This is a genomic window from Brevibacterium iodinum ATCC 49514 (assembly GCF_900169265.1).
Lineage (GTDB): Bacteria > Actinomycetota > Actinomycetes > Actinomycetales > Brevibacteriaceae > Brevibacterium > Brevibacterium iodinum.
In genome coordinates, this window is sequence record NZ_FXYX01000005.1 from 1 (window position 1) to 115343 (window position 115343).

A 115343-nucleotide genomic window follows, 5' to 3' on the forward strand; every position below is an offset into this window, starting at 1 on the left:
CCGTCTGGCATCGATCCGGTCGTCCTTGCCCGTGGCGTGCCGGTCGCGAGCATTCATGCTGGCAGCCTCGGCGACCGTATAGCCTGCGTCGGCGACATGGTCGGCCAGGATCGCCCCGTAAGTGCCGATACCCTCGATCACCCACAGGGTGTTCAGGTCCCCGCGAGTACGGCGGCCGACCCACGTCAGGGCTCGTTTGATGCCAGCTTTCGTGGTCGGGAACGTGGCAGTGTCGACGTGCTCACCAGTGTGGGTGAGGACACTGTAGACGTGGTTCTTCGCGTGGGTGTCGACGCCCACGACAAACGCGTATAAATGCGAGATGATAGTCATGACGGTTCGTGATTCTCCTGTGTCAGAGCGGATGAGGTCCGACCGTCGAACGGTCGGCTCCGGTCCGGGAGATAGTCACGTCGAAACACTACTGTGATGAGTCACGTTCGGTCAGGAACGGACAACCTTCTGATCAAGTTATCGATGTGGGCCGAGCCGGTGCCGACCGCCCACCAATCATCAGACAGATCCCGACGAGGACATCGTTCGAGTCAGTAGTTCTGAGGGTCATGATGATCGATGGGACGGTCAGTTCCTACTCTGCCAGCCAGTCCCAGACCAGCCACCATCAATACTCACAGTAGTTCTGGGAGGGATCAGGTGAGGTATTCGCTGCCGGGGCGTCCGCCTCGGCGACGTCCGTGCACCACGACGTACACGCCGATGGCGACCACGACGAGCCCGGCACAGACCAAGAACATTCCGTTTCCGCCTGTGAACGGGTAGAGGACGCCGAGGATCACAGGGCCGATGCCGGAGCCTGCATCGAGGAGGAGGAAGAACGACGCGGTGGCGACCGGGACGCGGTTCATGGGCACGGACTTCACTGTGATCGCCTGCATGCACGGCATCAGCGAACCGAAACCGAGGCCGATGAGCACTCCGGCCAGAACGATCCCCGCCATCGTCGGCCACAGCGCCAGCAGAACGTTGCCGGCTATATCGGCAATGAAGACGGGCAAGATCACCGCATTGTCACCGAGAGTGTCCTGCAGCCGCCCGACGAACAGACGGGCGAACAGGGAGGCCACGGCGAAGGCTACGAAGAACAGGGACGCCGCGGAGGCGACGCCGTGTTCGGCCGCATATCCGGCGAGGAACACCAGCGCTGCCGCATACGCGGTGCCGGCCAGGAGCATGACCGAACCGATCCGCAGTCCGTCCCGGTCGACGAGGGTGCCGAGTTTGAGATGCCATTTCGTGCGCCGCTGATAGTCGCTGATCTCCTGCACGGGCAGCCGGATGAGGCAACAGCAGATGAGGGCGAGGACGGACATGAACGCCGACGCGACGAAGAGCATGGCGAAGTCGAACTCACGGGGCAGGAGGACCCCCAGATACGGTCCGAGCGCCGTCGACAGGGTCGTCGCCGTGCCGAAGTATCCGGTGCCCTCTCCCCTGCGGGAGGCCGGAATGATGCTTTGGATGGCTGTCATGATCGCCGTGTTCCCGGCGCCGAAGGCAATACCGTGGACGATGCGCAGCGCCAGGAGCAGAGTGAGATCACCGGCGAAGATATAGGCCAGGGAGGCGAGCACGGAGACCGCCATGGTGATGATGAGCAGTTTGCGCCGCCCGATGAAGTCGAGATATTTCCCGGTGAGCACGCGAGCGACCACGGCACCGACGACGAACGACGAGGAGGCGAAGCCGGCTGCGGCCTCACCGGCGGAGAACCGTGCTACTGCATACCCTGCCATCGACGTCATGAGCAGATAGAAGACCATCGACATCGTCAGGTTGAGCGCGATTCCGACGATGAAGTCCTTCGTCCACAGCTTCGCTCGTGCCACTGGAGATCGGTCTCACTTTCTGCTGCCTGCGGGGAACAGTGACACATTAGCGGGTTCTCAGCGATTGCGTGGTCCGGTCCACCGCGGTTGTGACTCAGCTCGCGATAGGGTGTCATCATGACTGTGAAGAGAACCCCCTCCGCCGTCGATGCGGTCGCTGAAGACTACGTCGATGACATGCTCGCCCTCTCCCCCTCGCTCGCCCTCTACCTCGGACTCGAAGGTGCACAGGGCTTCGACGACTTCTCACCGGCCGGGCTCTCCGCGGTCAACGATGTCACCGTACGGACCCTGGCCCGCCTCGATGAGGCCGCGGACGGCTCCGACCTCGACGACGTCGACCTCGTGACCATCGATGCGATGCGTGATCGCCTCGGCGTCGACCGCGACTACTTCGCCGCCGGGATCAAGCACGCCAGTCTCAACGTCATCGAATCCCCGTTGCAGCAAGTCCGCGACGCCTTCGACCTCATGCCCACGGAGACCACGGCCGATTGGGAGACGATCTCGACCACCCTGGCTGCCGTGCCCGGCTCGTTGGCCGGCTACCAGGAGTCCCTGACGATGGCGCGCGACAATGGTCGCGTCGCCGCCCGCATCCAGGTCGAGAAGGTCATCGAACAGGCCCGTGCCCTGGCCGAACCTGGCAGCAACTTCGATCGCCTCGTCGCCGGCGCCGATGTTCCCGACGCCCTGCGCTCAGATCTCGACACCCACGCCGAGGCGGCTCGCGAGTCCGCAGCGAAACTGGCCGATTTCCTGGGCGAACAGCTCCTTCCCGCCGCCGGTGACGACGAGGCGTGCGGTCGCGAAGCATACGCACTGTATTCCCGGGACTTCCTCGGCGCCGAGGTCGACCTCGACGAGACCTACGCCTGGGGTCTCGAAGAACTCGAGCGCATCGACGCCGAGCAACGCGAAGTGGCAGAGAAGATCATGCCCGGCGCCGACCTGTTCGAGGTCATGGACGCTCTCAACAACGACCCGCAGCGGACCCTGCACGGCACCGAGGCGCTGCGGGACTGGATGCAGGGTGTGGCCGATGAGGCGATCCGCGAACTCGGCAAGTCCCATTTCGACATTCCCGAACCCGTGCGCACGATCGAATGCATGATCGCGCCTTCGGCCACCGGCGGAATCTACTACACCGGCCCGACCGACGACTTCTCCCGCCCCGGCCGCATGTGGTGGTCGGTGCCCGAAGGCGTCACGGACTTCGCCACCTGGCAGGAGAAGACCACCGTCTACCACGAGGGTGTGCCCGGCCACCATCTCCAAGTCGGTCAGGCCACCTACGTCTCCGACACCCTCAACCGCTGGCGCCGCCTCATGTGCTGGGTATCCGGCCACGGTGAGGGGTGGGCGCTGTACGCGGAGGAGCTCATGGCCGACCTTGGGTTCCTCGACGATCCCGGCGACTACCTCGGCATGCTCGATTCGCAGCGGCTGCGTGCCGCCCGTGTCGTCCTCGACATCGGCTTCCACCTCGGCCTCGAGGCACCTGAGAGCCTCGGCGGCGGGATCTGGAATCGGGTGAAGGCGTGGCAGTTCCTCACCGACAATGTGGCCATGGACCGGTCGTTTCTGGCATTCGAGCTCGACCGCTACCTCGGCTGGCCCGGGCAGGCACCGAGCTACAAGATCGGTCAGCGACTGTGGGAGCAGTACCGTGATGAGGCGAAGGCTGCGGCGGGTGCCGATTTCGATCTCAAGGACTTCCACACCCGAGCGCTGGGTCTCGGCTCGGTCGGGCTCGATACACTGGGCCGCGCCATGAAGCGCTCACAGTGAGATGAAGGATGGGATGAAGTCATCTGAAAGCCCCCAGTCGGAGACCATGCGGGTCACCGAGGCGCTGCGCAATGAGATCATCGAAGGCCACCGTCGACCGGGTTCGCGGCTCGTCGAACGCAACCTCGCCACTGAGCTCGGAGTCTCAAGAGTGCCCATCCGCGAGGCGCTGAAGAAACTCGCCTCGGAAGGGCTGGTGACGAACCGTCCGAACACCTGGTCGACGGTCAGGGAGTTCTCCCCCAGCGACATCGCCGACCTCAACGAGGTGCGCACGGTCTTCGACGTCCTCTCGTTCGAGCTCGCCGCTCAGCGTCATACCCGTGAGGGCCTGGCTCGACTGGAAGCCACGATGCTCAAGGGCCGAGAGCTCGCCGATGCCGGGGACGTCGCCGGTGCCCATCGCTGTGCCGCGGAATTCCATGCCATCGTCACCGAACTCTCGGGCAATGAGCTCCTCGGCGAGATCGGTGCCCTGCTGGATTCACGGATGCGGTGGCAGCTGAGTCAGCATGATGACCTTGCAGTCGTCGCCACCGAGCATGCCGAGCTCTTCGACGCCATCGCCCGCCGGGATCAGACGCTGGCCGGGTCCCTGGCCGGTCGCCATCTGGGAACGAGCCAGGAGCAGCACGACAAGCATTCGAAGCGGTTGGCCAAGACCGTGCCCGAAGAAGGTCAGGGCGACCCTGCCGCCGCCGATCCCGCCGCAGAGGATGCAGAGTCCGTCGTGGTCCCGGCCGCAGAGGATGCAGACCCCATCGCAGCGGATCCGGCCGACGTCGACTGACCGAGCGGCCAGCCGCTGAGCTTCTTCTCACGGGCAGGCGCATAGGTGCGCACCTTCGACGTGCTCAGCCCCAGACCGACGAGAGATTCGGCCAGGCGCACGGCGGCAGCGACCCCGTCGACGACGGGCACGGCGCAGCGCTCAGTGATCGTCGCCCCGAGTTCCGCCATCCCACCGCAGCCGAGCACGATGACCTCGGCACGGTCACGGTCGACCGCCTCGGCGGCCTGATCGGTGATCGCTTCGATCGCAGCCTGCGGATTCTCCTCGAGCTCGAGCACGGCCATTCCCGATGCCCGCACGGACACGCAGTGGGAGTCGAGACCGGCCAGCAGCAGTCTGTCCTCGATGAGCGGGAGGGTCCGGTCGAGCGTGGTGACGACGGAATAGCGGCGGCCGAGGAACATCGCCAGGGCGGCCCCCGCCTCGGTGATGTCGACGACGGGCACGTCCAACAGCTCCTGCAGGCCCTCGCGGCCGTGCTCTCCGTACCCGGCCTGGATCACGGCGTCGAATTCGCCGGGATATTTCAGGACAGCGTCCATGACGCCGAGCGCCGCGAGATGGCTTTCGACGTTGCCTTCGCAGGATTCGGCTCCGAATTCGGGGGTCAGACCGATGATCTCGGTTCCCGCCGAGGCGGCCTGCCGTGCCACGCGGACGATGCCCTCGGTCATGGACTCGGTCGTATTGACGTTGACGACGAGGATTCTCACGATTCGGCTCCGATCAGTGATGGGTCGGGACGGCGATCTCCTCACCGTCGACCTCACGGAAGGTGAAGTCGCGGCGGGCGATGACGAAGTAGATGAGCGCGGCGATCGCAGCCCCGGAGAACCAGGAGAACTCGGAGATGCCGGAGAACGCGGGGACGAGTGCAAAGACCAGTGAGATCGCTGAGGCGGGGATGAAGGCTCCGATAGCTCGCCAGTTGAACCCGCGGTGGTAGAAGTACTCACCGTCGCCGGCTTCGGTGTAGAGCTGGGGCACATTCACCTTCGTTCTGCGCACCACCCAGTAGTCGACCATGACCACGCCGAACAGGGGTGCGAGCAGGGCGCCGAGTCCACCGAGGAAGTAGACGATGACCACCGGTGAGTCATACAGGTTCCAGGGCAGGATGACGAAGCCGATGACGGCGGAGATGATGCCGGCGCTGCGGAAGTTCATGACGACGAGTCCGAAGACGAGCATGTTCACCGGGATGCCCCAGAAGTTGCCGACGACGATCGAGCCGCGCTTCTTCGCGGCCCTCGTGAAGTCGGAGAAGTTGAGCACGAAGGTGCCGTAGATGGACACCCACAACGCGCCTCCGCCGAAGATGTGCGCCCACATCTCCCAGCCGCTGAGCGCGTCGTCGGGCGACCATGCGATGGAGAAGTCGACACGGATGAGCATCCAGACTGCCAGGGCGAGGAAGGTCACGAGGATGATCGGTCCGGCGATGGCTTCGTAGCGGCGGATCATCTCCATACCGTAGCTGACGATGATGACTTGGATGACCCACAGCAGGGTGAAGGGGAACCAGCCGAGCCCGGAGAGTCCGAGGAATTCGGCATCGGCCCATGATTGCAGTCCGGGGAACATCGTCAGCAGCATGACGTTGAGGACGCTCGAGGCCAGGTAGGTCTGGATGCCGAACCAGGCGATGGCGACGATGCCCCGCACCGAGGCGGCCACTGGGCCCCGTGGATGCCGAAGGAGATCCGGCTCATCACCGGATAGGGCACGCCTGTCTTGTAGCCCATGAAACCGGAGAGGGTGATCAGGAAGAACGGCAGGGCCGCACCGACGAGGAGGGCGAGGAGGATCTGCCAGGCGCCGAGGCCGAGTGCGAAGAGTCCGAGAGCGAAGCCGTAGTTGCCCAGAGAGTGCACATCGTTGGCCCACAGGGTGAAGACGCTGTAGGCCGTCCAACTGCGCCCCTCCTTGCGGGACGGGGCGAGATCGGCGTTGTAGAAGCGCGGACTGATGCGATGAGCCGCCAACTGTTCGGGGCTGGGCCCTAGGCGTGTGGGCGCTGGCGCCTCCGCCGATTCGGTCTTCCTCATACAGTCCACTCCTTGGATCCGGTCGACGCCCCAAATGGGATACCAACAAAGTCAACACAGCCCTGCGGCACCGTTCATCTGTTCGATTCAGGGCAACCCGGCTCACACCCCACTGGCAATGAATCGGGCCGGGCGATTTCACTGCACCCTTGCATATGCGGCCGCAACCGCACCCGGCCCGCTCGGGGACGCGACCGGGGAACGGTCGAACGAGCATTACGCTCGATGGCATACCATTCATTCTCACCGTGGGCGTTCCCGCTGGTCATGTCCGCTCCGCCTCGTCATACGCGCAGTGCACTGCTCTGGACGGTCAGCGCTGGTCGCGGGCCTCAGTCTTCGTGCTCGACGTCCTTGGCCGTCGGGTCCCAAGCGACGATGCCGACGGCGATCGTGCCCGCCAGCGGTGCGCAGGCGACGATCCAGAACACTCCTGTGCCCAGCGAGGCTGCAAGGATCGGGAACATGATGAGTGAGACGATCGAGAAGGCACGCAGGACCGATTGGTTGAAGCCGATGCCGATTCCGCGCAGCCGGGTCGGATACGACAGGGTCGCATAGTTCATGAGGTTCGCTCCCGGTCCCCCGGCCTGAGCGAACACGAAGGCCGCGAGCATGGCCACCGCGACGAGGACGAGAGCCCCGTTCGGGATTCCCACGATCGCCAGTGTTCCCAGCGCCAGGGCTTGGATGATGAATCCGACCAAGGTGATCTTGCGCGTGCCGAAGCGGTTGACGATGCTCATTCCGAGCAGTCCGCCGATCGTGCCGAAGCCCAGGTTGATGACCAGCGAGGCGATGATCGTCACCAGCGGGGTCTGGTGGAAGAGCGTTGTGATGATGAGCGGTGTGCCGTACGCGACCGCGTTGTAGCCGAAGGTCGAGAACACGGACACGCAGAGTGCGACGATGGTTCGCACCCGGTAGCGCGGGGAGAAGAGTTCGGCGAAACCGCTCCAGCGACCGCCCTTGACGGGAGTCGCTGCATCGTTTGGAGTCTCCCGGTCGGCGGCAGGAGCAAGTTCGACATTGAGATTGTGGTGGGTGCGCATGACCTCGACGGCGCCCTTCAGGTCGCCCTGGTTGGCCAGCCATTCTGGAGATTCGGCGAGGTAGCGGCGGCGGACGAGGAGCACGATGAGCGCGGGAACGGCGCCGAAGCCGACGACGAGTCGCCACAGGATCGCGTGCTGGTCATAGGGCAGGGTGATGAAGATGATGAGGACGATGACATAGCCCATACCGGTCGCGAAGTACCAGGCCGGTGACCAGGCGTTGACTCGCTGGGACCGGTTGCCCTTGCCCTTGAGCTTCGAGAATTCGGCGAGGAATGCCATAGCCACCGGCAGGTCGAGGCCGACGCCGATGCCCATGACGAAGCGGAAGACGATGAGCACCCATTCGTTCGGTGCCACCGCACAGCCGATGGCGGCGATGACGAAGAAGACCATATCGGCCATGAACAGTTTGTAGCGGCCGAATCGGTCGACGAGGTATCCGCCGAAGAGTGCGCCGATGACGGCTCCGACCATGATCGAGGCGTTGACGAGGCCGGTCATGAAGCCGGAGAGCCCGAACTGCTCCTTGATCGCCGTGATGCCGAAGGCCAGTGAGGAGAAATCGTAGGCATCCATGAAGATTCCGCCGAGGGCGAGGATGATGACGGCTTTCGTCTTGGTGCCCTGCGAACCGAATTCTGCGAGGATCGCGTGGATGTCGGCGGCCGATCTCACGAGGCGCTTCTGCTGCGGCCCCGCCTGCTCGGTTCCGGTGGATGCGGGTGGTGTCTGTGCCGCGTTCGCGGCGGGATCTGTCGAAGTCACAGTCGTCAAGTATGGTGGCGCTGCGGCTGAGAACTGTCACCTGACGTCACAGTTCGTCACGCACAGGATCGCGTCAATCGAGGCTGTGGCCGCGTCTTTCGGGGATGAGGAACATGGCGAGGAACTGGATGACGTAGATCGTCGGCAGCAGAGCCAGCGCGAACCCGAACCCGAGGTGGCCGGCGAGCAGAGCGATGACGACCGGGGCCAGTCCCCCGACGGCGCGGCCGATGTTGAAGATGACGTTCTGAGCCGTTGCTCGGATCGCCGTGGGATAGAGCTCGGCCAGCAGCGCCCCGTGCCCGCCGAGCATGCCGTTGGCGAAGGCGCCCATGAAGAGTCCTCCGGCCAACAGGGCTGTCGGGTCCGTGAACTGACTGTAGGCGAGGATCGAGACGATGGCTCCGGATTGGAAGATCCAGAATGCGGGGCGGCGGCCGAGTCGGTCGGCGACCTGCCCGAAGATGAGGATTCCGGCAAGCATGCCCATGACCGTCACCGCAGTCCACAGCGAGCCCTTGGTGACTCCCAGATCCATCTGCTCGGACAGGTAGTTCGGCAGCCAGGTGATGATCCCGAAGTAGCCGAAGTTCTGCACGCTGGTGAGGATCGTCAGGGCCAGGGTGATCTTCACGGTCTCCCGGTCTTTGACGAGTGCGGCGATCTTCGCACCGAACGACTCCGGCAGTCCGACCTGACCGGATCCGCCACTGATCTGGGCTGCGTCTCGGTCGGCATCCTCGGCGAGCTTCTCCGTGTACTTCTGGGCTTTGACGAACGCTTCGGGTTCGTCGATTCCGCGGCGGATGATCAAGGCGAAGATCGCAGGGAAGAGCCCGATGACGAACAGTGCCCGCCAGCCCCACAGGGCGATGACGGGAGCCGAGACGACGGCTGCGGCGAATACGCCGAGCTGGAAACCCACTCCCACCCATGATGTGGCCCGCGCTCGCTGGTCGGCACGCACCGCCTCGGCGGCTAAGGCCATGCCGATGCCGAACTCACCGCCGATTCCGATCCCGGCGATGAACCGGTAGGCCGCGAGATCCCAATACCCCTGTGCCAGCGCCGACAGTCCGGTGAACACTGCGAAGATGAGGACCGTCCAGGTGAGCACTCGCACCCTGCCGTGCCGGTCGGCGAGCGCCCCGAAGACAATTCCGCCGACCACGGCGCCGAGCAGGGTGATCGTCGACAGGGACCCGGCTTGCACGTCGCTGAGCCCGAAGGAGGTGATGATGCCGGAGAGCGCGAAGGACAAGATGAGGAGGTCGAATCCATCGAGTCCGTAGCCGACGGCTGCGGCGAAGAGCGCTTTGCGCTGGTATCCGCGATCCGCGGACGTGTCTGTGGTGGTCAGCGGTAACGGTGCGCTCATTCGCGGTCTCAGTTCGGTTCACGGTGCGGAAAACGGCCGCAGACCATTATGCCCCACGACCATTTTCGCGTTTATCAGTCTTCGTCTGTTCAGACGCGAGCACCCTCGCCGAGGCGGTACTTGGCACCCGTGTGGTCCTCGGCCAGGCGGGGACCGGCGCCGGTGAGCTGCTCGCGCACCGTGGCACCTGCGGTCGGTTCGGGCAGGAGTCCGCGGCGGCGCAGTTCGGGTGAGACGTACTTCGTGAAGCGTTCGGCATCGGCCGGGCGCACGGCCGCGGCGATGTTGAATCCGTCGATATCGGCTTCGGTCATCCATCGTTCGAACTCGTCGACGATGGTCTCCGGCGATCCGGTGATGACCGGTCCGCGTCCGCCGAGGGCGACGAACTCCGCGAGGTCCCGAATCGTCCAGGGTTTGTCTCCGGCCATGGTGGTGAAGGAGGCGAGCGCGGATTGGTTGGCTTCGGTCGAGACGTATTCGAGGGTGTCTTCGGGGTCGGCTCCTGAGAGGTCGACTCCGGTCCATCCGCCGAACAGGGACAGCGCGGATTCGGTGTCGACGTAGCGGCGATAGTCGGCCAGGCGAGCCTCGGCGGCTTCGTCAGTGTCGTCCACGATGACGGTGGCCAGAGCGAAGATCTTCACCGCGTCACGGGCGCGTCCGCGCTCTTCGAGTCCGTCACGAACCTTGTCGACCCAGCTGCGCAGGATCTCCGGGGTCGGTCCGGAGAAGAAGATCGCCTCGGCGTGGTCGAGCGCGAATTCCTGGCCGCGTTTGGATGCACCGGCCTGGAAGAGCAGCGGGGTGCCCTGCGGTCCGGGGACGGCGAGCGCCTGACCGGGGACGGTGAAGAACTTGCCGTCGTGGCCGATGTCGTGGACCTCGTTCGGGTCGACGAAGACGTTGGCGTCGGCATCGGCTTTGAGTGCGTCCGGAGTGATCGAGCCCTCGAACAGCTTGTACATGACCTCCATGAACTCATCGGCCCGGTCGTAGCGCTCATCGTGCGGGATCTGGCCCTTGAGCCCGAGGTTGCGGGCAGCGGAGTCGACATAGCTGGTGACGATGTTCCAGGCCACACGCCCGTTCGTGAAGTGATCCAGGGTGGTCAGGGTGCGGGCGAGCAGGTAGGGCTTCTCATAGGTCACCGAGGCGGTCACACCGAATCCCAGCGTTGTCGTGGCTGCGGCCATGGCGGGGACGGCGACGAGGGGGTCGAGCAGCGGGAACTGCACTCCCCCACGGTTCGTGACATCGGCATTGCCGCCGTACACGTCATAGACGCCGAGGATGTCGGCGAGGAAGAGAGAGGAGAATCCGCCGTCCTCGAGGGTCTTGGCCAGGTCGGTCCAGAAGGACAGCTGGGTGAACTCGTCGACTCTCGATTCCGGGTGGCGCCACATTCCGGGTGACTGGTGGACCGGGGTCATCATGTCGAAGGCATTGAGCAGGATCGGTTTCGTCATGGGAGTCTCCTAATCATGGTGGTGCGATGGGTGCGGGCCGACGTATCGGCGGGTGAGTTCAGGCCGCGGTGCGGGCGAGCGCTCGGGCAGGATCTTTGGCGCCGATGGCGGCGATGAGCGAGAGGACGCACAGGAGGGTAAGGTAGCCGCAGATGAGCCACGGCGAGTGGCCGCCGGCGACGTAGAGCAGGGCCGCGACCATCGGCATGATTCCGCCGCCGATGACGGTGCCCAGCTGGTAGCCCATGTTCACACCCGAGTAGCGGATCTCGATGGGGAACTGTTCGGCGAACCAGGCCGCCTGGGGACCATAGACGGCATCGTGGGCGAGATTCATGCCGAGGATGACGACCAGGGGCAGCAGTCCCAGTGGGCCTGCGTCGAGGAAGGCGAAGAAGAACCAGCCGAATACTGCGATGCCGATGAGTCCGAAGATCGTCACGGGCTTGCGACCGATCCGGTCCGAGGCCCACCCCCAAGCCGGTCCGGTCACCAGTCCGACCGCCGAGGCGATCATGACGGCTGTGACTCCCGAGGTCGAATCGCCGCGATTCTCCGCCAGGTAGCTGAGCATGTAGACGGTGATGAGGTAGAAGACGCTGTTCTGTGCCAGCCGCAGTCCGATGGTGACGAGCAGGACCCGAGGATGAGCGGTCAGCACCTCCCGCAGCGGTGCTTTGGCGACCTTTCCGGAATCCTTGAGCTCCTGGAACTCAGGTGCATCGGAGACGCCGAGGCGGATCCACAGTCCCAGTGCCACGAGCAGCGCGGAGGCGAGGAAGGGGATGCGCCAGCCGAAGGCCTCGAACGCTTCATCACTCATCAGGTTCTGGACGAGGAAGAAGGCGCTGGTGGCCAGCAGCATTCCCGCCGCCGATCCGATCTGAGTGAAGGATCCGAAGAGACCGCGTTTGCGGGCGGGTGCATGTTCAACGGACAGCAGAGCCGATCCGCCCCACTCGGCCCCTGCCGACAGGCCCTGGACGATACGCAGAACGACGAGGGAGACAGCGGCCCACCAGCCGATGGCGTCGAAGTTCGGGACCAGGCCGATGAGCGACGACGCCGTCCCCATGGACAGAAGGGAGACGACGAGCAGAGCCTTGCGACCGACACGGTCGCCGAGGTGGCCGGCAACGATTCCGCCCAAGGGCCGAGCGAAGAATCCGACGGCGAGAGTAGCGAAGGACGCGAGTCGGCTGCCGAGCTCACTGTCGGAGGGGAAGAACTGGACGTTGAAGATCAGTGCCGCGGCGGTGCCGTAGAGGTAGAAGTCGTACCACTCGATCGTCGTCCCGGCGAAGGCCGAGGCCAGCACCCGCTTCTTTCCGGACAGGAGCCGCTGCGGCGGGTCCTGGGTGCTCGGTGCGGTGACCGGCGTCTGCGTCATAGGGTTCTCCTCTGCGGCGGGGTTCGGGCGGCTCGTTGCCTGACGAGCGCATGATTCGCTGAGCAATCTATGCCCGAACCCCGTCACCGGCCGCACGCTTCCGTCACGCCCCGACTCTCAGCGTCATATGCGGTCATAAGTCGTCTTCATATGACCTCGGCCACGACACCGGCGCTTCCGCTTTGCAATGATCGACCTCAACGACATCGACAGACGAACCCACGCTCTTGGATTGCTCAACGGATCAGCGGGCGTCATCGCATCAGCTGGTATTTGAGACGCCGACGACCATCCGAACACAGAGGTGAAGGAATGACGCTCTTGGCAGACCGCACCGCACAGTCACCGGCCCCGGTGACCCCAGCAACACCCGAGGCTCTCCGCGAGGCCTTCTCCCATTTTCCCCAGGGAGTCGCCTTCATCGGCGCCGAAATCGATGCGGCGCCCCTGGGCCTCGTCGCCTCCACCCTCACCGTCGGCGTCTCCCTCGACCCACCCTTGGTCAGCGTCGCCGTCCAGAACACATCGACCACCTGGCCCGCCCTGCGGCGAGCTCCCGAGCTGGGGATCTCTCTGCTGGGCACCGACCAAGAGCACCTGGCCAGGCAGTTGGCGGCGAAGGATCGCAGTCGACGATTCACCGGCGTCAGCCCTGAGGTCACTGCCGGAGGCGCACTGACGATCCCCGGCAGCTCAGCGTTCCTCTGGACCCGGCTCTACGATGAGGTCGCGGCCGGCGACCACACCGTGGCCCTGCTCGAGATCCTCGGCACTCGCAATGGCGACGGACCCGAGGCCCTGGTCTTCCACCGCAGCGAGTTCAAGGGGCTGCGCGTTTCCTGACCTCGCCTGAGTGTAACGCCCCGCCCTTGACTCACATTCGAACTCGTGTTCGAATGATTTTATGCGGTGGAACGAAGCGAGCGACAGCACCGACCCCAGCACACCTGTCCTCTTCGGGACGAAGGGACTGGTCCGGTCGGTGCAGACGCCGGAATTCTCAGGAATCACCTTCCACGAGGTGCTGGCGAAGTCGGCACTGAACAAGGTTCCCCAGTCCAGCTCGATGCCCTTCTCCTGGACTGTCAACCCCTACCGCGGCTGCTCACACGCCTGCGTGTACTGCTTCGCCAGGAACACTCACCGCTACCTCGATCTTGATTCCGGGACGGACTTCGATCGCCAGGTCGTCGTCAAGATCAATATCGCCGATGTCCTCGCCGCCGAACTGGCACGCCCGAGTTGGGCGCGAGACCATGTCGCGCTCGGCACGAACACCGACCCCTATCAGCGCGCCGAAGGCCGCTACTCCCTCATGCCGGGGATCATCACCGCACTGGCCGAACAGTCGACTCCGATGTCGATTCTGACCAAGGGCACGCTGCTGCGACGGGATCTGCCTCTGCTGGCCCGCGTCGCCGAAGACGCTCCTGTTGAGATCAGCATGTCGATCGCCGTTCACGACGACGCTCTGCAGCAGAGCCTCGAACCCGGCACGCCGACGACGAAGGCCAGGCTGGCCACCGTGCGCGCGGCTGCAGAACTCGGGTTCGATGTCACCGTGTTCATGATGCCGATCATGCCGAAGCTCACCGACTCCCGTGACCACCTCGAATCCGCTCTTCGAGCGATCAAAGGCGCCGGAGCCGCACGAGTCGTCTACGGGGCGCTGCACCTGCGCCCCGGCGCCCGCGAATGGTTCTTCGAATGGCTCGAACGCCACCGCCCCGAGCTGCTCCCCCGATATCGCAGGATGTACGCCGGCTCATCCTACGCCTCGACGGAGTATCGTCGGTGGCTCAGTGAGCGCATCAACCCCCTCATCGACCGCTATGACCTGCGCGGACGCAGCGATGACGACTACCCTGCGACTTCGAGGATGCGCGGCCGCCCGGGCTTGAGCCGAACCCCGCAGAAGGCGGGCGAGCCAGCTCCGACGCAGCAGCTCGCCGCCCCATCGCAGCAGGCTCTGTTCTGAGTCGGACCTGCGGAATAACCATGAGATGGGCACGGTTGGCATTGATATGAAGATCGAGATCTGGTCGGACATCGCCTGCCCCTGGTGCTATATCGGAAAACGTCGGTTCGAGGATGCCCTCGACGGCTTCGCTCACAGGGACGACGTCGACGTACAATGGCGCAGTTTCCAGCTTGATCCGAGCCTGCCCGATCACTTCGACGGCACCGAGACCGAATACCTCAGCCAGATGAAGGGCATGCCCGCCGATCAGGTGCGGCAGATGTTCGACCATGTCACTCAGCAGGCCGCCGGAGTCGGCCTGAACTATGACTTCGACTCGATCGTCGTGGCCAACAGCTTCACCGCCCATCGCTTCCTCCACTTCGCCAAGACCCACGGACTGATCTCCGAGGCCAAGGAGATGCTGCTCTCGGGCCACTTCGAGAAGGGTCGCGACATCGGTGACGTCGACTACCTCGCCGAGGTGGGAAGTGAGATCGGCCTCGATCCCGACGAGGTCCGCCGAATCCTCGCAACCGATGAATTCTCGGATGAGGTACGGGCCGATATCAGTGAGGCCCGTTCGCTCGGCGCCAATGGAGTCCCGTTCTTCGTCATCGACCGCAAGTACGGCATCTCCGGAGCCCAACCGGCGGAGGTCTTCTCTCAGGCACTCGAGACGGCTTGGGACGAAGGACGGAAGCTCACGGTGCTCGCGGACACTCCACAGTCAGCGGATGACTCGACAGAGGATTTCTCCGTCGGCGCCGCCTGCGGCCCCGACGGCTGCAACTGACCAAAACACCCCCTATTGCTACCTGACGGCGGCTCAGCAACCTCGCGCGAGGTTGCTGAGCCGCCGTCAGGTAGCAATAGGGGGTTGTTCGTTGGGGGTGGGGCTATGATGAAGGCACTATGGTCAACTCCGCGTCGGTTGAGAACATCATGAGCAGCACCGGCCTGTTGGAAGCCGGCCTGCTGCTGGCCAGCTTCGTCCTGTGTTCCCTCATCGGCTTCGAGCGGCAGTTCAGACAGAAGGCCGCCGGGTACCGCACCCACGTGCTCGTGGGCATCGGCACCTGCGCTTTCACTCTGATCTCCGCGTATGGATTCGCCGGAGTGCTCGAGAACGACGTCCGCCTCGACCCTTCACGGATCTCCGCGCAGATCGTCTCCGGAATCGGCTTCCTCGGCGCCGGAGTCATCTTCAAAGGACGCAACATGGTCCGCGGACTCACCACCGCCGCAACCATCTGGGTCACCGCGGCCGTCGGAATGGCCTGCGGTGCGGGAATGCTTCCCTTGGCCACGATGCTCACTGCCCTGCACCTGTTCACACTGTTCGTCATCGCGCCTCTCATCCGCAAGATCCCCAACAGCGACCACCGCAAACTCCTGCGCATCACCTACCGCGACGGGGCCGGTGTCCTCCGCGAGATCCTCGCTCTGGCCGGCCGAATGGGTTTTGCGAATACCATCGTCGATTCGCGCCGCTTCGAGTCCCCCGACGAGACGCGGATGGTGCAGGTCGATGTGAGGTTCGACGGAAGCGGTCTCTGCACCTGCTCGTCGCCCCGCTCATGGAACTGAGCGGCGTCGATACGGTGAGCATGCGCGAAGATCGCGTCCACTCGGTCGATGACGACGGCGATTCCGTCTGAGCAGCCGACGAACTCAGAAATCGACGCTGGCGAGCACTGCTTCGATTCCGGCCCGTACCCGCAGCCGAGAGGATTCGCCGAAGACGGTCGCCTGGACGACGGCCCCCTGGATCATGGCCAGCAGCCCCGGCACCATTGCCGAAGCCCGAGCCCGCGCGGCTTCAGCGTCCGCTCCCCGCTGATCCTGCAGATAGGCAGCAAGATAGACGGTGAATTCTTTGATGAGCGACTCGAATACCCCACCGGCGAAACTCGCGAACTCCTTGTCGTAGGAAGACTCTCCCCAGACCTGAACCATGACCGAGGCGAACGGATTGTCGATGAGCAGGGAATCGATGAGCTCGACGAACACCTCGGCAGGAGCTGCCACCTCACTTCCGGACTTGGCCGCCTCGAGCACCGCCATGCGCGGCTCCATCACCCGGCGGGCGACCTCGATCATCAGGTCTGCCTTCGACGCGTAGTAGACGTAGACCGCTCCGGCAGACAGCCCCGCTTCCTTGACGATGTCGGCCATCGACGCACCGGCGAACCCCCTTCGTGCGAAGCAGGCCAGCGCCGCATCCTGAATCCTGGCACGCATCGCACTCTTGTGCTCCTCGGTGACCTTCGGCACATCTCCCCCAGAAAACGAATAACCAGATGCAGAAGGCTCACGAGGCCGCTGCCTCCGGTCAGGACCCGCCGCAGGGCAACCCAGCTGGAGACGACGCCGGTCCGGCCGCCTCGGCGATGGAGGTTCCGCAGGTGAAGATCACCGACGTCGTGCCGCTCTCCGACGACGATCCCTCCGATGCGGGCCTGGCCATCGCGGGTCTGCCGTTGACCCTCGGCGGCATCGTCGGCGGTGTGCTCACCAGCATGGGCATCCGTTCACGGCGGATGCGCCTGGTCGGCACCATCGTCTACTGAGTCGTCGGGGGACTGGGGCGATATCGGTCAGTTCTTCGTCCCCGGAGCGGCCGGCACGCTGCTGCGCGATCTCTCCTACTTCCGAGACGCGCCGTTGGCTCTCCAGTGGTGGGTGCTCAGCGCTTGGCTGGTCGTCGGCATCGCGCTCATCCTCGTCGGCCACGTCATCGCCCACAGGAAGGCGCACACGGCCGCCCACTGACAAGCTGCCGCGTCGTCGGACTCCCATCGACCCTGGTCTTCACTTCATGTGAGGACTAGGCTCGGTGGGAGTCTGTGGTTTCCTTTGTGGAACCGAGAGGATGACATGGTGGCATTTTCCGATGTGACGATCTGCCGCACCTGCGGGGTCGAGACGACGACGCCTCCACCACAGCTGTGTCCGATCTGCGAGGACGATCGGCAATGGGTTCCTGACTCCGGCCAACAGTGGACGACTCGGGCAGACCTCGAATCCGAAGGCCACCGCATCACCACCACGGAGCGGGAACCCGGTCTATTCGCCATCCGCGTCGAACCGAAGCTCGGGATCGGGCAGACCTGCTATCTCGCGTGCACCGAATCCGGCAATGTGCTCTTCGATGTCCCCGCCTATATCGACGCCGAGGCGGTCGCGGCGGTCCGGGACCTCGGCGGAGTTGCGGCGATCGCCGCCAGCCACCCGCACATGTTCGGCACCCAGTTGGAATGGAGTGCCGCATTCGATGGAGCTCCCGTCTTCGTGTGCCGGGCCGACCTCGAATGGGTGCAGCGGACCGGCCGGGCCGTCTGCCCCTATTTCCACGAGGCGGAGCCGGTGCCGGGGGTGAGGCTCCGGAGGACGGGAGGTCATTTCCCCGGCAGTGCGGTGGCAGTCTGGACGGGCGCCGACGGCGCCGGGGTCATGCTCAGCGGCGATTCGATCGGTCCGGTGGCGCGATCGGGGTGGGTGACGTTCATGCGCAGCTTCCCGAACTATCTGCCGTTGTCGGCCGCGGTCGTCAGGCGCATCGCCGCCTCGGTGATCGATCTCGACTTCGACCGCATGTACGGCAACTTCGGTCAGTCGATCGGCACTGATGCGTATTCTGCGGTGCAGACATCGGCGGAACGCTACGCAGAATGGGTCTCCGGCGATCACGATCACCTCACCTGAGTTCTCAGCGGGACCGGAACTGCGCGGTGACGGGGCAGTCGAAGGGGTCTGCTTCGCCGAGGCCCACCCGGTTGAGGTAGGCGATGATGATCTTGTAGGACTCGAGCAGGGTCGTCTCGGTGTAGGTGATGTCCTTCTGGCGGCAGTATTCGCGGACCATCGGCTGCACCCGGTGCAGGTTGACGCTCGGCATGCTGGGGAACAGGTGGTGTTCGATCTGATAGTTCAGACCGCCCATGAGGAATCCCATGAAGCGACCGCCGGAGATATTGCGTGACATCAGCGTCTGACGGCGCAGGAAGTCGATCTTCACATCTTTGGGAACGATCGGCTGGCCCTTGTGGTTGGGGGCGAATGATCCGCCCATATGCACGCCGAAGACGGCGAGCTGGACGAGGAAGAAGACGCTGCCGATGAGGGGACCTGCCGCCCAGATGGCGAGCGCGGGGAGCCCGATGAGGCGGATTCCGATGAGGACGCCTTCGATCCAACGGCGTTTGATCGACGACTGTCCCCGGACGATGGCTTTGACGGACTCGACGTGCAGCTGGAGGCCGGCCAGGGTCAGCAGCGGCAGGAAGAACCAGCCCTGACGTGCGGCGAACCATTTGGCCAGGCCTGTGCGTTCACGTGCATCCTCAGGAGTGAAGACGAGGGCGCCGGGAGCGATGTCTCCGTCGACTCCGGCCTTGTTCGGATTGGCGTGGTGAAGCGCATTGTGCTTCTTCAGCCACCAACCGTAGCTCAGTCCGATGAAGAGGTTGCCGATGATCGTCGACACCCACTCCCCCACTTTTCCGCTGGTGAAGATCTGCCGGTGTGCTGCGTCATGGGCGACATAGGCGGTCTGGGTGAAAAGTGCGCCGAATACGACTGCGGTCGCCATCTGCCACCAGCTCTCACCGATGAGGAAGAGCATGGCGAAGGATGCAACGTAACCGAGTCCGAGGAGGACGAAGCGCAGGGTGTTCCAGCCCGGCCGCCTGGCCAGCAGGCCCGCTTCTTTGACCTGCGCCATCAGCGCGCTGAAGTCGCTTGTGAATTCCTGTTCGGCGGTTCCCCTCTTCGCTCGCCTGCGCTCGAGCACTGCGGCCCGCGTGGCCCGATCCGGTGCCGGAGCCGACAGTTCGGTCGCAGTTGGGGAAGACGGTTCTGAGGTCATGCGGTCAGACGGGTTCATGGTTCCCACCTTATGGATGTCCGCACCGTTTTTCGTCACCCCTGGGAGCCGTTCTTCACCCCCTACTCGGGTAGGGGGGTCCGAGCTGAGGACAGGTGCAGAACTCAGCTGTTGGGGACGATGAGACCTGATTCGTAGGCGGCGATGACTGCTTGGGCGCGATCTCGGGCATCGAGTTTGTACAGGATCCGGGAGACGTGGGTCTTCACGGTCTGCACTGCGATGTCCAGACTCGCCGCAATCTCCGTGTTGGACGCTCCGCGGGCGACTTGGATGAGGATCTCGCGTTCTCGGTCGGTGAGTTCGGGCAGCGCTGTGCGGTTGGGCTTCTGTCCTCCGGTGGCGAAGTGTTCGATGACCCGTTTCGTCACGCTCGGCGCCAGGAGCGCTTCGCCTCCGGCGACGATGCGGACCGCCTCGGCGAGTTCACTGGGCGGGGCATCCTTGAGGAGGAAACCGCTGGCCCCGGCGCGGATGGCATCGAAGACATAGTCGTCGATGTCGAAGGTGGTGAGCATGATGATCCGGGTCTCGGCATTCGCGGCGACGATCGTGCGGGTTGCTTCGATTCCGTCCATCAGCGGCATTCGGACGTCCATGAGGACGATATCGGGGTCAAGGTCGGCGACGAGATCGACGCAGTGTGCACCGTCTTCGGCCTGTCCGATGACCTCGATATCTGCATGAGCGCTCAGCAGCGCGGCGAAGCCGGCGCGGACCATCGCTTGGTCATCGGCGATGACGATCCTGATCATGGGGTCTCCTTGTCCTTAACCGAAGTGTCCGTGACCGGCGTGTCGGCGCTCGGTTCACCGTCGTCGGTCGAGCGTTCGCGGGGCGAAAGCGGCAGCACTGCTTCGACTTCGAAGCCTCCGTCGGCAGTGGCTCCGCTGCGGACCTCCCCACCGACGGAGGCTGCCCGTTCGCGCATGCCGATCAGTCCCTGCCGGCTGTGCTTCTCGTGTTTCGCGGCCTCGCCGGGCCCGTCGCCGTGGTCGTTGGTGACGCTGATCCAGACGGCTGAGCTGCCACCGCGGATGAGGATGGCGATTGCGGAGTTGCGGGCGTGGCGGATCGCGTTGCTCAGGGCTTCTTGGATGATCCGGTATCCGGCTAGTCCGGTGCTGTCGCGCATGAGGTGGTCGATCGGTTCGCCGCTGCGTTCCACGGTGACCTGCACTCCCGCCTGTCGGGCCTTCTCGATGAGCGGATCGATCTCGGAGAACTTCGGCTGCGGCGCCAGTTCGCCTCCGCCTTCATCGTTGCGCAGCACGCTGAGCAGTCCGCGCATCTCGGTCAGGGCGGTGCGCGCCGAAGTGGAGATGTCGTCGAACTCCTTGGCCACCTCGGCGTCGATCCCCTCATGTCGGAAAGGTGCGCTGGAGGCTTGGATGTTGATGATCGACATGCTGTGGGCGACGATGTCGTGGAGTTCGCGGGCAATCCGGGCTCGCTCTTCGATGGTCACACGTTTCGAGTGCTCCTCAGCGGTGTTCTCCTTCTCCTGCACCAGTTGGGAGCGGATGAGCTGCCATTGCTGGATGATCACTGCCGCGAGGTAGACACCGCCGGCGATGCAGGAGTAGATGAGGATGTTGACGATCGCCCCGTCCGATCGGGAGTCGGCGACGAAGAAGTGGATGATCACTGCGGCGAGCGCTGAACCGGCGATGCTGCCGAGCAGGGCACCGAGTGCCACTCCCCAATGGGCACGGAGTCCGATGATGAGGATGATGACGATCTGAGTGATCATCATCGGCACCATCCACGGCCACGGCACACCGGAGACGAGCGGGCCCAGCAGCGGCAGCACCGTGCATGCGGCGATCGACATGATGGTGCCGAAGAGCGGCCGCAGCATCGACAGCGGCATCGACCCGACGTGGATGATCGTGACGACGAAGGCCAGAGCGACCGGAGCCTCATTGACCGAGACGGCGATCGATGATTCCACCGCCAGCATGACGATCGCGAGCACGATCACTGCGATCCAGGCCAGCGCCTCGGGATTGAGTCGACGGTTCGGGGGCATGAACCTGTCGAAGACTCTTGTGAGCATCACAGACACCGGGTTCCCTTCTGTGATTCCGGCCGATCGTTGCGATCATAGCGCGTGATCGGATTCATCACCTGGGAACGGCGGATGATGGTCAGTCGTGCCGTGGTCAGCCCACGCCGGGAACCGGACCCGCACGGTTCAGCTTTCGCGGGCCTCCCCTGCTCCGCGAACCTCTTCGGTTCCGCGCATCCCCTCGGCCAGGTGCGCGTGTTCGGTTCCCGCGAACTTCGCTCGGCTGCACCATGACAGCGCCAGGTAGGCCACAAAGGAGATGGCAAAGGACGGGATCGTCGCTCCGATCGGGCTCGGATAGGCGTAGGTGAGCACATAGGACGCCAACGCCCCGAGGACCCACACTCCGACGGCCACCCAGTTGACTCCGCGGGTGTAGGAGTAGAGGCCGCCGGAGTCCTTGAGGATGTCGGGTGAGTAGGCACCGCGTTTGATCATGTAGTAGTCGACGATGAGGATGGCGAAGACGGGGACGAAGAACGCCCCGATCATCGTGAGGAAGTCGGTGTACTGGTCGAGCAGGGCCAGCCAGGTCGAACCGATGATCGAGATCGCGCCGAGGATGAGGGCCGTCGGCAGGAACTTCAGCTTCGTCCTGCTCTGTGCGCCGACGACGGAGTTGACCATTCCGTAGACGACCATCGTGTTCGTGGCCATGACCGAGAGGAAGATGACGATGGCCAGCGCCCACCCGAATTCCGCGGCCAAGGCCGTCGGATCGAATTCGGCCGGGTCTCCCCCGTCGAGCAGGATGAAGCTGAACGCGGTGAGACCCAGCAGCATCGCCAGCACGGTCGAGGTCAGGTAGCCCAGACCCGATCCGACGATTCCGGCCTTCTGAGTCACGGCCAAACGGTTGAGGTCGCCGGATAGCACGGTCCAGGAGATGGCTGTGGAGATGACGATATCGAGTGCGAGGACCGGAGTGAACTCGAGCTCCGGCAGGCTCTCGATTCCTGCGTATTCGCCGGGTGAGTGTCCCGTGAACGCGATGACGAAGACATAGGCCATGACCAGCAGGATGAGAAGAGCGAACCAGGGTTCGGCCTTCTCGATCCCTTCGTGGCCGAGGATCGCCAGTCCGACGACGAGCGCCTGGCAGAGCACGGAGAAGAGGATCGGGTTGGAGAATCCCGTCGTCTGGGCGACGACGTAGTTGACGCTGATTCCCGCCAACATGGCCTGCACCCAGCTCCATCCCATGAGGATGATGACGTTGGCGGCGACCGGCAGGAAGCTGCCCTTGGCGCCGAAGGCACCGCGGGTGATGGCCATGGTCGCCAGGCCCGTGCGGGTGCCGATGTTGCCGATGAGCGTGAGCACGATGGTGCCGATGAGCGTGCCGACGATGATGACGATGACCGCTGTGGCGAAGTCAACGCCGGGGACGAACAGGGTTCCGGTCAACAGGGTCGTGACGACGAGGTTCGCGGCCAGCCAGATCATGAACATCCGTCCCCCGCTCAGGGTTCCGCGGATGACTCCGGAATCGTGGCCGGATTCCAATCGCTGTTCCAAACGGCGGTACCAGTTCACTGCGCGACCTCCTCGGCGCCGGGCTTGCTTTCGGCGGCACTGGGACCAGCCGCCGACGAACTGTCGGCAGAATCCGGGACCGTGGAGAGGTGTTCGTGGATGGCGATGAGTTCACCGTCACCGAGGCGGCTGAAGACGATCGATTCGCGTTCCCGGTACGATTCCCGCCCGTCTGCGGTGTTCACGGCCGTATCGACGGTGTGGGAGAAGACGGCTCCGCCGGGGAAGGTCTGCACGAGCTGGTCCGATGAGGCGCAGGCGGCCACTGACCAACCGTCGGCCAACCACGAAGCCCACTCCCTTTCATATTCCGCACGAGTGTTCAGGCGTCGCGTTTCGGGGTGGAAGACGAAGGAGGCGTCCTCGGCGAATCGGGAGAAATACGACTGAGTGTCCGTGGCGGCGAAGGCATCGACGATCGCCGAGGCGGCCGTGAGCACATCGAATTCGCTGGGCTCCGGTGTGGATTCGTTCATGATCGACGGCGACCTTTCGCAGACTGAGAGTAGGAGGATGCCGCACTGAGTCCAAACGACTCACGTGCGGCCCGATGAAGCTGAATGTCACACTAACGGGTCTGTGATCGTCCGCACTATCCGCGGTGGATGAATTCTGCCCTCAGTTATACGAAGCGGCGAATCGGCGGCTGAGTCCTTCCGCTGAACGTCACTGTGAGTTCATATGCCGAATGGACCTGATCGCACCAGGTGACATGCATTAATTTGAGCCGCATGCCCATGTGCCGCCGGACATTCCCCGGCTGACGTTCGAAGGAGAAGCTGAACCCATGAGTGCAGAACTGATCTGCGTAATCGTCCTCGGACTGATGTTCGTCATCGGAACCTGGCGGGACATCAATATGGGCCTGCTCGGCTTCATCGCGGCCGCGGGCGTCGGCGGCCTCGTCCTGCACCAGGCGCCCGAAGAGTTTCTCGCAGGATTTCCCGTCGACCTCTTCCTTACGCTCGTCGGCCTGACCTACCTCTTCGGCTTCGCCCAGAACAACGGCGCGATCGAAGTGATCGTCCGCTGGTGCGTGAAGCTCGTCGGCGGGCGCATCGGACTCATGCCCTGGATCTTCTTCGCACTGACAGCTGTCCTCATCTCGCTCGGGGCGCTCTTCGCCGTGGCCATCATCGCACCACTGGCGCTGTCGTTCGCGCGGCGTCATAGGATCAATCAGTTCATGATCGGTCTGCTCGTCGTCCACGGTGCCCTGGCTGGCGCGTTCTCGCCCATCAGCGTCTACGGCATCTTCATCAACGACTATCTGACGAAGAACGGCCTCACCCCTGCGCCGCTGACCTTGTTCCTCGCCCCGTTCATCTTCAATACCGTCTTCGCGGTCGTTGTCTGGTTCGTCCTCCGTCGCCGGCCAGGACTGCGCGCGGAGGCAGATGGGGCTCACCCCCACCCCGAGTCCGAGCCCGACGGCGGAACGACCATCCGTCTCACACGCTCTCAGATCCCGACCCTGATCGGGCTCATCGCCATGGCGCTGTCCGTGATCATCTTCAGCTGGGAGGTGGGCCTGGTGACCATCACGATCTCGGTAGTGCTCGCCGCCATCGACCCTGCCGCCGGCAAGGCGGCGATGTCGAAGGTCTCATGGTCGATCGTCGTCCTCATCTGCGGAGTGCTCACCTACATCGCCGTACTGCAGGAGGCCGGAACCGTCGAATGGGTCTCGGCCGGCATCTCAGCGATCGGTTTACCCCTGCTGGCAGCGCTGCTGCTGTTCTACATGTCCGGCCTGATCTCCGCGCTGGCGTCGTCCTTGGCGATCATCGGTGTCGTCATCGCCCTGGCGGTGCCGTTCCTCGAGTCGGGCGACGTGCATGTCGGAGGGTTCGTCGCGGCGCTGGCGATCGCCGCGACCATCGTCGACATCAGTCCGTTCTCGACCAACGGCGCGATGCTCCTGGCCAATGTCCATCCGAGCATCCGCGACCGCTACTACAGACAGATGATCGGGTACGCCGGCCTCATGTGCCTCATCGGGCCAGGACTCGCCTGGGTGGTCGCCGCGGTGCCGACCGTGATAAGCGGCTGAACAGTCGGGGTCGCGGGAGCCCGCACTATCTCACATATGCCCGGTCGTGAGGAACTTCTCGTGCCAGGACAGAGCCTCGGCGAGGATGTGCGGGGTATGCCGACCGGTTGGGTTCGCCGCGATCGCACGCTCGAGGTAGTCGGTGAGACGGTCCCGGTAGTCCGGGTGGGCGCAGTTGTCGATGATCTTCCGTGCCCTGGCCACCGGCGGCAGTCCGCGCAGATCGGCCAGGCCCCGTTCGGTGACCAAGATCTGAGTGTCGTGTTCGGTGTGGTCGATATGGCTGGCGAACGGCACGATCGCAGAGATCGCTCCCGCTTTGGCCTGCGAGTTCGACACGAAGAAGTTGAGGTAGGCGTTGCGAGCGAAGTCACCGGAACCGCCGATGCCGTTGATGATCGACGAACCGGTCACATGCGTGGAGTTGACGTTGCCGTAGATATCGGCCTCGACCATTCCGTTGATGGCGATGATGCCGAGCCGGCGGATGGCTTCTGGGTGGTTCGACATCTCCTGGGTGCGCAGCAGGATCCTGCCCTTGTACGACTCGATCCGGTCATTGAAGTCCGCTGCCCGTTCTGCCGAGAGTGAGAACGCCGTCGCCGACACCGAAGTGAGCTTTCCGCTGTCGATGAGGTCGAGCATTCCGTCCTGGATGACTTCCGTATAGGCGGTCAGTCCTGCGAACTCGCTGTCGGCTAGATTGCCCATCACCGCATTGGCGACATTGCCGACTCCCGACTGCAGCGGCAGCAGTTCCGGCGGCAGCCGATCTGCGGCGATCTCATGGCGGAGGAAGTCAACGAGGTGGCCGGCAATCTCCTTCGAGTCCTCGTCGGCAGGTTTGAACGGCAGGTTCCGGTCCGGAGCGTTCGTCTCCACCACGGCGACGACCTTCGCCGGGTCGACACGCAGATAGGGGTCACCGATGCGCTGCATCGGCTCAAGCAGTTGGATCGGCAGCCGCTTGGGCGGGCGCCGGGTTCCGTAGTAGACGTCGTGGAAGCCTTCGTACCCGCGCGGATGCCAGTCATTGACCTCGAGAATGACCCTATCGGCCAGGTCGAGCCATGTCTTCGAATTCCCGACGGAGCTGCCGGGAACCAGCAGACCGTTGGGCAGGATCGCCGCTACCTCGACGACGGCGACGTCGAGGTTGCCGTAGAAGCCGAACCACGCCTGCTGAGCCGAATGGCTGAGATGAGTGTCGACATACGCAGTGTCACCCGAGTTGATCGATGCCCGCATCGCCGGATCGGATTGGAACGGCAGACGTTTGCTCACCGCGCCCGCTTCGGCGAGCACTCCGTCGAGTTCCGGTGCGGTCGAGGCTCCCGTCCACAGTTCGACGCGGAAGTCTTCGCCCCGATCGTGTGCCGCCTGAGCACGTGCCGCCACGGCACCCGGCACCGCCTTCGGGTACCCCGAGCCGGTGAATCCGCTCATCGCCACCCGTTGGCCATTGTCGATATGGCGGGCCGCCTCCTCAGCGGTGACGGACTTCTTACTCAGCTCGGGACAGGTGATTCGCGACATGACTCGCAGTCTATCGGGCTGCCGGGTGCCCGGCCGAGGCGGTCCCGCCGTCGTTGCCGCAGCCGCAATGTCCCGCACATTGGGTCTGTGTGGCTTCTCCACTGCCGCCAGCTTCCTCCTGCCGCCGACGATGCGGGTTCTCGATGAGCGGTTCCCGCAATTGCAGACGCAGACGATCGAGGCCGAGCCCGGCAAGTGCTTCGACGACCTGCTCTCCGGAGATGCGGATGTCGGCATCGCCGACACGCGGTCGCAGGAGCTCCACCCGGTGCGCGGAATCCCGATCAGCGGTGACAATTCCCCATCACGACACATCACGGCAGTCACTCGGACCGGAGCGGACGCCCGAGAGACAGTAGCGTTCGCTCTCGAGACGCTCTCAATCGAGACGAAGCACCTGATGAGCCGCCTCAGGGCCGATCTCAGGGACTGAACCCAGAGTTCAGAGAGCTTATCGGACGACTCGGAAGCCGATGTTCGAAGCCGAGGAATCCGGTGTGTTCGAGGAGCGGGCGGCCACCCGATAGCGGTTGCAGTAGGAGTCGTGGCACAGGAACGACCCACCGCGCATGACCCGCTTGTCTCCGGTCTCGGGGCCGCGCGGATCGGACTGCGGGGAATGCTGGTAGTAGTCGCGGGCGAACCAGTCGGCGCACCATTCCCATACATTGCCGACCGTGTTGAACAGACCCAGACCGTTGGGGGCGAAATGCCGGGCCGGCGCGGTGCCGACAAAACCGTCGTCGGGGGTGTTCGACCGCGGGAATTCGCCCTGCCAGATATTGCAGTTCCATTCCCCGTCGATGAGCAGCCGGTTGCCCCATGGATAGCGACGGCCCTTGAGCCCCCCACGGGAAGCGAGCTCCCATTCGGCTTCGCTGGGCAGCCGAGTGCCGGACCACGCGCAATAGGCACAGGCATCGTCCCAGCTGATGTGGACGACGGGATGGTCTCTCCGCTCGTCGATGGTGGATCCGGGCCCTTCGGGCGCTGCCCAGTTCGCTCCGGAGACCTCGACCCACCAGGGCACGCCCGGGGCATGGCCGAGAACGTGCCCCGCTGCTCCCGGATTGGCTTCCAAGAGCATGCCGAACACCGCCGAGGTACCCAGACGTTCTGCCGTCGTGATGAATCCGGTGTCAGCGACGAACCGGGCGAAATCGTCGTTCGTCACACTTGTCGTTGCGATCTCGAATTCGGTGAGGTCGACCCGGTGACGCGGCCCCTCGCCATCGGCAGGATGCCCGTCACCGAAGGGATCGCCCATGTCGAAGGTGCCGCCGATGGTGACGAAGTCGAAGCCGAACTCGGGCTTCGACTCTGAGTTCACAGCGGTATCAGAACCAGAGTGCAAAACATGACTGCCCACCGCCTCGGCGCGGCTGGTCGCCGGGGTGCAGCACGAATGGCCGTCCTGCGCCCTGACAGTACTCAGGTCTCCGGTCTCCATCACGTGTGGGCGCCCCTTCTCTCCGGGTCCGTCTCGATGCTGGGCGGACTCTGGGATCACCCTATGACCTCAGCCGGGGCTGGGGACAGTCCGGGACCTGCCGGTCAGGTGAAGAGGCTGACTCCGCCCGGCCCCACGAGGCAGCCGACGACTATGAGGACGATTCCCCACAGCAGTTGTTTGCGGAAGATCGCAAAGATGCCGGAGATGACGAGGATTGCTGCGATGATCCAGAGGACGAAAGCCATTTGAACTCCTATTTCCATGTGAGACACCTCGGCCGAGGATGGTTCATCCTGCACGACATCTGCCGTCATTCGGGATCATTCCGAACAACACGCCGCGCCGAACCCGATCATGATCGGGGCGTGCCCGCGCGGTGTCTCCGCGGTGATTCGACTCTGACTTCTCACGGTCTTGCCGAAGGGACCTGCGCTCGCCGTCACGATTGCGAGACAGTGGACAGATGAACAGATCAGCTTCGCACGAACCGCTGTTGCATGCTGCCCTCAACGGTGATCGCGACCACCCGGCGACTCCGCGGACACCGCAGTCCATCGCCGCCGAGGCGGCCGCCGCCGTGGCAGCAGGTGCTCAGGTCGTCCACCTCCACGCCTTCGATGCGACCGGCCGGCAGACCTTTCAGGCTGAACCGGTCTCGGCCACCATTCGTGAGGTGCGTGCCGCGTGCCCGGGTACTCCGATCTCTTTGAGCACCGCAGCCGAGATCGAACCCGATCCGCAGGTCCGTCTCACGCTCATCTCCGAATGGACCGAGCTGCCTGACTTCGTCAGTGCCAATCAAGGTGAGTCGGGAATTCGCGAAGTGTGCGAACTGCTCATCGAGCGCCGTGTTCGAGTCGAGGCAGGTCTGCTCAGCCTCGACGATGCAGCGGCATTCGTCGATTCCGGGTTGGCCGACCGATGCGCACGTGTGCTCGTCGAACCCACTGTGACCGGTCCGGATCATGCCTTGGCTGGGGCCGCCGCGATCGAACGGGCCCTTGCCGATGCGGGCATCGATCTGCCGCAGGTCCACCATGGGGAGGGCATCGCCTCCTGGGTCGTCAATGCCCGAGCCATCAGGCGCGGCCACGGCATCCGCACCGGCTTGGAGGACACTCCGGTCCTCATCGACGGCACTCGGGCAACCGGCAACGGAGAGCTCGCTTCGGTTGCCGCCGGTCTCCTCACCGAGCTCGGGAACTGACCCGAGGTCGCACGGACAACGGCTCCCCCGACTAACCTATGGCCATGACTGATTTCCTCAAACTGCGGAAGTCCGCCCCGGACGGCTTCTTCGCTGCCGAGGCCGCCGGGCTGAGGTGGCTGGCCGAACCAGATGTGGTCCCGGTCGTCGAAGTGCTCGAACACGGGCCGGATTTTCTGCGGCTGCGCCGTCTCCGGGAAACCGGTCCCCACGCCGAGGCGGCCGCTGCCTTCGGTCGTGCCCTCGCCCGGCTCCACGATGCGGGTGCTCCCGGTTTCGGTTGGTCACCGGCCCCGCAGTCATTCTTCGGCCCTCTCGACAATCCGTTCGAGATACGTGCCGAGCCCGTCGACTACTTCACCGACTATTGGGTCGGGCAGCGCCTACGACCCCTGACCTCTGCGGTTGCCGGGGATCTCAGAGGTGAGGACCGGGCAACGGTCGCCTCGGCGATCGATGCCATCGCGTCTGGCGCCTTCGCCGGCATCTGCGGTGAGGGTGCGGAGATGCCGGCCCGCGTCCACGGCGATCTGTGGGCGGGGAATCTGATGTGGACACCGACCGGGGTGACGCTCATCGATCCGGCCGCCCACGGCGGTCACCGACTGGAAGACCTCGCGCTGCTCGCCCTTTTCGGAGCCCCGTTTCTCGAGGAGATCTTCTCCGGCTACGAACAGGCCCACCCGATGCCGGACGGTTGGCAGGAAGACCTGCCCGCGCACAGCTTCTTCGCTCTGCTCGCTCATATTCGCCTGTTCGGGCGCGGATTCCTCGGGCAGACGGTCAGCGCCGCCCGGTCGATCATCGCCCGTGCGGAACAGCTGCATCGGTGAGGTCACTTCAAGGAGATCTCCACCGGGTCGGAGAACAGTCCGCCGGCGAAGGTCAGCTTGTTCGGGTCGGCATCTTCGGGCACGTCGAAGACGAGGACACCCTCGGCGGTGTTTCCGGGGTTGATCTCTTCGAGGAAGAGGATGTTGTTCTCGGCCGCATAGATTCCGGCTTCTGAATCCGCAGAGTAGGTGTTGCCGGACTCATCACCGAGTTTGATGTCGTCTTCGAAGAAGAAGTTCGGATCCGATCCGGTGTTCTTCACCGACAGTTCGATCTGGACGAACTGCCCCTGTGCTCGGGCGTTGAGGAATTCGTCGCCGACCTGCGAGACACCATCGTCGACCTTGGCGACTGTGATCTCCCAGTCATCGGCGGCCACCGTGTCTCCGATTCCGTACGAAGCCTCCTCGGCGGGTTTGTCGGCGGCCTCCTCCTTCTTCGTGGACTCCCCCGACTGCTGAGCGTCGGGCGTGCCGCCCTCCGCAGTGCTGGTGTCGTCTCCCCCGCCTCCGATCGCGCTGGCAACGGCGATGATGACGATGATGACGAGCAGCCAGAACCACCAGCGCTTCAGCAGCGGCTTCTTCCGTTTCGCCGGCTTCTGGCCGTAGGGCTGCTGCGGGTAGCGGCCGGCTCCGTAGGCAGGTGCGTTCGGTGCGGGTGCCCACTGCTGGTGGTCGTAGTTCTGAGCTGGCTGCTGATGGTGGGGGCTGTGAGGGGGCTGGTGCTGCGGGGACCATTGGTGCTGAGGCTGTGGTGACTGCGGCTGTTGCGGGGTGTTCTGGGGATTCCGCGAATGGGACATGACGCTCCTTCGAAGCTGGTTCTGGCTGACTGTTCCAGCTTCGTCCCGTCCGCACACCGGCGCGTCCGCAATCGGGCTGGACCGCTCCAGCCGATCGGTTGATCCCGTCCAGCCGAAAGGTGGACTACGTGTGTCAGCCCCCGCGGTTACGATTCTCTTGTGTCAGTACAATCCGTCCCTCGCCGCAGAATCCCGCGCGGCGTGCGCATCGCCGCCAGCATCCTCGTCGGCGTCATTCTCTACCTCTTCGGATTCTTCACCTCGTCGATGGCGGTGACGGCGAACGCCTGGGCCTTCTCCGACGGGGAACTCAACGACACCGGACTCGTCGCCGTCCTGCTGCTGTTCCTCGTGTGGGGGCTCGTCTTCCTCCGTCACCGATGGCCGTGGGTGCCCTTCGTCGCCGGTGGACTGCTCACCGCGGGTTGGGGAGATGCGCTGATGCTGCTCATTGCGATCTTCCACCTCGTCATCCGAGCACCCCGGCGGCAGGCGATAACCGCCTCGGCGGTGGGCACCGGACTGATCGCGTTCTCCACATTGAGGATGTGTCTGGCACCAGCTGAGCACAATCCCTTCGGCATCTTCTTCCTGCCCGATTCGGCTCAGTTCACCGAACTCGAGGCGACCATCCCACCGGAGGATTCGCACCTGGCGATCAGAATCATCACGGTCGCCGCCGGTGTCATCGCACTGTGTACGGCGCTGGGAGTCGGTGCGCTTCTGCGTCGGACTCGGAGGATGAGGGCGGTCGAGTCGATCGCCGAACGCGAAGCTCAGCGCAATGAGTCGCTCACGGCCGAGATCGCGCGGCAGTCGGAACGAGAGCTCTTGGCACGCGAGCTTCACGACACGCTCTCCCACCGACTGTCGGTGATCTCTCTGCATACCGGTGCCCTTGAGGTCGGTGCACGCACCGACCCCGATGTCGCTGCGACGGCGTCTGCTCTGCGGGAGGAGGCCCGTGCCTCCATGGAGGATCTGCGTCATCTGGTGGGTGGTGTGAGGAGCGGAGATCTGACCGATCCGCGGCCGGGCCATGGCACTTCGTCGCCTCCGAGTCGTGCGACGATGTCAGCGATTCCCGAGCTCATCTCCTCTGTGGCCTCCACCGGTACGGTCATCCGCCCGCTCGTCGTCATCCAGGACGTGGACTCATGTCCGCCTGCGCTCGACCGTGCGGCCTATCGCATTGTTCAGGAGGCTCTGACCAACGCGATGAAACATGCACCGAACGTGCCCGTGACGGTGGACGTCGCCGTCTCGGCAGCTCGCGGAATCCAGATCTCGGTGAGCAATCCGCTTCCTCGTGGTTCAGCCCCGGTCGAGGTTCCGCCTCGCCCCCGGTACGCACCGGGGTCCGCGCGAGAACCCGGTGCCGGTGCGCCTGCTCAGAAGTGGGGGCCGCCCGGGACGAATCCTGAGCCGCACGGGGCACACTTGGCGTCGACCGGGTCAGGATCCGGACTCGTCGGCATCCGGGAACGCGCCGAGATGTTCGGCGGCGACGCGTCGATCGGGGTGATCGGCAATGAGTTCCACGTCCAGGTGAGCTTCCGATCTTTCTCTCCTCCGAACTGATCCGCAGCTTGTCCGGGCTGTTTCCGATCTTGTCCGGAATGTTTCGCATTCTGCCGAAACGTCTGCCTGCATCGGACGTAAGAGCTCGGCGGAGAAGCGACTTCAGCGCCTCGACCAGCCGTGGCAGGGGCCTCGGGTATTGTGACGTCTATGAACCAAGCCGCCCCAATCCGAGTCATGGTCGTCGATGACGATCCCATGGTCATCACCGGGATCAGGGGAATCCTCCAAGCGGCCGACGGCGTCGACGTCGTCGCCTCGGCGTTGAGTGGGGAAGAGTCCGTCGAGAAAGCAGGTCTGCATTTCCCTGATGTCGTGCTCATGGATATCCAGATGCCGGGAATCGGCGGGATCGAAGCCACTCAGCGTCTGCTCAACAGTGTACGACCGCCGAAGGTGGTGTCTCTGACGAGCATGAGCAGCGACGATCACCTCTTCAAGGCCCTCGAGGCCGGAGCCGCCGGATACCTGCTCAAGGACATCGGCCCTGTGGAACTCGCCGCCGCGATCCGCAAGGTTCACGCCGGTGAGCCCATTCTCTCCCCGCAGTCGATGCGGCAGGTCATCGCTAAGGTCAGATCGAACTCAGACCATCGACTGCAGAGGGAGGCCGTTGAACTGCTGTCCGGACTCACGGACCGCGAGCGGCAGATCGCCGAACTCGTTGCCGACGGTCTGTCCAATCAGGAGATCGCCGAGGAGACGTTCATGAGTCTGGCTACGGTCAAGACTCACCTCAACCGGATCAACGTCAAACTGGACACGAACAATCGCGTGCGCATCGCTACGATGGTCGTTCGCGCTCGCGGGCACTGATTCCGATAGATCGATCGGCGCGACGTTCAGAGAATCCTCGCAAGAATTCACCATTTCTTTATCCCCCACAGCAGAAGTGATTGTCGACTCCGTCTAAAATCGACTCTGATGGTTGCTGAACCCTATATCGAATCCGAAAAGCTGATCAGCAACCCCTCAGATCGCAGTCAGTGGACAGAACGAGCACAGGGGTTGCTGTCCTGGGCAACCTCAATCTGGGTCTTGGCGATCGCTTGCATCGTCGTCACATTAGCCGCGGCCGGCCCGCCGCGAGTCTGGGACTACAAGCTCAATCGACGGTGGCTCTACCTCTTCGAACCCGATCTCGTCTGGTTCGTTCAGCACATCCTCGACCCCATCGCAGGTCAGGCAGTCTGTCTTCCCGTCTTGGCGATCACCGCGATCGTGCTGGCACGTAAACGTCGGTCCTGGCGACCGATCGTCTTCGCGATCGCCGTCGAAGCGGCCTTCTACCTCGGCATCGGTTCGCTCAAGGTCCTCCTCGCTCGACCGGCGACCACCCTGCACGACCCGCGATTCTTCCAAGGCGGTCTCATCGATATCGGCGGCCGCGGAATCAGCTACCCCTCCGGGCACGCAGCCGAAGCCGTACTCATCTACGGCGCGGTCGCCTACCTCATTGCCAGGTACGGCAAGGTCTCCACCAGAACCGTGCGCCTATTGTGCTGGGGCGTCGCAGCGGTCAGCGTGAACTCCGCGGTCGTGTCCTTCGCCCTCGGCTGGCACTGGGCCACCGACCTCATCGGAGGTCTGCTGATCGGCGGATTCTTCCTGCGACTGCTCATCATCGCCGATCGGCGAATACCTGACCCCAGAACCTGACGGCACTCACAGCCAGGAGTCGTCGAGGTCTGTGAATGTCGTCGCCCCGCTCTCCACGAGATCGAACCATGGTACGGTCTGCGGCAGTTCGTGAGCAAAGAAATACCGCGCCGCGGCGATCTTTCCCCTGAGGAAAGCAGAGTCGCCACGTTCACCGACGGTCGCCTCGGCAGCCATTCCCTGCTGCAGCCACAGCCACGCCACGACCGTGTGTCCCACTGCTTCCAAATAGGTCCACGCATTGTCGAGGGCCGCCGTTGGATCTCCGCTCGCCCACACCGCGGCGGTGACGGATTCGATACGATCGACGGCTGACGTCAGCGCCGCGGTCTCAGCGGACCATTCGGAGCGGTCGGCCGCCTCGGCGAGGGTCTCCCGCATCTGCTCCAGCAGCACCTGCAGACCTGCCCCGGCTTTCATGATGACCTTACGGCCCAGCAGATCCTTGGCCTGGATGCCGTGCGTGCCCTCGTGAATCGGGTTGAGCCGATTGTCGCGGTAGAGCTGTTCGACATCGTGATCGCGAGTGTATCCCGCTCCGCCGAGAACCTGAATGGCGTGGTCGTTGGCTTTCAGGCACCACACGCTCGGCCAGGTCTTGACGATCGGGGTGAGCACATCGAGCAGCAGTGCCGCACGGTCACGCTCGGCCTCGGAATCAGCAGTTTCGGATTCGTCGAGCAGACGCGCGGCATAGAGGATGAGCCCGAGCCCGCCCTCGACGTAGCTCTTCGACGACAGAAGCATGCGCCGGACATCGGCGTGCTCCGCGATCGGGATCGGCTCACCATCGGATCCCTTCGCACCGTCGGGACGACCCTGGCGGCGGTCGCGGGCATATCGGAGGGCATCGAGGTACCCGTGGTAGCCCAGTCCGACCGCGCCTGCTCCGACGCCGATTCGAGCCTCGTTCATCATCTGGAACATACAGGTCAGACCCTTGCCCCGCTCCCCCACGAGGTAGCCTACGGCACCAGGGGAACCGGCCGGAGTGTGCGTGCCCTCACCGAAGTTGAGCAGAGTGTTCGTCGTTCCGCGCCACCCCATCTTGTGATTGAGCCCGGACAGTACGACATCATTGCGTTCACCGAGGCTGCCGTCGTCGTTGACGAGGTACTTCGGAACGAGGAAAAGGCTCAGACCTTTGACACCTGAATGGTCACCCTCGGCACGGGCCAGGACGAGGTGGACGATGTTCTCCGAGAGTTCGTGATCGCCGCCGGATATCCACATCTTCGTGCCGTGGACGCGGAACGCATCGTCGCCGCCTTGGGGATCCGGAACCGCTTTCGTCGTGACATCTCCCAGGGAGGAGCCGACCTCGGGTTCGGACAGGCACATGGTGCCGAAGAACCGGCCGTCGAGCTCGGGCACAACGTACTTCTCGATCTGTTCCTCGGTGCCGTACTCGAGCAGCAGATTGGCGTTGCCCATGGTCAGCATCGGGTAGCTGGCGGTGCCGATATTGGCCGCCTGGAACCAGGCGAAGCAGGCCTTTGCGACCGTCTGCGGCAGCTGAATTCCGCCGACGCTCTCATCCATCGTCGCTGACAGCAGGCCGATGCCGGCGAACTGGTCGAGCGCAGACTTGATCTCAGGAATCAGCGTCACTTCGGTGCCGTCGAACCTCGGTTCATTGAGGTCGGACTTTCGTGCATGGGTCGCGAACCGCTCCTTGGCAAGCTCCTCGCTGGCTTCGAGCACGGAGTCGAAGACCTCACGCGAATGGTCGGAGAAGCGAGGTCGGTCGCAGAGTTCGTCGACCTTGAGCCAGTCGTAGAGTTGGAATTCGATGTCCTTGGCGGAGAGGATGGATTCTGTCGCAGTCGTCAAGACGCCATTGCCTTTGCTCTGTTCAGTCACGAGACCAAACTAGAGCTAAACGTTCGTTAAGTAAAGCGATTCGCCCTCTCACAGTGAAAAGGTTTGGCTATTGATCAGTTGTGAGGTCCGCCAAACGCTCCTCATCTCTGGGTTTCGGCCCCCGCGAGAGCTATAATTCTCTCTAGAATCTGCGTGGGAATGGGGCGAAGGATCATGACCTCAGAAACGCATCGATCATCGAAGTTGGCCGAGACGATCGAAAAGATCTCGAACGCGTTCAAGAGCGCCGACATCGGCCAGGGGCAGAAGGTCGGCTACCGAGAGGACAGCTCCGAAGAACGGCTGCAAGCCACGGCCGAACACGAAGGAGTGAAGCTCTACCGCGATCCCGACGGTTCACATCTCGCTGTCGACGAATCCCACTCGAGTTACGATGACTGATCTCGATCAGCCTGAGAGCTGATTCGTCTGCTCGAGAGAACATCAACAGCCCGGCACACGGCTATCCGCGTGCCGGGTTTCGCTGTGTCCCAGGTAGGATCGCCAGGGCCCTGATGCCACGCCGACAAGTCGGCGGAACAACGATGCTGAAATGAAAGGCAGAGCCTATGCCCTCCCCCGCTGCTTCGCCGGCGCAGACGTCTGATTCGAAGCCGCAGCCATCGGGTTTCCTGCGGATTCTCCGCAATTACCGCTTCCCGCTCTTCATCCTCACAGGGGTGGTCATCGGCGCGATCATCGGCCTCGTCTTCGGGGAACGTGCCACCGTCATCAAACCGTTCGGCACGCTGTTCATCAACATGATGTTCACTCTCGTCGTGCCGCTCGTGTTCTTCTCCATCGCCTCCGCGGTCGCGGGAATGTCCTCGGCCGCGCGACTGGGTAAGATCATGGGCAGCATGCTGGGAGTCTTCGCCGTCACCGGCATCATCGCCTCCATCGTCATGGTCGCCGCGCTGCGCATCTTCAACGCCACCGACGGCGTCCAGGTGGAGATGCATGAGCCGGCAAACGTCGAGGACGTCGGGCCCATCGGCGACCAGCTCGTCCAGACCGTCGTCGTCGACGACTTCTCGAAGATCCTCTCCGCCGAGCACATGCTCGCACTCATCGTCTTCGCCGTCATCGTCGGCTTCGCCACCAGCAGGATCGGCGACGCGGGCAAGCCGTTCGCCCAGTTCCTCAACTCCGGCACCGAGGTGTTCCTCAAGTTCACCTCGATCGTGATGTACTACGCCCCGATCGGCCTCGGTGCCTACTTCGCCGCTCTCATCGGTGACCTCGGCTCCCAGCTCGTCGGGGACTATGTTCGCGCTTTCCTCGTCTACTACCCGGTGGCGATCGCCTACTTCATCCTCGCCTTCACGTTCTACTCCTTCCTCGCCGGTGGCCGCCGAGGGGTCTCTCGGTTCTGGGGCAATATCCTCGAGCCCACGGCGATCTCCTTGGGTACGTCGTCCTCGGTGGCGGCGATCCCGGCGAACCTGCGTGCGGGAGAGAAGATCGGAGTTCCAAGGGACATCAGGGAGACCATCGTGCCGATCGGGGCCACGATCCACATGGAAGGCTCGAGCCTGTCTGCGATCCTTAAGATCGCCTTCCTCTTCGCGGTCTTCCAGCGGGACTTCTTCACCTTCGAGAACATCCTCATCGCCATCGCCGTGGCACTTCTGGCCGGAATGGTCATGGCAGGCATCCCATCCGGCGGCTTCATCGGTGAGCTCATGATCATCACCCTCTACGGCTTCCCTGCGGCAGCACTGCCGATCATCCAGATCATCGGGACTGTCATCGATCCTCCTGCCACCACGGTCAATGCAGTCGGCGATCAGACGAGTTCGATGTTGGTCGCCCGCATCCTCGACGGAAAGGACTGGATGGACAAGGCCGAAGAGGATGATCACGATTCGGTTCCGTAAGCTCAGTGAATCTGTCACACTCCCGAGTTCGCAGATTCAGACGAGGCTCCTTCTGGCCGAATGTCTCGGAGATGTCATAGGAACGCAATAGAACCTCCGTATTTGCGACTCGGCATCTCAGCTTCTGTTCAGATTCGGGCAAAAGGCTCTCACCTGGGCTGACGATACTCGATTCCAGCAATGTTCCCGATCTGGAAGAGGAGAAGTCACCATGCCCGCCTTCATCAGCACTCACGCCGCAAAGTGGGGCGTCGCCGCATTAGCCGGCCTCGCTTCCCTGGGCCTCGCGGTCGGTCCGGCAGCCGCCTCCGCCGATTCCGCGCCCGCATCCAGTGCCGCCCAGGCACCCCAGAGTTCGGGACACCCGAAGGGCGCTGTCAAGTACGCGGACAGACTGATCACTGCCTACGGCATCGGTGATGCCGTGGTCGTGGATCAGCTCGCCACGAAGAACGTCGTCGCTGCCCTCGCCGAGCACAACGACGGGCACGCCAAACGTTGGCATCGCACGTCAGCCGATTCCGGCAAGGGATACACCTGGGTGTCGTACACGAACCTGGACACACATGAGGTCATGAATCTGACAGTGAGAAACGCGATCGCCACGGACAAAGGCCGCGATGCCGTTCGCGAGGTCGAGTTCGTCGGCTGAGGACGACCCGTTGACATCCCGTTGACCAGATTTTGGTCGGCGTCTTGTCATCAGGACTGACCAGCTCGGTAGACTCGGGAACCATGGTCGCCCTGAATGAAGTCCCACGCCGCCGCTACACCGCGGGGCAGACGCCTCTCCAACATCTGCGGCGCCTGTCAGCCGAGCTCGGAGGACCGCAGATCTGGATCAAACGCGATGACCAGCTGGGGCTGACTCAGGGCGGGAATAAGACGCGCAAGCTCGAGTTCCTCATCGCCGACGCCCAGAATCAGGGCGCGGACACGCTCATCACCGTCGGCGGGGTGCAGTCCAACCACTGTCGGCTGACCTTGTCGGCTGCCCGCGCCGAGGGCCTCGACTGTCACCTGATCGTCGAAGAGGATCTCGGGCCCGACGGCACCTCCCTCGGCCCGGCCGGGTCGAACCCGCCGGAGTACACGGGAAACTTCCTGCTCTTCGATCTTCTCGACGCGGATTCGGTCACGGTGCTCGGCCACGGGGCCGACCTCCTCGGCGAGGCTGAGGTTCTGGCTGAGAAGCTGCGCGGCGAGGGCAGGAAGCCTTACGTCATCCCGGTGGGCGGGTCGAATCCGATCGGTGCGCTCGGCTACGTCGACTGTGCCGTTGAGATGCTCGACCAATTCGCCGAGGCGGGGCTGGATTCGCCCACGATCGTCACGCCCAGCGGTTCGGCCGGAATGCAGGCCGGACTCGTCGTCGGCCTCCACAGTGCAGGAAGCGATGTATCGGTCATCGGCATCAACGTCAGCCGGGCACAGGCGGAGCAGGAACCGAAGATCGTCGACCTCGTCGATTCCACGGCGCACTTCCTCGATCTGCCCCCGGTCCCTCGCGCAGCCACAGTGGGACTCGGTGATTATGTCGGGACGGGATACGCTCTGCCGACTCCCGGGATGGTCGAGGCTGTGCGTCTCTTCGCCCGCACCGAGGGCATCGTCCTCGACCCGGTGTATACCGGCAAGACAGCCGCCGGACTCATCGACCTCATCAGATCCGGCCGCTTCTCCTCCGAGGAGGAGGTCATCTTCATCCACTCCGGCGGAGTCCCCGGACTCTACGCCCGCGCCCAGGCGTTTGCCTGAGCACCACTCAGCTCCCACCACCGACGGAAGGCACACAGATGACAGTTTCGACAGCAGACCTGTGGGACGAACGCGGCGACGAGCTCTATTCGATCGCCCTGAACTTCGGCGATTTCGGAGCTAAAACGTCATTCTCCGGACCGGCCCGCACCATTCGCTGCTACCAGGACAACGGACTGGTCAAGCAGACCCTCAACCAGCCGGGCGACGGCGCCGTGCTCGTCATCGACGGTGACGGATCGATCGCCACCGCCCTCATGGGTGACATGATCGCCGAGGCGGGGGTCCGAAACGGCTGGAACGGCGTCGTCATCAACGGTGCAGTCCGCGACCGTGAGGCACTGGCCGAGATGGAGTTCGGGATCAAGGCTCTGGCCAGCAACCCGCGCAAGAGCGCGAAGGACGGTGCCGGTGAGATCGACGTGACCGTGGAGATCGGCGGCGCGACGATCCGCCCGGGAGCGATGGTCTTCGCCGATGCCGACGGCGTCGCCGTCGAGAAGTAGGGCGGCAGAGACTCACCGGTGAATGGTGTCGAAGCTCTGTTCGGCTGAGTCCCAGATGTCGGCAACATCGATCTGGCCATCGGCGGTGAGCTCTTCGACAGTCGACCGGTCGTAGAGGTACGCCCACTCCCCTGCCGACACGACTCCGGTGACCACGAGGATGTCATAGTCGAAACCCGCCCGTGACGTCGCCTGGACGATGTACGCCGTGGCTTCCAAGTCTTTGACTCTGTCCTCGGTCGAGTCGAAGTGGACATGAAGGCGTTCGGGTTCGGTCTCCTGGTTGAAGTCGGGGTTCGTCTCGGATTCGAGACTCACCTCGACGCTGTCCAAGGACTGCGCTACATAGTCCGAGAACTCGGCGGGGGAATCGAAGCCCTGCTCCACGACTTCCAGAGTCGCCGTCGGCGTCGTTTCGGGTTCCGACGACGAGCCGGAATCGGAGCCGCAGCCGCTGAGGGCGATGAGTGCGGCGGACAGGAGCCCGGCGAGAGCAGGGGCGGACTTCGATTCGAACCTCATGGCATCAGCCTATCGGCGGTCGCGTGCTGGTACCGCATCGCCTCGATTGCATAGAGCGTGGTGCTCCGGTCGGTTTCGGATCACCTTGGCGCGGAGCGGAAATAGATCCATCACCTATCTAATTGAACTTTAAACTAGATTGATCTACACTGATACCAACAGCCGATCCGTTCAGGAGAACAGCATGACCACCACCCCCAACCAGGCACCGACCTCCACCGACCGGCAGACTCCCGCCGTCGATGAGAAGCGACTCAGTGCCGCCACCGGAATGGACGCCGTGACTCTGCGCGTCGGCGATCTCGAGAAGATGTCGAACTACTACTCGAACGCCCTCGCAATGGGGCCCCTCGAGGAGACCTCCCGCGACGGCGAGGTCCACCGCGTGCTCGGTCGCGGTACCACCCCCCTGGTCAAACTCGTGGCTACCCCCGGCCTGCCCGGCGTCGACCCCAAGCAGGCCGGGCTCTTCCATACCGCGTTCCTGTTCGACACCAAGGAAGCCCTGGCAGCCACGGTCGCCCACGCCGCGCAGAACACCAACAGCACCTTCGTCGGCTCCAGCGATCACCTGGTCAGCCAGGCCTTCTACTTCACCGACCCCGAAGGCAACGGCATCGAGCTCTACATCGACCGAGCCCGCTCGGAATGGACTCACTCACTTGACGGTGAGGTCCAGATGGATACGCTCTACCTCGATCCGAACCGCTTCCTCGAGCGCCACCTCAACCAGGACGTCCTCGCGAACACTGCCGCCGAGCCCGGCATCGTCGGCCACGTCCACCTGCAGGTCGGCAACATCCCGCGGGCTCGCGAGTTCTACGTCGACGCCCTCGGCTTCGAACCGTCACTGTCGTCGATGCCCGGAGTCCTCTTCGCTGCGGCCGGCGGATACCACCACCACGTGGCCATGAACACCTGGAACAGCCGCGGTGCCGGCCCCCGGGCGGCCAGCCTCGGTCTCGGGGATGTGGCGATCACCGTTCCCGGCCGCGAGGATCTCGATGCACTGGTCGCGCGTCTGCGTGCGCACAGCCTCGATTTCGCTGATGACGGACGTTCGGTGCGAGTCGTCGACCCGTGGGGCACGCAGGTCACTCTGGCCACCGGAACCAGCTCCATCGACGAGACGCTGGCGCGCTGACACTCCGCCGGTGCGAATAGCTCCACCGGTCAGAACACGCTGAGGCGGGTGGTGCTCAACGGCATCACCCGCCTCAGTCGTCTCCGCCGAGATCAGCTCTTGGAATGCACTCGCTCGACAGCCGCCTGCGGATGAAGGTCGAGTCGGCGCAGCAGCTGAGCGTTGAGGGCGACGACGATCGTCGAGATCGACATCAGGATCGCGCCCACGCTCATCGGCAGAACGAACCCGATGGGAGCGAGGATTCCTGCCGCCAACGGCACCGACAGCAGGTTGTATCCGGCCGCCCACCACAGGTTCTGCTTCATCTTCCGGTAAGTAGCGCGAGAGAGCTCGACGATCGAGAGCACTGAACGCGGATCGTCGGAGGCGAGGATGACTCCGGCAGAGGCGATGGCCACGTCGGTTCCCGCGCCGATGGCGATGCCGACATCGGCCTGCGCCAGAGCGGGCGCATCGTTGACCCCGTCACCGACCATCGCCACGCGACTCCCCTCCCCCTGCAGTTCGGAGACCTTCGTCGCCTTGTCAGCGGGATGGACTCCGGCAAAGACACGGTCGATGCCGAGCTCGGACGCAACGGACTGCGCGACCGCCTCGGCGTCTCCGGTGATCATCACGACCTGAGCACCGATAGCATGGAGCGCGTCGACGGCTTCGCGCGATTCCGGCCGGATCTCATCGGCCAGCCGCAGGGCACCGACAACGGCTCCGTCGACGAGCACATGGAGAATGATGGCACCTTCAGCGCGCCAAGCCTCCGCAGCCTTCACCTCTGAGGCATCGTGCGCCTCGAGGAGCCTGGGTCCACCGACCTCGACCGTCTCGCCCGCGATGACGGCTCTGACGCCGACCGCAGGAGACGAGGAGAAGTCGGATGCACTCGGCACGTCGATCCCCCGCTCAGCGGCTGCCTTGACGATGGCGGTGGCCAACGGGTGTTCACTGTCGGCTTCGACTGCGGCGGCCAGACCGAGCAACTCATCCTCGGTCCGCGCGGTCCCGTCGGTCGGTACGGCCTCGATGCCGGTGACCGTCGGCTCACCTTTCGTCAGGGTGCCGGTCTTGTCGAAGAGCACGGAATCGACCGTGCGCATCGTCTCGAGTGCGAGCCGGTCCTTGACGAGGACACCGGCACGGGCCGCGCGCTCGGTGGCGATGGACACGACCAGAGGAATGGCCAGGCCCAGGGCGTGAGGACAGGCGATGACGAGCACGGTGATCGTGCGCACGACCGCCGAGTCCGGCATACCGATGAGCGACCAGACGACTGCGGTGATCACGGCAGCGCCGAGAGCGAACCAGAACAGCCACGCCGATGCCTTGTCGGCGATGCGCTGCGCACGCGACGAAGAGTTCTGAGCATCGGAGACCAGCTTCTGGATTCCCGCCAATGTTGTGTCATCACCGATCGCGGTGATCTCGACCCGGAGTCCGGAATCCGTAGCGACGGTGCCAGCCACAACGGCATCGCCTTCGCCCCGTCGGACCGTGGCGGACTCTCCGGTGACCATGGATTCGTCCATATGGGCCGAACCGTCGATGATCCGACCGTCCGCGGGAACCGAGGAACCGGGACGGACGAGGACGATGTCACCGACGACAAGCTCGCCCGGAGCGACGCTCACCGTCTCCCCATCGACGATCTTCTCCGCCTCATCGGGCAACAGTGCGGCGAGGCTGTCCAGCGCCGAGGTGGTCTGCGCCAGAGAGCGCATCTCCATCCAGTGACCGGCAAGCATGATCACGACCAAAAGGGCCAGCTCCCACCAGAAGTCGAGCTGCGGGTCGAGCAGACCCAACGACGAGCCCCAGGAGGAGATGAAGGCGACCGTGATCGCCAGTGCGATGAGCAGCATCATGCCGGGGCTGCGCCCCTTGATCTCGTCGAGGCCGCCGGTCAGGAAGGGTTTGCCGCCCCAGACATACATGACGGTGCCGAGGATCGGCGCGAGCCATCGGAGTGCACCGAGGATGCCGGTTTCGGGAACCTCGTATCCGACGAGGTGGCCGAACATCGGACTGAATGCGACGACGGGCACGGAGATGACGAGCATGATCCAGAACAGCCTCCGGAACTGCGCGACGTGATCGCCATGGCCGGCATGACTCGCGTGGCCCGAATGGCCGGAGTGGCTCTCGTGATCGGAGTGGGCCATGGTCTCAGTGTGTGCGGAATGGCCTGTCTCAGCAGACTGCATTCCGTAATGAAGATGATTCTGCGGCTTGTCCATACCCATAGTCTATACCCCTCGGGGGTATAAATCAATGGTGATGCCCCTCACATGCAATCGCCTGCAACCCTGGCTCTCACGTCGCAAACGCTCTAGCGTCGAAGAACACCGAATGGCACGGATACGCCCCACGAAAGGACTCATCATGAGGGCAGCACGATTCCACGCTCGCAAAGACATCCGAATCGAAGACATCCCAGAACCCGAACTGCGGCCAGGCACAGTCGCCATCGACGTCGCCTGGTGCGGGATCTGCGGAACCGATCTCCACGAATATCTGGAGGGGGCCGATCTTCGTCCCACCGGCGGGCCACCCGCATCCGATCTCCGGCGAATCAGCCCCAGTGACCATGGGGCACGAGTTCTCCGGCACGATCACCCACCTCGGCGAAGGCGTCACCGACCTGAACGTCGGCCAGAACGTCGTCGTCGAGCCCAACATCATTGCCGAAGACGTCGACACCGGCCCCGGCCAGAGCTATCAGCTGTCGAAGGACATGAACTTCATCGGCCTCGGCGGCCATGGCGGCGGACTGTCGGAGAAGATCGTCGTGCAGCGTCGCTGGGTGCACCCGATCGGCGATATTCCGCTCGATCAGGCTGCGTTGATCGAACCATTGTCAGTCGCCCACCATGCAGTCGTTCGCTCGGACGCCACATCCGGCCAGACCGCCATCGTCGGCGGCGCAGGACCCATCGGCCTCCTCACTGCCGCCGTCCTCAAAGCCAAAGGACTGACCGTCTACATCTCCGAGCTCTCCGAGGCGCGCAAGCAGATGGCACTCTCAACAGGCGTCGCCGACGAGGTCTTCGACCCGCGTGAGTCCGACGTCGCCGAAACCGTCCGCGAGTGCACGGGCGGACGTGGAGCCGACGTGGGATTCGAATGCTCGTCCGTCCCCGCGGTTCTGGACATGCTCCTCGACGCCGTCCGTCCCGGCGGAGTCATCGTCAACGTGTCCATCTGGGGGCACAAGCCCGAGGTCGATATGCCGAAGCTGGTCCCCAAGGAGATCGACCTGCGTGGAACCATCGGCTACTCCGGCGACCACCCGGAGACGATCAGACTGGCCGCCGGCGGCACCATCCATCTCTCAGCTTTCATCACCGCACGCATCGGCCGGGACGAGCTCATCACGGGCGGCTTCGACGAACTCATCAGCAACAACGAGCACCACGTGAAGATCATCGTCGACCCACACGCCTGAGCCACCAGGAACCTCCTCGATACCCTCTAAACGAGCACTACGCAGATTCGAGGGAGCAGATTGTAGATTCAGTCCGCTGAAATCAACATTCCGCTCCCTCGAATTTCTGCATTCACGCACGCGCCTCCGCACTCGCACGCTTGACTCCGCATTCACGCACCCTCTCCGCGGGAGGAACGCACCTGCGCTCGACATTGCATCAACGTGCAGTTATGACTCATACTTGCTCATGCTGTTCAACTTCGCTTCTGATCGTCGACTGCCCTCGGGCATCGCAGGTCGTGTCGAAGTCAATGAGAACCACACACCCTGGCTCGCTTGCGAGCCGGCCTCACCGCGGAGGACCCCATGGACCTGCAACTCATACTGGCGTTGGCCGCCGGCATCGCGACGATCGTCGTCATCGTGCTCGCGACCCGACTCGACGCCTTCATCGCCCTGCTTCTGGCGGCCGTCGTCACCGGCATCGTCGCCGGTCAGGATCTGCTCTCGATCATCGACTCGATCACCACCGGCTTCGGCGACACCCTGGCCAGCATCGGCATCGTCATCGGCCTCGGCGTCGGCATCGGCAAGATCCTCGAAGTCTCCGGAGCCGCCGACTCCCTCGCCCGCGCCTTCCTCCGTGCCTTCGGCAAGGGCCGTGAGCCGTGGGCGATGGGAACCGTCGGCTCGCTCGTGTCCATCCCCGTCTTCTGCGACTCCGGCTACGTGATCATGAATCCGCTGGCTCGTTCGATCGCCCGCGTGAAGAAGGGCGGCTACGTCACCCTCGCGCTGGCTCTCGGCTGCGGTATGACCCTGACTCATCACATGGTGCCGCCGACGCCGGGTCCTTTGGCTGCCACCGGCATCCTCGGTGCCGACATCGGATCGGTCATCCTCGCCGGCATCGTCTTCACCGTGGTTCTCCTGCCCGTGGTCGTCGTCTACGCGCGCTGGATCGGGCCGAAGCTCGAACCCATGCTCAACGCCCAGGTCAAGCATGACGTCTACACCGAGGTCTCGGCCGCCTCGGCGGAGGGCACCAAAGAAGGATCATCCAGGGTATCCACCCTCACGGCCGACCATGAGCACTCCGGCGACAGCTCCACCGACTCCGCGACGTCGCAGGACGCGGCCGGCTCCGCCCCGGGCACCGGCAAGAAGCCGGGCGCCTTCCTCGGCTTCCTGCCGCTCATCGTCCCGCTGCTGCTCATCGTGGCCAACACGGTCGGCACCGCAATCGACAAGAGCGCACAGGGAGAACTCGCCGGCGACGCGTACGAACCCTCCGCCTGGGTCGCTCCGCTGGCATTCTTCGGCAACCCGGTCGTCGCCCTGATCATCGGCCTCATCCTCGCCGTCTACACGCTGCTGCCCCGCGTGACCCCACGCAATCAGGTGCAGAGCTGGCTGGCCGACGGTGCCGCCTCGGCCGGTCTCATCCTCCTCATCACCGGCGCCGGTGGCAGCTTCGGACTGGTCCTACGCGAATCGGGTGTCGGTGACGCCCTCGCCGAGGCGATCGCCTCGATCAGCCTGCCCGCGCTTCTCGTCCCGTTCCTCATCGCCTCCTTCGTCCGGCTGGCTCAGGGATCGGGTACGGTCGCGATGATCACCGCCGCCTCGGTGACGGCTCCGCTCATCGCCCCGCTGGGACTCGATCCGCTCGTGGCCGTCATGGCCTGCACCGCCGGTTCGATGGTCTTCTCCTACTTCAACGACTCCTACTTCTGGGTCGTCACCCGGTTCGCCGGCCTCGACGGAATCAATGCCATCAAGGGCTGGTCGGGAATCACCACTGCCGTGTGGATCTGTTCCCTTCCGCTGCTGTTCGTGCTCGACTTGATCGTATGAGCACCTTCCACCTGCCGGATCCCGGCACGACGGCAGCTTCCCCCTCGGCGCAGGCGAAACCGCGCATCCTCATCGTCGCCGACGATCTCACCGGCGGAAATGCGTGCGGAGCCCTGTTCGCCGAGGCGGGCCTGCGGACGATCACCGTCACCGATACCAACCCGGCCGGCGGCGTCGACATCAGCGGGCTGCTCGATGATTTCGACGCGGTCGTCGTCAACACCGACTCCCGGCACCTGCCTGCACCGCAGGCAAGTGAGCTCTACACCGAACTCATCAAAACCGCCGGGGCCGTCGACCTCGTGGCATGCCGCATCGACACCACCCTGCGCGGCAATGTCGGACCCGCCGCGGCCGCCGCCGTCGCGGCCCGCAGACGGTCTCTCGCCGGGACCGATGGTCCGCCGCATCGCGTACTGGGCCTGTGCGTGCCGGCGTTCCCTGCCGCAGGCAGAACCACCGTGCAGGGGCGACAACTGCTGGGCGGCCGACTGCTCGAACACACCGAGCTCGCCCATGACGTCCGCTCCCCCATGCGCACCTCCGTCATCGAGGACGTCCTTGCCGCCGGCACGGATCTCAACAGCCGCCTCGTCGATATCGCCACGGTGCTGGCCGGTCGGGATGCCGTGCGCATCGCCGTACTCGACGCAATCGGAGAAGGGGCCGACGTGCTCATCGCCGATGCCCTGACCACCGAGCATATCGAGCTCGTCGGTTCCGTCATCGCTGAGATCAGCCACGACCTCGCCGAGGCGGCCACCCCAGAGATCCGCAACCGCGCAGGTCTGGCCGACGATGAGCGGTTGGACTGGGTGACCATCGACCCGGGGCCCGGCAGCCTCGCCCTGGCTCAGTCTCGGCTGCCGGCTCGCGCCGACGGCATTCTGCTCGGCATTTCGGGATCGGCCACCGAGGTCACGCGTGCGCAGCTTGCTGCAGTGGCCGAGGACCCCACGATCACTGTCCTGAGCGCACCTTTGGACGATGCGGGCCTGCCCGATGTCGAGGCCGCACTGGGCCTCATCGATCGGACCGCCTCGGCGCGGGCGATCATCGTCGCCACCGTCCTCGAGACCAGCGACCTGCGCGAACTCACCGATGCTGAATCCGAGCAGACGACACTGCGCCTGGCACTGATCGCCTCGGCGGTCATGTCCGCCATCCCAGTCTCCGGCCTCTACACCACCGGCGGGGACGTCACCGCCACAGTGATGCGCGAGCTCGGCGCGATGGGGATGGAGATCGACAAGGAGATCGTGCCTCTGGCCGTGGGCGGCCGCCTCGTCGGCGGAAGCTCTGACGGACTGCCGATCGTCACGAAGGGCGGGCTCATCGGTGACACCGGCACAGCCGTCGAATGCCTCGAATTCCTGTCGACGACTGCTCGCGTCAGGCGAGACTGAATCGTGCACGACGACCCCAGCACCCCACCCACCGACACTCATCCGGACCATCTGAGGAGACAGAAATGACAGCACCAGCACTCGCCGTGACCGTGGGTGACCCGGTCGGAATCGGACCGGAGATCACCACCATGGTGCTTGCGGAGTTCGCCGGCAGAGACGATCAGCATGGAATCGCTGTGGCGGATCTGGCCGTGATGAAACGTGCCGTCGAGGTCCTCGGACTCGACGTCGAACTGCGTTCCATCTCCGACTGGTCGACCCCGTCGGCCGGCGAAGGCGTCATCGACGTCTTCGACATCGGCGTGCTCGACGATGACCTTCCCGAGTGGGGCGTCGTCGACGCGCGCGCGGGCAGGGCTTCGGTGGCCGCGATCGAGATCGCCACCCAGGCGGCCATGGATCAGCAGGTCGCCGGCATCGTCACCGGCCCCATCAACAAGGAAGCCGTGTGGAAGTCCGGATCGCAGCACCTCGGGCACACCGAGATGCTCGGTGAGCTGACCGGAGTGACGAAGCAGGACACGATGTTCGTCGTGGAGAACACGAAGGTCCCCGACCACAAACTCCAGATCTTCTTCGCCACCCGCCACATGTCCCTGCGCAAGGCCATCGACGCCCTCACCGTCGAGACCCAAATCGACTCGATCGAACGCGCCCATCGTGCCCTGCAGCTCTACGGCGTCTCCTCGCCGAGGCTGGCCGTCGCCGCGCTCAACCCGCACGGTGGTGAGAACGGCGCCTTCGGCGACGAGGAGATCGAGATCCTCCGTCCGGCCGTCGAGAAGGTCAATGCCGGTGGCGCCTTCGAAGTCGCCGGACCGATCCCGGCCGATTCCGTCTTCCATCAGGGGCTGACCGGCCGCTTCGACGGCATCCTCTCGCAGTACCACGACCAGGGACACATCGCGTCGAAGACCTTCGACTTCGATGGGACGATCTCGGTCACTGTGGGCCTGCCCATCCTGCGCACCTCCGTCGATCACGGCACTGCCTTCGACATCGCCGGTCAGGGCATCGCCGATGCGGGCACCATGCGCTCGGCCTACCGGGCAGCCATCGGTTATGCGCCGTTCGTCGACGGCATCCGCGCGGAGTACCTGCCGAAGTAGGCTGAGTCATATGACCGACCGCGGCGACTCAGCTGCGGTCGGCTCCGTGACCGAGGAGAGGAAGACAGATGGCGATCCGATCAGGGACCCAGCGGCGCCGCGAAGCCATTCTCGGCCTGCTCAAGACCGGATCGTGGAGCATCCCCCGCCTGGCCGGGGCCCTCGAGACCTCGGAATCGACGATCCGCCGCGACCTGCGCGATATGGCCGCAGACGGTGAGATCATCCGCACCATCGGCGGAGCCGCTGCCGCAGGGTACGTCGAACCGCCGCTGGGCGAGCGCATGGAACAGCAGGCCGAAGCGAAGGACGCCATCGTCGCCCGCGCCCTCGCACACCTCGACGATGCCCGAGTGCGCACCGTCTTCCTCGATGCCGGATCGACGGCTGTGCGTCTGGCCGAGAGGATCAGGGACCGCAGCGAGCTCACCGTGGTCACCCGCGGCCTCGAGATCGCGCTGACCCTTGCCCATCCTGCCGGACCCACTGTCATCATGATCGGCGGTGAGGTCTCGACCCTGTCCCACGGAACGACCGGGGCGCTGTCGGACCATGCGCTGGCCCGCATCCATGTCGACATCGCGTTCCTCGGCGCTGATGCCGTCGACACCGCTCAGGGGCTCGGCGAACCGAGCCTCGACGAGGCCCGGACGAAGGAGCTCATCGCCGAGCGGGCAGGCGCCGTCATCGTCCTCGCCGACAGCTCGAAGGCAGGCCGCGAGGTCGCCGCCTGGGCACCGATGCCGCCCGGTTGGACGTGGATCGACGAACACGGTGAGCACACGCAGGGCTGACGGCCCGCAGCCGCCGATCCGACCGTTCTCACACCTTCTGTTCGCGCGCCATCTGCCGGACGTAGACAGGAGCGGCAACCAGCGCCGGCAGCATCACGAAGCCCACCGGCACAGCGGTGATGACGATCGCCGACTGCAGAGCCTCCACTCCCCCGTCGCCGAGGCTGATGAGCACGGCCGCTGTGATGCCGATGAGCAGAGCCCAGGTGGCGCGCAGCCTCGGAGAGGGTTCCCCGGAGGTCATGCACGACTGGGACATGGCAAACGACATCGAGTCCGTGGTCGTGGCGACAAAGGTCATCGTCAGGACGAGGAAGCCGAAGCTGATGACCAGCGACAGCGGCAGCTGACCGCTGATCGCCATGACCGCCGCGGGCAGTCCGCCCTCCATGAGCGGCTCCGAGATCGCCCCGTCCGACTTCTGCTCAAGGAATATGCCTGTGCCGCCGAGCACTGTGAACCAGAAGGTCGTGGCCACGGGAGGCAGCACCGTCGTGCTGATGAGCAGATCGCGGACCGTACGGCCCTTGGAGATCCGGGCGACGAAGATCGCCATCAGCGGCGCATAGCCGAGGAACCAGCCGAAGAAGAAGACGGTCCACCCGGACAGCCACTCGGTGTCCCCGCGGTAGAGGGTCATGCTGAAGAAGTCGGTGACGTAGAGGGCGAATCCGTCGAAGAAGCTCTTGACGACGAACCACGCCGATCCGAGCACGAGCACCGCGGCCATGAGGCCGAGCGCCAACCACACGTTCGCGGAGCTGAGGAATCGGATGCCGCGGTTGACTCCGGAGAAGACACTGACTCCGGCGACCGCGGTGAGCGTCGCGATGACGAGGAGCTGGACGGGATAGACGTCGGGGATCCCGAACAGCGAATTGAGACCGTAGGAGACCTGAAGGCCGAGGAAGCCGACCGGGCCGATGGTGCCCGCCGCGACTGAGATCACGCACACGACGTCGACGATCGCAGCGATCGGTCCGGTGGCCGCACGCCTGCCCATGATGGGATACAGCAGGCTGCGGGGGCGAAGTGGCATGCCTTTCTCGGCAGCGCGCATCATGACGATGGCACCCAGCGAGCCGAGAATCGCCCAGGCGAGGAAGCCCCAGTCGATGAAGCTTGTGGCCAATGCTGCAGCCACTGCGTCGACTCCGCCGTCGCCATCGGAGAAATACGGTGGTCTCGAGGTGTAGTGGTACATCGGTTCGGCGGCCGCCCAGAACACTCCCCCTGCCGCGAGCAGGGTCATCATGATCATCGCGATCCAGGAGAAGCGGTTGAAGTCCGGTCGCGCCTGGTTGCCCAATCTGGCCTTCGCCCAGGGAGTGAAGACGAGGACGAGCGCGATGAGGAATGTGGCCAGCAGCAGGATCTGCCAGTACATCCCGAATATCTCGGCACAGGCGGCGAACCCGGCCCCCACCCAGCCCGACATCCGATCAGGGACGATGAGAGCGAGGGCGACGAAGCTCGCGAGGATCCCCACGCTCGCCCCGGCCACGGGCCGGTCGAGGCGGCGGGGGCCGATATGGCCGGGGTCGTCTGTCGCAGGAGGCGGCTCAGCCGACTGATCGGCGGAGACCGTGCGGGTGCTGGTCTGGCTCACGGGTGGCGCTGCCTTCCGTGCCCCGCTGACTCTGCCGTCGGCTGCGGGGCTGTTGGGTATCGATGCTCGTTCCGTCTGGAATCGCAGCGGCCCAGTCTAGGGGACGGAGCACCGAAACGGTCCGGCGGCCGAGGGATTTCCGCTCGAATGTGGGACGACTCACCCGCCTCGGTGGTCTGCCCTGGGACATCCGCGCCGTTCCCGGATGAGTGCGGTCGTCGCCGGTCTCACTCCCCCGCGATCTCGAGCAGCACCTTGCCGATCACGGAGCGGGATTCGAGTTCCTTGATCGCTGCTGCCGCCTGCGCCAGCGGATACCTCGCATGGTTGCGCGGATTGAGGCGCCCGGCGGACACATACTCGGCCACGGCCTGCCACTGTTCGTCGATGAGCGACGGATGACCGACAGTCGCCGCGCCCCACGCGACACCATCGACGGAGATGTTCTTCAGCAGCAGTCGGTTGACCTTGATCGAGGGAATCTCGCCGGCAGTGAAGCCGAGGACGAGCAGCCGGCCGAAGGGTGCGAGCACTCGCGTCGAATCGGTGAAGCGGTCGCCGCCGACAGGGTCGAAGACGATATCGACGCCGCCCGGGAAGATCTCCTTCGTCGCGTCTTTGAAACCGTCGGCGAAGACGACATGCCTCGCGCCGATCTCACGAACCGCATCGGCCTTCGCTTCGGTCGAGACGACGGCGACGACGTCGAGGCCCATCGCCGAGCCCAGCTGCACCGCGGCCGAACCGAGGCCACCCGCAGCACCGTGGACGAGGAGGCTCTGGCCCGGCCGGGCATCGGCGCGCACACGCAGCGCGAAGTCCGCAGTGAGCACGTTCATCGGCATACCTGCGGCATCGGCTAAGGAAACCGAATCCGGCACCTTCACGGTGGCCTCGTCGGCGGCCACAAGGTACTCGGCGAAAGTGCCCGAGCCCGTGATCGCCGCGACCCGATCACCGACGGCGAACCGGGAGCCCGGCCCCGCCTCGGCGACAGTTCCGGACGCTTCGGAACCCAGGGTGAATGGCAGGTCATGCTTGACCTGATACATCCCGCGCGTCTGCAGCAGCTCGGGGAAGGTCACTCCGGCGTAGGCGACCTTGATGAGCACCTGGCCCGGCCCCGGCGACGGGCGCTCCACATCGAGATGCTCCACATCATCGGGCCCGGTCAGAGCGGTGACGCGAATGGCTTTCATAGTTTCCTCGCTAACGTTGTGGCCCACGCGGAACGCTCCGGCTCCGGTGGCGGCGGTCTTCTCACGTCTATCACACCGCGCGGCTATGACCGTGATCACTTTCACGGCTTGACTCTCCCGCCCGGGATGAATACTGTGAACTCTACTGAACGATTGTTCACTCGGGAAGGTCAAGGATGACACAATCACCGGCAGGGTTCGATGTGGACAGCATCGGCAGATGGATCGAGCAGAGGTTCGGGGTCAGCGACTTCGAGGTCGAAGTGATGTCGGTCGGTCGCTCGAATCTCACGTTCGCCATCCTCGTCGACAGCAGTCCGCGCTGGGTGCTGCGCCGCCCGCCCCTCGGCCACGAAGGCGGCAGTGCTCACAACGTCGCCCGCGAAGGCCGGATTATGGCCGCTCTCAACGACAGCAGCGTTCCGGTGCCGACCGTCCTCGACATCGTCGATGACCCGGAGGTCCTCGACGTGCCCTTCGTGTTCATGGATCACTGCCCCGGGTTCCCGATCAACACTCCCTCCGAGTGGGAGTCCATCCCTGCTGAGAATCGCCGCGACTGCGCCTTCGGCATGGTCGACGCCCTGGCGGCGATCCATTCCGTCGACGTCGATGCTGTCGGATTGTCCGATCTGCGTCGACCCGGCGGTCTCATCGACCGACAGCTGCGTCGTTGGATCGGGCAGGTCGAGAAGATCGCGATGCGCGAGACTCCGATCATCCATGAGGTCCACGATGTCCTCCGCGAGGCCATGCCCGACCCTGCGGGATCGCCTGTGGGAATCGCGCACGGGGACTTCAAACCGAACAATATGATCTTCACCCCTTCCGGGACGGTCAATGCCGTCGTCGACTGGGAGCTGACAGCCATCGGTGAGGTGCTCACCGACCTCGGCTATTTCGTCGCCATGCTCACGGTGCCCGAACAGTACACCAGCATCTGGGTGCCCCGAGCCGACGACGGTTTCCCCACCACAGACGAACTCATCGACCGCTATGAGGAAGTCAGCGGGCACGAAGTCCACGATGTCAGCTACTACTCGGCGTTCGCGATGTGGAAACTGGCCTGCATCCGTGAAGGCGTCTACACACGACTGGCGACAGGCAAGATGGGCGACCTCGATCTCGACCCGGACGAGGCCGGAGCCGGGGTTGAAGACCTCGCTCGCCAAGCCCTCGACCTGTTGGAGAGATCATGACCTCGCCCCTGGTCGGCATGCGTGCGGTGGTCACCGGGGCCGCCGGTGGAATCGGCGCCGCTTTGGCCGCCGAGCTCATCGAACGCGGTGCGTCAGTCGTTCTCGCGGACCTCTCCCCCACTGTCGTCGACACCGCCGCCGTACTCGGCACCTCGGCATTCGCGTGGACAGGGGACGTGTCATCGGTCGAAGGAATCGGTGCGCTCATCGATTCTGCCGACGACAGCCTCGGCGGGATCGATCTGTACTTCGCCAATGCCGGAATCATCGGTCCATCGATGCTCGGAGAATCCGACGCCGACTGGGACGCGATCATCGACGTCAACATGCGCGCCCATATCCGCGCCGCGCAGGCACTCGTCCCCCGTTGGCAAGAGGCCGGTTCCGGGTATTTCGTCGCCACCGCCTCGGCGGCAGGGCTGCTCACGCAGATCGGCTCGGCCGCATATTCGGTGACCAAGCATGCGTCAGTCGGATTCGCGGAATGGTTGGCCATGACCTACCGCGACGACGGAATCCGCGCCTCGGTGGTCTGCCCGATGGGAGTGAACACGAATCTGCTCGACGACGCCGGACCCGCCGGCGGCGCCGCCCAGAAGGCCGTGACCTCAGCCGGGACCGTCCTGGAACCCGCCGAGGTGGCCGCCATCGTTCTCGACGCCGTTGAGAACGAGCAGTTCCTCATCCTGCCGCACCCCGAAGTGCTCGAGATGTACCGGATGAAAGGCAGCGACTACGACCGCTGGCTGCGCGGAATGTCCCGATACCAAGCCCGACTCAGTGAACAGTGACACCGAGCCCCACCAGCGGGTGAGACTCGCCTGAGACCAGACCTCACAGCAGTGTGAGACCCACCGAGAAGCAAGGAGCCCACGTGTTGGAAATCAGCGAACGCGGACGCGAGTATCAGGAGCGTCTGAACGCCTTCATGGACGAATTCGTCTACCCGGCCGAGCCGGTCTACGCCGAGCAGATGGCCGCGGCGGCCAGTCCCCACACACAGCCGCAGATCCTCGAAGACCTCAAAGCCGAAGCGAAGAAGCAGGGCCTGTGGAACCTCTTCCACCCGCACCCGGAATGGGGACCCGGGCTGACGAACCTCGAATACGCTCCATTGGCCGAGATCACCGGGCGCAGCCTGGAGATCGCCCCGGAAGCGATCAACTGCAATGCGCCGGACACCGGCAATATGGAGGTATTCACGGTCTTCGGCACGGATGAGCACAAGGAGAAGTACCTGGGGCCCCTGCTCGAGGGCGAGATTGCTTCGGCGTTTGCCATGACGGAGCCGGCCGTAGCCAGCTCCGATGCGACGAACGTCGAGATGAGCATGGAGCGCACCGACGACGGATTCGTGCTCAATGGGCGCAAGTGGTTTGCGTCGAACGCGATGCATCCGAACTGCCGGGTGCTCATCGTCATGGGAAAGACCGATCCCACCGCCGAGGTGCACCGTCAGCAGTCGATGCTCGTCGTGCCGATCGATGCCGCCGGAGTCACCGTTGTGCGCAACCTGCCCGTGTACGGCTACGCCGACCGGGAGGGCCATGCCGAGATCATCTTCGAGAACGTGCTCGTGCCGTTCAAGGACATTCTCAAGGGCGAGGGCGAAGGCTTCGCCATCAGTCAGGCGCGCCTGGGTCCGGGCCGGATCCACCACTGCATGCGTGCCATCGGAGCCGCCGAGCGGGCGCTCGAACTCATGGTCAAGCGCGCAGAATCTCGCGTGACTTTCGGTGAGAAGCTGTCGAATCGGGCGAACATCCAAGACTGGATCGCCGAGTCCCGGATCGAGATCGATCAGGCTCGGCTGCTGACCCTGCACGCCGCGTACATGATGGACAAGTACGGCAACAAGGTGGCGAAGAACGAGATCGCTGAGATCAAGGTTGTCGCACCGACGATGGCGCTGAAGGTCATCGATCGGGCGGTTCAGGTCCACGGCGGCGGTGGCGTCACCGAGGACTTCCCACTGGCCCGGATGTGGGCGCATATGCGCACCCTGCGTCTGGCCGATGGACCGGATGAAGTGCACAAGCGCTCCATCGCCCGCAATGAGATCAGGAAATACCGCGGCTGAGGTCGACTCTTCCGCGATACAGTGAGACCCCACCGGGGCCGCAGCAGTGTGCACGGGCCCGGAACAGCCTGCGAAAGGATGTTCAATGACGAACAATTGGTTTGAGGATCGCCCATGGATCACCACTTTGGGCGATCTCGCTCAGGAGCCCTATGTGCTGCCGGATTCCACGCCCTTGGCCGATCTGGCTGACACGGTCGACGCCCGTGGCGACGAGGAGGGCATCAACTACTACGGATTCACCCTGACCTGGGCGGAGTTCGACCGGTGGTCGACAGCTTTCGCTGCCTTCCTCTCGGCCCAGGGGATCAAGCCCGGCGACCGTGTCGGCATCTATGATCAGAACACCCCCGCGTTCGTGATCTCCACCTATGGGATCTGGAAGGCCGGAGGCGCCGTCGTCCCCCTCAACCCCATGTACCGCGGCGAGCTCGAGCACATCTTCGCCGACTCCGAGGTCAAAGGGCTCATCGTCTCTCAGGCTGCCTATCTCGACCGGGTCAAGGACTATACGTCGGACCTGCCGCTGGTTGTGCTCAGTGATGACCGGAGCTTCCAGACGGATGGCCCTGATGCAATCTATGCGATGTTCGACAAGCTGCCGCGCTTCGAGGACCTGCCGCCGGCCGAAGGACGTTTTGCGTTCTCAGAGGCGGTGGAGGACAACCTCGATACCGATTTCACCCCGCACTCCCCTGCTCCGTCGGACCTCGGTCTCATCGCCTACACGTCCGGCACCTCGGGACGGTCGAAGGGAGCGGCGGCGACTCATGCGAATATCTCGAGCAACTCGCGGTACTGCCTGCGCAACCCGATCCTGGGTCCCGGCGACGGCTATGTCTCGCTGGCTCCCCTGTTCCACATCACCGGATTCATCTGCCAGTTCCTTGCGGCCGTGGCCGGTGGTGCCCGGCTCATCCTCAACTATCGTTTCGAACCCGGTTCGCTCATCGCTCTGTGTGATCGGGAGAAGCCTGCGTACATGGCCGGCCCGGCCACGATCTACACGGCGATGATGGCGCATCCCGACTTCAGCGCCGAGAAGTTCGCATCCTTCAAATCTCTCATGTCCGGCGGTGCACCGCTGCCCGAAGGACTGGTCAACAAGTTCGAAGAGCGTGCCGAGATCTATGTCGGTCAGGGCTACGGCCTGTCGGAGACCTGCGCCCAGGTCGCCACCGTGCCGCATGGATTCCAAGCCCCGGTCGACCCGGACAGCGGGAACCTCGCCTGCGGTCTGCCGCAGCCGGATGTGATGATCCGCATCCTCGATGACCACGGTCAGCCCATGGGCCCCGGGGAGGTCGGAGAGGTTGCGATCTCCGGACCGCAGGTGGTCTCCAGTTACCTCAACAACCCGCAGGCCACCGCGGAGCAGATCCCCAACGGCGAGCTGCACACCGGCGATGTCGGGTTCATGAATGAAGACGGGTGGCTGTTCATCGTCGACCGGAAGAAGGACATGATCAATGCCTCCGGCTTCAAGGTCTGGCCGCGGGAAGTCGAGGATGTGCTCTATATGCACCCGGCCATCCAGGAGGCAGCTGTCGTGGGCATCCCCGATGACTACCGCGGCGAGGATGTGTCGGCTTTCGTCACCCTGCAGCCCGGCGCCGAGGCGACCGCTGAGGAGATCATGTCATTCTGCCGGCAGAAGCTCGCTTCCTACAAGGCTCCGCACCAGGTGACGTTCATCGATCAGCTGCCGAAGACGAGTTCGGGCAAGATCCTGCGACGGACCATCCGCGCCGATGCCGTCGAAGCCGCCCAAGCGGCGAAGGCGGCTGCTGAGCCGACGGCCGCTCCCGCAGACTGAAGGCAGCCGCCTCAAGTTCCGGACGTTCCGTGCCGGATTCTGAGCGGCAGAATTCGACACGGATCGGCCGCAACTCGATCATTCGGGTCACGTCAGCGTCCGTCAGGGGACGCGGGATGCCGGATACTTGTCTGCCTCGCTGATGATCTCCGGAGTCTGTTCGTCGTCCTCAACGATGTCTGCCATCTCCCATCGGCCGTGGACCGGGCGATGTTGGAAGCGATACGCACCGAAGCGGATGGATTTGAATGACACCAGCGGAATCCAGCGAGTGCGGTAGTACCCGCCGCCGGAGCAGCGGACGATGACTTCATCGGCATAGGTCTTCTCGCTCATGACCCCCAGGTTAACGCATGCTTCCTTGTCGACGCCGAGACTGGACGCCGAGGTTCAGCCCAGGCTGACGGTTTCGGCGCCGCCGATGGAGGCGAAGCGGTCGGGCTGACAGGTGAGCAGAATGACCTGGGCCGTGCGGCCGACATTGCCGAGGATGACGTTGAGGGCGGCCAGGCGCTGCTCATCGGAGAAGCCGAAGGCATCGTCGAGGATGACCGGGGCTCCGGCATCCGCATCGACGAGGGTGGCGACGGCGAGTCGGCCGATGAGCGCCAGCTGCTCCTTCGTCCCACCCGAGAGCGCGTCGAAGGCCACGGTGCGTCCGTCGAGCGTGCGGGAGACGATTTCGAGATTCTCGGAGATCTCCACCGACAGCCCCTGGCCGAAGATCACCCGACCCAGCTTCTCGATCGCCTCCTTGAACGGGGCGACGTACCTCCGCTGAGCCTCTTCCTTGTGTGCGAGCACGGTGTCGCGCAGCAGTCGGATCGCATTTGCCTGCCGCTGCATGCGAGCCAGCTTTGACCGAATGGACTCCACGTTCTGCTCTGCGGCTTTGAGCTTGTCGTAGATGCCTTCGGCCGCACGATCATCGATGAGAGCCGAGAGCTGATCGACCTCCTGCCGGTCCTTCTCCTGCTGCTTCTGCTTGCTGTCGACGAGCTGGAGAGCGTTCTGCAGTCGCATCTCGAGAGTCTCCGGATCGGCGGCCTCGTAAGCGGAGCGTGCGGCAGCGGCCTGGGCCTCCAACTGTGTCAGTGTCGCCGCAGCGGCAGTCAGGGCTTCGTCGAGGGACTCATCGGAGTTCGCTTCCCTGTCCGCGCTCAGGCGGGTGCTGAGGTTCTGCAGCGTCGTCGCCGCCTGTTCGCGCGTCGACTGTGCGCGCACGGCTGCCACACGTGCCTCATCCCGGTCGGTGCGAATGCGTTCGAGCCCGGTCCTGGCCGTCTCGACCTGTTCGGTCGCATCGTCAACGGCGGCCGACGTCGATTCGACTCGTGCTTCGAGGTCGTCGATCGATGCGGCGGTTCCGCTGGTATCAGCAGGGTCCCCCGCCAGGTGTTCGGCTCGAGTGAGTGCGGCATCGAGTCCGTCACGGTCGTCGTCGCCGATGAGCACCCGCAGAGTCGATGAGGCTTCGGCCAGCACGGCTTCGGCATCGGTGCGCACCTCGCTGCGTTCGCGTGCCTGTTCAAGTGTGGTCACGCCGAGCCGGTCGAGTTCCGCGTCGAGAATGATCTGCGCGGAGTCGAGGGCCCGGTCGAGTTCGGCCGGTGACTGTCCCGGACGCACGGTGATGTCGACGACGGAGTCGACGAGGATCTGCAGCTCCGAGGTTACGGCGAATTCCTCGGCGGATCCCTTCGACACATCGGTTCCGTCGATGCTCACGGCGGTGTCGCCGAGGCGGCGGGCGACGATCTGTGCGGCGGCCGCGGTCTTCGCGTTCTGCGCGATGCGCAGCTCGGTGAACAGTCCTCCGAGTTTCTCAACGTCCTTCGCGGTCACGATGATCGACCCGATCGTCGCTTTCGCTTCGGCGACACGATGTTCCTGCTGACGGATATCGGTCAGTCTCTTCCGCAGAGTGTCGACCTCTCTGCGTGCGCGGACACGAGCGAGTTCGGCAGATGCGCTCTTCGCCTGGTCCTGCGCGCCGACGAGTTCGGCCTGTCTGGCCTCGAGGCTCTTCTGCGCTTCGGCGAGAGTCGAGTCCTCTTCCTGCTGTGCGGCCGTGACCTTCTCGAGTGCGGCGTCGGCAGTCTTCACTGCCTTTTCAGCCGAGGCGACCTCAGTGATGAGTGCCTGGCGACGGTCACGTGCCTCCTCGGCACGCTGTCGTTCTCTCTGCGCGGCGCTTGCGCGTTCGAGCGCACGGTCGAGTTCGGTCTTGAGCCCGGACACAGCCTGCACGGCTGCCTCAGCGTCTTTGCGTTCGGTCACGGCCGACTCCAGTTGGGCACGCACACCCTTCAGCCGCTCAGTTGCTCGAGCATGTCGGTCGACGAGCGCGTCCATGTCGGCGCTGCGAGCCACCAAATCACGATACTGTTCTTCGGCGGCGGGAAGCTGCTCGGTGAGTCTGCGCAGTTCACCGGTCTCTTTGCCTTTGGCCGTGAAGAACCTCAGGTATTCGGATTCGACTCGGTCGAGGAAGGCATCGTGGTCGGCCGGCTCATCCCCGGCCTCGCCCAGAGCGCCGTGCAGTGCCTTGATCTCGGCCAAGGACGCCTGATCGAGGCTGCGTCCCTGAGCGACGTCGAGGGCATCGAGCAGGTCGACGTCGACGGTTTCGTCGAGGATCGCCAAGAATCTTTCGTGTGCCTCGTTGCCGCTGAGCTGTTCAGGCACAGGCTTGAGAATGCTCAGTTCGGTGAAGGGCTGTTTGATCCAGCGTTTGCTGTATCGGAGTTCGTAGTCCCCGGTGCTCAGGTGCAGGTTGACCCGTGGACCAACGTCGGAGCCGACCGGTTGGGTGTCTTTGACGCTGGCCTTGCGGGAGCTGTCCTTGTCCTCACGCAGCTGTGTGATGGCTTGGTGGATCGAGGACTTCCCGACCTCGTTCGGGCCTTCGACGATCGTCACTCCGGAGCTGAAGTCGACGGTGGCGTCGCTGATGGCGCGGTAGTCGATGAGGCGGATGGAATGGAGTCTCATGAGCCGCTCCTGGCGAATCGGAAGAGCAGGCCGAGTGCGTCTTGGGCCGTGGCTGCTGAGTCGTCGTCTGCTGTGGCTCGTGTGGAGAGTTCGTCGAGGGTCTCCTGCAGGTATCCGCTCAGTCCGAGATCGGCGAAGTCGTCGTCGGCGGCGACGACGGCCAGGTCCATGTGCCGTTCCCAGAGTGAGACGAGGGCGAACAGGTCGGAGAAGTGGTCGAGCTGTTCGTCGAGTCGGGCTTTCGCCGCCGTCGGCAGAGTGCCGCGCAGGATCAGCCACACCGCCGTGCGGTCCTTGTCGGGGACGGCGTTCATCCGCTCTTCGAACTCGCTGACATCCTCGGTGGAGTTGAGGTCGGCTTCGATGACGGTGAAGGCCCACGTGCCGACGTGGATCTTGTCGACCTCGGCCCGGTGGGTGTCGGCATCGATGTCGACGACGAGGACGTTGCCCGGATCGGTCTCCCGCCGAGAGGTCACTTCCGGTGCCCCCGGGTACCAGATGCGGTCGGCGACTTCGAAGGTCGCGTGCCGGTCACCGAGCGCGACGAACTGGGCACGGTCGTCGCGCAGCAGTGCCTGCAGATGGTCGGTGTCGATGGTGGCCAGCGATTCCCGATCGGGGTCGAGGACGCTCACGGCTCCGTGGCCGGCGATGATCCGGATATCACCGGCAGCCACCTCGGCGAGGTCTTTCGTCGCTGCGGCGACGAGATCCCCTTGGGGATGTTTGGAGGACCAGGGGGCGCCGATGATCTCGACCCCGGGAACGACGGTGAAGGGGTCGCTGCTGCGCAGGACATGCACATGCGAGGGCACCCGGGAGGAGAAGGCCTGAGAGTCATAGATCGAGGCGGCGTCCAGGGGGTCGTGGTTGCCGGGAAGCAGCACGACCGGGACGGTGAACGCGTTGAGGACTTCGAAGGTGCGGGCGATGATCGCGCGGTCGAGCTGGTTGGTTTCGAATACGTCTCCGCAGACGAGGACGAACTCTGCGTTCTTCTCGGCGGCGAGCGCTCCGATGCGGGCAACGGCATCGAGGCGGGCACGGTGGAACCTGGGCCGTGCCTCTTCGCTGAGGTAGTGCGCGGTCATGCCGAGCTGCCAGTCCCCCGTGGCGATGAATCTCATCTGCTCCTCCTCGATCGGTCCCATCTTACGGTCGCGGGCTCACCATATCGGCCGCCACTGACATAAGTGATGCACAGCACACTTTGCATCGCAGCCAGAGGTCCCACCTGGGCGGATGCCAACGACGCACCGCGCAGACCTCGCTCGACCAACGAGTTCCGTCCCTCAGCTATACCACCACTCGTCGACTTAGGTTAGGCTAATCATTTGTGAACGCGATTGCACTGACTGCCACCGGCCTCAACCTGGGCTACGACCGCACCGAGGTCGTCCATGACGTGAGCCTGACGATCGTCCCCGGACGGGTCACCGCCCTGCTCGGACCCAATGGGTCGGGCAAGTCCACCGTCCTGCGCTCACTGGCCCGGCTGCACCCGATCACCTCGGGCGATGTCGTCATCACCGAGGCTGACGCAGACACTCCATCATGCACTCTGACGGCCAGAGAGTTCGCCCGTTTCGTCACCCTGCTGTCCCAGTCGCGCCCGCACCCGTCGGGTCTCTGCGTCCGTGAGATCGTCACCTTCGGCCGCCACCCGCACCGCAAGCGCTTCGCCGGGCTCACCGACGCCGATCGCGCTGCTGTCGATCGCGCCCTCTCCCTCACCGGCACCATGGCGATGGCCGACCGTCCGGTCGACCAACTCTCCGGCGGCGAACTCCAACGCGTCTGGCTGGCGACCTGTCTGGCCCAGGACACCGGAGTCCTCCTGCTCGACGAACCGACGAACCATCTCGACCTGCGCTACCAGGCGGAGATCCTCGACCTCATGCGCGAACTCGCCGATGACCACTCCATCGCCGTCGGCGTCGTCCTCCATGACCTCGAACATGCCGCCACCGTCGCCGATCACGTGGTCCTGCTCGAACAGGGCCGCATCCGCTCGGACGGCACCTGCGAAGACGTCTTCACCGCCGAGACGCTGAGCGAGGTCTACGGGCTGCCCATCTCGACACGGATCGATGCCGACACCGGCCTGGTCCGGGTCGAAGCCCTCCACCGACGGACTCGTCGCCCGGCCGCAGCCCTCTGAGCGCACCACCGCACCTTCTGACAGTCACACCCAGAAATCGCACCACCTCATCTCCGATCGCCGATCGGTTCACAGAAAGAACACCATGACCAGAACACCTCTGTCGCGCACCTCGTTCGCCGCCTTCGCATCGGCAACGGCGGTCTGCGCACTGGCCCTGACCGGGTGCGGCACCACCGATACCGACGCACCTGCTGATGCGAAGGGGCAGACCTCCGCATCGTGTGCGGACGACTCGAGCACCACCTCGGCGTCTCCGGTCACCGTCACCGACGACACAGGCCACGAGATCGAACTGGACAAGCCGGCGGCGAAGGTCGTCTCCCTCGAATGGCAGTACACCGAGGATCTTCTCTCCCTCTGCGTCGATCCCGCCGCCGTCGCCGATGCGAAGGGCTTCACCACCTGGGACACGGCGGAGAAGCTGCCCGACTCCACCACCGACGTCGGCACTCGCCAGGAACCCAATGTCGAATCGATCCTGTCGGCCGATCCGGATCTCGTCATCATCGAAACGACGAACCGCAAGGACAAGATCGTCGGTCAGCTCGAGAAGCAGGGAATCCCCGTGATGGCCATGGCCGGCGCCGACGGCAAGGATCCCGTCAAGTACATGAAGGACACGTTCACCACCGTCGCCGAGGCGACCGGTCGCACCGAGCGCGCCGAAACCGTGCTCGCCGATTTCGATGCGAAGCTCGAAGAATCGAAGAAGTCCATCGCCGAGGCGGACCCGGAGACCACCGAATTCGTCTACTTCGACGGCTGGGTCAACGGTTCGAATGTGGCGCTGCGCCCCTTCGGCCAGGGTTCGCTCATCGGCGAACTCGGCGAGGAGCTGGGCCTGAAGAACGCATGGACCGGTGAGGTCGACCCCGCGTACGGATTGGGACAGACCGATATCGAAGGCATCTCGAAGGTCGGCGACGCGAACTTCTTCTACACCGGAACCGAGGACCCCGAGTCCGAGGACTATGTCGAGCTGCTGAAGAAGAACGACATCTGGGCGAACATTCCCGCCGTGAAGGACGACCGCACCACGGCCTTCCCCGCAGGGATCTGGACCTTCGGCGGACCCAAGTCCTCCGAGAAAGCCCTCGACGCCTACGTCGACGCTCTGACGAAGTAATCCGTGGCCTCTCCCCTGACCCGCCAGATGACGCCCAGCCCGACGACAGCGACACCGGAACCGACCGTGGTTCCGGTGCGCGGTCGCGGTGTCGTCGGTGCTCTCTCGACCGCCGCCGCCCTGCTCGGGCTCGTCGCCATCCTCGTCATCGCCTCCGCCTGGCACATCACACAGGGGACCTCGGGCATCGGCATCAGAGAGCTGTTCAGTGCCGTGACCGGCACACTCTCCCCCGCCGAGGATGGCCCCAGTGCCCGTGACATCCTGCTGGGGTCCCGGCTGCCGCGCGTGGGGGCAGGGATCCTCGTCGGCATCGCCTTGGGCGTTGCCGGTGCCCTGTTCCAGTCGCTCGCGCGTAACCCCTTGGCGTCGCCGGACACCCTGGCGGTCACCGGTGGGGCATACTTCGCCGTCACCGTGGTCACGGCCTTCGGCATTGCGATTCCGATCTGGGCCTCGGGCGGGGTCGCCTTCCTCGGCGGTCTGCTCGCCGCGGCCCTGGTCCTGGGTCTGGCTGGAGGCGCCGGCGCGTCGACGACTCGGCTCGTACTGGCGGGCACGGCAACGGCGATGGCACTGCAGGCGGGGACCTCGACTCTGCTCATCCTCTTCGCCGAAGAGACGACGAGTCTCTTCTCCTGGGGTTCGGGCACTCTCAATCAGCTCGACGGCACCGCCGCGCTGCGCAGCATTCCGGTCATCGCTGTCATCGCCGCCGGTGCGATCCTGCTGTCGAGGCGTCTGGATCTGCTCGGCCTCGGCGACGATGCCGCCTCCGTGCTCGGCGTCCCGATTCGGTCGACTCGGACTCTCGGCATCCTCCTCGCCGTTATGCTCACCGCCACTGCGGTGACCCTGGCCGGTCCGATCGGCTTCGTCGGTCTCTGCGCTCCGGTCATCGCCAGGCTGCTGGCCCGCATCGTACCGGGCCTCGGGCGTCATGCCGTGCTCTTTCCGTCCGCCGGGCTCATCGGCGCGATCATCGTCATCGTCGCCGACGCGCTGCTGCGCGCCATCGTCGGCGCCACCGAGGCGATCACCCTGCCCTCGGGAGTCACGACGACCGTGCTCGGGGCGATCGTCCTCGTTCTGCTGGCGCGGTCGATGCGCACGGCATCACCGGCGACGACCACCTCGGCGGCGAATTCGACGGTGATCGGTCCCCGCCGGGCCGGTCTCGTCATCGCTGCCGGCGTCCTGGTCCTCATCGCCGTCGCCGTTCTCGGTCTGCTCACCGGGGAGCGGTTCTACCTCCTCGGCGATGCGCTGCTGTGGCTGCAGGACCGGGCGGCGTCCGTCATCGACTTCGCCTTCGATTCGCGTGCGCCCCGAGTCGCCGCGGCTCTGGCAGCCGGTGCAGCGCTCGGACTCTCCGGCACCCTCGTCCAAGCCAGCGCGCGCAACCCTCTGGCCGAGCCTGGACTGCTCGGCATCACCGGCGGGGCCGGTCTTGGTGCCGTCATCGTCGTCACCCTCATTCCCGGCGCCGGGGTCGGCCTCGTCTCTGCGGTCGGGATCGTCGGTGCGCTTCTCGCCTTCGCCATCGTCTACGGACTCTCGTGGCGGGGCGGGATGAACACGGACCGCCTCGTCCTCATCGGCATCGGCCTGTGGTTCGGCTTCACGGCCCTGACCACGCTGTTCCTCGTCCGCGCAAATCCCTGGGACACTCCGGCCCTGTTCACCTGGCTCTCCGGTTCGACGTACGGACGGACCTGGGCCGATATCGCGCCGGTGGCGCTCGCTCTGCTCGTCGCCGTGCCGCTGGCGTTCGTGTGGACGCGCGAACTCGATCTGCTCGCGCTCGACGATGACACCCCGCGGCTGGTCGGGGTTCCGCGGGAACCGGTACGCCTCGCCGTGCTCATCACGGCGGCCATCCTCGCGGCGGTGAGTGTGTCGGCCGTCGGTGTCGTCGGATTCATCGGTCTCGTCGCTCCGCATGCTGCACGGGCCCTGGTCGGCGCCCGTCATGCCCGGGTCGTGCCCACAGCAATGCTTCTCGGGTCCGTCGGCCTCGTCGTCGCCGACGCCCTGGGGCGCACGGTCATCGCGCCGGCGCAGATCCCGGCCGGACTCATCGTCGCCCTCATCGGCGCCCCGTACTTCGTCTACCTGCTGGCGCGGACCCGCGCGTGAGGATCAGTCCTCGTTCGACCAGTTCGCCGCGTTTTCGCGGATGAAGTCGCGCAGATGCTCGACCACACGGCCGGGCCTGCGGACGGCTGAGCACAGGGCGATCTCACGAGCATGAGCGGGACCGTCCAGAGCCACCTCGGTGATTCCCTCGACCGGGCGCACCGCAGGTGGGATCAGTGCCACTCCCATTCCGCGGCCGACGAATTCGCGGATCGTCGAGAATTCGGTGACTTCGATCTTCACCTGCGAGTCGAAGCCGCTGTCCCGGCACCACTGATCCGTCAGCTCCCGGAGGTTGTAGGTCGCAGGAGTGGAGATGAACTCCTCGTCGGCGAGCCGGTCCAGGCTGATGCTGCGTGCTCCCGCCAGCGGGTGCGTATCGGGCAGGGCGGCGATGATCGTCTGCCGCGCGAGCACCTCATGGTTGACCTCGGGTGGAGGCGGAATGATGATCGCCAGATCGAGGGTGCCCGCCTGCAGGTCAGCGACGAGTTCGGCGCCGTGAGCCTGTTTGAGGTCGAGGCGGATGCCCGGATGTTCGCGGTTGAAGACCGCGAGCAGATCGGGCACCTCACCGGCACCCATCGTCAGGGGAAACCCGAACCTGATCCTGCCGTGTTCGGGATCGGCCGCCTCGGCGAGATCGACCAATGCCGCATCGATCTCCCTCAGCGGGGCACGCACCGCGCCCACGAGATCGATGGCCGCCGTCGTCAGACCGATGGCGCGACCGCGCGGGACGGTCAATGCCATGCCGAGGTGGCGCTCGAGTGCGTGGATCCGTCGACTCATCGTGGACTGGGGTATGCCGAGGGCGGCCGCCGCCTCGGTCAGGTGACCGTCCTGATCAGCCAGTTCGACGAGTTCCCGCAGCGCCGTCAGCGGCGCCGTCCGAGCATCGGATGATCGTTCCATATTCGGATCATACATATCCGATCACTCATTGGACGGATGATTCGCGTAGGCGCATGGTGAGAACATGACCGCTAACCCCACGCACACCAATCAGCTTCCGGATGCCGACGTCGTCCTCATCGGCGCAGGCATCATGTCCGCAACGCTGAGCTCGATGCTGACCCTGCTCGATCCCGATCTGCGGATCCTCGTCCTGGAGAAGGCCACGGACTCAGCCGGAGAGAGCAGCGAGGCGTGGAACAATGCTGGCACCGGACATTCGGGGTATTGCGAACTCAACTACATGCCCGATCCCGCGGACGGATCGAAGCCGCGACACATTGCCGAGCAGTTCCACCTCACCCGGCAATGGTGGGCACATCTCGTTCGGCAGGGCGTGCTCGATCCGACGGATTTCATTCACACGACTCCGCATATGAACCTTGTGTTCGGTCGTGACGATGTCGCTTATCTGCGCCGCCGTGTCGACACTCTGCGCGCCGATCCCCTGTTCGCGGAGATGGAGCACACAGAGGATCCGGACACCATTGCCCAGTGGGCGCCGCTGACGATGGAGGGTCGGGTCGACGACGGCGAACCGATCGCCGCTGCCCGACACCTCGGCGGCACCGACGTCGATTTCGGTGCCCTGACTCGAGCTCTGCTCACGGTCGGTTCCACCGAGGTGCTCACCGGTCACGGGGTGACCGGGATCGAGCGGGAGGCAAACGGATGGTCGATCACGGGTTCGTCGTCGATGGGACCGTTTTCCGTTCGAGCAGGCACCGTCTTCGTCGGGGCGGGCGGCTTCGCGCTCAGACTCCTGCAGAAAGCGAAGGTACCCGAAATCCGCGGGTATGCGGTCCTGCCTGTCGGTGCCGCCTTCTATCGGTGTGCGGCTCCCTCGGTCGTCGCCCGGCATGAGGGCAAGGTCTACGGTCAGGCCGACGTGGGCGCTCCGCCGATGTCGGTGCCGCATCTGGACCGGCGCGTCGTCGACGGCGAGGAGCATCTGATGTTCGGTCCGTATGCGACATTCAGCACGAAGCTGCTCAAGCACGGTCGGCTCTCGGATTTCTTCACGACTGTTCGACCCGACAATCTCCATGTCATTGCCGCCACTGGCCTGCAGAACCTCGACCTCGTGTCATTCCTCGTCAGGGAACTCGCGGCCAGCCCGACACGGAAGTTCGCTCAGCTGCAGCGCTTCTTCCCACGGGCCCGACGCAACGAGTGGACGCTGCTGCCCGCCGGGCAGAGAGCGCAGCTGGTCAAACCGGACCCGAACAAGATCGGCGTCCTGCAACAAGGCACCGAGCTCATCGTCTCCGCCGACGGATCGATCGCGGGTCTCATCGGAGCCTCCCCCGGAGCGTCGACAGCGGTGCCGATCATGTTCGATCTGCTCGAGCGGGCCTTCCCCGCCCAGTGGCACGGCGGCTGGAAGTCACAGATCGCCGAGGCGGTCCCCGACCTCGATCGCACCGACTGGACCACCGAGGATGTCGCCCGATCTCATACCGATACAGACGCGGCCCTCGGACTTTCTCCTTTCAGCTCCGAGTAGCCCGCGCGTATCTCCGCTGTGCGGGCTCGGCCGGCGAACGATGGGTCTGACGACTGCCGACAGAAGTCGCAGATCAGAAGTCTCATCTCGCCGGTCGAGACGTTGGCGGAAAGACACAGTGGAAATCCGCGAGCTTTGTGGCAGGTTGAATTGCATGGCAGGCGTTTCGCCCTTAATGTGACTCACAACACTTACTGTTAGGGAGATCACACATGAGGCGCCTGTCCCGCAATCTCGTCGCAATCTGCTCCACCCTCGCACTGACCGCTGGGCTCGCTGCCTGCGGCGGCGGCTCCGACGAAGCCGGCGGTGCCGGCGACACGATCGTGGCCGAGACCGCCTTCAACCTCAAGACGATCGACCCCCATCGACAATTCGAGTTCACCGGGTCGACGATCGACAACGCCATCTATCAGACGGCTCTCGAGTTCGAGGACGGTGACCTCACCAAGCCGACCGACGGACTCTGCTCGTACGAGATGTCCGAGGACGACAAGGAGATGACGCTGACCCTCAAGGACGAGGACGCGAAATTCTCCAACGGCGATCCCGTCACCGCCGACGACATCGTCTTCTCCTTCGAACGTCTTCAGGGCATCAAAGGCAACCCCTCCTTCTTCCTCGACGGAGTCAAGGTGAAGAAGGTCGACGACAAGACGGTCACGCTCACCAGCGCAGAACCCAACCCCGCACTGCCCTACATCCTCCCCAACTCCTCGATCGGCATCGTCAATTCGAAGGTCGTCAAGGAGAACGAGGGAACCACGGACGAGAACGACGGTGCCGAACAGTTCCTCAATGAGAACTCCCAGGGCTCGGGACCGTACAAGGTGGAGAAGTACGACGCCGACAGCCAGGTCGTGCTGACCGCGAACGAGCACTACAACGGTCCCGAACCGAAGTACAAGCGAGTGGTGCTGCGCAATGTCTCCGCCGAGACGCAGCTGACCGATATCCAGTCGGGTCAGGCGCAGGTCGCCTTCGACCTCAACGCCGATCAGGCGAAGCAGATCGATGAGTCGATGGGCAAGATCTCCAGCCTGCCCTCGACTCGCAGCCTCTACATCTTCAACAACACGGATGAGAAGATCGGCGGCCCAGCAGCAGACCCGGACTTCCGCAAGGCCGTCATGGCGGCGATCGACTACGACAAGCTCACCGACCTCGCCGGTAAGGGATCGCAGCGGATGGCCAGCCTCGTACCGAACGAGTTCGTCGGTGCCGTCCCGAAGGACCAAGCACCCGAACGCGACCTCGCAAAGGCGAAGAAGCTGCTGAAGAAGGCCGGCTACGACGGTGAGAAGGTTCCCTTCCACTACTCGAGTGACCAGGCCGTCAACGGAGTCGACCTCGCGCAGCTCGCCGAGACCCTGCAGGCACAGCTGAAGGAGGCCGATATCAACCTCGACCTCAAGCCGGCCCCGAGCTCGACTCAGCTCGACGGCTTCCGCTCGGCCAAACAGCCGATGGGCATCGGAACCTGGGGCGCGGACTTCCCCGATCCGACGAACTACAACGTCTTCATTCCCGGCGGCGACGTCGCCGATCGCGTGAACTGGAAGGACGACCCGAAGCTGAAGAAACTTGCGGACGAAGCGGCCGAGGCGAAGGGCGATGCCCGCGACGCCGCCTACGCGAAGCTGTTTAAGGCGACCACCGACACCGCGGTGTGGATCCCGCTCGTCCAGCCGGTCAGCACCATCGCCGTCGGTTCGGGCATCACGAAATTCGTGTCCAACGCCGACGTCTCGTTCGACTTCGCAAAGGCAGAGTGAGGATGGCGGAAGCCACCACAGCGCCGCACGATGCTCCTGCCGCGTCCGCCTCTGGTGAGACGGACGCGGCGCAGCGGATCAAACCGCCGAAGCTCCACCCGCTCCTCCGATTCATCCTCATCCGGATCGGGATCTCGATCATCCTGATCTGGGGCGTGACCGTGGTGACGTTCCTGCTCACCAACCTCGTGCCCACCGACCCGGTCGCGGCCATCCTCGGCGACCGGGCGGCAGCAGATCCGGAGATCGTCGCGCAGACACGGGAGAAGCTCGGCCTCGACCAGCCGCTCCTCGTCCAGTACTTCACCTACCTGGGCAATCTGCTCCAAGGAGATCTGGGCGTCTCCAACCAGACCCGCACGCCCGTGCTCGCCTCGATCGGTCAGGTCTTCCCCGCATCGATCGAACTCGGCATCGGAGCGATTCTCATCTCCGTCCTCCTCGGACTGCTGCTCGGTCTGCTCAGCGCTCTCAAACAGAACAGCATCGTCGACCACGCGATCCGCACCCTCAGCCTCATCGGCATCTCGGCGCCGACGTTCTGGATCGCCACCGTCGCCTACTTCGTGTTCTTCTTCCAGCTGCGAGTCGTCCCCGGCGCCGGACGACTCGACCCCTGGATCACCCCGCCGCCGAAGGTGACCGGCCTCTACACCGTCGACTCCCTCTTGGCGGGTCAGATGGCGACGTTCGCCAACGCGCTGGGCCACCTCGTCCTGCCCTCGTGCGTTCTCGCGCTCTTCACCATCGGTCTGCTCACCCGGTTCAGCCGCTCCAGCGTTCTCGACATCATCCGGCTCGACTACGTCACTGCGGCCAAGGCGAAGGGCCTGCCGGCACGGACAGTGGTCTTCAAATACATCTTCCGCGGCGCCTTGGTCCCGATCATCACCGTCGTCGGTCTGGCGTTCGGTTCTCTGCTCTCCGGTGCGGTGCTGACCGAAACCGTCTTCGCCTGGAACGGACTCGGCCAATACGCCTACCGCGGAGCGACGACGCTCGACCTGCCTGTCATCATGGGCGTCGGCCTCGTCATCGGCATCGTCTACATCCTCGTGAACTTCATCGTCGACCTGATCTACGGCTTCGTGGATCCGAGAGTGAGGGTGAGATGAGCATCGGCACCCCGAAACAGCCCACCAATGCCCCCATCACCGAGGCGGCCCGCCGCGATCCCGTCGACCCCGGACGGAAGAGGTGGCAGATCCGCTTCCCGAAGGCCCTGCGCACTCCGCTGGGATTCGTGGGAGCCGGGATCCTCGTGATCTGGCTGCTCGTGGCGATCTTCGCACCGCTGCTGGCCCCGTTCGATCCTCTGGCGCAGAACTTCCCGCGGCTGTCGGCTCCCAACGGTGAGAATCTTCTCGGCACCGACACACTGGGTCGGGACGTGCTCTCCCGCATCCTCGTCGCCGCCCGCACCACCCTGCCCGCCGCGGTGTTCGTCGTCATCTGTTCGGCACTGCTGGGCTCGGTGCTCGGCGCCATCGCCGGATACTTCGGTCGAGCTGTCGACGAGATCATCATGCGCATCGCCGATCTCGTGTTCGCCTTCCCCACCATCATCCTCGCCATGGTCATCGCAGCCGCCCTCGGACCGGGGCTGAAGAACGCGATCATCGCGATCCTGCTCGTCTCGTGGCCGTCCTACGCCCGTGTCACCAGATCGCTGGTGATGACGGCGCGCGGCAGCGAGTACGTCATCGCCGGACGCCTGCTCGGATTCAGTGCGGGCCGATCACTGGCCCGCGAAATCGCACCGAACGTCATCTCCCCGGTCGTTGTGCTCGCCACCCTCGATGTCGGTTCGGCGATCCTCACGATGGCCGGTCTGTCGTTCCTGTCTCTCGGCGCCGTTCCGCCGACGCCGGACTGGGGCGCGATGATCAGCGAAGGAGTCTCTCAGTTCGCGGCCTGGTGGATCGCGTTCTTCCCCGGACTCTGCATCCTCACCATCGTCATGGCGTTCAACTTCATCGGCGACAGTCTGCGCGACACTCTCGACCCGCATACCGCCCAGGAAGTCGGTGAGACGACCTCATGAGCATGATCAGCATCAGAGACCTCAATCTGTCGGTCACCTCAGGGAAGAAGACCACTCATATCCTCAAGGACGTCTCCTTCGACCTCGAAGCAGGTCGCATCACAGGCGTCGCAGGAGCCTCAGGTTCCGGTAAGACCCAGACCGGTCTCGCCGTAATGGGACTCTCCCCTGCAGGCGCGGAGCTGAGCGGAAGCATCGACTTCGATGGAGTCGAACTGGTGGGAATGCCCGCCAAACAGCACAACCGCCTGCGCGGAGTGCAGCTGTCGATGGTCTTCCAGGATCCGGCCTCAGCGTTCCATCCCATGCTCACTGTCGGCGACCAGATCACCGACCACCTTCGCCACCACCAGAAGGTGTCGAAGAGAGCCGCCCTGGCCAAGGCCATCGAGATCCTCGGCCGAACCAGGGTTCCGCATCCAGAAGAAGCGGTGAAGAAATACCCACACCAGTTCTCCGGCGGACAGCTGCAGCGAATCGCATTCGCCTCAGCGATCATCTGCGACCCCAAGGTCCTCATCGCCGACGAACCGACCACGGCACTCGATGTCACCGTTCAGGCGGGCATCCTCCGCCTGCTGCGCGAACTCTGCGACGATCTCGACCTCGCGGTGCTGCTGGTCACCCACGACTTCGGAGTGCTCTCCTCGGTCGCGGACACCATCGTCGTCATGAAGAACGGTGTCGTCGTCGAAACCGGTGAACGGGAGGCTGTCATCACCGCTCCTCAACACGAATACACGCGTTCGCTCATCGAATCGCTGCCACAAGCGGAGGTCTCCCCATGACATCGATCGACCAGTCCCCGGCCACCCCCACCGCTCACTCCCCCGAAACAGGTGCTCCGCTCCTGGAACTCGATTCCGTGGCATGCGAATACAAGCTCGACGGCGGAGGTCGCTTCCGGGCGGTCAACGGAGTGTCTCTGCAGCTGGGTCGGTCGGAAGTGCTCGGACTCGTCGGCGAATCCGGCTGCGGCAAATCGACGCTGGCCAAACTCATCTGCGGATTGGAGAAACTCGCGGCCGGCTCCATCACCTTCGATGGCAACCCGGTCAGAGCCCTCGGTCTGAAGAAGAGAGCGAAGGAACTGCTCGGGATTCAGATGGTCTTCCAGAATCCCTACGCGTCTCTCAACCCGCGCCGGCGCATCCGCGACCAGCTCGACGATGCGCTGGCCCTCAATCCTGAGGGCACGTGGACCGTCGAAACGCTGTTGGACGCCGTCGACCTGCCGACCGACTCCGCACAGCGCTATTCGCATTCGTTCTCCGGCGGACAGAGGCAGCGCATCGCCATCGCTCGAGCCCTGGCTGCAGGTCCGAAGGTGCTCGTCGGTGATGAACCCATCGCCTCACTCGATGCGTTCCTCCAGGCACGGATCGCTCGAATGATGCGCGACCTCGCCATCGACTCCGGGGCCTCGATGATCTTTATCAGCCACGATCTCTCGATCGTTCGCGATATCGCGGACAGAGTCGCAGTGATGGAGGCAGGTAGGATCGTCGAGGTCGGTTCGACGGAACAGATCTGGAACGATCCGAACCATCCCTATACACGGAAGCTCCTCACTGCCATCCCGAAGGTCGACGGCAAGGGGTTCATACCTGGTTAGCCACGACAAGGAGAGGACATGACATGGTGACATTGCTGCAAGGGGCCGAAGTCTTCGCCCCGGAACGACTCGGTCAACAGGATATTCTCATCGAGGGGCAGCAGATCACCTACATCGGTGAGATTCCCGTCGAAGCGGTGTCCGACCTTCCAAATGCCTCTGTCATCGATGCCCGCGGTCTGACCGTCGTGCCGGGGTTCATCGACCCGCACGTCCACATCGCCGGTGGCGGCGGTGAAGGCGGATATGCCAACCGCACCCCGGAGATCCTCGTCAGCGACATCGTCAGCGCCGGGGTGACCACGGTCGTCGGCTGCATGGGAACCGACGGTGTGACTCGCAGCCACGCGGATCTCCTCGCCAAGGCCCGCGGGCTCGAGGCCGACGGCATCTCCACATACATCTACACAGGCAGTTACCAGGTCCCAGCACGAACGCTGACAGGCACCGTCGTCGACGATGTCGTCCTCATCGACAAGGTCATAGGCGTCGGCGAGGTTGCGATCTCGGATCGGCGTTCCTTCCAACCGACGGTAGAAGCATTGGCCGAGCTCGTCAGCCACAGTCACGTTGGCGGACTGCTCAGCGGCAAAGCGGGCGTCACCCACTTCCACGTCGGACCGTACTCGTCGCGTCTGGCCCCTCTCCACCGGCTGCTCGACGAGTACCCGATCGCCCCGCAGGCCGTCTATGCCACTCATATCACCAGGAGCACCGAGCTTCTGGCCGATGCGGTGAGCCTCGCGGCCAAGGGCGCCACCGTTGACATGACCGCGGGATCGACGACCGCAGAGTCGGTCAGAGACTACATCGAACTCGGCGGCGACCTCACCCGACTCACTCTGTCGTCGGACGCCAACGGCAGTCTGCCCGAATTCGACGCAGACGGGCGGCTGATCGGCATGGAAGTGGCCAAGCAGACCACCCTCTACGAAAAGGTGTGGGAGTGTGCCGAATTGCCCGGAATGGACCTGGCTCAGGCCCTCGCCCTCGTCACCTCCAACACGGCAGATGCCCTCATGCTCGGGCACAAGGGCCGTATCCGCAGCGGGTGCGATGCAGACATCCTCCTCACCGATGACCAGCACACCATTCAACTCGCCTTTTCCCGCGGACAGGAGATAGTCCGCAACGGCGAACCCCAGATCCGAGGAACTTTCGAATGAGCCACGACTCAGGCACCACAACGGCCCATACTGCCGACGTCGAGGAGAAGCTCCCGCCGCTGGGATGGTCTCTGGTTCCCCTGGGCGCGATGCTCGTGTTGCTGGCTGTGGGCTACGGCGTCCTCGGCCTCGCCCCGGAGCCGCTGTTGATCCTGTCTGCGATCATCGCCGGCTTGGTGGCTCTGCGCATGGGGTTGACCTGGGAGGATATGCTGCTGGGGATCAGAGAGAAGCTCGATACGGCGATGCCGGCTCTGCTTGTGCTCATCTCCATCGGCATCCTCATCGGCACATGGATGATCGCCGGGACCATTCCGATGATGATCTACTACGGTCTCGGCCTCATCAGCGCGAAGTTCATCGTCCTCATCGCCTTCGTCATCTCGGCGATCGTCTCGGTCATCACGGGAACGTCCTGGGGTTCGGCCGGAACAGTGGGCGTGGCCCTCATGGGCATCGCCACGGGCCTCGACGCCCCGCTGGCAGCGACAGCAGGAGCGATTGTCGCGGGCGCGTACTTCGGCGACAAGCTGTCTCCACTGTCGGATACGACGAATCTGGCACCGATAGCTGCGGGCACCACCCTGTGGGAGCACATTCGCCACATGCTCTACACCACGATTCCAGCCACACTCGTGGCGCTGGCGCTCTACCTGTTCGTCGGCATCAATCAGCAATCGGGCAGCACCGATTCGGACCAGATCAGCGCCGTCACAGGTACCTTGGACGGTCTGTTCTCCTTCAACGTCCTCCTGCTTCTGCCGATGGTCATCGTCCTCGCCGGAGCCGTGCTCAAACTGCCGACGCTGCCGACGATCATCGGATCGTCACTGGTAGCGGGGATCCTTGCGGCGATCTTCCAGAAGGTCAGCGTCGAATCGATCTTCGCCTCGACGGTCGACGGATTCACCCCGGACATGCTCGAAGTCGGGCCCTCAACGCTCGAGAGTCTGGACCCCGATGTCGTCGAGTTGGTGTCGCAGGGCGGGATGGCGTCGATGACCGGTGTCATCCTCATCGCGTTCAGTGCCTTCGCGTTCGCCGGAATAATGTCGCGGTCCGGTGCCCTCGAAACCATTATCCGCTCGCTTCTGAGGTTCGTGAAGCGCACGGGTGATCTCATTCTCTCGACGGTGCTGTCATGCATCACGATGGCCGTCGTGACAGGCAACTCCTACCTTTCGATCATCGTTCCGGGCGAACTGTTCAAGAAGGCCTACGCCGACCACGGACTGGATGCCAAGAACCTCTCACGCACCCTCGAGGATTCCGGCACCGTCATCGTCCCACTCATCCCGTGGTCCTCAGCGGGCGTCTACATGGCAGGAGTTCTTGGGATATCCGTCCTCGACTACGCACCGTGGGCGGTGTTCTGCTACGTCGGCTTCGCGTTCGCCATCGTCCTCGGCTACACCGGGTTCGGCATCGCCAAACGTCGCTGAGACGCCTGATCAGATGGTGTTTCCTGGACGACTCCGGGCCACTGTCAGCCTCGCGTGACCCGCGCAGACTTCCGCTGTGCGTACTCGGCCGGACTGAAGCCGGTGACGCGGACGAAGTCCGTGCTGAAATGCGATTGGTCGAACCAGCCGAAGCGTGCCCCGAGGTCGGCCAGTGTTCCCTCCCAGCCGCGGTCGATCGCTGCGACCGCGTCGATGATCCGCGCCCTGGCCAAGACCTTCTTCACTCCGACTCCGCAGAAGCTGCTGAACATCCGCTGCAGCGTACGCTCACCGATATCGGCTCTCTCCGCGAGGATCTTCAGGCTCACGACCTCGGGGTCGTCAAGGATGTCGAGCACCCGTTTCAGCCGTTCGAACGACGGGGTCATCTGCGGCCGCCAGGACAGCAGCCAACTTTCCACCGAAGCGGCCAATTCGCTGAAGTCGGGCGCCCCGGCTCTCTGCGAACGCGCAAACATCTCGGAGAGTCCGAGGTCGGCATCCAACCTCGGAAACCACAGTTCGGCAGGGACGGTCGAATCACGGATGCTCGCCGGCTTCTCCTCGGAGAACGCCAGTGTCGCACCCGGCTGAAAGTTCACGCCGAAGACTCCGCCGCGTCCGAAGATTCCCACATCGAAGCGCCGCTTGGTGACCGGACCGGTCACCCACGCTCCGGGGCCGTCCACGTGCGCCCGTCGGCTGTTGCCGAACTCGAAGGTCAGATGGATGGTCGGTTCGGACAAGGTCGCCGTCTGATAGCTCTCGCCCTCCGGCAGATCCCATTCGACAGCCCAATAGCGTTTGACGAACGGGCGTAGGCGCTCGGCGACGACACGAACGGACGAATAGCGCGCATGCTCGAGCATCTCCCCCGGCTTGAGCACACGTCCGAAGAAGTGCTGCGGCAGTGACGCATTTTTCCTAGTGACGTCGTCGTCCATGGCACAAGAATGTCAGACATGACTGAAACACAGAAGACCGACACCGCCGCGACCACCGCCGACAACTCCACCACAGCACCCGTCGCCACACTGGCGATGGTCACCCTAGACGCCCCGAACGCTGCCGTTCTCGGAGAGTTCTACTCTTCCGTCCTCGGCTGGCCCATCGCCTTTTCGGACGAGAACTATGCCATGCTCACCGGTCCCAGTCATGCTCTGGGCATCGGCACGATCCCGGACTATCAGCGACCAAGCTGGCCCGACGACGGACGCAAACAGTTCCACCTCGACCTCGCCGCCGACGACATCCATGCGGCAGCCGGTCGCTGCGTCGAACTCGGAGCCACCCGGGCCGAACCACAGCCCGGTGAGACCTGGGTGGTGCTTCTCGATCCCGCCGGTCATCCGTTCTGCATCTCGGACGCAAAGAACTGGGGCTGAGCATCTCCGCAGACCTGACAGCCGAGCTCTCAGCTCCGCCCGACCTTGTCCACCCGCACGATGTAATGAGACCCATCGAGGCCATCGACGAGGATCGTTGCCTCATGCCTCGCATTCCCTCCGGAGACGATCCAGTTGGGCTTGAGCACTCCGCGCAGACTGCTGGCAGGAGTGATCTCGATGCCCATTCCGAGCTTCACCGTCTTGACGGCCTTCGCACGTGCCAATGATCGCGCGGTCCGCTCCGCCTCGACCCGAGTCGGCAGCGGTCCCGACCGCCCGCCGATCAGACTCAACCACTCCGATGATCCCGTGGTGGCCCCGCGAGGGGTGAAGTCGGCGATCATACCCCTTCCCGACACTGCGTTGACGAGCACATCCATCCGCTGCCCCGGCCCGGATGCGCTCCGACGGAAGAGTCCGCGGGTGCGCACATCGAGGGCGGCCCACCAGAACGGATGATGCACCATCCTGACCTCGGCGAGCGCGTCAGGGAGTTTGCGCCGGAAGACGGCGAGCGCCTCGGCGGCGGTGACGTGCGGCTCCATCCGCACCGGATCCTCAGCCCGCAGATCCGGGCCGACCCGGCGACCGGTTCCGATCTCGGCGCTCATCTCAGACGTCCTTCGGAACCTGACCGGCCAGGGAATCGTTCTGACCGGTGAGCATGTGTGCTGGGATCGCGCCGATCTTGTCGGTCTCCTTCAGCGCTTCGAGGACGTGGGCCGGCACCGGATGCGAACGCTGGGTGGCCAGGGAGACGAGGATGAGGGCCAACGTCGAGCACACGATGCCTACTCCCATCGGGTCGACTCCGGTGACGTCGACGAGTCCCGTCAGCTGCCACACGACCGACGACACGGTGCCGGCGATCATCGACCAGATGGCTCCGGGGACGTTCGCCTTCTTCCACCAGGCGGCGGCGATGTAGACGGGGACGAACGCGGCACCGAGCACCGTTGTCGAGAAGATGACCACCTCGGCGACGGCCGGCGGATCGTTCACGGCGACGAAGTAGCCGATCATCGCCAACACGAGGACGGTGAACCGGGAGACCCAGACGGACTGCTGGTCGGACATATCCTTCTTGAAGAAGCGTTGGAACAGATCCTGGCTGGCGATCGTGCCCGACTGCAGCAGCAGAGCGTCGGCTGTGGACATGATCGCAGCCATGATTCCGGCCATGACGATGCCCACGGCGAAGTTCGGCAGCACAGTGTCTGCGACTTCGAAGACCGCGAGCTCCGGATTGTCCAGAGTCGGCAGCAGGATGAGCGCCATGATGCCGACGATGTAGGGAGCCGGGATGAACAGCAGGTTGAAGCCGGTGGCGTAGAGGCTGGCGCGCCTGGCCACCGAGGGCCGCTTCATCGCCATATGGCTGACGTTGACATGCGGCCAGCCCATATAGCCGATGGAGAAGACGAGGACGGCGCCGACGATGACGCCCCATTGGACGGATTCGATCCCGTCCGGGCCCCACATAGTCAGCAGGTTCGGGTTGATCTGCCCGACCGCCTCGTTGCCGGCTGTCCACCCGCCCACGGCCTGCAGACATCCGATGAGGATCCACACCATGCCGATGAGCATGATGATCGCCTGCACGAAGTCGGTGTAGGCCACAGCGAGGTAGCCGCCGAGGAAGGTGTAGAAGACGATGACGCCGACGGCGATGAGCAGCGCCCAGGCATACGGGATGCCGGTGACCATCTCGAGTCCGCGCCCGCCGGCGATGAACTGACTCATCACGTAGAAGAAGATGCAGAACAGAGCGACCGGTGCGGCGATCGCGCGGATCCACTTCGACGGATACCGATGTTCGAGGTATTCGATCGAGGTGAGTGACCCGAGGATCTGGGAGAGCTTGCGCATCCGCCGACCCAGGATCGAGAGGTTGAGGACACCGCCGCCGATGTAGCCCATCGCGTACCACAGAGAGAAGTAGCCCTTCGTATACGCCAGCGATCCCGCACCGAGGAACATGTACCCCGACATCGACGACGACTGCAGGCGCAGAGCCGTGACCGCAGCGCCCAGGCTGCGACCGCCGAGCAGGTAGCCCTCACTGCCCTTCGACCCGATCTTCAGCGTCCACACGCCGATTCCGGCCATGGCGATGAAGTAGATGACGAGGAACCACGTTTCGATGTTCATGCCGCTCCCCCGTTTCCATTCGCCGAGGCGGCCCCGCCGTCTCGTCCGTCCGCTCCGTTCGCGGTTCTCGCCAGGGCCTGATCCTCGGCCACGTCCTCGGCCTTCCATCCGCGGGAGAGGAAGACGAAGACGAGGGTGTAGATCACCCAGATCGCAGGGATGCCGACAATGATGACGACCGTCGCCGTCGGGAGACCGAACACGTTGACCACCTCGTTGTGATGCAGGAATGCAGATGATGTGAGTGAGATTACAAGTTATCGCGAGAAGCCTGAGACTGCCGCGGCGAGTTCGCATGGTGGGACGCGGGACACGACTGTATGACCGGGCTGTTGGCCCGAACTGCCTGTCCGTTCCGCAGCGCGGCCTCACTCGACGGTGAACTGGCGCGCGTGGAGTCCCGTCGCGGCACCCGGAATGGCGGGCCGGCGTTTCGAGGCCTGCACGTTTCCGTCCTGATCGAACGCGGGGCGCGCTGACCGTATGCGTGCCCGCGCTCAGCCCCGTGTGCTCGCATCGCCACTGCCGCCACGTATCGGCAGTGAGTTCTTCGCTGAGTTCCGCTTCCGCCCAGTCGCCGTTGCCGATGCGCACCTGCACCTTCTCGACGTGCTGCGCCCACGCCATGTCTGCGGTGACGACCCGGGCGTCGCTCTTGGGCGGGACAGCGGCCCCGGGGCGGGGCACGTCGATGCGCGAGGCCACCAGCACGTCATCGGAGCTAGAGAGCACCATGTTCGCAACCGAGTGCAGTTCGCCCGTGCCAGCAGGTCTCGGATCGACGGCCACATGCGCTGAAGGCTCCCCGCCGTGTCCTCCTCTCCCCCGATGCTCAGGCCAGGTTTCGACGCAAGCGCACGGCCGCCTCGGTGAGGGTGCTGATGCGGTGCTCACGATCGGATTCGGGTAGCGCCCGAGCCGAACGCAGTCCGTGTTCGAGGAGCACGACGACCTGGTCCGCGAGGGTCTGATCTCCGAGTTCGGGGACCGGCCGGTCCTCGGAGCCGATGGCAGAGAACTCGGCCAGGGCCTCACGGATGGCTGCACGTCTGCTCGGTGACGGTGGGGCCGCCTCGTCGAGTTGGGCAGTGGTCAGAGAGATGATACGGACGCGCAGGCGGCGCATCTCGGTCTCGAGTTCCGCCGCTGCCGTGGTCATGGACTCATAATAGTCCTCTTCGATGGGAACAGCGGCGGAACCTCAGACGATGATCAGGTGTCGGCCACCCAGACGGTCACGGTCTCCTGATAGGTGTCCAGGGCTTCCGGGCCGTTGTCGCGGCCCCAGAATCCGGACTGTCGCAGTCCGCCGAATGGGGTGGCTTCGGTGCCTTCGCTGTAGACGTTGACCGCGAGGGTGCCCACGCGGATCCGGCTCGCCCACCACCGCATTTGGGCGATGTCCTCGCACCACACGCTCGAGGCCAGACCATAGGGTTCGCCGTTGATGAGTTCGACAGCGTCGTCGCGGCTGGTGCGTCGCAGCAGCTGGGTGACGGGGCCGAAGATCTCGCCGCGGCCGAGTTCGCTGTCATCGGGCACGCCTTCGATGACGGTCGGCGGGTACCAGGTGCCGGTGTCGGGGGCGTCGGCACGGGTGTTGAGGACCGCCGTTCAAGGCCGCGCGCGAATTTCGCATGGCGCACCTGCCCACATCCGCGCGCCGCCTTGAACGACAGACATCGACCTCGGGAACGGCCGCCTCGGCGAGGGGTCCTGCCCACCTTGGCGAGGTCCTGCCCACCCCGACCCAGCGGGGACGACGAAGGGCGGACTCCCCTACTCGGGGATCCGCCCTTCGTTCAGCGCTCGAGCGCGACCCACTTGCGCGGGCCGGTCTCGTCTCTCAGTCTCTGAAGTAGGAGATGAGGCGCAGAATCTCGATGTAGAGCCACACGAGGGTGACCATGAGCGAGAAGGCGCACATCCAGGAGTACTTCTCCGGGATCTTGTGCTTGACGCCCTCTTCGATCATCTGGAAGTCCATGATCAGGGTCATCGCGGCGAGCACGGTGGCCACGATGCCGATGACGATTCCGAGCGGCATTCCGAAGATCTCGATGCTGCGGGCGCCGCCGGAGCCGGTGAACATGGCGAAGAAGAAATTGATGATCGAGAAGACCGCGTAGCCGCCGACGGCGATCATCATGAACTTCATCATCTTGGAGCCGTAGCGCACACCCTTGAACTTGAACAGGGCGAGCATGACGCCGAAGACACTCAAGGTAGCGAGCACGGCCTGAACGACGATGCCCGGGTACATGGACTCGAAGATCCCGGAGATGCCGCCGAGGAAGACACCCTCGAACGCGGCGTAGCCGATGATGAGAGCCTTGCTCGGTTCCTTCTTGAATGCGTTGACGAGGCCGAGGACGAGCGCGATGAGCGCAGCAGGCAGAGCCAACATCGGCACGAGCCAGCCGACGACGGCACCTGCGAGGAGGATGGCGAAGAGCACACCGGTCTTCATCATCACATCGTCATAGGTCATCGCACGGTCGGCGACCTGGGGGCCTGCGTTGCGGTTCTCCGCTGCAGGCTGGTTGAACAGGTTGTTGAGCTCCTGATCGGACATGACCGGCTGGTTGCGTCCGGCCTGGGCGCCTTGGTTGATCGCCCGGTTCATCATGGGGTTACTCACGGTCGAGATCCTTTCGATCTGAGTAGAATGTGCGCAGCCGGGAGGCTGCGCGAATGATCGTTCACGCTCACAGTCTAACCGGACGGTCTGGACGGGAACTGAGGATCCCGGCCAACAGCGTCCGACGTTGCACGATCGTGATGCTGTGGTGGACAACACCCGATCAAGCGCGAGAATTCCCGGATCGGCCCATCGGGTGACCGGCTCAGCCCATCTGATAGTGAGTGGCCGCACCCGGTCCCCACGGAATTCCGGTGGCCCACCAGATGAAGAACAGCAGTCCCCAGAAGATGAACATGGCGAAGGACAGCGGGATCGTGAACGAGAGCACTGTGCCGATGCCGGCATCCTTCTTGTACCGCTGGATGAAGCCGAGGACGACGACGAAGTACGGGCTCATCGGGGAGATGATGTTCGTCGTCGAGTCACCGATGCGGTAGAGGGCCTGGGTGGTCTCCGGGGAGATCGACAGCAGCATGAACATCGGCACGAGCACCGGCGCCATGAGCGTCCACAGTCCCGAACCCGAGGTGAGGAACAGTGCGCCCAGCGCCACGAGCAGCCATCCGCCGAGGAGGATGACGAACGGTCCGGTGTTGAGCGCCCCGAAGACCTCGGCACCCTTGATCGCCATGATCTCACCGAGGTGGGACATCTTGAACAGCGCGAGGAACTGGCTGGCCGCGAAGAACAGGACGATGACCGGCACGAACGGCAGCAGCCCCTTGCCCATCATCTCCGGGATATCGGCGGTGTGCCTGATCGATCCGGTGGCGTAGCCGTAGACGATGCCGACGATGAAGAAGCCGAATCCGATGATCGCAGCGATTCCGGCCATCAGCCCCGATTCGGGACCGAATCCTCCGGCTTCGTCGCGGAGGAACGATCCGGCAGGCCAGGCGAGGGCGAACAGCACCGCCGCGCAGATGACGATGGTGACGACGGCGATGATGATCCCGCGCTTCTCGTGGGCCTCGAGGGCCATCTTGACGTCGAAGCTGTCCGGATCGTCGTCGGCCTCCTCGTCGAGTTCGATCTGGTCGGCGCGCTTGGACAGGACCAGCTCGGTCACCAGGGTCACCGCGGCTGCGACGACGAACATGGAGATGAAGTTGAAGTAGAAATTCGCGACCGGGCTGACCGAGTAGTCGGCGTCGATGATCTGTGCGGCCGAGGTCGACAGGCCGCCGAGGATCGTGTCGAGCGAGTTGACCATCGGAGCCGCCGAATAGCCTCCCGAGGTCGCGGCATAGGCGACGAGGCAGCCGAGCAGCGGATTGCGGCCGACGGCTTTGAACGCGAGTCCGCCGAGGGGAATCATGATCATGTAGGACGCATCGGAGGCGATCGACGAGGCGGTTCCGGCCAGGGCGACGATGAATGTGATCCACTTCGGCGAGGCCCCGGCGATGGTTCCGCGCAGCATCGCCGGAATCAGCCCTGACTGTTCGGCCACGGCCACGCCGATGAGCACGATGAGGACGAGTCCCAAAGGCGGGAAGGTGACGAAGTTGTTCGTGGCCCCCGCAACGATCTCACGCAGCGACTCGGTGGAGAAGAGGTTCGTCACCGTCACCTTCTCGTCCGTGGCCGGATTGACGGCGTTGAGTCCGGTGGACGCGAAGATCGCCGAGAGGATCATGACGATGACAGCCAGCGAGAGGAACAGCCAGAACGGGTGAGGAAGCTTGTTGCCGGCCTTCTCGATGATGACGAGGACGCGCATCAGCCAGCTCAGCTCGGAACTGTCTTTCCTCTTATCTGCGGTCGCAGGTGTGGTGCTCGACATCGGTTCTCCTTGGTCGGGGTGGCGCCGGCGAATGTGTTGAGCCGGATTTCGCTCATGTGAGAGCGATCACCTCAAGGTGCAAGTCTCATGGACAATCGGCGTTGTGTCGCGCGAATCTCATATTCCGGATATTCGGAGGTTGCCAGACTCACCTGTCCCCCGCCGAGGCGGTCGTGCGGTTCCGTTCACATCGACGTCGATGAATAGACCAGGGCGCCGACCGCAGGTATCTGCGATCGGCGCCACCTCAGCCGGCAGGCGACTCAGCACCTCAGATCAGGGTGGGCCGCCTCGGCGATATCAGCGCTCGAGGTCGCCCCGGATGAACGCTTCGACGGCCTCGTGGGCGGCGTCGTCGTCCTGCTGCTCCGGCGGCGATTTCATGAAGTACGAGGAGGCGGAGATGAGGGCTCCGCCGATTCCGCGGTCGAGACCGATCTTCGCTGCCCGTACGGCGTCGATGATGACGCCGGCGGAGTTCGGCGAGTCCCACACCTCGAGCTTGTATTCCAGCGACACGGGGGCGTCGCCGAAGTTGCGGCCTTCGAGTCGAACGAAGGCCCACTTGCGGTCGTCGAGCCATTCGACGTAGTCGCTGGGTCCGATGTGGACGTCGCGGTCGGACAGCTGGGCGGAGGTGTTCGAGGTGACGGCCTGAGTCTTCGAGATCTTCTTCGATTCGAGGCGCTGCCGCTCGAGCATGTTCTTGAAGTCCATGTTGCCGCCGACGTTGAGCTGGTAGGTCCGGTCGAGGACGACGCCGCGATCTTCGAACAGCTTCGCCATCACACGGTGGGTGATGGTCGCACCGATCTGGGACTTGATGTCGTCGCCGACGATCGGGACACCTGCGGCACGGAATTTCTCGTCCCATTCCTTGGTGCCGGCGATGAACACGGGCAGGGCATTGACGAAGGCGACCTTCGCGTCGATCGCGGCCTGAGCATAGAACTCGACGGCCTTCTGCGAACCGACGGGCAGGTAGCACACGAGCACATCCGCCTCGGCGTCCTTGAGGGCCTTGACCACGTCGACGGCCTCGCGGTCGGATTCGACGATCGTGTCGCGGTAGTACTCGCCGAGTCCGTCGAGGGTGGGTCCACGCAGGACCTCGATGCCGGTCGGCTCCACATCGGCGAGCTTGATGGTGTTGTTCTCGCTGGCGGTGATCGCCTCGGCGATGTCGACGCCGACCTTCTTGCCGTCGACGTCGAAGGCGGCAACGAAATCGATGTCACCGACGTGATAGTCCCCGAATTCCACGTGCATGAGGCCGGGAACCTTCGTCCCGGGCGACGCGTTCCGGTAGTACTCCACGCCTTGGATCAGGGACGAGGCGCAGTTGCCCAATCCGGCAATCGCGACTCGAATCGATTTCGTTCCCACAATTCTCCTTTGTCTGTTTGGGTTTCACCGAGCGGCGGGAGTGTCCCACGCGGGCGGTTGGCCCTGTAGGGCTTCGCTTCGGCCCCAACTATCCATAATAATCTCCGCGTCAAAATACCGGACACCGGCCTTCGAACGCGGCAGTGCTCATCTCAGCTGACGACCAGAGGTTCGAGGACCAGGTCGGGGTGGTTCTTCTGCACGCCCTGCAGCCGCCACCGGTCGGAGAACAGCGCCAGCAGCTCTCCGTCGGAGCGGTGGAGGACCTCGACCGAGCGTTCCCGTGCCAGGGTCGGCACGCATTCGGGAGTGGTGCGTCGGGCGAGGGAGAAGTTGAGACGCTCCAGGGTGCAGGGAGCGTTGAATTCGTTGGTCATCCGGTCTTCGGCGACTTCGAACTGCATGGGTCCGACGGCGCCGAGCACGGGTGCCTGATCTCCGCGCAGGTCCGAGCGCAGCACCTGGATGACGCCTTCGTGGTCGAGCTGTTCGATGCCGCGTCGGAACTGTTTGTACTTCGAGGAGTCCTTGGCGCGGATGACCATGAAGTGTTCGGGTGAGAACGTCGGGATGCCGGGGAACTCGACCTTCTTGTCGAGGTAGAGGGAGTCACCGACGCGCAGGGCAGAGGCGTTGACCAATCCGACGACGTCTCCTGGGAATGCCTCATCGACGACATCGCGGTCGCGGCCGAAGACCTGCTGAGCGTATTTCGTGGCGAAGGGTTTGCCGGTGCTGGCATGGGTGAGCACGGTTCCGCGTTCGAAGACTCCCGAGCAGACTCGGATGTAGGCGAGTCGGTCGCGGTGGTGGGAGTCCATTCCCGCCTGCACCTTGAAGACGAATCCGGAGAAGGGATCGTCGACAGGGCGGGGCTGGTCATCCTTGTCCAGTCGGGCCTCGGCGGGTGGAGCGAGGTCGACGAGGAGGTCGAGGAGTTTGTGGATGCCGAAGTTGAGCACGGCCGAGGCGAACATCACCGGGGTCGACTTGCCGGCGAGGAAGGTCTCCTGGTCGTGGTTCTGGTCTTCCATCTCCAGCAGATCGGACTCATCGACAGCGGTCGTCCACGCGTCGCCTTCGAGGTCGGCGGCCGCCTCGGACGTGTAGGTGTCCTCACCGGCGATCGTGGCGCCTCCGTCGGTGCGGGTGTATTTCGTGTACTCGCCGCTGATGCGATCGAGGACTCCGCGGAAGTCTCCGGACTGGCCGACGGGCCAGGTGATCGGAGTGGGCAGGAGGCCGGTGCGCTGCTGGACCTCGTCCATGAGCTCGAGCGCGTCGAGTCCGGGGCGGTCCCACTTGTTGACGACGGTGATGATCGGGATATTGCGGTGAGCACAGACTTCGAAGAGCTTCATCGTCTGTGCTTCCAGGCCCTTGGCGGCATCGATGAGCATGACGGCGCAGTCGACGGCCGAGAGCACACGATAGGTGTCCTCGGAGAAGTCGGCGTGGCCAGGGGTGTCGACGAGGTTGAAGACGGCGTCGCGGTACTCGAACTGCAGAGCGGCCGAGGAGATCGAGATCCCGCGATCCTGCTCCATCTGCATCCAGTCGGAGACGGTGGCGCGGCGACCGGCCTTGCCATGGGTGGCTCCGGCCTGGCCGATGGCGCGAGCGTGGAGGGCGAGCGCCTCGGTGGTCGTCGATTTGCCCGCGTCGGGGTGGGAGATGACAGCGAACGTGCGGCGGCGGGACGCCTCGTGTCGGATGTCCTTGACGGAATACTGGCCAGAAGTCACCGCAATATCCTATCGTTCTTCGCGCTCATCCGGCGTGTCCGCTCAGTCACAGTGTGGGGTCAGCTTGTGCCGGGCGTCCGGCGGCCGGAACCATATGTGCGGGGTGGGCGGTGGGCGTTGCATCCAGCGTCCTGTAGGAATCGGCCCATATGCTGGGGGACGATGTCTGAGGAATTCGTCGAATACGCCGGCCGTTCGGAGCCGAAGGAACGCTGGCTCAAAGCCTTACCGCTCATCGTCGCGGGAGTCCTGGGTGCCCCGCTGCTGTGCGCGGCGATCTGGTTCTCCTGGCAGATAGCGCAGACGACGAAGTACCTCTTCGATCTCGGCACCTCCGGCAGCGAGGCGGCCGGGATGGTGCTGCTCAGCCTGTCGGGGGCCTTCTGCCTCATCTTCTATCTCGCGTTCCTCTTCATCGGCACCCGCCGTCGCACGTGGAAGTGGCGCATCTGGTGGAGTGTCGCCACCCTTCTTGCCGCCGGAGCTCTGCCGTTATGGTGGCTCTTCAGCGGATTCTTCGCCGACGTCTGACCCACGCCCGCGGCCGAGACGGCCGCTGCCCCACACAGGTCCTCGCAATTCCTACGTTTGGCGGCAACACCTCCCGCTGGCGACTTCTCCTACAGGTACTCGCGCATCACTCACCCTTCGGGACACAACGCCCCTCTGCAACGAGGCGTTGTGCCGCTGGGGGTGAGGGATGCTCGGGTCAGAGCTGGGCGAGGGCCTTCGCGATGCGCTTTTCCGACACCGGATGTGCCGTGCCCAACGAGTTCGCGAACAGAGACACCCGCAGCTCTTCGAGCATCACTACGACCTCAACCCACTCTGCAGGCAGCGACACGATCAGCTGCGACCACTCGGCCTTCGCCAGTGCCGGGAATCGATTGCCGATCTTCTTGACCACATCGCTGCTGCAGCCGGTGACTCGATCCATGAGCTGCTTGTCACGGATCGGCGAGTCCTGCATTCCGCCGATGCGCACCACTTCAGCCTGCACCCAGCGGGGAAGCTCTCGCAGCATCTGCGGAGTCAACGCCGCAATGGCGGCTGCGCTCGTCCGGGAGGCTCTCCACGCCTGCACATCGGCGAGGTTGGACAGGATAGCCAACGAGGATGCATTCGACACGAGTTTGTCGAGCTCGGTCGCCGCCTTCAGCGCCTTCATCAGGTGCGGCAGCAGCGATGAACAGGTCAGCGGCAACTCGGCGTCGACGTCCTTGCGCAGCCGCGCGAACTCATCGGCGGTGGCCACCCATGACGTTTCGGCCGGCCCCAACCGGTCGACGACGAGACCGCGGATCCCGACACGAATCAGCCCGCCCAGCAGCTCGTCAGCGGTCTTCTGATGACCGGCGAGGATGAGCTTCTCCTGAGTGGTCAGCCCGTCCTGCAGGTACTTCAGCGCATCAGACGTGTGCTGGCCCAGCAGAGTGATGATCGCTTCTCGCGTGGCCAAGCGTGCCTGCGCTGCTGTGTCGAAGGCCACGAGGTCGACCGATGTCGCACGGTCCGCGAGCCCCGGAACGACACCGGCCGCGGCCTGATCGGGATCGGCCAGTTCACCGAACGACCAGTCCGTCAGGCCCGTCTTCGGGGTGAACGCGCTCCGCTTCTGGCGGGCCTTGCGCACCTGCGGCGTGGCCTTCGTCCTCAGAGCAGCCAGGTCCTCGCCGAGACCGACGGTCTTCTTCCCATCGACGACCCGGAAGGTCAGCCGCAGATGGGCGGGAATCCGCGATCGGTCGAAATCGTCGGCGGTGACCGTGATCGGCACGAGATCGTTCAGCCCTCCCCCGCCGGCGCGTTCGCTCAGATGCGCGGCGAGCACGTCCGGCAGGCTTCCCTGGTACGGGGTGAGCGCCGGCAGAATCTCGCGGGCGACGTCGGGAGCGGGAACGAAGTAGCGGCGTTTGCTCTTCGGCAATGACCGGATATAGGCGGCGACGAGTTCTTCGCGCAGCCCGGGCACCTGCCAGCTGAATTCGTCCGCGTCGACCGCGGGCACCGCCTCGGCGGGGATCTCCACGGTCACCCCGTCCTCAGTGCTGCCGGGGTCGAAGGAGTAGCGCAGCTTCGCCCGCGTGCCATCGGCCAGTTCCCATTCCATCGGGAAATCCGAGGCCACCGAGGCGGTCAGCTCCTCACTGTCGTCGCTGAGCAGCACCGAGGTGGTGAGGTCGAGCAGGTGCGCGTCCCGCCGTTTCTGCTTCTTCCACCATCCCCGGAAATCCGCCGCCGAGGTGATCCCCTCCGGAATCCGTTCGTCGAAGAATTCGTAGAGGGCATCGTCTTGGTCGAGCACGCGACGGTTCCGTGTCCGCGACGCCAGTTCCTCGGCCTCGTCGATGACGGCCGCGTTGTGTTCGAGGAAGCCGAAGCGTTCGTGCCAGTCGCCTTCGATGAGACCTTTGCGGATGAACGCGTCCCGGGCGGCCTCGGCGTCGATGGTGCCGTAGCCGACGCGGCGGTCGCTGACAAGTGTGACCCCGTAGAGGGAGATCTTCTCGTAGACCATCGACGCGCCGGCCTTCGTCGACCAGTGCGGATCCGAATATTGGCGGGTGACCAGGTCACCGGCGGCTTCGACGACCCAGTCCGGATCGACCGCGGCGACGGTGCGGGCCCACAGTCGGGAGGTCTCGACGAGTTCGGCAGCCATGACGAAGTCCGGATTGACCTTGAAGAGTCCGGATCCCAGGAAGATCGCGAACCGGGTGCCGCGAGCTCCCTGATAGTCCTTGTGCCGCTCCGACCGTGAGCCGATCATCGTCAGCAGACCGGTGAGCAGCGATCGGTGGATGGCGGCGGCATGCGGGTCGAGTTTGGCGGCTGCCACCTGCTTTCCTGTGTCCCCGGCCGGACCGGTCGCTCCCTGCTTCTTCGCACTGCGTTTGGCGGCGCTGAGTTCGGCGAATCCGATCTTGCCGTTCGCACCTCGTCCGCCCTGAGCGCTTCCTTCGCCCCGACCGCCACGAGCGCCCTGACCGCCACGAGCATTCTGACCCTCACGACCACGACCGCTGCGACCGCCTTGACCACGGTCGGAACCGTCACCGGACCCAGCAGCATTCGTCTTGCCGCCCTCGCCATCGAGCGCGGATCCGGCAGTGTCGGCATCGTCGCCCGGCTGCCAGACGGATTTCTCGATGCGAATGCCGGCCGAGCCGAGCAGAGAACGCAGCTGACCGACGAGGTCCTGCCATTCGCGGATGCGGACGAAGTTGAGGAACTCGTCCTTGCAGCGGCGACGGAACTTCGAGGATCCCATGTCCGCCTGCAGACTCTGCAGGTAGTTCCACAGGTTGAGGTAGGACAGGAAGTCACTGCCTCGGTGGGTGAATCGGGCGTGCTTCTCATCGGCGGCGGCTCGGACTTCCGCCGGACGTTCCCGGGGGTCCTGGATGGACAGCGCGGCGACGATGACGGTGACCTCTCCCCCGCAGCCGGCCTCCGCCCCGGCGATGACCATCCGCGCCAGGCGGGGGTCGATCGGCAGCACGGTGAGTTTCCGACCGATCTCGGTGACGTGGATCTTCCCTGCCGAGTCGCTGGTCAGCGCCCCGAGTTCGGTGAGCATCGTCCGTCCGTCACGGACGGCCCTGGCCTCTGGCGGGGTGAGGAATGGGAAGTCGAGGATCTCCTGATCGCTTGCGGCGAATCCCAGTGAGGCCATCTGCAGGATGACGCTGGCGAGGTTCGTGCGCAGGATCTCCGGATCGGTGAATTCGGGACGCGAGTCGAAGTCGTCTTCCGAGTACAGGCGGATGCAGATGCCGTCACTGGTGCGCCCGGAGCGGCCTTTGCGCTGGTTCGCACTGGCTTGGGAGATCCGCTCGATCGGCAGTCGCTGCACCCGTGTGCGGTTGGAGTAGCGGGAGATGCGGGCGGTGCCGACGTCGATGACGTATTTGATTCCGGGCACCGTCAGCGAGGTCTCGGCGACGTTCGTGGCCAGGACGATGCGAGGTCGTGAATGGGGTTGGAAGACCTTCTGCTGCTCCCCCGCCGAGAGTCGGGCGAACAGCGGCACGACCTCCCAGCTGCTCATCCGCGGACGTCTGCGCAGGTGGTCACTCAAGGCGTCGGCGGTGTCGCGGATCTCCCGTTCGCCGGAGAGGAAGACGAGGATGTCACCGGGTGCCTCGGCTGCGAGTTCATCGACGGCGGCGATGATTCCGTCAGTCTGCTCCTCGACTCCGGTCTCGTAGTTCCCGGATTCGCCGGGCCCGTCGACATCGTCATCGGCAGGATCGTCCCCGAGTGGCCGGTACCGGACCTCGACGGGGAAGGTGCGGCCTTCGACGGAGATGATCGGAGCGTCGGCGAAGTGAGCGGAGAATGATTCGGGGTCGATCGTCGCCGAGGTGATGATGACCTTGAGGTCGGGACGTCGGTCGAGCACTTCCTTGAGATAGCCGAGGAGGAAGTCGATGTTGAGGCTGCGTTCGTGCGCCTCGTCGATGATGATGACTTCATAGTCGCGCAGCAGTTTGTCGCGTGAGAGTTCGGACAGCAGAATGCCGTCGGTCATCACCTTCACCCGGGTGGAATCGGCGACCTGCGCGGTGAACCGCACCTGGTAGCCGATGGTGTTGCCGAGTTCTTCGTCGAGTTCGTCGGCGATGCGCTCGGCCACGGTCCGGGCGGCGATGCGCCGCGGCTGGGTGTGGCCGATGAGTCCGTCGACCCCGAGGCCGAGGTCGAGGCAGATCTTCGGCAGCTGGGTGGTCTTTCCCGATCCCGTCTCACCGGCGATGATGACGACCTGATTGTCCCGGATCGCCTCGGCGATCTCGTCCTTCGCCGCGGTGACCGGCAGATCCTCGGGGTAGGTGACGGTGACCGGATGAGCAGCGCGGGCGTCCTTGAGCCGGGCTCGGCGCTGCTGATGGTGCGCTGCCGTGGTTCTGCGTCGCTGCTGCGAACGCCCACGTCCGTTCTTCCCGCGCCGAGGCGGCCGTCCTGGATTCGTGTTCGCTGAGGTCGTCGACGGGGTCGGGTTCTCTTCTGCCATTGCGTCTCCCAGCTTAGCGGCAATGCCCAGACTCGGCCCCGCCCAGGCGGGTTACTCCCCGCCGCCCCAGAGTGGGGCGAGCGCCGAGTAGAGCTGCTGGATGCCGAGGATGATGAACAGCAGTGCTGTGATCGCCAGAGCGATGTTCGTGTGCAGCTTGTTCGCCCATTCCTTCGGGATCTTCTTGCCGTTGAGGAGGCCGAGCAGGGTGACCGCGAGGAACGGCATGAACAGCGAGCCGAGGACGCCGTAGGCGAGGATGAGTCCGATCGGTTTGCCGAGGATGAACAGCAGCATCGGCGGGAACGTCAGCCACAGCACATAGAACTTGAAGTACTTGCCGCCGGTCAGGGTGTCGGGGTGCCCGCCCGGCTTCTTGCGCATATGCCCCCAGAAATCAGCGAACATCAGGGACACTCCGTTCCAGACTCCGATGATCGAGGAGAAGGAAGCGGCCCAGAATCCGACGAGGAAGCCGATGCCCACGACCTCGCCGTAGCGGGCTTTGAGGACGTCGGCGAGGTCGAGCAATCCCTTGTCCTCGGCGGAGATCGAGACTCCCGCGGCACGGACGACTTCGGCACCGACGATGAGCATGGCGATGACGAAGATGCCGGTCATCACGTACGCCATCGAGTTGTCGATGCGCATCACCCGCATCCACTTCGGGGTGTGCCAGCCCTTCTCGCGCAGCCAGTAGCCGTAGGCGGCCAGAGTGATGGTGCCGCCGACTCCTCCGGCGAGCGCGAGCGTGTAGATCACTCCGCCCTCGGGGATGATCGGGAGGAGACCGGTGAGCATTTCGGGAATGTTCGGCGCAGCGATGATTGCCAGTCCCACGACGGTGATGAACATGATCCCGACGAGGACGGCGGTGATCTTCTCGAACACGGCGTAGCGGCCGAACCACACCATGGCGAAGCCGGCCAGTCCCATGAGCACCGACCACACTGTGAGGTTGAGTCCGGGGAAGAGCGCGGCCAGCGGCAGCGCCGCCGAGCTCATCGCCGTGGCTCCGTAGACGAACCCCCAGATGATGATGTACGGCCCGAAGTACCACGTGGTCCAGCGGCCGAGCGATCGCCACCCCTCGAAGATCGTCTTTCCGGTCGCGAGGCTGAACCTGCCGGCTCCTTCGACGAGGACGATTTTGAGGATGACGCCGACGATCACTGCCCACAGCAGTCCGTAGCCGAACTGGCTGCCGGCCACCAGGGTCGCCACCATATCCGCGGCACCGACGCCGGTGGCCGCGACGACGAGGCCGGGACCGATGACCTTCCATTTGGCCGGGCCGGAGGCCTCTTCGATTCCGGAAACGGTCTCTGCGTCGCTCGCGTCGCCGGGGCCGGAACCGTTCGACTGCTCACTCATGGAGTTATTCGCTCTCATCTTCGGCTGCGCACTGACTCACCGTGGTCGGGGATCCTCCATCGGGTTCTCCTGCACATCGGCGGCGCAGCGGTCTCAGCATGTCCACAGTCATGATAGGTGACAACGGTGATTGCATGTCACCAGTCCCACGCCGTCTACGGTTATCCTCGAAGAGTGAGTGAGAACAATTCATCGCAGGACTCCCGCAGTCGCATCGCCCGACGGGTCTTTCCCGACGGAGTCGACCCCGATCCTCGCTTCACCCTGGCCAACGAACGGACCTTCCTGTCCTGGATCCGCACCGCGTTGGCGTTCATCGGCGGGGGAATCGCCGTCGAGGCCTTCACCTCGGAGATCTTCAGCACCGGTCTGCGGGCGACCCTGTCGATCGTGCTCATGCTCATCGGCTTCATCCTCGCCGCCGGTGCCGCCGTCCGCTGGCATCGCATCGAATCGGCGATGCGTCGCAAGACCTCACTGCCGCTGCCGCTCATCATCCCCATCGTCAGCCTCGCCTCGGCGCTGGGTGCCGGTCTCCTCGTTCTAGTGTTCGCCGGCCTGCTGTGATGCCGACACGCTCACCGCGACCGCAGCCGCATGACGATCCGGCTCTGCAGCCGGAACGCACCGTCCAATCATGGCTGCGCACGAGTCTGACGATGACGGTCGTCAGCCTCATCTTCATGCGATTCATCCACGTCTTCCAAGGCTGGTCGGTGGCGCTCTTCGTCGTGTGCATGGGCATGGCCATCGTGGCCATCGCCATGCAGGTCAGACGCTACCGGCTAGGTTCGGTCTCGATTCGGGCCGAACGCGGCCGACCGTCGCCGTGGGCGGTCATCTTCCTCACCACCTCGGTGTGCCTCATTTCGGTGCTGAGCATCGCCTCGGTCATCAAGATCAGCCTGTTCTGAGGCTCTCCACCCGCTCAACTTCCCAGACCTCCTGATCGGCATCCCACCTGCTCCCGCCCGACATCGCGCACACCTGCTGCGCATGCCGCGTTATGAGACCGCCGTCCGGTCCGCTGAACTGCACGCCTAAACTGGTGCGCATGAAGGATGCACGCGAAGTCTCCACCGCCCCACTCGTCGCCGTCGGCCTCATCGGCGGCTTCCTCACCGCCCGCGAGACCGGGATCCGCCCCCTCGGCGGAGTCGTCCTCGCCGCAGCGGGTGCCTACGCCGCCCGCTCCTGGTATGTGAAGAAGGGCTGGCCCGCCGCCACCGGACTGAGCTTGGCCTACCTCGGCGGGTTCGGCGCTTCCCATCCCCTGGCGAAGAAGATCGGCGCATGGCCGGCCGTGTTCGCCGTCAGCGCGGTCAGCGCCGCAGCGTCCTATGTCGTCTCCGATATCGCCGGGGCGGATTGACCCCACCCCCGAGGAGGCTCGACCTCCGCACGCCGCCGCCGGGTCCGTCCGGCAAAGACCCCGACCGTCCCGAACTGATACCCGGTCTACGGCACTGACATCAGCCGCACCAGACTGACCGCAGCACTCCCAGACGCTGGAAGCGAGGACCCGAACAGCCCATGCTGGCCGTATTCGAAGGTTTCGCCGTCATCTCCGGAGTCATTCTGGTCGGGTTCGTCCTCGGCCGCTCCGGCGTTCTCGGTCCGCACGGTCAGCAGGTCATCGCGAAGCTCGTCTTCTACGCCGGCACCCCTACGCTGCTCTATGTCACAGTCTCCGAGACCGACCTCGGGCTGATCTTCAACACCGCCCTCTTCGCCACCGGCGGCTCGGCACTCATCGTCGGCGCCGCCCTCTTCGTCCTCACCAAGTGGATCAGAAAACGCAGCACCGGTGAGGCGATGTTCTCCGCCTGGGCGACCAGCTACGTCAACATCGGCAACCTCGGCATCCCGATCGCCGCCTATGTCCTCCGCGACATCGGCTACGTCGCCCCGGTCCTGCTCTTCCAGCTGCTCGTCCTCGCCCCCATCGGCATGGCCGTGCTCGACGGAGCGGGCAAGAAACAGCATGATTCGCACTGGTACTCCGCAATCCTCCAAGTGCTCAAGAACCCCATCGTGCTCGGAGCCGCAGCCGGTGTGGCCGCCTCGGCGACGGGCTTCGAGCTGCCGCGATTCGTCTTCGAACCCATCGACATGATCGGCGCGACCGCGGTCCCGGGTGCCCTGTTGGCGTTCGGCATCTCGCTCAAGGACGGGTGGGGAATCCCCGTGAAGGGCAGCCGCGCACAGCTGAGCTACATCACCGGTGCCAAACTCATCGCTCAGCCGGTCATCGCCTGGGCCATCGGCGGCCCGCTGCTCGGCTACGACGGGGTCGACCTCTTCGCCATCGTCGTCACCTCCGCCCTGCCGACCGCGCAGAACGTCTACATCTACTCGATGCAGTACCGACAATCCGAGGCGCTCATGCGCGATGCCGTCTTCATCACCACCGTGCTCTCGGTTCCGGCTCTCGTCATCATCGCCGCCTTCCTCGGCTGACCCTGCGAAATCGGCAGCCGTGGCGTGTCCTCCCGGACTAGGACCCTGTGGTCACTGACAATGGGGATGTGTCCAGAGACGAGAAGAACGAGACCGAAGACCTCCTGAGCAGGCGGATGAGTTCAGGGTCTGCCAGTGCTGCCGACAAGCAGTCGCAGGCCCCTCTGGAGGCGGCCAATGATCCCTCGACCGACACCGAGGCGTTTGATCCGATCACGGATCCCATCGCCGAGGATGCCCCCAAGCATTCCGCGGATGCGAAGCCCTCGACGGGCCCGGTGAGGGTGACTCCCGCCCATTCTACGAATCCGGCCTCTCAGCCCGCGACCTCGAGCACGCGTACCGCCGAACAGAACGCCGCGCAGAAGCCCGCCGGCACGGATTCGGCCGCCGTTGCATCGACGGCCGGGTCATCATCCTCGACCGATACCGGTGCCACACGCGAAGTGCCGCAGAATGCGCGCACCGCGGTGATGAGCGAAGCCGATTGGGCTGCGGTGTCGAAGGCGGCGACGTCGACCGATGCCCGCGACCCCGAGGTGCCGGAAAGACGCCGGTCCGTCCTCGATGTGATCGGCACGATCTGGATTATGCTCGCCACCCCCTTCGTCCTGTTGGCTCTGGCGGTGCGCTTCGTCGCCTCGGGGATCTTCCTCAAATTCGAGTACTTCCGGCCCGGATTCCCGGCCGATCAGTTCGGTTTCAGTGCCGCCGACCGTGAGCACTACGGGACTTACGTCATCGACTACCTGCACAACTTCGATTCCCGGCGCTACCTCGCCGATATCGTCATGCCAAACGGTGAGCCGATCTTCATCTCCGACGAGCTCAGCCATATGGCTGACGTCAAGGGTCTGATCTCCCTGCTCTACCTGGTGGCGCTCGTCGGCATCATCGGTTCTGTGCTGTTCGGCATCTACATGTGCCGCAAGAACGGATCGGGCATCCATGCAGGCGTGCGTCTGGGGTCGATCTTCAGCATCATCTTCATGGCCGCTGTCGCCGTTGTCGCCGTCCTCGGCTGGGACAGCTTCTTCCGCGGGTTCCACAAGGTGTTCTTCGCCGATGGGACCTGGGAGTTCTACGCCGATGATTCGCTCATCCGCCTCTTCCCGCCTCAGTTCTGGGTCGATGCGGGCATCGCCGGCGGCGGGCTCTTCGTGCTCCTGGCGATCATCCTCTTCCTGCTCAGCTTCACCGGTCACAAAAAGCGCCGGGCGCTGCGCAAGGCACGGAAGGACGCCGAAGCAGAGATCTGATTCGGTTTCGCCGCAGTCAGGAGCATCGGCCTCCGGCGGCACAGCGGCGCGTCACTGCACAGCGGGTTCGAGCCCCGCTCCACGGTTCCGGCCGGGTGGTCTTTCCCCTTCCACCCGGCCGAATTTCTGTCCGAAATCATCCGCGTATGAGACCAGCGATCTCCGATCCCCCGATCACCGTGTCTCGGCTGGGGTGTCTCCTGTGGGTGGATCCACATCGATTACGGAGCGGATTTCGCGGTGGAACCACCCACAGGAGACAGGCACGCTGCCCGGACCACCGATCCCCCGCCTCGGTGACGGTGGACGACTGCTGACTAGTCGTCGACGGCGTCGCGGCCGCGGCGGACCAGAAGCGGGTCGGCTTCGTAGACGACCGCGGGGTCTTTGTCCTCATAGTCGAACTGGTTGAGGAAGTAGCGCATCGCGTTGAGGCGAGCGCGCTTCTTGTCGTTGCTCTTGATCGTGATCCAGGGAGCGTGATCGGTGTCCGTGCGGCGGAACGTCTCTTCCTTCGCCTTCGTGTAGTCGTTCCAGCGGTCGAGAGACTCGAGATCCATCGGTGAGAGCTTCCACCGCCGCACCGGGTCGATCTGACGGATCGCAAACCGGGTCCGCTGCTCTCTCTGGGTCACGGAGAACCAGAACTTCGTGACGTGGACTCCGGAGTCGATGAGCATCTTCTCGAACACGGGAGCCTGTTCCATGAAGGTCTCGTATTCGTCCTCGGTGCAGAATCCCATGACCCTCTCGACGTTGCCCCGGTTGTACCAGGAGCGGTCGAACATGACGATCTCCCCGCTCGTGGGCAGGTGGGAGATGTAGCGCTGGAAGTACCACTGCCCGGCTTCGCGGTCGGAGGGTTTGTTGAGTGCGACGACGCGAGCGGCACGCGGGTTGAGGTGTTCGGTGAAGCGTTTGATCGTTCCGCCCTTGCCGGCAGCGTCTCGACCTTCGAAGACGATGACGTGTTTGGCGCCCGTGTCCTGACCCCAGTACTGGAATTTCAGCAGTTCGACCTGCAGTCTGTACTTCTCGAGTTCGTACTCTTCGCGGTCCATCTGTTCGTCGTACGGGTACCCTTCCCGCCAGGTTTCGACGGCCCGGCCCATGGGGTCGATGAGGTGCGGATCCGTGGTCTGACTGTCCTCGACGGTGTACCCTTCGAGGCGGAGTTTGTCGATGTACTCCCGCAGATTCTCTTGGAACAGATTGTTCACGAGATCCTTCCCTTTCGCTGTCGACACCGAGGTGTGCCTCGTGCACGATAATGCGCCGAGATGAACATCAGGTTATGCGATCGACGTCGCGTCGCGGGATGATTCCGACGCTCAATAGTGGGGCGAGGGCGATGAGTCCGAAGGACAGCGGATAGCCGAATGCCGTCACCAGGGCACCGAATCCGGGGCCGAGCAGGGCCGACATGACGAACTGTCCCGTGTTCTGAGCTCCCAGCGCCTTGCCCGACCATCGTGGTCCGGCGGCTTCGGCCACCGAGGCGAAGGCCAGTCCGTTGTCGGCCACGGAGACGGCCGAGGCGAGGATGAAGACGACCGCGGCGACGGCGGACAGCTCGGTCAGCGACAGGATGGCGATGGCCACCACGAAGATCGCGGCGGCGACGGCGACGATGCGCATGAGGCCGACGCGGGATCCCGTGCGGTCGGAGAGCGCGCCGACGACCATACGACCGACCGCGCCGACGATCTGCGCGATCGCGACGATCGCTCCGGCGGCGCCCGCGCCGATCCCCTGGACGACGATGAGCCAGACGAGTCCGTAGGTGGAGAACGCGAACTGCGGGACGACGAGGAGCGCGGAGACCGCGTGGATGCGCCACAGGAAGGAATCGCTGCGGTAGGGATTGATCGCCGAGGCGGCGCTGGGCTCCCCCTCCCCCGCCGAGGCGGTGCCCGGTCCGTCCTGTTCGTGGCGTTCTGTCGCCGGTTCGGTGTCGCGGCCGGGGTCGGCCACCTCGGCGCGGGTGGGGATCTGGTCCGGTGGGTTGCGAATGAGGGCGAAGCAGACGAGGGCGAGGACGCCGGTCACGGCGGCGACGAACCAGAGGTAGGCGGGGAATCCGCCGGCCGCGGCGATCCCCGGGATGGTCACGGCGGCGACGCTCGTGCCCAGGGGTTGGGACATCTGGCGGATGCCCATGGCCAGTCCTCGGCGGTGGCGGGGGAACCAGCCCATGACGACGCGGCCGGACGCCGAGTTCACCGAGGCGGCTGCGGCACCGGAGGCGGCGATGACGATGACCATCCAGATCGGCGAGTCGACGACGAGGACCGCGGCGGCCGAGAACACAGTCGTCAGCCCGATTCCCAAAGTCATCGCCAGACGTTCGCCGAAACGGTCGGCGAAGGCGCCCCAGGCGATGAGGGTGAGGATGAGTCCGAAGCTCGGTGCGGCAGCGACGGTGCCGGCCTGGGTGAGTGTGAACCCGAGGTCGGAGTGCATGTATGGGATGAGGAAGGCGGGTCCGGCGATCGCGATGGTCGCCGCCATCTGCGTGAGGACGCCGACGACGAGGATCACCCAGGCCTGTCTGGTGGGTCCGTTCGTCGTCATCGCTCCAGGTTAGCCGTGTGCCCGGATCGTCCGCGGGATGTCTCAGATCGCGGTGGCCGGGCTTTGCCGATAAAGTGTGTTCTGAGCATTCCCCCTATAGCCCAATCGGCAGAGGCAGTCGACTTAAAATCGATTCAGTGTGGGTTCGAGTCCCACTGGGGGGACCATAGATATTTGAGCTGACCTGAGACGTTTCGCAGCGAGGACCAGGCTGATTCCTTCACCGCCTCTGCGATCAGGACAGGCGCAGCCACCCAGGTGCCCGGGCAGTGAACTCGATCCGATCGAGCCTGTCTCCGACTCCCGCGGGAATCGCTCCGAGGACAGGTGCCATCGCCGACAGTGCAGCCCAATTGTCACGGTCAACCGGAGACGCCTTTTCGGGCCACGAACCGATGATGATGCCGGTGGTCGAAACCCGCCGTCTCCCAAGGGCTTCAGCGGTGAGAGCAGTGTGGTTGAGGGTCCCTAGGCGGGAGCGGACGACGATAACGGCACCGACCGAGTTCTCTCCTTCCGACAGTCCGGCTGCGATGTCTGCGGCGGTATGCTCTCCGAAATCGACGAGGACTCCCCCGGACCCTTCGATGAGGACGTGGTCTGCATCGGTTCGTGCGAGTGCCCTACGTATGAAGTCCACGTGCTCGGCTGCGCTCGGCAGATTCGAGACGCTGTCGGCCCCTGAGGAGTCCGGGCCGGACGGTACGGCGCCAACTGATTCATCATCGACCGACTTGAACCCGTCCCATTCGGCTTTGGCGGCGGGAACCGGAGCCATCGGCAGACGGAGGGTGATGTTCGTGAACCCATGGATGCCGGTCAGCCGAGCCACTGCCTCCGCGTCGGATTCTGTGACGACGTCGCTGTAATCGGACTCGAGCTGCTCACGTTCAGGATCGTCGGCCCTGATATGCCCCGTCTGGATCGGCTTGCACATGATCACTCGACGTCCAGCCGCATTCAGTGCCGCGGCCAACGCCGCGGTGGCGATGGTCTTGCCGACGCCGGTGTCCGTTCCCGTGACGAGCATAAAGCGCGGGATCATGCCGCCGACTCCGCAGCGAAGATTTCGGTGATCGCCCGAATGCGCTCACAGGCATAGGCCAGCTCCCCAGGGCTGAGCCCGGCACGAGCTGTCAGCCGCAGACGCGTGATGCCGTCGGGCACCGAAGGTGGGCGGAAACAGCCGACGAGGATGCCCTCCTCGCACAGCAGCTCGCGCGCCCGGACGCCTGATTCCGGACTCGGCATGGGAACGGACAGCACGGCACCGGCCGGGACCGGCACATCAAGTACGGCTGCCAGTTGTGCGCGGGCCGCCTTCATCGACGCCACCCGCTCAGCGGTAACGAGGTCGAGAGCGGCACGCGCTGCGGCCGCCATGGCAGGGGAAAGACCGGTGTCGAAGATGAAGGTGCGAGCCGTGTTGACCACAGCATCTCGGACGAGACCGGCTCCCAGCACAGCCCCTCCCTGGGAGCCGAGCGCTTTCGACAGCGTGGCGGTGACCACGAGGCGGTCGCGGAATTCGCTCACCGCGGCGGCCGCCCCCATTCCGACGGCTGTCTCGGCGCCGGTCACACCGATCCCGTGCGCTTCGTCGACGAGCAGCAGAGCGTCGTAACGAACGCAGAGGTCAAGAAGACAAGGCAGGTCCGCGGTGTCACCGAATACGGAGTACACGGATTCGACGACGACAAGCGCCTCTGACTGCTGACGACCAGCCAAAGCGGCTTCAACGGCGTCCAGGTCGTTGTGGGCGACGATGCTCGTCGGAGCTTTCGCCAGACGGCAGGCATCGATGAGTGACGCATGGTTGTGGGCGTCGGAGATGATGAGAGTATCAGGACCGGCCAGAGCAGTGACGGCGGCAATGTTAGCCAGATAACCGCTGGAGAAGGTCACACACGCAGGGTGCCGCAGCCGTTCGGCCAGCGCAGCTTCCAATCGGTGGTGGACGTGTGTGGTCCCGGTGACGAGTCGCGATGCGCTGGCCGAGGTGCTGCTGCGTTCGATCTCCTCGATCGCTGCGGCACGCACCAGCGGATGCGCCGAGAGCCCGAGGTAGTCGTTCGAGGCGAGGTCGAGTCCGTCGAGCACGAGGTCACTGCGATAAAGACCGGCAGTACTTCGGCGCTCGGCGGCGGCGGAAAGGCGGGAGAAGAGGGCGTTCACGATGCAACCTCGAACTCGCACCCATCCCCGTGTGCCGCGGCTGCCGCGACAATCGCCTTCGTGATGGTGTCCACCACCGCCGGAGTCGAGATATAGGGAGGCATCGTATAGATGTGCTGCCGAAACGGCCGCAGCCACACCCCGTGGTCGGAGGCTATGCGCGTGGTCAGCGCCACGTCGACCGGGCGGTCGAGTTCGACGACGCCGATGCCACCGGTCACCCGCGCCTCGATGACATGATCCAGTCGCCTGGCAGGAGCGAGGCCCGTTTCGAGGGCCTGAGAGATCCGTCCAATGGCCGGCTCCCAGCCGCTCGTCTCGTCATCGATGAGGAGGCCGACCGACGCATTTGCCGCAGCACACGCCAGGGGATTCGCCATGAACGTGGGCCCGTGCATGAGCGCCCGGTGGGACGAAGTGGTGATGACGTCGGCAACCGTTCCACTGCACAGCAGCGCCGCCAATGTGAGATAGCCGCCGGTCAGAGCCTTGCCCAGGCACATGACGTCCGGGGTGATCCCCGCGGCCCGACAGGCGAAGTCAGAGCCCGTGCGTCCGAAGCCGGTGGCGATCTCGTCGGCGATGAGTACGGCATCGATCTCGGTGGCCAACCGCCGCAGTGACTGCAGGGCGGCGGGGTGATACGGGCGCATGCCTCCGGCACCTTGGAAGAGGGGTTCGACGATGATGCCGGCGATCTCTGCCCCGTGCGCATCGACGAGGTTTTCAGCCTTGACCAACCATTCGTGCACCTCGGCAGCGGACGCCTCCGGCAACGGCGGACGAGGCAGGAACAGCTGGGTTGCGAGCAGCCCGGCGAAATCGTTGTGCATTCCCCCAACTGGGTCGCACACGCTCATCGCCCCGGTGGTGTCACCGTGGTAGGCACCTTCGAGGGCAAGGAAGCGCCTGCGGTCGCGGCCGCGGCCGCGGGCCAGCTGGTATTGGACGGCGAGCTTGAGCGCGACTTCGACCGAGACCGAACCCGAGTCTGCGAGGAAGACATGGTCGAGTCCGTCCGGTGTGACTGCGACGAGCCGCTCGGCTAGTTCGACGGCCGGTTCATGGGTGAGACCGCCGAACATGACGTGCGAGAACGATCCGATCTGGGTGGTCAGTGCCGCATCCATGACCGGATGCTGGTATCCGTGGACGACCGACCACCACGAGCTCATCCCGTCGAGCAGTCGATGCGTCGATCCCGAAGCATCGCGCAACTCCACATAGGGCCCATCTGCGCCGGTGACCGAGAAGTGCGCGCCGGCGTCGAGCGGACCGTAGGGGTGCCACAGCAGGCCGGAATCGCGCTCGAGCGTGCTCGTCGGCATCCGTAGTCCCTCCTCAGACATTGGGCGTGAGCTCTGTGCCCGCGCCGCGGCGCCGGATCGTCGGAATCATGACTCCGGAGTCGTCGGCTTCTTGACCAGCCGTCGGCAGAGGTTTGCCGCACGGCAGGGTGCTCGCGGTCTTTGCTGCCTCAGCGGACGTTCCGTCGCTCTTCATGTCACCGGGCGCCACCTCGGCGAAGGCGGCCTGATGGGCTGCCCGGTGAGCCTTGAGCTCATCACGCAGTCGTTCGGCACTCTCTGCTCCGACGATCTCGAAGCCTCCGTCGACAATCATGTCGAGGTCTTCCTCGGCGGCCTGCCCCTCCGAGGTCAGATAGTCGCCGAGGAAGAGCGAATTGGCCACATGAAGCGACAGCGGCTGCAGCGTACGCAGGTGCATCTCCCGACCTCCGGCGATGCGCAGCTCGCGGTCCGGGCACAGGAATCGCACGGCGCAGAGAATCCGCAGGCAATGCTGCGGGGTCAGAGTCCAGGTTCCTTCGAGCGGTGTGCCGTCGAAGGGAATGAGGAAGTTGACCGGGATCGAATCGGAGTCAACGGCCTTGAGCGATTCGATCGCCTCGATGATCTGCTCGTCCGTCTCCCCCATTCCGACGATCAGCCCCGAGCACGGGGAGAGCCCTGCACCACGCGCCTTGTCCACGGTGTCGACACGGTCGGCGAACGTATGAGTCGTGCAGATATCGGGGTAGAGAGATTCGGCAGTGTTGAGGTTGTGGTTGTACGCGTCGACACCGGCGTCCTTGAGTCGCTGTGCCTGACCGTCCTTGAGGAACCCGAGGCAGGCGCAGACCTCGACGTCGGGACTGGATGTCTTGATCTCCTCGACCATCCCCGAGACGCGCTCGACGTCCCGGTTCGAAGGACCGCGTCCGGACGCGACGAGGCAGACCCGCGAGGCTCCCCCTGCCAGACCGAATTCCGCCTGCCGCTTCGCCTCATCCTTCGGCAGCCATGAGTACTTGAGAATGTCGGCTTCTGAGCCCAATCGCTGCGAGCAGTATCCGCAGTCCTCCGGGCAGAGTCCCGATTTGAGGTTGACGAGGTAGTTGACCTTGACGCGATTGCCGAAATGTTCGCGGCGCAGCCGGGAGGCAGCGGCGACAAGGTCGAGGAGGTCCTCGTCGGACGACGACAGGATCGTGCGGGCATCGGAGGCGGTGGCCGGATCGCCGGCGAGCACGCGCTCGGCGAGTGTTTGATAGCTATCCATGTTGTCATTATTGAACACTGTTCAATAGAGTGCCAAATCACACTCTCCGCCCGAACAGGCAGAATGGTGTTATGACCTTCGTACTTCTCACCGCCGGCGATCATCCTCTGTTCGTCGACGGCACCGATGATCCGAACCTCGCCGAGGCGGCCGGGCCCGCCGTACTCATCGCCGTCGACAGCGCTGCCGACGACTCCAACTCCGGCCCGGACATCGGCACCGAGGCGCCGTCGCTGAACGCATGCATCGACGCCCCCTACCGTCCTCTCGCCTACCGTGAGTCGGGAGCCGACTGGTCGGACATTGATTTCGAGGCCGCCGATCATTGGGTGCAGATGGGACCGGAGCTGCGGCGCCGCCTCGTCGAGGATCACCTCGCGACGCTCGCTGTCGGAGAGTTCAAGGTGGCGACGAACAACGGCAGCGCCTCGATCATCACGAACAACTGGGTGTACTCGGGCTCACCGCGCACCTACCGCGCCGCGGGCCGCCTGAGAGAGCTCATCACCGTCCTCGGCGAACTCACCCGCAAGGCCGATCAGCGCGCCTGAGCATCATCGATCTCGGCCTGGCGATCACGATTGTCGATCAACTCGGCGACATTGCGCTCGGCCCACCTCCGCAGCGCGGTCACGGGAGCCTGCAGCGAGCGACCGAGATCGGTGAGCGAATACTCCACCCGCGGGGGCACCTCCCCAAACGACTGCCTGGTCACCAAGCCGTCGGCGACGAGTGATCGCAGCGTCGAGGTGAGCACCTTCGGGGTGATGCCCCCGATCGCCTGTCGGATCTCGCCGAAGCGCTTCGGGCTGTCATCGAGGATCTCGATGATGAGCACCGTCCACTTGTCACCGACCCGATCGAGGATGACTCGGGTGGGGCACTCCGGATCGAAGGCATCGCCTTCCCAAGAATCTCGGATTTTCATGTCCCAATAGTATCTTTGAGGTACTCCCTTTCCAAACGATAGTGTCGAGATGTCATCACAGAAGAAACCACCTCGGCGCCGCGAACCCGACGCCGCAGCAGAAAGGGACACACCATGAAGATCGCACTCTTCGGAGCATCCGGAATGATCGGCTCCCGCGTCACCGCCGAGGCGGCCGGCCGCGGCCTCGACATCACCGGCATCACCCGCTCGGGCACCGACGTGCCCGGTGCCGCCCGCAGCATCAAGGGCGATATGGCCGATGCCGAGTTCGACGCCCGCATCGCCGCCGAACACGACATCATCGTCTCCACCACCGGTCCCAGCCGCACCGGCGGGGACCACCAGGAGTGGCTCGACGCCCTGAAGACCTTGGCCGAGAACAGCGGCAACACCCGCATCTTCGTCGTCGGCGGCGCCGGTTCCCTGTGGGTCGGCGACACCATGCTCAAGGACACCGAGGACTTCCCCGCGATCTACAAGGCCGAATCGGAGACCGGCACCCGAGCGCTCGAGCTGCTGCGGACAGGCAACTGGTCACCCTGGACGCTCATCTCCCCCGCACCGGAGATCGCCCCCGGGGAGCGCACGGGTTCGTACAAGACCGAGCTGGAGGTCCCGGCCGGTGACGCAATCTCGGCCGAGGACTTCGCGGTCGCCATGGTCGACGAGATCGTTGAACCGAAGCACATCGACGTCCGGTTCACCGTCGCGAACTGACCGAACTGACGGTCGATGACCATGCGCGGCGGCTCCCGACGCCCAGAGAAGAGCCAGCCACTCGCGGTCATGCGAACATGACAGCGCCGGGGATGCACAATGCATCCCCGGCGCTGTCGTCTCATCAGGGCTTGTCGCCGGATGGCACCGGCTGCCTCGAGTCAGGCCTTGGCAGGCTCCTTCTTGGGAGCCGGCTTCGAGTTCGCGGCTTCGACGAAGTTCTTGCGCGGAACGTCGAGATCGGCCAGCGGCATGGCATCGCGGCCGAGCACAGCGCTGAGGAGCCAGTTGCCGAAGACCCGAACCTTGCGGTCCATGGTCGGGATGGCGTAGCCGTGGTAGGCGCGGTGCATGAGCCAAGCGAGGATTCCGCGGGCTTCGAAATCGCCCATCTGTGAGACGCCCTTGTACACGCCCAGACCGGCGACCGTACCGATGGTCTTGTGGAAGTACTGCTTGAACTCGGTCTCTCCCCGCAGTGCGGCGAGCACATTGGCTGCCAGCACGGGGGCCTGGCGCACGGCGTGCTGAGCGTTGGGCACGCAGAAGCCTGCCACTCCGCCGCCGGACAGGTCGGGAACGGCGGCGTTGTCGCCGGCGGCCCAAGCGCCCTCGACGACACCGTCATCGCCCTCGACCCGCAGATCGGCGCGTACGGTGACATTGCCGCGTTCGTTGATCGGCAGGTCGGAGTCGATGAGCACCGGGTTGGCCTTGACACCCGCGGACCACACGATCGTGTCAGCGTCGAACTCTTCACCGTTCGAGAGCTTGACGTGCTTGTCGGTGCAGTCCTGGAGGAAGGTCTCGAGGTAGACGTCGATTCCGCGTTCGCGCATGTGCTCGACGACCCAACGGGCCTGAGCTTCGCCGACCTCGGGCATGACGCGGCCGAGGGCCTCCACGAGGACGAATCGGACATCGGCTTCGGTCAGCGTCTCGTACTGTGCGATGGCCGAACGGACCATGTCCTCGAGTTCGGTCAGCAGCTCGATGCCGGCGAATCCGCCGCCGACGAAGACGAAGGTCAGTGCCTTGCGGCGCTCTTCGTCGTCCTCCATCAGAGCGGCGTCGGCCAGGCGGGAGAGAAGGTGGTCGCGCAGGGCGACAGCTTCTTCGATGCGCTTGAGCGCGATCGCGTTCTCCTTCAGGCCCGGGATAGGCAGCGCACGGGCAACCGAACCGGAGGCGAGGACGATGTGGTCGTAGTCGAGTTCGAACGCTTCATCGTTCGCGGGTTCGATGGTGGCGAACTTCTCGGCGTGGTTGATCGAGGTGACCTTCGCGGTGATGACCTCGGCACCCGGGAGGTTGCGGCGCAGCGGCACCACAGCGTGACGAGGCTCGATCGATCCGGCTGCCACCTCGGGAAGGAACGGCAGGTAGGTCATGTACGGGTTGGGATCGACCACGGTGACGGTGGCTTCGCCCCGACCGAGGTTCTTCAGCAGATTCTGAGCGGCGAGCAGGCCGACTGAGCCGCCACCGACGACGAGGATTCGTGGACGCAGTTTTGAGTTTCTGATGAGTGCCATAATCCCATGCTAGACCCTTGTGAAAACTTTCACTAATTGTTTGTCTCACGGACTCGAACGCCCCAGATCAGAGCAGTCTGTGCACCTGGTCTCAGCGACGACGGCGAGCGAAGGCGACGATCGAGATGATCATGAGGACCAAGGCGATGAGGGCTCCGGCACCGAGGACGGCGAAGCCGAGCATCGGCGTCGACTGCGTGGCGACGATATCGGTCGGGGCAAGAGCCTTCGGGCTCTCGGTCTCGTCCGAGGCGGCGGTTTCCGTCTCCTCCGCCTTCGCATCTCCACGGCGATGCATCTTCACCCAGTCTGCCAGCTCATCCTCGGCGGAGGACACGTTCTTGGGCACTTTCGCTTTGACTGCACCCGGCGGATCGACGCGACCCCAGCCGACGATCGGGTCGGGCTTGCCCTTCTTGCTCACGCCCTTATGACCGTCCACAGGTTCGGCGCTCGACTGCAACTTGGCCCGGACCTCATCGGCGCTGAGATCCGGGTTCTCCGAGCGGATGAGTGCGGCGACACCGGAGACGACCGGTGAGGCGAACGAGCATCCCTGCCCTTCGGCGTAGCCGCCGCTGTAGTACGGAATGGGAATGTCTTTGGCCGGCCCCATGAGATCCACGGCAGTACCGGGCGCGGTGGAGTCCTCGAGGACCTTGCCGTTCTTGTCCAGTCCGCCCACCCCGATGACGCCTGGCACCGTCGACGGCGACCACGCTTGGGTCGCTCCCTGGGAGGCGTTGCCGACGCAGGCGACGATGAGCACGTCCTTCTTGTAGGCGTAGGCGAAGGACTCGTCCCAGCTCTCCGGCCAGCCCGGATCGTCCCAGCCCAAGGACATATTGATGACCTTCGCCCCGGAGTCGACGGCCCAGCGGACGGCCTCATCGGCCTGTTCGCGAGTCGAACCGGATTCCTTCGGCCGGTCGGGGCCCAGCCACATCGACGCCGACAGGATCTCTGCGTCCGGGGCGACGCCGGTCGGCCCGGCACCGACTCCGCGGCCGGCGATGACTCCGGCCACGGCAGTCCCATGGTGGATCGTGGTCTTCCCACCGATCGGGGTCTTTCCGTCTTTGCCCAGGCCGCTGAAGTCCTTGGACTTCTTCACGACGCCTTTGAGGTCTTCGTGGTCGGTGTTGACGCCGGAGTCGATGACCGCGACCTTGACGCCCTTGCCGGTGGACTTCTTCCAGACCTTGTCGATTCCGTAGTCCTTGATGAACCACTGGCCGGGTCCGGCCTTCGGCGCGGCCATGACGGGTTGGGTGGTGCCGACGACGAGCCCGAGGACGACGGTCGTGACGGCGAGGAGACGGGCGGCGGCTCTCACGAGCTCGTCAGCGCGAGGTCGAGCGCGGTCCCGTCGAGGATGTCGGTTTCGGAGATCCGAATATCCAGCGATCCTCCGGCGGCTGTCACAGCTTGGTCGAAGCGAGCGACGATCCGGGCGAAGAGCAGCGATCCCGCGCCGATGACATCGACGCGTCCGGGGTGCATATACGGCAGGTCTGTGCGCTCTTGGCGGTCCATGGCCAAGAGCTTGCGGGATTCTTCTGCCACATCCGCGACGCTGATGTGCGCGCCGTGGATGCGCTCTCGCTGGTAGCTCTCGAGTCCGAGGATGCCTGCGGTGATGGTGGTGACGGTGCCGGCGACGCCGATGAACGTGCGCGGGGCTGAGAAGTCGACGATCTGCGCAGCCTGGTCGAGCTGGCCGTCGATGTCGGCAAGCGCTGCCTGGATCTGATCCTCGGAGGGAGTCTCGACCGGCATATGGCGTTCGGTCAGACGCACCGAGCCGATGTCCATGCTCAATGCCGCTTGGACATCCTCGCGGCCGAGGACGAGTTCGGTCGACCCGCCGCCGAGGTCCATGACGACATACGGCCCGTCAGCACCCGTGAGGTTCGCGGTGGCGCCGAGGAAGGACAGTCGGGCTTCTTCTTCACCGGCGATGACGTCGGGGACGACGCCGAGGATCGAGACGATCCCGGCGAAGAACTCATCACGGTTCTTCACGTCGCGGCTGGCGGAGGTCGCGACGAATCTCAGCTTCTCCGGCTGGTACTCGGCGGCCACCTCGGCGAATTCCTTCGCCACGACGAAGGTGCGCTCGAGCGCTTCCGGGGCGAACTCGCCGGTGGCGTCGACACCTTGGCCGAGGCGGACGATCCGGGTTTCGCGATGCAGGTCCGTCAGGGTGCCGTCGGCGGCGACATCAGCGATGAGCAGGCGCAGGGAGTTCGTCCCGCAGTCGAAGGCAGCAACACGCATAGCAGTCCTAATCGGTCGGTTCGGTAGCGGCAGCGGCCTCGGCCACCGGTGGCACATCGGTCATGAACGACAGAGCACGATCACCGATCGGATTGACCCCGGGCCCGGCGGACAGGGAATGGCCGACGAGGGCGTGGAGGCATTTGATCCGGTTCGGCATTCCGCCGGCGGAATAGTCCTTGATCTCTTCGACCTCCGCCAGGCCGGCTGTGGCGCCGATCTCCGAACGGACGTCGAGATAGGCCCGGTGTGCGCCAGCGTAGGCGGTGGCGAGCTCTTCGTCGTCCCCGATCTCCGCGGTCCATTCGGCCATGATTCCCGATGCTTCCAGGCGTGAGCATTCGGCCACATAGGCGGGGTGGGTGAGGTAGAAGGTCGTCGGGAACGGTGTGCCGTCCTCGAGGCGCGGAGCGGTGGCGACGACGAGTGGTTCACCGGATGAGCTGCGGGCGGCGATGCCGACGACGCCTCGGGGAATGCGTCCGAGTTGGTCTTGGAGGACAGCGAAATCCGCCTCGGTGCACTCTGTGATCATCAGCTCTTCTCCACGGTGTTGCCGGTCTCCTGAATGGACTCCAGCAACTCAAGGTACCAGGCCTGCTTGCGAACCGGCCGTTCGGGCTCGGATTCCTCGTCTACGGCCTCCTGATTCGTGACGATGACCGCGTTCTTGCCCTTTTCCACGTAGTACTGGTCTTCGCGGGCCTTGCGCTTGATGTAGGCGGGGTCCCTGAGGTTCTCGTTCTTCTCTTCGAGGCTCTTGACCTCGGCTTTCGTCGTCTCGATCTCGTTATTCAATGCCGCAATCTGCTGGGCTTGCTTGAGCGCGGAGTTCAGGGGCGAGAGGAATGCGAGGAGGACGGCTGCGACGACGAGGAGGAAGATGCCCGTGCGCACCGACATGCGGCGGCCACGCGCGTCGGCGTCCATGCCGGCATCGGCTTCGATGACCGGTTTCGGGCGTCGACGAGGGGTGGCTTTGCCAGGAGCCGATTTCGGGGCACTTCGTCTGGGCTTGCTCGGGACCATGCTTCTTTCCTCTGCGACTGGGGATCAGGGAAGAGTGTCGCAACATCTCCAAGTGTGCCGTGTCCGCATTCCCCGCGCGAGGATTTCGGGCTCGTGGCGTGTTCGATTCTCACGTATCTTCCATCACGTCTCACGTCCGGCCCGCTATTCCCCTGCGAGCAACTCCCACCTCAGCCAGTGCCCGCCCCAGGAGCCATCTCGGTCTCGCCGCCTGCAGGCATCTCTCGCCTCCGCCGCTTCCCCCTCCCTGCAGTCCGAGCCCCTGCAATCACGACGGTACCCCTCACCCTCGGCGGCAAACCACCTCGCTCCTGCGGTGCGTAATGCGCCTCCGGGTGACGGATGCCCGCAGATTGCCACCGGCGATCACCTGGACTGCGACCAGTCATCTCGCGAGAGCTCCGCCCGATCAACGCCCCATCCACAGAGTTATCCACAGAAGTGCAACCATTTGTTGTCATCTGAAGTGGTTTATTGCATTTTATATGCATGTATAAACTATTGAGCACCGATGACATCCTTCGGCTCGGATTCAACCATGGCGACATCGTGCGCGCCCGCAGATGTTGCCTGCGTCGGCTGTCCCGGGGCACATACCTGGTCCGACGCGTCTGCGAACTGGACTTCCATCGCCCGCTGTGGGCGAGTATCGACCAGCAGATCCACCAAGTATTCGTCGACCACGGTGACATCCGCGACGAAGTCAATATTCTCAACGCTTCTCTTGCCGCCCATTTCAGCCACCGTGCCGATCAGAGAACTGATGAGTCCAAGTCCGATCCACCGGAGGAGATCTACTCCCACATCTCCGATGCGCTCATTCACGGCCTGCCTGTCGCCTACCCTGTCACTCATCAGATCGAGGTTGTCAGGCCCGGTGTCAACCGCCGGTTCAAAAGCATTCAGGTCCGCGGCAGTCAGATTCCGAAAGCACATCGCGCCACAATCGCAGGCGCCGAGGTGACCACGCTCGAACGCACACTCATCGACGTCGCCCGCAGCTACAACCTCGATGTCTCCGTGCCGATGTTCGATGATGCGCTGCACCGCGAGCTGACAACCAGAGAGATCCTCACGACGCTCGACCGATGCCTGGAGAAGCGCAACTCCGCGAAAGTGCGATTGGCCATCGATCTGTCTGATTATCGTCGCGAATCCCCTGCCGAGGCGGTCGCTGCGGTGCGATTCTACGAACACGGGATCACGGGGCTCGAACCCCAAGTCACATTTCACGCCGAATCATTGAGGCGCGATATCCGCGTCGACTTCTGTCACCGCCGGGCTCGTCTCATCATCGAGATCGACGGCATCGGCAAACTCTATCTCGGTTCAGGTGTCCCCCGCCACGAGCTCGAACAGGAGCGCCGCCGCGAGCAGTGGCTTCGCGACCAAGGTTGGCAGGTGATTCGGATCAGTTGGAAGGAGCTGTTCGAGGAGGCGAAATTCTATGACATCCTCTGCGCCATCCGCCGTACGCAGAACGCCACCGCCTGATTCCCGTCGCGGGCATCTGTGCCGCAGGTGCATCGCGGACCGCAACGCACCGCCGCACCTGGCGGCACATCGCTGCATAGGGCGAGGGATCCCGCACCGCGGCTGTCATTCACCCCTATTTCGTCGAGCGCACCGTCTCCCATGGTGCGATTGGCAGAGTTTCATCCCGCACCGTTGCCGGCAACTCCTACAGGTGCTCGGCCGCCCCTCACCCGCAGCGACTCGTCAGAGTGGTGCACCGGTGCAAATTGCGAGAAACGCGAGACTCAGCCGCCAATGGGCGGATATGAGACCACCGGTGACGGACGGTGGCTCGGAGAGCCGGGCCCTGCAGCGGAGAATCGTCGCGATGAGGAGACTGCGCAGTGAGAAGTGCAGCCCCGAAAGGACGAAGACCCGAAGGCGGGAAGACTCGAAGCGAGAATCCCCGGATGAGGGAGGGCCGAAGCGGGAAACACCGAGGCGGGGCCGGGGGGTCGTTGCGGTCGTCCGGCCCCGCCTCGGGGAGTTCAGAGCCCGGATGGCCTCAGGCTTCGAAGCGCGGGAAGGCGCTGCGGCCCGCGTAGCGTGCGGCATCTCCGAGCTGCTCTTCGATGCGCAGCAGCTGGTTGTACTTCGCCACGCGCTCCGATCGTGCCGGGGCGCCGGCCTTGATCTGACCGGCGTTGGTCGCCACGGCCAGGTCGGCGATGGTCGTGTCCTCGGTTTCGCCGGAACGGTGCGAGATCATCGTGGTGTAGCCGTTCGTCTGCGCCAGCGACACAGCGTCGAGGGTCTCGGTCAGGGTGCCGATCTGGTTGACCTTGACCAGCAGCGAGTTCGCCGTGGCGTTGTCGATACCGCGCTGCAGACGCTCGGGGTTGGTCACGAACAGGTCGTCGCCGACGAGCTGCACCTTCGAGCCGATCGCCTCGGTCAGAGTCGCCCAGCCGTCCCAGTCGTTCTCATCGAGGGGGTCCTCGATCGACACGAGCGGGTACTTCGCCAGCAGCTCTTCGTAGTAGGTGGCCATCTCCTCGGCGGTCTTCTTGCTGCCTTCGAACTCGTAGGCTCCGTCGGTGTAGAACTCTGAGGACGCCACGTCGAGGGCGACTGCGATATCGCGTCCGGGACGGTGCCCGGCGATGTCGATGGCCTCGATGATGAGGTCGAGCGCCGCGGCGTTCGAGTCGAGGTTCGGAGCGAATCCGCCCTCATCGCCGAGTCCGGTCGAGAGTCCGCGTTCCTTGAGCACGCCCTTGAGCGCGTGGTAGACCTCGACGCTCCACTGGAGCGCTTCGTGGAAGCTGGCGGCGCCGATCGGGGCGATCATGAATTCCTGGATGTCGACGTTCGAGTCGGCATGGGATCCGCCGTTGAGGATGTTCATCATCGGCACAGGCATGACGTGCGCATTCGGTCCGCCGAGGTAGCGGTAGAGGGGCAGATCGGCCGAGACCGCTGCCGCGCGGGCCACGGCCAGCGAGGTGCCGAGCATCGCGTTCGCGCCGATGCGGGACTTGTTGTCGGTGCCGTCGAGTTCGATGAGCGCCTGGTCGACGAGACGCTGATCGTCGCTTTCGAGCCCGACGATGACTTCGTGGATTTCGTCGACGACAGCGTCGACAGCCTGGGTG

100 protein-coding genes, 1 tRNA gene and 3 pseudogenes (1 of these 104 running past the window's edge) are annotated in these 115343 nt (G+C 64.5%); 52 read left to right on the top strand and 52 right to left on the bottom strand.

From position 1 onward, the window contains the following. Positions 1-333 (bottom strand): IS110 family transposase (locus BI49514_RS05530; RefSeq protein WP_145996184.1); only part of this gene is annotated, 333 nt, incomplete at its 3' end. A 317-nt stretch (positions 334-650) separates the two neighbouring features. Continuing rightward, positions 651-1847, bottom strand: coding sequence for an MFS transporter (locus BI49514_RS05535; RefSeq protein ID WP_101544994.1), 1197 nt, complete (start codon positions 1845-1847; stop codon positions 651-653). Positions 1848-1964: 117 nt separating this feature from the next. Here BI49514_RS05535 and BI49514_RS05540 point away from each other — a divergent pair, with 117 nt between their 5' ends. Further along, the gene (locus tag BI49514_RS05540) at positions 1965-3638 is read left to right on the top strand and encodes a DUF885 domain-containing protein (RefSeq protein ID WP_101544996.1); all 1674 of its coding nucleotides are present in this window, start codon (positions 1965-1967) and stop codon (positions 3636-3638) included. A gap of 13 nt (positions 3639-3651) precedes the next feature. After that, positions 3652-4428, top strand: a complete 777-nt coding sequence (locus tag BI49514_RS05545) for a GntR family transcriptional regulator (RefSeq protein ID WP_101544998.1) — start codon at positions 3652-3654, stop codon at positions 4426-4428. Here BI49514_RS05545 and BI49514_RS05550 read toward each other — a convergent pair. From BI49514_RS05550 to BI49514_RS05575, 6 genes and pseudogenes are all read right to left on the bottom strand, one after another. After that, complete coding sequence (locus BI49514_RS05550) at positions 4317-5144, bottom strand: aspartate/glutamate racemase family protein (RefSeq protein ID WP_101544999.1); 828 nt, start codon at positions 5142-5144, stop codon at positions 4317-4319. The genes BI49514_RS05545 and BI49514_RS05550 overlap by 112 nt on opposite strands. Before the next feature lie 13 nt (positions 5145-5157). After that, positions 5158-6479: pseudogene (locus tag BI49514_RS05555) on the bottom strand (cytosine permease). Between the two features lie 332 nt (positions 6480-6811). After that, positions 6812-8302, bottom strand: a complete 1491-nt coding sequence (locus tag BI49514_RS05560; RefSeq protein WP_167443932.1) for an MFS transporter — start codon at positions 8300-8302, stop codon at positions 6812-6814. A 73-nt stretch (positions 8303-8375) separates the two neighbouring features. Next, entirely contained in the window at positions 8376-9680 is a 1305-nt protein-coding gene (locus BI49514_RS05565) for an MFS transporter (protein ID WP_101545003.1), read from the bottom strand. A gap of 89 nt (positions 9681-9769) precedes the next feature. Then, positions 9770-11149 carry an LLM class flavin-dependent oxidoreductase gene (locus BI49514_RS05570; RefSeq protein ID WP_101545005.1) on the bottom strand — a complete coding sequence of 460 codons (1380 nt, stop codon included), beginning with the start codon at positions 11147-11149 and terminating at the stop codon, positions 9770-9772. Between the two features lie 58 nt (positions 11150-11207). After that, positions 11208-12539, bottom strand: a complete 1332-nt coding sequence (locus tag BI49514_RS05575; protein ID WP_101545007.1) for an MFS transporter — start codon at positions 12537-12539, stop codon at positions 11208-11210. 312 nt (positions 12540-12851) lie between these two features. Between BI49514_RS05575 and BI49514_RS05580 the strand changes: the two genes are divergently transcribed. From BI49514_RS05580 to BI49514_RS05595, 4 genes are all read left to right on the top strand, one after another. After that, the gene (locus tag BI49514_RS05580; protein ID WP_101545009.1) at positions 12852-13382 is read left to right on the top strand and encodes a flavin reductase family protein; all 531 of its coding nucleotides are present in this window, start codon (positions 12852-12854) and stop codon (positions 13380-13382) included. Positions 13383-13443: 61 nt separating this feature from the next. Beyond that, on the top strand, positions 13444-14517 hold the full coding sequence (locus BI49514_RS05585; RefSeq protein WP_101545012.1) for an Rv2578c family radical SAM protein: 1074 nt from the start codon (positions 13444-13446) through the stop codon (positions 14515-14517). Positions 14518-14563: 46 nt separating this feature from the next. Next, entirely contained in the window at positions 14564-15295 is a 732-nt protein-coding gene (locus tag BI49514_RS05590) for a DsbA family oxidoreductase (protein ID WP_101545015.1), read from the top strand. 149 nt (positions 15296-15444) lie between these two features. Continuing rightward, on the top strand, positions 15445-16089 hold the full coding sequence (locus tag BI49514_RS05595) for an MgtC/SapB family protein (RefSeq protein ID WP_338063764.1): 645 nt from the start codon (positions 15445-15447) through the stop codon (positions 16087-16089). Positions 16090-16173: 84 nt separating this feature from the next. Here the strand turns inward: BI49514_RS05595 and BI49514_RS05600 are convergent, their stop codons facing one another. Then, positions 16174-16776, bottom strand: a complete 603-nt coding sequence (locus BI49514_RS05600; RefSeq protein WP_145996185.1) for a TetR/AcrR family transcriptional regulator — start codon at positions 16774-16776, stop codon at positions 16174-16176. 26 nt (positions 16777-16802) lie between these two features. On the opposite strand from BI49514_RS05600, the gene BI49514_RS05605 reads away from it, so the two are divergent. Both BI49514_RS05605 and BI49514_RS05610 read left to right on the top strand, forming a co-directional pair. Beyond that, the gene (locus tag BI49514_RS05605; protein ID WP_101545017.1) at positions 16803-17072 is read left to right on the top strand and encodes a hypothetical protein; all 270 of its coding nucleotides are present in this window, start codon (positions 16803-16805) and stop codon (positions 17070-17072) included. Between the two features lie 307 nt (positions 17073-17379). Next, positions 17380-18207: an MBL fold metallo-hydrolase gene (locus tag BI49514_RS05610; protein ID WP_101545019.1), complete on the top strand. Its 828-nt coding sequence runs from the start codon at positions 17380-17382 to the stop codon at positions 18205-18207. Positions 18208-18211: 4 nt separating this feature from the next. On the opposite strand, the gene BI49514_RS05615 is transcribed toward BI49514_RS05610, so the two are convergent. The 5 genes from BI49514_RS05615 to BI49514_RS05635 form a co-directional block, all read right to left on the bottom strand. Continuing rightward, positions 18212-19387 carry a fatty acid desaturase family protein gene (locus BI49514_RS05615; protein ID WP_244195057.1) on the bottom strand — a complete coding sequence of 392 codons (1176 nt, stop codon included), beginning with the start codon at positions 19385-19387 and terminating at the stop codon, positions 18212-18214. A 104-nt stretch (positions 19388-19491) separates the two neighbouring features. Continuing rightward, positions 19492-20142, bottom strand: coding sequence for a response regulator (locus tag BI49514_RS05620; protein ID WP_101545021.1), 651 nt, complete (start codon positions 20140-20142; stop codon positions 19492-19494). Further along, positions 20139-21446 (bottom strand): sensor histidine kinase, encoded by a 1308-nt coding sequence (locus BI49514_RS05625; protein ID WP_101545023.1) that lies wholly within the window; start codon positions 21444-21446, stop codon positions 20139-20141. Before BI49514_RS05625 ends, BI49514_RS05620 begins: the two co-directional genes overlap by 4 nt. A 138-nt stretch (positions 21447-21584) precedes the next feature. Then, positions 21585-22994: a purine-cytosine permease family protein gene (locus tag BI49514_RS05630; RefSeq protein ID WP_244195056.1), complete on the bottom strand. Its 1410-nt coding sequence runs from the start codon at positions 22992-22994 to the stop codon at positions 21585-21587. Then, entirely contained in the window at positions 22991-23470 is a 480-nt protein-coding gene (locus BI49514_RS05635) for a YybH family protein (protein WP_101545026.1), read from the bottom strand. The genes BI49514_RS05630 and BI49514_RS05635 overlap by 4 nt, the downstream gene beginning before the upstream one ends. Positions 23471-23781: 311 nt before the next feature. Between BI49514_RS05635 and BI49514_RS05640 the strand changes: the two genes are divergently transcribed. After that, a complete protein-coding gene (locus BI49514_RS05640) occupies positions 23782-25047 on the top strand; it encodes an SLC13 family permease (protein ID WP_101545027.1) in 1266 nt (421 codons plus the stop codon). A 30-nt stretch (positions 25048-25077) separates the two neighbouring features. Here the strand turns inward: BI49514_RS05640 and BI49514_RS05645 are convergent, their stop codons facing one another. Further along, positions 25078-26583 carry an acetyl-CoA hydrolase/transferase family protein gene (locus BI49514_RS05645; protein ID WP_101545029.1) on the bottom strand — a complete coding sequence of 502 codons (1506 nt, stop codon included), beginning with the start codon at positions 26581-26583 and terminating at the stop codon, positions 25078-25080. Here BI49514_RS05645 and BI49514_RS05650 point away from each other — a divergent pair. Further along, positions 26582-27016, top strand: a complete 435-nt coding sequence (locus BI49514_RS05650) for a LysR substrate-binding domain-containing protein (RefSeq protein WP_101545031.1) — start codon at positions 26582-26584, stop codon at positions 27014-27016. The two genes, BI49514_RS05645 and BI49514_RS05650, sit on opposite strands and share 2 nt — an antisense overlap. 18 nt (positions 27017-27034) lie before the next feature. On the opposite strand, the gene BI49514_RS05655 is transcribed toward BI49514_RS05650, so the two are convergent. Next, complete coding sequence (locus tag BI49514_RS05655) at positions 27035-28033, bottom strand: formylglycine-generating enzyme family protein (RefSeq protein WP_101545032.1); 999 nt, start codon at positions 28031-28033, stop codon at positions 27035-27037. Positions 28034-28137: 104 nt separating this feature from the next. Further along, positions 28138-28281, bottom strand: coding sequence for a GPGG-motif small membrane protein (locus tag BI49514_RS16505; protein WP_167443931.1), 144 nt, complete (start codon positions 28279-28281; stop codon positions 28138-28140). 218 nt (positions 28282-28499) lie between these two features. Here BI49514_RS16505 and BI49514_RS05660 point away from each other — a divergent pair, with 218 nt between their 5' ends. Both BI49514_RS05660 and BI49514_RS05665 read left to right on the top strand, forming a co-directional pair. After that, positions 28500-29243 (top strand): 3-keto-5-aminohexanoate cleavage protein, encoded by a 744-nt coding sequence (locus BI49514_RS05660; RefSeq protein WP_101545034.1) that lies wholly within the window; start codon positions 28500-28502, stop codon positions 29241-29243. 44 nt (positions 29244-29287) lie between these two features. After that, on the top strand, positions 29288-30076 hold the full coding sequence (locus tag BI49514_RS05665; protein ID WP_101545220.1) for a fructosamine kinase family protein: 789 nt from the start codon (positions 29288-29290) through the stop codon (positions 30074-30076). A gap of 2 nt (positions 30077-30078) precedes the next feature. Here BI49514_RS05665 and BI49514_RS05670 read toward each other — a convergent pair whose 3' ends face one another. Beyond that, positions 30079-30882: a DUF4352 domain-containing protein gene (locus BI49514_RS05670; RefSeq protein WP_101545036.1), complete on the bottom strand. Its 804-nt coding sequence runs from the start codon at positions 30880-30882 to the stop codon at positions 30079-30081. Between the two features lie 159 nt (positions 30883-31041). On the opposite strand from BI49514_RS05670, the gene BI49514_RS05675 reads away from it, so the two are divergent. From BI49514_RS05675 to BI49514_RS05685, 3 genes are all read left to right on the top strand, one after another. Further along, positions 31042-32463 (top strand): sensor histidine kinase, encoded by a 1422-nt coding sequence (locus tag BI49514_RS05675; protein ID WP_244195055.1) that lies wholly within the window; start codon positions 31042-31044, stop codon positions 32461-32463. 150 nt (positions 32464-32613) lie between these two features. After that, positions 32614-33279 (top strand): response regulator, encoded by a 666-nt coding sequence (locus tag BI49514_RS05680; RefSeq protein ID WP_101545040.1) that lies wholly within the window; start codon positions 32614-32616, stop codon positions 33277-33279. 108 nt (positions 33280-33387) lie between these two features. Beyond that, the gene (locus tag BI49514_RS05685) at positions 33388-34122 is read left to right on the top strand and encodes a phosphatase PAP2 family protein (protein WP_244195054.1); all 735 of its coding nucleotides are present in this window, start codon (positions 33388-33390) and stop codon (positions 34120-34122) included. A gap of 6 nt (positions 34123-34128) precedes the next feature. Here BI49514_RS05685 and BI49514_RS05690 read toward each other — a convergent pair whose 3' ends face one another. Further along, the gene (locus tag BI49514_RS05690; protein WP_101545221.1) at positions 34129-35955 is read right to left on the bottom strand and encodes an acyl-CoA dehydrogenase; all 1827 of its coding nucleotides are present in this window, start codon (positions 35953-35955) and stop codon (positions 34129-34131) included. 204 nt (positions 35956-36159) lie between these two features. Between BI49514_RS05690 and BI49514_RS05695 the strand changes: the two genes are divergently transcribed. The 5 genes from BI49514_RS05695 to rraA all read left to right on the top strand — a co-directional run bounded on the left by BI49514_RS05695 (position 36160) and on the right by rraA (position 40129). Next, positions 36160-36387 carry a hypothetical protein gene (locus BI49514_RS05695; RefSeq protein ID WP_101545044.1) on the top strand — a complete coding sequence of 76 codons (228 nt, stop codon included), beginning with the start codon at positions 36160-36162 and terminating at the stop codon, positions 36385-36387. 167 nt (positions 36388-36554) lie between these two features. Then, a complete protein-coding gene (locus BI49514_RS05700) occupies positions 36555-37865 on the top strand; it encodes a dicarboxylate/amino acid:cation symporter (protein WP_101545045.1) in 1311 nt (436 codons plus the stop codon). 211 nt (positions 37866-38076) lie between these two features. After that, positions 38077-38517, top strand: a complete 441-nt coding sequence (locus tag BI49514_RS05705; protein ID WP_101545047.1) for a hypothetical protein — start codon at positions 38077-38079, stop codon at positions 38515-38517. An 83-nt stretch (positions 38518-38600) separates the two neighbouring features. Continuing rightward, a complete protein-coding gene (locus tag BI49514_RS05710; protein ID WP_101545048.1) occupies positions 38601-39623 on the top strand; it encodes a D-cysteine desulfhydrase family protein in 1023 nt (340 codons plus the stop codon). Positions 39624-39661: 38 nt separating this feature from the next. Further along, positions 39662-40129, top strand: coding sequence for a ribonuclease E activity regulator RraA (rraA, locus tag BI49514_RS05715; RefSeq protein ID WP_101545050.1), 468 nt, complete (start codon positions 39662-39664; stop codon positions 40127-40129). Positions 40130-40141: 12 nt separating this feature from the next. On the opposite strand, the gene BI49514_RS05720 is transcribed toward rraA, so the two are convergent. Continuing rightward, positions 40142-40651 carry a hypothetical protein gene (locus BI49514_RS05720; protein WP_101545052.1) on the bottom strand — a complete coding sequence of 170 codons (510 nt, stop codon included), beginning with the start codon at positions 40649-40651 and terminating at the stop codon, positions 40142-40144. Between the two features lie 184 nt (positions 40652-40835). On the opposite strand from BI49514_RS05720, the gene BI49514_RS05725 reads away from it, so the two are divergent. After that, positions 40836-41795, top strand: a complete 960-nt coding sequence (locus tag BI49514_RS05725; RefSeq protein ID WP_101545223.1) for a VOC family protein — start codon at positions 40836-40838, stop codon at positions 41793-41795. Between the two features lie 92 nt (positions 41796-41887). Here the strand turns inward: BI49514_RS05725 and BI49514_RS05730 are convergent, their stop codons facing one another. After that, positions 41888-44035, bottom strand: a complete 2148-nt coding sequence (locus BI49514_RS05730; RefSeq protein ID WP_101545054.1) for a heavy metal translocating P-type ATPase — start codon at positions 44033-44035, stop codon at positions 41888-41890. A 139-nt stretch (positions 44036-44174) separates the two neighbouring features. Between BI49514_RS05730 and BI49514_RS05735 the strand changes: the two are divergent. The 5 genes and pseudogenes from BI49514_RS05735 to BI49514_RS05755 all read left to right on the top strand — a co-directional run bounded on the left by BI49514_RS05735 (position 44175) and on the right by BI49514_RS05755 (position 50388). Next, a pseudogene (locus BI49514_RS05735) lies at positions 44175-45237 on the top strand (2,3-butanediol dehydrogenase). Between the two features lie 348 nt (positions 45238-45585). Then, positions 45586-47076 (top strand): GntP family permease, encoded by a 1491-nt coding sequence (locus tag BI49514_RS05740; protein ID WP_101545056.1) that lies wholly within the window; start codon positions 45586-45588, stop codon positions 47074-47076. Continuing rightward, complete coding sequence (locus tag BI49514_RS05745) at positions 47073-48482, top strand: four-carbon acid sugar kinase family protein (protein WP_101545057.1); 1410 nt, start codon at positions 47073-47075, stop codon at positions 48480-48482. Before BI49514_RS05740 ends, BI49514_RS05745 begins: the two co-directional genes overlap by 4 nt. 65 nt (positions 48483-48547) lie before the next feature. Continuing rightward, positions 48548-49594: a 4-hydroxythreonine-4-phosphate dehydrogenase PdxA gene (gene pdxA / locus BI49514_RS05750; protein WP_101545060.1), complete on the top strand. Its 1047-nt coding sequence runs from the start codon at positions 48548-48550 to the stop codon at positions 49592-49594. Between the two features lie 68 nt (positions 49595-49662). Then, positions 49663-50388 (top strand): DeoR/GlpR family DNA-binding transcription regulator, encoded by a 726-nt coding sequence (locus BI49514_RS05755; protein WP_101545067.1) that lies wholly within the window; start codon positions 49663-49665, stop codon positions 50386-50388. A gap of 28 nt (positions 50389-50416) precedes the next feature. On the opposite strand, the gene BI49514_RS05760 is transcribed toward BI49514_RS05755, so the two are convergent. Both BI49514_RS05760 and BI49514_RS05765 read right to left on the bottom strand, forming a co-directional pair. Then, a complete protein-coding gene (locus BI49514_RS05760) occupies positions 50417-51997 on the bottom strand; it encodes a BCCT family transporter (protein ID WP_101545069.1) in 1581 nt (526 codons plus the stop codon). Positions 51998-52224: 227 nt separating this feature from the next. Further along, on the bottom strand, positions 52225-53196 hold the full coding sequence (locus BI49514_RS05765) for an NADPH:quinone oxidoreductase family protein (protein ID WP_101545070.1): 972 nt from the start codon (positions 53194-53196) through the stop codon (positions 52225-52227). Between the two features lie 176 nt (positions 53197-53372). Here BI49514_RS05765 and BI49514_RS05770 point away from each other — a divergent pair, with 176 nt between their 5' ends. The 4 genes from BI49514_RS05770 (at position 53373) to BI49514_RS05785 (ending at position 58291) form a co-directional block, all read left to right on the top strand. Then, positions 53373-54395 carry a phosphotransferase family protein gene (locus BI49514_RS05770; RefSeq protein ID WP_101545072.1) on the top strand — a complete coding sequence of 341 codons (1023 nt, stop codon included), beginning with the start codon at positions 53373-53375 and terminating at the stop codon, positions 54393-54395. After that, complete coding sequence (locus tag BI49514_RS05775) at positions 54392-55186, top strand: SDR family oxidoreductase (RefSeq protein ID WP_208634972.1); 795 nt, start codon at positions 54392-54394, stop codon at positions 55184-55186. The genes BI49514_RS05770 and BI49514_RS05775 overlap by 4 nt, the downstream gene beginning before the upstream one ends. 83 nt (positions 55187-55269) lie before the next feature. Further along, positions 55270-56475: an acyl-CoA dehydrogenase family protein gene (locus tag BI49514_RS05780; RefSeq protein ID WP_101545074.1), complete on the top strand. Its 1206-nt coding sequence runs from the start codon at positions 55270-55272 to the stop codon at positions 56473-56475. A gap of 85 nt (positions 56476-56560) precedes the next feature. Next, the gene (locus tag BI49514_RS05785) at positions 56561-58291 is read left to right on the top strand and encodes a class I adenylate-forming enzyme family protein (RefSeq protein ID WP_101545076.1); all 1731 of its coding nucleotides are present in this window, start codon (positions 56561-56563) and stop codon (positions 58289-58291) included. 102 nt (positions 58292-58393) lie between these two features. Here the strand turns inward: BI49514_RS05785 and BI49514_RS05790 are convergent, their stop codons facing one another. The 3 genes from BI49514_RS05790 to BI49514_RS05800 are packed head-to-tail and all read right to left on the bottom strand — an operon-like array spanning position 58394 to position 62415. After that, complete coding sequence (locus tag BI49514_RS05790) at positions 58394-58627, bottom strand: hypothetical protein (protein ID WP_101545078.1); 234 nt, start codon at positions 58625-58627, stop codon at positions 58394-58396. 54 nt (positions 58628-58681) lie between these two features. Beyond that, positions 58682-61285, bottom strand: coding sequence for an ATP-binding protein (locus tag BI49514_RS05795; protein ID WP_101545080.1), 2604 nt, complete (start codon positions 61283-61285; stop codon positions 58682-58684). Further along, entirely contained in the window at positions 61282-62415 is a 1134-nt protein-coding gene (locus BI49514_RS05800) for a metallophosphoesterase family protein (RefSeq protein WP_101545226.1), read from the bottom strand. Before BI49514_RS05800 ends, BI49514_RS05795 begins: the two co-directional genes overlap by 4 nt. Positions 62416-62624: 209 nt before the next feature. Here BI49514_RS05800 and BI49514_RS05805 point away from each other — a divergent pair, with 209 nt between their 5' ends. The 3 genes from BI49514_RS05805 (at position 62625) to BI49514_RS05815 (ending at position 66717) form a co-directional block, all read left to right on the top strand. Next, the gene (locus tag BI49514_RS05805; RefSeq protein ID WP_101545083.1) at positions 62625-63449 is read left to right on the top strand and encodes an ABC transporter ATP-binding protein; all 825 of its coding nucleotides are present in this window, start codon (positions 62625-62627) and stop codon (positions 63447-63449) included. A gap of 85 nt (positions 63450-63534) precedes the next feature. Further along, on the top strand, positions 63535-64578 hold the full coding sequence (locus BI49514_RS05810; protein WP_101545228.1) for an ABC transporter substrate-binding protein: 1044 nt from the start codon (positions 63535-63537) through the stop codon (positions 64576-64578). Positions 64579-64605: 27 nt separating this feature from the next. Continuing rightward, positions 64606-66717 carry an iron ABC transporter permease gene (locus tag BI49514_RS05815; protein ID WP_101545085.1) on the top strand — a complete coding sequence of 704 codons (2112 nt, stop codon included), beginning with the start codon at positions 64606-64608 and terminating at the stop codon, positions 66715-66717. Between the two features lie 3 nt (positions 66718-66720). On the opposite strand, the gene BI49514_RS05820 is transcribed toward BI49514_RS05815, so the two are convergent. Next, positions 66721-67632: a LysR family transcriptional regulator gene (locus BI49514_RS05820; protein WP_101545230.1), complete on the bottom strand. Its 912-nt coding sequence runs from the start codon at positions 67630-67632 to the stop codon at positions 66721-66723. Positions 67633-67696: 64 nt separating this feature from the next. On the opposite strand from BI49514_RS05820, the gene BI49514_RS05825 reads away from it, so the two are divergent. From BI49514_RS05825 to nhaC, 8 genes are all read left to right on the top strand, one after another. After that, entirely contained in the window at positions 67697-69178 is a 1482-nt protein-coding gene (locus BI49514_RS05825; protein WP_101545087.1) for a malate:quinone oxidoreductase, read from the top strand. A gap of 212 nt (positions 69179-69390) precedes the next feature. Next, a complete protein-coding gene (locus BI49514_RS05830; RefSeq protein WP_101545089.1) occupies positions 69391-70953 on the top strand; it encodes an ABC transporter substrate-binding protein in 1563 nt (520 codons plus the stop codon). Between the two features lie 2 nt (positions 70954-70955). After that, positions 70956-72068: an ABC transporter permease gene (locus BI49514_RS05835; RefSeq protein ID WP_244195053.1), complete on the top strand. Its 1113-nt coding sequence runs from the start codon at positions 70956-70958 to the stop codon at positions 72066-72068. After that, complete coding sequence (locus tag BI49514_RS05840) at positions 72065-72997, top strand: ABC transporter permease (RefSeq protein ID WP_101545092.1); 933 nt, start codon at positions 72065-72067, stop codon at positions 72995-72997. Before BI49514_RS05835 ends, BI49514_RS05840 begins: the two co-directional genes overlap by 4 nt. Further along, positions 72994-73785: an ABC transporter ATP-binding protein gene (locus BI49514_RS05845; RefSeq protein WP_101545095.1), complete on the top strand. Its 792-nt coding sequence runs from the start codon at positions 72994-72996 to the stop codon at positions 73783-73785. Before BI49514_RS05840 ends, BI49514_RS05845 begins: the two co-directional genes overlap by 4 nt. Further along, positions 73782-74612, top strand: coding sequence for an ABC transporter ATP-binding protein (locus BI49514_RS05850; RefSeq protein WP_101545098.1), 831 nt, complete (start codon positions 73782-73784; stop codon positions 74610-74612). The genes BI49514_RS05845 and BI49514_RS05850 overlap by 4 nt, the downstream gene beginning before the upstream one ends. A 23-nt stretch (positions 74613-74635) precedes the next feature. Then, positions 74636-75778: a beta-aspartyl-peptidase gene (gene iadA / locus BI49514_RS05855; protein WP_101545101.1), complete on the top strand. Its 1143-nt coding sequence runs from the start codon at positions 74636-74638 to the stop codon at positions 75776-75778. Then, a complete protein-coding gene (nhaC, locus tag BI49514_RS05860; protein WP_101545104.1) occupies positions 75775-77220 on the top strand; it encodes a Na+/H+ antiporter NhaC in 1446 nt (481 codons plus the stop codon). The genes iadA and nhaC overlap by 4 nt, the downstream gene beginning before the upstream one ends. 44 nt (positions 77221-77264) lie before the next feature. Here the strand turns inward: nhaC and BI49514_RS05865 are convergent, their stop codons facing one another. Then, positions 77265-78164 carry a helix-turn-helix domain-containing protein gene (locus BI49514_RS05865; protein ID WP_101545106.1) on the bottom strand — a complete coding sequence of 300 codons (900 nt, stop codon included), beginning with the start codon at positions 78162-78164 and terminating at the stop codon, positions 77265-77267. 18 nt (positions 78165-78182) lie between these two features. On the opposite strand from BI49514_RS05865, the gene BI49514_RS05870 reads away from it, so the two are divergent. Further along, positions 78183-78605 (top strand): VOC family protein, encoded by a 423-nt coding sequence (locus BI49514_RS05870; protein WP_101545108.1) that lies wholly within the window; start codon positions 78183-78185, stop codon positions 78603-78605. 29 nt (positions 78606-78634) lie between these two features. On the opposite strand, the gene BI49514_RS05875 is transcribed toward BI49514_RS05870, so the two are convergent. The 9 genes and pseudogenes from BI49514_RS05875 to BI49514_RS05920 form a co-directional block, all read right to left on the bottom strand. Further along, positions 78635-79219 (bottom strand): hypothetical protein, encoded by a 585-nt coding sequence (locus BI49514_RS05875; protein ID WP_101545109.1) that lies wholly within the window; start codon positions 79217-79219, stop codon positions 78635-78637. Between the two features lies 1 nt (position 79220). After that, positions 79221-80759, bottom strand: coding sequence for a sodium/proline symporter (locus BI49514_RS05880; protein WP_101545111.1), 1539 nt, complete (start codon positions 80757-80759; stop codon positions 79221-79223). Beyond that, positions 80756-80962, bottom strand: coding sequence for a hypothetical protein (locus tag BI49514_RS05885; protein ID WP_145996186.1), 207 nt, complete (start codon positions 80960-80962; stop codon positions 80756-80758). The genes BI49514_RS05880 and BI49514_RS05885 overlap by 4 nt, the downstream gene beginning before the upstream one ends. A 629-nt stretch (positions 80963-81591) precedes the next feature. Beyond that, positions 81592-81918: a hypothetical protein gene (locus BI49514_RS05895; RefSeq protein WP_101545117.1), complete on the bottom strand. Its 327-nt coding sequence runs from the start codon at positions 81916-81918 to the stop codon at positions 81592-81594. A gap of 53 nt (positions 81919-81971) precedes the next feature. Next, positions 81972-82337 (bottom strand): annotated as a pseudogene (locus tag BI49514_RS05900) (aldehyde dehydrogenase family protein); the annotation flags it as partial. 268 nt (positions 82338-82605) lie between these two features. Next, positions 82606-83388, bottom strand: coding sequence for a Bax inhibitor-1/YccA family protein (locus tag BI49514_RS05905; protein WP_101545120.1), 783 nt, complete (start codon positions 83386-83388; stop codon positions 82606-82608). 217 nt (positions 83389-83605) lie between these two features. Further along, entirely contained in the window at positions 83606-85189 is a 1584-nt protein-coding gene (locus BI49514_RS05910) for an AbgT family transporter (RefSeq protein ID WP_101545121.1), read from the bottom strand. Positions 85190-85489: 300 nt separating this feature from the next. Beyond that, entirely contained in the window at positions 85490-86575 is a 1086-nt protein-coding gene (locus BI49514_RS05915) for an inositol-3-phosphate synthase (protein WP_101545123.1), read from the bottom strand. 152 nt (positions 86576-86727) lie between these two features. Next, entirely contained in the window at positions 86728-88320 is a 1593-nt protein-coding gene (locus tag BI49514_RS05920; RefSeq protein ID WP_101545124.1) for a peptide chain release factor 3, read from the bottom strand. Positions 88321-88482: 162 nt separating this feature from the next. Here BI49514_RS05920 and BI49514_RS05925 point away from each other — a divergent pair, with 162 nt between their 5' ends. Next, positions 88483-88851: a hypothetical protein gene (locus tag BI49514_RS05925; RefSeq protein WP_101545125.1), complete on the top strand. Its 369-nt coding sequence runs from the start codon at positions 88483-88485 to the stop codon at positions 88849-88851. 178 nt (positions 88852-89029) lie between these two features. Here the strand turns inward: BI49514_RS05925 and hrpA are convergent, their stop codons facing one another. Together hrpA and BI49514_RS05935 are read right to left on the bottom strand one after the other, a co-directional pair. Then, a complete protein-coding gene (gene hrpA, locus BI49514_RS05930) occupies positions 89030-93337 on the bottom strand; it encodes an ATP-dependent RNA helicase HrpA (RefSeq protein WP_101545126.1) in 4308 nt (1435 codons plus the stop codon). A 51-nt stretch (positions 93338-93388) separates the two neighbouring features. Next, positions 93389-94711, bottom strand: coding sequence for an Nramp family divalent metal transporter (locus BI49514_RS05935; RefSeq protein WP_101545127.1), 1323 nt, complete (start codon positions 94709-94711; stop codon positions 93389-93391). A gap of 174 nt (positions 94712-94885) precedes the next feature. Here BI49514_RS05935 and BI49514_RS05940 point away from each other — a divergent pair, with 174 nt between their 5' ends. The 5 genes from BI49514_RS05940 (at position 94886) to BI49514_RS05960 (ending at position 98430) form a co-directional block, all read left to right on the top strand. After that, positions 94886-95278: a YidH family protein gene (locus BI49514_RS05940; RefSeq protein ID WP_101545129.1), complete on the top strand. Its 393-nt coding sequence runs from the start codon at positions 94886-94888 to the stop codon at positions 95276-95278. Further along, the gene (locus tag BI49514_RS05945) at positions 95278-95625 is read left to right on the top strand and encodes a DUF202 domain-containing protein (protein WP_101545131.1); all 348 of its coding nucleotides are present in this window, start codon (positions 95278-95280) and stop codon (positions 95623-95625) included. Before BI49514_RS05940 ends, BI49514_RS05945 begins: the two co-directional genes overlap by 1 nt. A 140-nt stretch (positions 95626-95765) precedes the next feature. Then, a complete protein-coding gene (locus BI49514_RS05950; protein WP_244195051.1) occupies positions 95766-96083 on the top strand; it encodes a hypothetical protein in 318 nt (105 codons plus the stop codon). Between the two features lie 161 nt (positions 96084-96244). Beyond that, the gene (locus tag BI49514_RS05955) at positions 96245-97171 is read left to right on the top strand and encodes an AEC family transporter (RefSeq protein ID WP_101545135.1); all 927 of its coding nucleotides are present in this window, start codon (positions 96245-96247) and stop codon (positions 97169-97171) included. A 68-nt stretch (positions 97172-97239) separates the two neighbouring features. Further along, the gene (locus BI49514_RS05960; protein WP_101545234.1) at positions 97240-98430 is read left to right on the top strand and encodes a TIGR01906 family membrane protein; all 1191 of its coding nucleotides are present in this window, start codon (positions 97240-97242) and stop codon (positions 98428-98430) included. Between the two features lie 317 nt (positions 98431-98747). On the opposite strand, the gene ppk2 is transcribed toward BI49514_RS05960, so the two are convergent. Then, positions 98748-99650, bottom strand: a complete 903-nt coding sequence (gene ppk2 / locus BI49514_RS05965; protein ID WP_101545237.1) for a polyphosphate kinase 2 — start codon at positions 99648-99650, stop codon at positions 98748-98750. 67 nt (positions 99651-99717) lie between these two features. Beyond that, complete coding sequence (locus BI49514_RS05970; RefSeq protein WP_101545137.1) at positions 99718-101004, bottom strand: MFS transporter; 1287 nt, start codon at positions 101002-101004, stop codon at positions 99718-99720. 90 nt (positions 101005-101094) lie between these two features. Between BI49514_RS05970 and BI49514_RS05975 the strand changes: the two genes are divergently transcribed. Further along, positions 101095-101171 (top strand) — tRNA-Leu (locus tag BI49514_RS05975). Between the two features lie 68 nt (positions 101172-101239). Here BI49514_RS05975 and bioD read toward each other — a convergent pair. Genes bioD through bioB form a run of 4 tightly spaced genes read right to left on the bottom strand, consistent with a single transcriptional unit; the run spans position 101240 to position 105741 of the window. Beyond that, positions 101240-102049, bottom strand: a complete 810-nt coding sequence (bioD, locus tag BI49514_RS05980; protein ID WP_101545139.1) for an ATP-dependent dethiobiotin synthetase BioD — start codon at positions 102047-102049, stop codon at positions 101240-101242. After that, positions 102046-103179: an aminotransferase class I/II-fold pyridoxal phosphate-dependent enzyme gene (locus tag BI49514_RS05985; RefSeq protein ID WP_101545141.1), complete on the bottom strand. Its 1134-nt coding sequence runs from the start codon at positions 103177-103179 to the stop codon at positions 102046-102048. Before BI49514_RS05985 ends, bioD begins: the two co-directional genes overlap by 4 nt. Next, positions 103176-104507 (bottom strand): adenosylmethionine--8-amino-7-oxononanoate transaminase, encoded by a 1332-nt coding sequence (locus tag BI49514_RS05990; RefSeq protein ID WP_101545143.1) that lies wholly within the window; start codon positions 104505-104507, stop codon positions 103176-103178. The genes BI49514_RS05985 and BI49514_RS05990 overlap by 4 nt, the downstream gene beginning before the upstream one ends. Before the next feature lie 13 nt (positions 104508-104520). Next, positions 104521-105741 (bottom strand): biotin synthase BioB, encoded by a 1221-nt coding sequence (gene bioB, locus BI49514_RS05995; protein WP_101545145.1) that lies wholly within the window; start codon positions 105739-105741, stop codon positions 104521-104523. Positions 105742-105812: 71 nt separating this feature from the next. Here bioB and BI49514_RS06000 point away from each other — a divergent pair, with 71 nt between their 5' ends. Then, on the top strand, positions 105813-106292 hold the full coding sequence (locus tag BI49514_RS06000) for a hypothetical protein (protein ID WP_101545147.1): 480 nt from the start codon (positions 105813-105815) through the stop codon (positions 106290-106292). Here the strand turns inward: BI49514_RS06000 and BI49514_RS06005 are convergent. After that, positions 106280-106669, bottom strand: coding sequence for a winged helix-turn-helix transcriptional regulator (locus BI49514_RS06005; protein WP_101545149.1), 390 nt, complete (start codon positions 106667-106669; stop codon positions 106280-106282). The two genes, BI49514_RS06000 and BI49514_RS06005, sit on opposite strands and share 13 nt — an antisense overlap. A 114-nt stretch (positions 106670-106783) precedes the next feature. On the opposite strand from BI49514_RS06005, the gene BI49514_RS06010 reads away from it, so the two are divergent. Continuing rightward, on the top strand, positions 106784-107389 hold the full coding sequence (locus BI49514_RS06010; protein WP_101545151.1) for an NAD(P)-dependent oxidoreductase: 606 nt from the start codon (positions 106784-106786) through the stop codon (positions 107387-107389). 161 nt (positions 107390-107550) lie between these two features. On the opposite strand, the gene BI49514_RS06015 is transcribed toward BI49514_RS06010, so the two are convergent. The 5 genes from BI49514_RS06015 to BI49514_RS06035 all read right to left on the bottom strand — a co-directional run bounded on the left by BI49514_RS06015 (position 107551) and on the right by BI49514_RS06035 (position 112233). Beyond that, the gene (locus BI49514_RS06015) at positions 107551-108924 is read right to left on the bottom strand and encodes an NAD(P)/FAD-dependent oxidoreductase (protein ID WP_101545153.1); all 1374 of its coding nucleotides are present in this window, start codon (positions 108922-108924) and stop codon (positions 107551-107553) included. A gap of 91 nt (positions 108925-109015) precedes the next feature. Further along, a complete protein-coding gene (locus BI49514_RS06020; RefSeq protein ID WP_244195050.1) occupies positions 109016-110260 on the bottom strand; it encodes a S8 family peptidase in 1245 nt (414 codons plus the stop codon). Next, a complete protein-coding gene (locus BI49514_RS06025) occupies positions 110257-111204 on the bottom strand; it encodes a Ppx/GppA phosphatase family protein (RefSeq protein ID WP_101545154.1) in 948 nt (315 codons plus the stop codon). The genes BI49514_RS06020 and BI49514_RS06025 overlap by 4 nt, the downstream gene beginning before the upstream one ends. Before the next feature lie 7 nt (positions 111205-111211). Beyond that, complete coding sequence (locus BI49514_RS06030; RefSeq protein WP_101545155.1) at positions 111212-111739, bottom strand: DUF501 domain-containing protein; 528 nt, start codon at positions 111737-111739, stop codon at positions 111212-111214. After that, the gene (locus tag BI49514_RS06035; RefSeq protein ID WP_101545157.1) at positions 111739-112233 is read right to left on the bottom strand and encodes a septum formation initiator family protein; all 495 of its coding nucleotides are present in this window, start codon (positions 112231-112233) and stop codon (positions 111739-111741) included. The genes BI49514_RS06030 and BI49514_RS06035 overlap by 1 nt, the downstream gene beginning before the upstream one ends. A gap of 489 nt (positions 112234-112722) precedes the next feature. Between BI49514_RS06035 and BI49514_RS06040 the strand changes: the two genes are divergently transcribed. Continuing rightward, entirely contained in the window at positions 112723-113727 is a 1005-nt protein-coding gene (locus BI49514_RS06040; RefSeq protein WP_101545158.1) for a DUF559 domain-containing protein, read from the top strand. 526 nt (positions 113728-114253) lie between these two features. On the opposite strand, the gene eno is transcribed toward BI49514_RS06040, so the two are convergent. Beyond that, positions 114254-115343, bottom strand: partial view of a phosphopyruvate hydratase gene (gene eno, locus BI49514_RS06045; protein WP_101545160.1) — the 3' portion only. It continues 191 nt past the right edge of the window; the window shows 1090 of its 1281 coding nt (coding positions 192-1281); its start codon lies beyond the right edge, outside the window; the stop codon is at positions 114254-114256.

Excerpts from the sequence above, each read along its gene's own strand:
- BI49514_RS05540 (WP_101544996.1), top strand. The coding sequence starts at position 1,965 with ATGACTGTGAAGAGAACCCCCTCCGCCGTCGATGCGGTCGCTGAAGAC.
- BI49514_RS05545 (WP_101544998.1), top strand. The coding sequence starts at position 3,652 with ATGAAGTCATCTGAAAGCCCCCAGTCGGAGACCATGCGGGTCACCGAG.
- BI49514_RS05565 (WP_101545003.1), bottom strand. The coding sequence starts at position 9,680 with ATGAGCGCACCGTTACCGCTGACCACCACAGACACGTCCGCGGATCGC.
- BI49514_RS05570 (WP_101545005.1), bottom strand. The coding sequence starts at position 11,149 with ATGACGAAACCGATCCTGCTCAATGCCTTCGACATGATGACCCCGGTC.
- BI49514_RS05575 (WP_101545007.1), bottom strand. The coding sequence starts at position 12,539 with ATGACGCAGACGCCGGTCACCGCACCGAGCACCCAGGACCCGCCGCAG.
- BI49514_RS05580 (WP_101545009.1), top strand. The coding sequence starts at position 12,852 with ATGACGCTCTTGGCAGACCGCACCGCACAGTCACCGGCCCCGGTGACC.
- BI49514_RS05585 (WP_101545012.1), top strand. The coding sequence starts at position 13,444 with ATGCGGTGGAACGAAGCGAGCGACAGCACCGACCCCAGCACACCTGTC.
- BI49514_RS05590 (WP_101545015.1), top strand. The coding sequence starts at position 14,564 with ATGAAGATCGAGATCTGGTCGGACATCGCCTGCCCCTGGTGCTATATC.
- BI49514_RS05595 (WP_338063764.1), top strand. The coding sequence starts at position 15,445 with ATGAGCAGCACCGGCCTGTTGGAAGCCGGCCTGCTGCTGGCCAGCTTC.
- BI49514_RS05605 (WP_101545017.1), top strand. The coding sequence starts at position 16,803 with ATGCAGAAGGCTCACGAGGCCGCTGCCTCCGGTCAGGACCCGCCGCAG.
- BI49514_RS05610 (WP_101545019.1), top strand. The coding sequence starts at position 17,380 with ATGGTGGCATTTTCCGATGTGACGATCTGCCGCACCTGCGGGGTCGAG.
- BI49514_RS05615 (WP_244195057.1), bottom strand. The coding sequence starts at position 19,387 with ATGAACCCGTCTGACCGCATGACCTCAGAACCGTCTTCCCCAACTGCG.
- BI49514_RS05620 (WP_101545021.1), bottom strand. The coding sequence starts at position 20,142 with ATGATCAGGATCGTCATCGCCGATGACCAAGCGATGGTCCGCGCCGGC.
- BI49514_RS05625 (WP_101545023.1), bottom strand. The coding sequence starts at position 21,446 with ATGCTCACAAGAGTCTTCGACAGGTTCATGCCCCCGAACCGTCGACTC.
- BI49514_RS05635 (WP_101545026.1), bottom strand. The coding sequence starts at position 23,470 with ATGAACGAATCCACACCGGAGCCCAGCGAATTCGATGTGCTCACGGCC.
- BI49514_RS05640 (WP_101545027.1), top strand. The coding sequence starts at position 23,782 with ATGAGTGCAGAACTGATCTGCGTAATCGTCCTCGGACTGATGTTCGTC.
- BI49514_RS05650 (WP_101545031.1), top strand. The coding sequence starts at position 26,582 with ATGACTCGCAGTCTATCGGGCTGCCGGGTGCCCGGCCGAGGCGGTCCC.
- BI49514_RS05645 (WP_101545029.1), bottom strand. The coding sequence starts at position 26,583 with ATGTCGCGAATCACCTGTCCCGAGCTGAGTAAGAAGTCCGTCACCGCT.
- BI49514_RS05655 (WP_101545032.1), bottom strand. The coding sequence starts at position 28,033 with ATGGAGACCGGAGACCTGAGTACTGTCAGGGCGCAGGACGGCCATTCG.
- BI49514_RS16505 (WP_167443931.1), bottom strand. The coding sequence starts at position 28,281 with ATGGCTTTCGTCCTCTGGATCATCGCAGCAATCCTCGTCATCTCCGGC.
- BI49514_RS05660 (WP_101545034.1), top strand. The coding sequence starts at position 28,500 with ATGAACAGATCAGCTTCGCACGAACCGCTGTTGCATGCTGCCCTCAAC.
- BI49514_RS05665 (WP_101545220.1), top strand. The coding sequence starts at position 29,288 with ATGACTGATTTCCTCAAACTGCGGAAGTCCGCCCCGGACGGCTTCTTC.
- BI49514_RS05670 (WP_101545036.1), bottom strand. The coding sequence starts at position 30,882 with ATGTCCCATTCGCGGAATCCCCAGAACACCCCGCAACAGCCGCAGTCA.
- BI49514_RS05680 (WP_101545040.1), top strand. The coding sequence starts at position 32,614 with ATGAACCAAGCCGCCCCAATCCGAGTCATGGTCGTCGATGACGATCCC.
- BI49514_RS05685 (WP_244195054.1), top strand. The coding sequence starts at position 33,388 with ATGGTTGCTGAACCCTATATCGAATCCGAAAAGCTGATCAGCAACCCC.
- BI49514_RS05695 (WP_101545044.1), top strand. The coding sequence starts at position 36,160 with ATGACCTCAGAAACGCATCGATCATCGAAGTTGGCCGAGACGATCGAA.
- BI49514_RS05700 (WP_101545045.1), top strand. The coding sequence starts at position 36,555 with ATGCCCTCCCCCGCTGCTTCGCCGGCGCAGACGTCTGATTCGAAGCCG.
- BI49514_RS05705 (WP_101545047.1), top strand. The coding sequence starts at position 38,077 with ATGCCCGCCTTCATCAGCACTCACGCCGCAAAGTGGGGCGTCGCCGCA.
- BI49514_RS05710 (WP_101545048.1), top strand. The coding sequence starts at position 38,601 with ATGGTCGCCCTGAATGAAGTCCCACGCCGCCGCTACACCGCGGGGCAG.
- rraA (WP_101545050.1), top strand. The coding sequence starts at position 39,662 with ATGACAGTTTCGACAGCAGACCTGTGGGACGAACGCGGCGACGAGCTC.
- BI49514_RS05720 (WP_101545052.1), bottom strand. The coding sequence starts at position 40,651 with ATGAGGTTCGAATCGAAGTCCGCCCCTGCTCTCGCCGGGCTCCTGTCC.
- BI49514_RS05725 (WP_101545223.1), top strand. The coding sequence starts at position 40,836 with ATGACCACCACCCCCAACCAGGCACCGACCTCCACCGACCGGCAGACT.
- BI49514_RS05730 (WP_101545054.1), bottom strand. The coding sequence starts at position 44,035 with ATGGGTATGGACAAGCCGCAGAATCATCTTCATTACGGAATGCAGTCT.
- BI49514_RS05740 (WP_101545056.1), top strand. The coding sequence starts at position 45,586 with ATGGACCTGCAACTCATACTGGCGTTGGCCGCCGGCATCGCGACGATC.
- BI49514_RS05745 (WP_101545057.1), top strand. The coding sequence starts at position 47,073 with ATGAGCACCTTCCACCTGCCGGATCCCGGCACGACGGCAGCTTCCCCC.
- pdxA (WP_101545060.1), top strand. The coding sequence starts at position 48,548 with ATGACAGCACCAGCACTCGCCGTGACCGTGGGTGACCCGGTCGGAATC.
- BI49514_RS05755 (WP_101545067.1), top strand. The coding sequence starts at position 49,663 with ATGGCGATCCGATCAGGGACCCAGCGGCGCCGCGAAGCCATTCTCGGC.
- BI49514_RS05765 (WP_101545070.1), bottom strand. The coding sequence starts at position 53,196 with ATGAAAGCCATTCGCGTCACCGCTCTGACCGGGCCCGATGATGTGGAG.
- BI49514_RS05770 (WP_101545072.1), top strand. The coding sequence starts at position 53,373 with ATGACACAATCACCGGCAGGGTTCGATGTGGACAGCATCGGCAGATGG.
- BI49514_RS05775 (WP_208634972.1), top strand. The coding sequence starts at position 54,392 with ATGACCTCGCCCCTGGTCGGCATGCGTGCGGTGGTCACCGGGGCCGCC.
- BI49514_RS05785 (WP_101545076.1), top strand. The coding sequence starts at position 56,561 with ATGACGAACAATTGGTTTGAGGATCGCCCATGGATCACCACTTTGGGC.
- BI49514_RS05790 (WP_101545078.1), bottom strand. The coding sequence starts at position 58,627 with ATGAGCGAGAAGACCTATGCCGATGAAGTCATCGTCCGCTGCTCCGGC.
- BI49514_RS05795 (WP_101545080.1), bottom strand. The coding sequence starts at position 61,285 with ATGAGACTCCATTCCATCCGCCTCATCGACTACCGCGCCATCAGCGAC.
- BI49514_RS05800 (WP_101545226.1), bottom strand. The coding sequence starts at position 62,415 with ATGAGATTCATCGCCACGGGGGACTGGCAGCTCGGCATGACCGCGCAC.
- BI49514_RS05810 (WP_101545228.1), top strand. The coding sequence starts at position 63,535 with ATGACCAGAACACCTCTGTCGCGCACCTCGTTCGCCGCCTTCGCATCG.
- BI49514_RS05815 (WP_101545085.1), top strand. The coding sequence starts at position 64,606 with ATGACGCCCAGCCCGACGACAGCGACACCGGAACCGACCGTGGTTCCG.
- BI49514_RS05820 (WP_101545230.1), bottom strand. The coding sequence starts at position 67,632 with ATGGAACGATCATCCGATGCTCGGACGGCGCCGCTGACGGCGCTGCGG.
- BI49514_RS05825 (WP_101545087.1), top strand. The coding sequence starts at position 67,697 with ATGACCGCTAACCCCACGCACACCAATCAGCTTCCGGATGCCGACGTC.
- BI49514_RS05830 (WP_101545089.1), top strand. The coding sequence starts at position 69,391 with ATGAGGCGCCTGTCCCGCAATCTCGTCGCAATCTGCTCCACCCTCGCA.
- BI49514_RS05835 (WP_244195053.1), top strand. The coding sequence starts at position 70,956 with ATGGCGGAAGCCACCACAGCGCCGCACGATGCTCCTGCCGCGTCCGCC.
- BI49514_RS05840 (WP_101545092.1), top strand. The coding sequence starts at position 72,065 with ATGAGCATCGGCACCCCGAAACAGCCCACCAATGCCCCCATCACCGAG.
- BI49514_RS05845 (WP_101545095.1), top strand. The coding sequence starts at position 72,994 with ATGAGCATGATCAGCATCAGAGACCTCAATCTGTCGGTCACCTCAGGG.
- BI49514_RS05850 (WP_101545098.1), top strand. The coding sequence starts at position 73,782 with ATGACATCGATCGACCAGTCCCCGGCCACCCCCACCGCTCACTCCCCC.
- iadA (WP_101545101.1), top strand. The coding sequence starts at position 74,636 with ATGGTGACATTGCTGCAAGGGGCCGAAGTCTTCGCCCCGGAACGACTC.
- nhaC (WP_101545104.1), top strand. The coding sequence starts at position 75,775 with ATGAGCCACGACTCAGGCACCACAACGGCCCATACTGCCGACGTCGAG.
- BI49514_RS05865 (WP_101545106.1), bottom strand. The coding sequence starts at position 78,164 with ATGGACGACGACGTCACTAGGAAAAATGCGTCACTGCCGCAGCACTTC.
- BI49514_RS05870 (WP_101545108.1), top strand. The coding sequence starts at position 78,183 with ATGACTGAAACACAGAAGACCGACACCGCCGCGACCACCGCCGACAAC.
- BI49514_RS05875 (WP_101545109.1), bottom strand. The coding sequence starts at position 79,219 with ATGAGCGCCGAGATCGGAACCGGTCGCCGGGTCGGCCCGGATCTGCGG.
- BI49514_RS05880 (WP_101545111.1), bottom strand. The coding sequence starts at position 80,759 with ATGAACATCGAAACGTGGTTCCTCGTCATCTACTTCATCGCCATGGCC.
- BI49514_RS05895 (WP_101545117.1), bottom strand. The coding sequence starts at position 81,918 with ATGACCACGGCAGCGGCGGAACTCGAGACCGAGATGCGCCGCCTGCGC.
- BI49514_RS05905 (WP_101545120.1), bottom strand. The coding sequence starts at position 83,388 with ATGATGAACCGGGCGATCAACCAAGGCGCCCAGGCCGGACGCAACCAG.
- BI49514_RS05910 (WP_101545121.1), bottom strand. The coding sequence starts at position 85,189 with ATGTCGAGCACCACACCTGCGACCGCAGATAAGAGGAAAGACAGTTCC.
- BI49514_RS05925 (WP_101545125.1), top strand. The coding sequence starts at position 88,483 with ATGTCTGAGGAATTCGTCGAATACGCCGGCCGTTCGGAGCCGAAGGAA.
- hrpA (WP_101545126.1), bottom strand. The coding sequence starts at position 93,337 with ATGGCAGAAGAGAACCCGACCCCGTCGACGACCTCAGCGAACACGAAT.
- BI49514_RS05935 (WP_101545127.1), bottom strand. The coding sequence starts at position 94,711 with ATGAGTGAGCAGTCGAACGGTTCCGGCCCCGGCGACGCGAGCGACGCA.
- BI49514_RS05945 (WP_101545131.1), top strand. The coding sequence starts at position 95,278 with ATGCCGACACGCTCACCGCGACCGCAGCCGCATGACGATCCGGCTCTG.
- BI49514_RS05950 (WP_244195051.1), top strand. The coding sequence starts at position 95,766 with ATGAAGGATGCACGCGAAGTCTCCACCGCCCCACTCGTCGCCGTCGGC.
- BI49514_RS05955 (WP_101545135.1), top strand. The coding sequence starts at position 96,245 with ATGCTGGCCGTATTCGAAGGTTTCGCCGTCATCTCCGGAGTCATTCTG.
- BI49514_RS05970 (WP_101545137.1), bottom strand. The coding sequence starts at position 101,004 with ATGACGACGAACGGACCCACCAGACAGGCCTGGGTGATCCTCGTCGTC.
- bioD (WP_101545139.1), bottom strand. The coding sequence starts at position 102,049 with ATGATCCCGCGCTTTATGCTCGTCACGGGAACGGACACCGGCGTCGGC.
- BI49514_RS05990 (WP_101545143.1), bottom strand. The coding sequence starts at position 104,507 with ATGCCGACGAGCACGCTCGAGCGCGATTCCGGCCTGCTGTGGCACCCC.
- bioB (WP_101545145.1), bottom strand. The coding sequence starts at position 105,741 with ATGGATAGCTATCAAACACTCGCCGAGCGCGTGCTCGCCGGCGATCCG.
- BI49514_RS06000 (WP_101545147.1), top strand. The coding sequence starts at position 105,813 with ATGACCTTCGTACTTCTCACCGCCGGCGATCATCCTCTGTTCGTCGAC.
- BI49514_RS06005 (WP_101545149.1), bottom strand. The coding sequence starts at position 106,669 with ATGAAAATCCGAGATTCTTGGGAAGGCGATGCCTTCGATCCGGAGTGC.
- BI49514_RS06010 (WP_101545151.1), top strand. The coding sequence starts at position 106,784 with ATGAAGATCGCACTCTTCGGAGCATCCGGAATGATCGGCTCCCGCGTC.
- BI49514_RS06015 (WP_101545153.1), bottom strand. The coding sequence starts at position 108,924 with ATGGCACTCATCAGAAACTCAAAACTGCGTCCACGAATCCTCGTCGTC.
- BI49514_RS06025 (WP_101545154.1), bottom strand. The coding sequence starts at position 111,204 with ATGCGTGTTGCTGCCTTCGACTGCGGGACGAACTCCCTGCGCCTGCTC.
- BI49514_RS06030 (WP_101545155.1), bottom strand. The coding sequence starts at position 111,739 with ATGATCACAGAGTGCACCGAGGCGGATTTCGCTGTCCTCCAAGACCAA.
- BI49514_RS06035 (WP_101545157.1), bottom strand. The coding sequence starts at position 112,233 with ATGGTCCCGAGCAAGCCCAGACGAAGTGCCCCGAAATCGGCTCCTGGC.
- BI49514_RS06040 (WP_101545158.1), top strand. The coding sequence starts at position 112,723 with ATGTATAAACTATTGAGCACCGATGACATCCTTCGGCTCGGATTCAAC.